Source organism: Comamonas sp. 4034 (assembly GCF_050434545.1).
Lineage (GTDB): Bacteria > Pseudomonadota > Gammaproteobacteria > Burkholderiales > Burkholderiaceae_C > Comamonas > Comamonas odontotermitis.
Window position 1 is genome coordinate 398,606 of the sequence record NZ_JBNDIT010000001.1, and the last position, 112,679, is coordinate 511,284.

Annotated in this window: 104 protein-coding genes and 1 riboswitch (2 of these 105 running past the window's edge); of the genes, 48 read left to right on the forward strand and 56 right to left on the reverse strand. The window is 62.6% G+C overall.

Annotated elements, in window-relative coordinates; genetic code table 11:
* Positions 1-343, forward strand: partial view of an N-acetyltransferase gene (locus tag ABIE32_RS01785; protein ID WP_377779534.1) — the 3' portion only. Its footprint begins 287 nt before the window's first position; only the last 343 of its 630 coding nucleotides appear in the window; its start codon lies off the left edge, out of view; the stop codon is at positions 341-343.
* 57 nt (positions 344-400) lie between these two features.
* On the opposite strand, the gene ABIE32_RS01790 is transcribed toward ABIE32_RS01785, so the two are convergent.
* Both ABIE32_RS01790 and ABIE32_RS01795 read right to left on the reverse strand, forming a co-directional pair.
* Positions 401-1,015, reverse strand: coding sequence for a flavin reductase family protein (locus tag ABIE32_RS01790; RefSeq protein ID WP_429013275.1), 615 nt, complete (start codon positions 1,013-1,015; stop codon positions 401-403).
* Positions 1,016-1,150: 135 nt separating this feature from the next.
* Positions 1,151-2,062 (reverse strand): AraC family transcriptional regulator, encoded by a 912-nt coding sequence (locus tag ABIE32_RS01795; RefSeq protein ID WP_429013277.1) that lies wholly within the window; start codon positions 2,060-2,062, stop codon positions 1,151-1,153.
* An 80-nt stretch (positions 2,063-2,142) separates the two neighbouring features.
* Between ABIE32_RS01795 and ABIE32_RS01800 the strand changes: the two genes are divergently transcribed.
* Entirely contained in the window at positions 2,143-3,432 is a 1,290-nt protein-coding gene (locus ABIE32_RS01800; RefSeq protein ID WP_224150848.1) for an MFS transporter, read from the forward strand.
* 89 nt (positions 3,433-3,521) lie between these two features.
* On the opposite strand, the gene ABIE32_RS01805 is transcribed toward ABIE32_RS01800, so the two are convergent.
* Both ABIE32_RS01805 and ABIE32_RS01810 read right to left on the reverse strand, forming a co-directional pair.
* Positions 3,522-4,946 (reverse strand): FAD-binding oxidoreductase, encoded by a 1,425-nt coding sequence (locus ABIE32_RS01805; protein ID WP_429013281.1) that lies wholly within the window; start codon positions 4,944-4,946, stop codon positions 3,522-3,524.
* 122 nt (positions 4,947-5,068) lie between these two features.
* Complete coding sequence (locus ABIE32_RS01810; RefSeq protein WP_224150850.1) at positions 5,069-5,296, reverse strand: hypothetical protein; 228 nt, start codon at positions 5,294-5,296, stop codon at positions 5,069-5,071.
* 154 nt (positions 5,297-5,450) lie between these two features.
* On the opposite strand from ABIE32_RS01810, the gene ABIE32_RS01815 reads away from it, so the two are divergent.
* The 3 genes from ABIE32_RS01815 (at position 5,451) to ABIE32_RS01825 (ending at position 7,863) form a co-directional block, all read left to right on the forward strand.
* On the forward strand, positions 5,451-6,029 hold the full coding sequence (locus tag ABIE32_RS01815; RefSeq protein ID WP_377779528.1) for a cob(I)yrinic acid a,c-diamide adenosyltransferase: 579 nt from the start codon (positions 5,451-5,453) through the stop codon (positions 6,027-6,029).
* A 19-nt stretch (positions 6,030-6,048) separates the two neighbouring features.
* Positions 6,049-6,948 (forward strand): LysR family transcriptional regulator, encoded by a 900-nt coding sequence (locus ABIE32_RS01820; protein WP_224150852.1) that lies wholly within the window; start codon positions 6,049-6,051, stop codon positions 6,946-6,948.
* Positions 6,949-7,149: 201 nt separating this feature from the next.
* Positions 7,150-7,863: a DNA helicase gene (locus tag ABIE32_RS01825; protein WP_429013285.1), complete on the forward strand. Its 714-nt coding sequence runs from the start codon at positions 7,150-7,152 to the stop codon at positions 7,861-7,863.
* Positions 7,864-7,921: 58 nt separating this feature from the next.
* Here ABIE32_RS01825 and ABIE32_RS01830 read toward each other — a convergent pair whose 3' ends face one another.
* Positions 7,922-9,139 carry a D-amino acid dehydrogenase gene (locus tag ABIE32_RS01830; protein WP_429013288.1) on the reverse strand — a complete coding sequence of 406 codons (1,218 nt, stop codon included), beginning with the start codon at positions 9,137-9,139 and terminating at the stop codon, positions 7,922-7,924.
* Between the two features lie 224 nt (positions 9,140-9,363).
* On the opposite strand from ABIE32_RS01830, the gene ABIE32_RS01835 reads away from it, so the two are divergent.
* Both ABIE32_RS01835 and ABIE32_RS01840 read left to right on the forward strand, forming a co-directional pair.
* Positions 9,364-10,248, forward strand: a complete 885-nt coding sequence (locus ABIE32_RS01835) for an amino acid ABC transporter substrate-binding protein (protein WP_224150855.1) — start codon at positions 9,364-9,366, stop codon at positions 10,246-10,248.
* Between the two features lie 140 nt (positions 10,249-10,388).
* Positions 10,389-11,120 (forward strand): aspartate/glutamate racemase family protein, encoded by a 732-nt coding sequence (locus tag ABIE32_RS01840; RefSeq protein WP_429013291.1) that lies wholly within the window; start codon positions 10,389-10,391, stop codon positions 11,118-11,120.
* Positions 11,121-11,202: 82 nt separating this feature from the next.
* On the opposite strand, the gene ABIE32_RS01845 is transcribed toward ABIE32_RS01840, so the two are convergent.
* The 9 genes from ABIE32_RS01845 to ABIE32_RS01885 form a co-directional block, all read right to left on the reverse strand.
* The gene (locus ABIE32_RS01845) at positions 11,203-11,517 is read right to left on the reverse strand and encodes a cupin domain-containing protein (protein WP_429013293.1); all 315 of its coding nucleotides are present in this window, start codon (positions 11,515-11,517) and stop codon (positions 11,203-11,205) included.
* Between the two features lie 30 nt (positions 11,518-11,547).
* Positions 11,548-11,973, reverse strand: coding sequence for a hotdog fold thioesterase (locus ABIE32_RS01850; RefSeq protein ID WP_429013296.1), 426 nt, complete (start codon positions 11,971-11,973; stop codon positions 11,548-11,550).
* A 169-nt stretch (positions 11,974-12,142) separates the two neighbouring features.
* Complete coding sequence (locus ABIE32_RS01855) at positions 12,143-13,087, reverse strand: LysR family transcriptional regulator (RefSeq protein ID WP_395025704.1); 945 nt, start codon at positions 13,085-13,087, stop codon at positions 12,143-12,145.
* A 46-nt stretch (positions 13,088-13,133) separates the two neighbouring features.
* Positions 13,134-14,525 (reverse strand): L-serine ammonia-lyase, encoded by a 1,392-nt coding sequence (locus ABIE32_RS01860; protein WP_429013299.1) that lies wholly within the window; start codon positions 14,523-14,525, stop codon positions 13,134-13,136.
* 13 nt (positions 14,526-14,538) lie between these two features.
* On the reverse strand, positions 14,539-16,260 hold the full coding sequence (locus ABIE32_RS01865) for an acyl-CoA dehydrogenase family protein (protein WP_429013302.1): 1,722 nt from the start codon (positions 16,258-16,260) through the stop codon (positions 14,539-14,541).
* Positions 16,261-16,328: 68 nt separating this feature from the next.
* Complete coding sequence (locus ABIE32_RS01870) at positions 16,329-17,132, reverse strand: ABC transporter permease (RefSeq protein WP_429013304.1); 804 nt, start codon at positions 17,130-17,132, stop codon at positions 16,329-16,331.
* Positions 17,129-17,758 carry an ABC transporter ATP-binding protein gene (locus tag ABIE32_RS01875; protein ID WP_429013307.1) on the reverse strand — a complete coding sequence of 210 codons (630 nt, stop codon included), beginning with the start codon at positions 17,756-17,758 and terminating at the stop codon, positions 17,129-17,131. Before ABIE32_RS01875 ends, ABIE32_RS01870 begins: the two co-directional genes overlap by 4 nt.
* 132 nt (positions 17,759-17,890) lie before the next feature.
* Positions 17,891-18,724, reverse strand: coding sequence for a hypothetical protein (locus ABIE32_RS01880; protein WP_429013310.1), 834 nt, complete (start codon positions 18,722-18,724; stop codon positions 17,891-17,893).
* Positions 18,725-18,858: 134 nt separating this feature from the next.
* Positions 18,859-20,784, reverse strand: a complete 1,926-nt coding sequence (locus ABIE32_RS01885; RefSeq protein ID WP_429013313.1) for a RecQ family ATP-dependent DNA helicase — start codon at positions 20,782-20,784, stop codon at positions 18,859-18,861.
* A 153-nt stretch (positions 20,785-20,937) separates the two neighbouring features.
* On the opposite strand from ABIE32_RS01885, the gene ABIE32_RS01890 reads away from it, so the two are divergent.
* Positions 20,938-22,002, forward strand: a complete 1,065-nt coding sequence (locus ABIE32_RS01890) for a homocysteine S-methyltransferase family protein (RefSeq protein WP_429013316.1) — start codon at positions 20,938-20,940, stop codon at positions 22,000-22,002.
* Here ABIE32_RS01890 and ABIE32_RS01895 read toward each other — a convergent pair whose 3' ends face one another.
* From ABIE32_RS01895 to ABIE32_RS01905, 3 genes are all read right to left on the reverse strand, one after another.
* Positions 22,003-23,016 (reverse strand): MBL fold metallo-hydrolase, encoded by a 1,014-nt coding sequence (locus ABIE32_RS01895; protein ID WP_429013319.1) that lies wholly within the window; start codon positions 23,014-23,016, stop codon positions 22,003-22,005. It abuts the gene before it with no gap.
* A gap of 143 nt (positions 23,017-23,159) precedes the next feature.
* The gene (locus ABIE32_RS01900) at positions 23,160-23,960 is read right to left on the reverse strand and encodes a helix-turn-helix transcriptional regulator (protein ID WP_429013322.1); all 801 of its coding nucleotides are present in this window, start codon (positions 23,958-23,960) and stop codon (positions 23,160-23,162) included.
* A gap of 37 nt (positions 23,961-23,997) precedes the next feature.
* A complete protein-coding gene (locus ABIE32_RS01905) occupies positions 23,998-24,672 on the reverse strand; it encodes a GntR family transcriptional regulator (protein ID WP_224150867.1) in 675 nt (224 codons plus the stop codon).
* A gap of 315 nt (positions 24,673-24,987) precedes the next feature.
* Here ABIE32_RS01905 and ABIE32_RS01910 point away from each other — a divergent pair, with 315 nt between their 5' ends.
* From ABIE32_RS01910 to ABIE32_RS01935, 6 genes are all read left to right on the forward strand, one after another.
* On the forward strand, positions 24,988-25,728 hold the full coding sequence (locus tag ABIE32_RS01910; protein ID WP_224150868.1) for a DUF969 domain-containing protein: 741 nt from the start codon (positions 24,988-24,990) through the stop codon (positions 25,726-25,728).
* The gene (locus ABIE32_RS01915) at positions 25,725-26,681 is read left to right on the forward strand and encodes a DUF979 domain-containing protein (protein ID WP_429013326.1); all 957 of its coding nucleotides are present in this window, start codon (positions 25,725-25,727) and stop codon (positions 26,679-26,681) included. Before ABIE32_RS01910 ends, ABIE32_RS01915 begins: the two co-directional genes overlap by 4 nt.
* Before the next feature lie 103 nt (positions 26,682-26,784).
* Positions 26,785-27,555 (forward strand): LamB/YcsF family protein, encoded by a 771-nt coding sequence (locus ABIE32_RS01920; RefSeq protein WP_429013622.1) that lies wholly within the window; start codon positions 26,785-26,787, stop codon positions 27,553-27,555.
* A 26-nt stretch (positions 27,556-27,581) separates the two neighbouring features.
* Entirely contained in the window at positions 27,582-29,195 is a 1,614-nt protein-coding gene (locus tag ABIE32_RS01925; protein ID WP_429013624.1) for a carboxyltransferase domain-containing protein, read from the forward strand.
* Positions 29,196-29,200: 5 nt separating this feature from the next.
* Positions 29,201-29,329 (forward strand): hypothetical protein, encoded by a 129-nt coding sequence (locus ABIE32_RS01930; protein WP_429013329.1) that lies wholly within the window; start codon positions 29,201-29,203, stop codon positions 29,327-29,329.
* A gap of 4 nt (positions 29,330-29,333) precedes the next feature.
* Positions 29,334-31,067, forward strand: coding sequence for a biotin carboxylase N-terminal domain-containing protein (locus tag ABIE32_RS01935; protein ID WP_429013331.1), 1,734 nt, complete (start codon positions 29,334-29,336; stop codon positions 31,065-31,067).
* 220 nt (positions 31,068-31,287) lie between these two features.
* On the opposite strand, the gene ABIE32_RS01940 is transcribed toward ABIE32_RS01935, so the two are convergent.
* Both ABIE32_RS01940 and ABIE32_RS01945 read right to left on the reverse strand, forming a co-directional pair.
* On the reverse strand, positions 31,288-32,079 hold the full coding sequence (locus ABIE32_RS01940; protein WP_429013334.1) for a LytR/AlgR family response regulator transcription factor: 792 nt from the start codon (positions 32,077-32,079) through the stop codon (positions 31,288-31,290).
* Positions 32,076-33,155, reverse strand: a complete 1,080-nt coding sequence (locus ABIE32_RS01945; RefSeq protein WP_429013337.1) for a sensor histidine kinase — start codon at positions 33,153-33,155, stop codon at positions 32,076-32,078. Before ABIE32_RS01945 ends, ABIE32_RS01940 begins: the two co-directional genes overlap by 4 nt.
* A 484-nt stretch (positions 33,156-33,639) precedes the next feature.
* On the opposite strand from ABIE32_RS01945, the gene ABIE32_RS01950 reads away from it, so the two are divergent.
* Together ABIE32_RS01950 and ABIE32_RS01955 are read left to right on the forward strand one after the other, a co-directional pair.
* Positions 33,640-35,250, forward strand: coding sequence for an IPTL-CTERM sorting domain-containing protein (locus tag ABIE32_RS01950; RefSeq protein ID WP_429013340.1), 1,611 nt, complete (start codon positions 33,640-33,642; stop codon positions 35,248-35,250).
* A gap of 66 nt (positions 35,251-35,316) precedes the next feature.
* The gene (locus ABIE32_RS01955) at positions 35,317-36,294 is read left to right on the forward strand and encodes a YihY/virulence factor BrkB family protein (RefSeq protein WP_429013343.1); all 978 of its coding nucleotides are present in this window, start codon (positions 35,317-35,319) and stop codon (positions 36,292-36,294) included.
* Between the two features lie 65 nt (positions 36,295-36,359).
* Here ABIE32_RS01955 and ABIE32_RS01960 read toward each other — a convergent pair whose 3' ends face one another.
* Both ABIE32_RS01960 and ABIE32_RS01965 read right to left on the reverse strand, forming a co-directional pair.
* Positions 36,360-37,880, reverse strand: a complete 1,521-nt coding sequence (locus ABIE32_RS01960) for an acetyl-CoA hydrolase/transferase family protein (protein ID WP_429013345.1) — start codon at positions 37,878-37,880, stop codon at positions 36,360-36,362.
* 266 nt (positions 37,881-38,146) lie between these two features.
* Positions 38,147-39,439 carry a solute carrier family 23 protein gene (locus ABIE32_RS01965; protein WP_429013348.1) on the reverse strand — a complete coding sequence of 431 codons (1,293 nt, stop codon included), beginning with the start codon at positions 39,437-39,439 and terminating at the stop codon, positions 38,147-38,149.
* A gap of 315 nt (positions 39,440-39,754) precedes the next feature.
* Between ABIE32_RS01965 and ABIE32_RS01970 the strand changes: the two genes are divergently transcribed.
* From ABIE32_RS01970 to minE, 6 genes are all read left to right on the forward strand, one after another.
* On the forward strand, positions 39,755-40,744 hold the full coding sequence (locus ABIE32_RS01970; RefSeq protein WP_429013351.1) for a double zinc ribbon domain-containing protein: 990 nt from the start codon (positions 39,755-39,757) through the stop codon (positions 40,742-40,744).
* A gap of 20 nt (positions 40,745-40,764) precedes the next feature.
* The gene (locus ABIE32_RS01975; protein ID WP_429013354.1) at positions 40,765-41,400 is read left to right on the forward strand and encodes a hypothetical protein; all 636 of its coding nucleotides are present in this window, start codon (positions 40,765-40,767) and stop codon (positions 41,398-41,400) included.
* Between the two features lie 132 nt (positions 41,401-41,532).
* On the forward strand, positions 41,533-43,050 hold the full coding sequence (locus tag ABIE32_RS01980; protein ID WP_429013357.1) for a hypothetical protein: 1,518 nt from the start codon (positions 41,533-41,535) through the stop codon (positions 43,048-43,050).
* 218 nt (positions 43,051-43,268) lie between these two features.
* A complete protein-coding gene (gene minC / locus ABIE32_RS01985) occupies positions 43,269-44,012 on the forward strand; it encodes a septum site-determining protein MinC (RefSeq protein WP_224150880.1) in 744 nt (247 codons plus the stop codon).
* Positions 44,013-44,091: 79 nt separating this feature from the next.
* A complete protein-coding gene (minD, locus tag ABIE32_RS01990) occupies positions 44,092-44,904 on the forward strand; it encodes a septum site-determining protein MinD (RefSeq protein ID WP_224150881.1) in 813 nt (270 codons plus the stop codon).
* A 5-nt stretch (positions 44,905-44,909) separates the two neighbouring features.
* Positions 44,910-45,170 carry a cell division topological specificity factor MinE gene (minE, locus tag ABIE32_RS01995; RefSeq protein ID WP_184705154.1) on the forward strand — a complete coding sequence of 87 codons (261 nt, stop codon included), beginning with the start codon at positions 44,910-44,912 and terminating at the stop codon, positions 45,168-45,170.
* Between the two features lie 156 nt (positions 45,171-45,326).
* On the opposite strand, the gene ABIE32_RS02000 is transcribed toward minE, so the two are convergent.
* The 5 genes from ABIE32_RS02000 to ABIE32_RS02020 form a co-directional block, all read right to left on the reverse strand.
* Positions 45,327-45,782 carry a PaaI family thioesterase gene (locus tag ABIE32_RS02000; protein ID WP_429013361.1) on the reverse strand — a complete coding sequence of 152 codons (456 nt, stop codon included), beginning with the start codon at positions 45,780-45,782 and terminating at the stop codon, positions 45,327-45,329.
* 49 nt (positions 45,783-45,831) lie between these two features.
* Positions 45,832-46,992, reverse strand: a complete 1,161-nt coding sequence (locus tag ABIE32_RS02005; protein WP_429013364.1) for an acyl-CoA dehydrogenase family protein — start codon at positions 46,990-46,992, stop codon at positions 45,832-45,834.
* A gap of 13 nt (positions 46,993-47,005) precedes the next feature.
* On the reverse strand, positions 47,006-48,199 hold the full coding sequence (locus tag ABIE32_RS02010; RefSeq protein WP_429013366.1) for a thiolase: 1,194 nt from the start codon (positions 48,197-48,199) through the stop codon (positions 47,006-47,008).
* Positions 48,200-48,218: 19 nt separating this feature from the next.
* The gene (locus ABIE32_RS02015) at positions 48,219-48,584 is read right to left on the reverse strand and encodes a Zn-ribbon domain-containing OB-fold protein (RefSeq protein ID WP_224150885.1); all 366 of its coding nucleotides are present in this window, start codon (positions 48,582-48,584) and stop codon (positions 48,219-48,221) included.
* Between the two features lie 71 nt (positions 48,585-48,655).
* Positions 48,656-48,853, reverse strand: a complete 198-nt coding sequence (locus ABIE32_RS02020) for a hypothetical protein (RefSeq protein WP_429013368.1) — start codon at positions 48,851-48,853, stop codon at positions 48,656-48,658.
* Between ABIE32_RS02020 and ABIE32_RS02025 the strand changes: the two genes are divergently transcribed.
* The 3 genes from ABIE32_RS02025 to ABIE32_RS02035 all read left to right on the forward strand — a co-directional run bounded on the left by ABIE32_RS02025 (position 48,852) and on the right by ABIE32_RS02035 (position 52,836).
* Positions 48,852-50,054 (forward strand): ABC transporter substrate-binding protein, encoded by a 1,203-nt coding sequence (locus ABIE32_RS02025; RefSeq protein ID WP_429013371.1) that lies wholly within the window; start codon positions 48,852-48,854, stop codon positions 50,052-50,054. The genes ABIE32_RS02020 and ABIE32_RS02025 overlap by 2 nt on opposite strands.
* A gap of 42 nt (positions 50,055-50,096) precedes the next feature.
* Entirely contained in the window at positions 50,097-51,314 is a 1,218-nt protein-coding gene (locus tag ABIE32_RS02030; RefSeq protein ID WP_429013374.1) for an ABC transporter substrate-binding protein, read from the forward strand.
* An 82-nt stretch (positions 51,315-51,396) separates the two neighbouring features.
* Positions 51,397-52,836 carry an NAD-dependent succinate-semialdehyde dehydrogenase gene (locus ABIE32_RS02035; RefSeq protein ID WP_429013376.1) on the forward strand — a complete coding sequence of 480 codons (1,440 nt, stop codon included), beginning with the start codon at positions 51,397-51,399 and terminating at the stop codon, positions 52,834-52,836.
* 70 nt (positions 52,837-52,906) lie between these two features.
* Here the strand turns inward: ABIE32_RS02035 and ABIE32_RS02040 are convergent, their stop codons facing one another.
* Positions 52,907-53,401 carry a hypothetical protein gene (locus ABIE32_RS02040; protein ID WP_429013378.1) on the reverse strand — a complete coding sequence of 165 codons (495 nt, stop codon included), beginning with the start codon at positions 53,399-53,401 and terminating at the stop codon, positions 52,907-52,909.
* A 230-nt stretch (positions 53,402-53,631) separates the two neighbouring features.
* Here ABIE32_RS02040 and ABIE32_RS02045 point away from each other — a divergent pair, with 230 nt between their 5' ends.
* On the forward strand, positions 53,632-54,450 hold the full coding sequence (locus ABIE32_RS02045; protein WP_429013380.1) for a TlpA family protein disulfide reductase: 819 nt from the start codon (positions 53,632-53,634) through the stop codon (positions 54,448-54,450).
* 29 nt (positions 54,451-54,479) lie between these two features.
* Here the strand turns inward: ABIE32_RS02045 and ABIE32_RS02050 are convergent, their stop codons facing one another.
* The 6 genes from ABIE32_RS02050 to ABIE32_RS02075 form a co-directional block, all read right to left on the reverse strand.
* A complete protein-coding gene (locus ABIE32_RS02050) occupies positions 54,480-55,985 on the reverse strand; it encodes a class I adenylate-forming enzyme family protein (protein ID WP_429013383.1) in 1,506 nt (501 codons plus the stop codon).
* Positions 55,986-56,067: 82 nt separating this feature from the next.
* Positions 56,068-57,054: a Bug family tripartite tricarboxylate transporter substrate binding protein gene (locus tag ABIE32_RS02055; protein WP_224150892.1), complete on the reverse strand. Its 987-nt coding sequence runs from the start codon at positions 57,052-57,054 to the stop codon at positions 56,068-56,070.
* A gap of 99 nt (positions 57,055-57,153) precedes the next feature.
* Positions 57,154-58,350 (reverse strand): acetyl-CoA C-acetyltransferase, encoded by a 1,197-nt coding sequence (locus tag ABIE32_RS02060; RefSeq protein WP_429013386.1) that lies wholly within the window; start codon positions 58,348-58,350, stop codon positions 57,154-57,156.
* Between the two features lie 25 nt (positions 58,351-58,375).
* Positions 58,376-59,653, reverse strand: a complete 1,278-nt coding sequence (locus ABIE32_RS02065) for an acetyl-CoA hydrolase/transferase family protein (protein WP_429013389.1) — start codon at positions 59,651-59,653, stop codon at positions 58,376-58,378.
* Positions 59,653-60,534, reverse strand: a complete 882-nt coding sequence (locus ABIE32_RS02070) for a MaoC/PaaZ C-terminal domain-containing protein (protein WP_429013391.1) — start codon at positions 60,532-60,534, stop codon at positions 59,653-59,655. Before ABIE32_RS02070 ends, ABIE32_RS02065 begins: the two co-directional genes overlap by 1 nt.
* A gap of 73 nt (positions 60,535-60,607) precedes the next feature.
* Positions 60,608-61,513: an SDR family oxidoreductase gene (locus ABIE32_RS02075; RefSeq protein WP_429013627.1), complete on the reverse strand. Its 906-nt coding sequence runs from the start codon at positions 61,511-61,513 to the stop codon at positions 60,608-60,610.
* A gap of 309 nt (positions 61,514-61,822) precedes the next feature.
* Here ABIE32_RS02075 and ABIE32_RS02080 point away from each other — a divergent pair, with 309 nt between their 5' ends.
* The 9 genes from ABIE32_RS02080 (at position 61,823) to queC (ending at position 71,211) form a co-directional block, all read left to right on the forward strand.
* Positions 61,823-62,716, forward strand: coding sequence for an FAS1-like dehydratase domain-containing protein (locus tag ABIE32_RS02080; RefSeq protein ID WP_429013394.1), 894 nt, complete (start codon positions 61,823-61,825; stop codon positions 62,714-62,716).
* Between the two features lie 91 nt (positions 62,717-62,807).
* Positions 62,808-63,974, forward strand: coding sequence for an acyl-CoA dehydrogenase family protein (locus ABIE32_RS02085; protein WP_429013397.1), 1,167 nt, complete (start codon positions 62,808-62,810; stop codon positions 63,972-63,974).
* Between the two features lie 120 nt (positions 63,975-64,094).
* Positions 64,095-65,276: a CaiB/BaiF CoA transferase family protein gene (locus ABIE32_RS02090; protein ID WP_224150899.1), complete on the forward strand. Its 1,182-nt coding sequence runs from the start codon at positions 64,095-64,097 to the stop codon at positions 65,274-65,276.
* A 23-nt stretch (positions 65,277-65,299) separates the two neighbouring features.
* On the forward strand, positions 65,300-66,679 hold the full coding sequence (locus tag ABIE32_RS02095; RefSeq protein WP_429013399.1) for an MmgE/PrpD family protein: 1,380 nt from the start codon (positions 65,300-65,302) through the stop codon (positions 66,677-66,679).
* Between the two features lie 50 nt (positions 66,680-66,729).
* Positions 66,730-67,725 carry a tripartite tricarboxylate transporter substrate binding protein BugD gene (locus ABIE32_RS02100; protein ID WP_377779522.1) on the forward strand — a complete coding sequence of 332 codons (996 nt, stop codon included), beginning with the start codon at positions 66,730-66,732 and terminating at the stop codon, positions 67,723-67,725.
* Between the two features lie 92 nt (positions 67,726-67,817).
* Complete coding sequence (locus ABIE32_RS02105; RefSeq protein ID WP_429013402.1) at positions 67,818-68,696, forward strand: HpcH/HpaI aldolase/citrate lyase family protein; 879 nt, start codon at positions 67,818-67,820, stop codon at positions 68,694-68,696.
* 82 nt (positions 68,697-68,778) lie between these two features.
* Entirely contained in the window at positions 68,779-69,639 is an 861-nt protein-coding gene (locus ABIE32_RS02110) for a hypothetical protein (RefSeq protein ID WP_429013405.1), read from the forward strand.
* 199 nt (positions 69,640-69,838) lie between these two features.
* Entirely contained in the window at positions 69,839-70,510 is a 672-nt protein-coding gene (locus ABIE32_RS02115; protein ID WP_429013408.1) for a 7-cyano-7-deazaguanine/7-aminomethyl-7-deazaguanine transporter, read from the forward strand.
* Positions 70,507-71,211, forward strand: a complete 705-nt coding sequence (queC, locus tag ABIE32_RS02120) for a 7-cyano-7-deazaguanine synthase QueC (protein ID WP_429013410.1) — start codon at positions 70,507-70,509, stop codon at positions 71,209-71,211. The genes ABIE32_RS02115 and queC overlap by 4 nt, the downstream gene beginning before the upstream one ends.
* 110 nt (positions 71,212-71,321) lie before the next feature.
* Here the strand turns inward: queC and ABIE32_RS02125 are convergent, their stop codons facing one another.
* From ABIE32_RS02125 to ABIE32_RS02140, 4 genes are all read right to left on the reverse strand, one after another.
* Positions 71,322-72,314, reverse strand: coding sequence for a tripartite tricarboxylate transporter substrate binding protein (locus tag ABIE32_RS02125; protein WP_429013630.1), 993 nt, complete (start codon positions 72,312-72,314; stop codon positions 71,322-71,324).
* Positions 72,315-72,346: 32 nt separating this feature from the next.
* Positions 72,347-73,921, reverse strand: coding sequence for a class I adenylate-forming enzyme family protein (locus ABIE32_RS02130; protein WP_429013413.1), 1,575 nt, complete (start codon positions 73,919-73,921; stop codon positions 72,347-72,349).
* Between the two features lie 28 nt (positions 73,922-73,949).
* Complete coding sequence (locus ABIE32_RS02135; protein ID WP_429013416.1) at positions 73,950-74,903, reverse strand: Bug family tripartite tricarboxylate transporter substrate binding protein; 954 nt, start codon at positions 74,901-74,903, stop codon at positions 73,950-73,952.
* Positions 74,904-75,137: 234 nt separating this feature from the next.
* Positions 75,138-76,445 carry a Glu/Leu/Phe/Val family dehydrogenase gene (locus tag ABIE32_RS02140; protein ID WP_224150908.1) on the reverse strand — a complete coding sequence of 436 codons (1,308 nt, stop codon included), beginning with the start codon at positions 76,443-76,445 and terminating at the stop codon, positions 75,138-75,140.
* A gap of 224 nt (positions 76,446-76,669) precedes the next feature.
* Between ABIE32_RS02140 and ABIE32_RS02145 the strand changes: the two genes are divergently transcribed.
* Positions 76,670-77,452 carry a fumarylacetoacetate hydrolase family protein gene (locus ABIE32_RS02145; RefSeq protein WP_429013419.1) on the forward strand — a complete coding sequence of 261 codons (783 nt, stop codon included), beginning with the start codon at positions 76,670-76,672 and terminating at the stop codon, positions 77,450-77,452.
* Positions 77,453-77,544: 92 nt separating this feature from the next.
* Here ABIE32_RS02145 and ABIE32_RS02150 read toward each other — a convergent pair whose 3' ends face one another.
* The 9 genes from ABIE32_RS02150 to ABIE32_RS02190 form a co-directional block, all read right to left on the reverse strand.
* Positions 77,545-78,288 (reverse strand): hypothetical protein, encoded by a 744-nt coding sequence (locus tag ABIE32_RS02150; RefSeq protein WP_429013421.1) that lies wholly within the window; start codon positions 78,286-78,288, stop codon positions 77,545-77,547.
* A gap of 26 nt (positions 78,289-78,314) precedes the next feature.
* The gene (locus tag ABIE32_RS02155) at positions 78,315-79,196 is read right to left on the reverse strand and encodes a YaiO family outer membrane beta-barrel protein (protein WP_429013423.1); all 882 of its coding nucleotides are present in this window, start codon (positions 79,194-79,196) and stop codon (positions 78,315-78,317) included.
* The gene (gene wecB, locus ABIE32_RS02160; RefSeq protein WP_429013426.1) at positions 79,193-80,395 is read right to left on the reverse strand and encodes a non-hydrolyzing UDP-N-acetylglucosamine 2-epimerase; all 1,203 of its coding nucleotides are present in this window, start codon (positions 80,393-80,395) and stop codon (positions 79,193-79,195) included. The genes ABIE32_RS02155 and wecB overlap by 4 nt, the downstream gene beginning before the upstream one ends.
* A complete protein-coding gene (locus ABIE32_RS02165) occupies positions 80,392-82,281 on the reverse strand; it encodes a polysaccharide deacetylase family protein (RefSeq protein WP_429013429.1) in 1,890 nt (629 codons plus the stop codon). The genes wecB and ABIE32_RS02165 overlap by 4 nt, the downstream gene beginning before the upstream one ends.
* An 11-nt stretch (positions 82,282-82,292) precedes the next feature.
* A complete protein-coding gene (locus ABIE32_RS02170) occupies positions 82,293-83,279 on the reverse strand; it encodes a hypothetical protein (RefSeq protein ID WP_429013431.1) in 987 nt (328 codons plus the stop codon).
* Positions 83,276-84,229: a bactofilin family protein gene (locus ABIE32_RS02175; protein ID WP_429013434.1), complete on the reverse strand. Its 954-nt coding sequence runs from the start codon at positions 84,227-84,229 to the stop codon at positions 83,276-83,278. The genes ABIE32_RS02170 and ABIE32_RS02175 overlap by 4 nt, the downstream gene beginning before the upstream one ends.
* On the reverse strand, positions 84,222-85,655 hold the full coding sequence (locus ABIE32_RS02180; RefSeq protein WP_429013437.1) for a glycosyltransferase family 2 protein: 1,434 nt from the start codon (positions 85,653-85,655) through the stop codon (positions 84,222-84,224). The genes ABIE32_RS02175 and ABIE32_RS02180 overlap by 8 nt, the downstream gene beginning before the upstream one ends.
* Positions 85,656-85,808: 153 nt before the next feature.
* Positions 85,809-86,783 (reverse strand): Bug family tripartite tricarboxylate transporter substrate binding protein, encoded by a 975-nt coding sequence (locus ABIE32_RS02185; RefSeq protein ID WP_429013440.1) that lies wholly within the window; start codon positions 86,781-86,783, stop codon positions 85,809-85,811.
* Between the two features lie 133 nt (positions 86,784-86,916).
* A complete protein-coding gene (locus ABIE32_RS02190; RefSeq protein WP_224152863.1) occupies positions 86,917-87,687 on the reverse strand; it encodes an enoyl-CoA hydratase in 771 nt (256 codons plus the stop codon).
* A gap of 287 nt (positions 87,688-87,974) precedes the next feature.
* Between ABIE32_RS02190 and ABIE32_RS02195 the strand changes: the two genes are divergently transcribed.
* The gene (locus tag ABIE32_RS02195; RefSeq protein WP_429013443.1) at positions 87,975-91,346 is read left to right on the forward strand and encodes a mechanosensitive ion channel domain-containing protein; all 3,372 of its coding nucleotides are present in this window, start codon (positions 87,975-87,977) and stop codon (positions 91,344-91,346) included.
* A 138-nt stretch (positions 91,347-91,484) separates the two neighbouring features.
* Here ABIE32_RS02195 and ABIE32_RS02200 read toward each other — a convergent pair whose 3' ends face one another.
* The gene (locus ABIE32_RS02200; RefSeq protein WP_224150919.1) at positions 91,485-92,426 is read right to left on the reverse strand and encodes a LysR family transcriptional regulator; all 942 of its coding nucleotides are present in this window, start codon (positions 92,424-92,426) and stop codon (positions 91,485-91,487) included.
* A 138-nt stretch (positions 92,427-92,564) separates the two neighbouring features.
* On the opposite strand from ABIE32_RS02200, the gene ABIE32_RS02205 reads away from it, so the two are divergent.
* Positions 92,565-93,020, forward strand: a complete 456-nt coding sequence (locus tag ABIE32_RS02205) for a PACE efflux transporter (RefSeq protein ID WP_224150920.1) — start codon at positions 92,565-92,567, stop codon at positions 93,018-93,020.
* A gap of 145 nt (positions 93,021-93,165) precedes the next feature.
* Here ABIE32_RS02205 and gltS read toward each other — a convergent pair whose 3' ends face one another.
* Positions 93,166-94,404, reverse strand: a complete 1,239-nt coding sequence (gltS, locus tag ABIE32_RS02210) for a sodium/glutamate symporter (RefSeq protein ID WP_224150921.1) — start codon at positions 94,402-94,404, stop codon at positions 93,166-93,168.
* Positions 94,405-94,631: 227 nt separating this feature from the next.
* A riboswitch (S-adenosyl-L-homocysteine riboswitch) is annotated at positions 94,632-94,743 on the forward strand.
* Between the two features lie 35 nt (positions 94,744-94,778).
* Here gltS and metH point away from each other — a divergent pair.
* The 4 genes from metH to ABIE32_RS02230 all read left to right on the forward strand — a co-directional run bounded on the left by metH (position 94,779) and on the right by ABIE32_RS02230 (position 100,052).
* Positions 94,779-97,532 carry a methionine synthase gene (gene metH / locus ABIE32_RS02215; RefSeq protein WP_429013448.1) on the forward strand — a complete coding sequence of 918 codons (2,754 nt, stop codon included), beginning with the start codon at positions 94,779-94,781 and terminating at the stop codon, positions 97,530-97,532.
* Positions 97,533-97,686: 154 nt separating this feature from the next.
* Complete coding sequence (locus ABIE32_RS02220) at positions 97,687-98,511, forward strand: ABC transporter substrate-binding protein (protein WP_429013451.1); 825 nt, start codon at positions 97,687-97,689, stop codon at positions 98,509-98,511.
* A gap of 84 nt (positions 98,512-98,595) precedes the next feature.
* A complete protein-coding gene (locus ABIE32_RS02225) occupies positions 98,596-99,363 on the forward strand; it encodes an amino acid ABC transporter permease (protein WP_429013454.1) in 768 nt (255 codons plus the stop codon).
* The gene (locus ABIE32_RS02230; protein ID WP_429013456.1) at positions 99,360-100,052 is read left to right on the forward strand and encodes an amino acid ABC transporter permease; all 693 of its coding nucleotides are present in this window, start codon (positions 99,360-99,362) and stop codon (positions 100,050-100,052) included. The genes ABIE32_RS02225 and ABIE32_RS02230 overlap by 4 nt, the downstream gene beginning before the upstream one ends.
* Before the next feature lie 57 nt (positions 100,053-100,109).
* On the opposite strand, the gene ABIE32_RS02235 is transcribed toward ABIE32_RS02230, so the two are convergent.
* The 3 genes from ABIE32_RS02235 to ABIE32_RS02245 form a co-directional block, all read right to left on the reverse strand.
* Positions 100,110-101,480, reverse strand: coding sequence for a glycerophosphodiester phosphodiesterase family protein (locus ABIE32_RS02235; RefSeq protein WP_224150926.1), 1,371 nt, complete (start codon positions 101,478-101,480; stop codon positions 100,110-100,112).
* Positions 101,481-101,710: 230 nt separating this feature from the next.
* Complete coding sequence (locus tag ABIE32_RS02240) at positions 101,711-101,980, reverse strand: hypothetical protein (protein ID WP_224150927.1); 270 nt, start codon at positions 101,978-101,980, stop codon at positions 101,711-101,713.
* Between the two features lie 58 nt (positions 101,981-102,038).
* A complete protein-coding gene (locus ABIE32_RS02245) occupies positions 102,039-102,821 on the reverse strand; it encodes an SDR family oxidoreductase (RefSeq protein ID WP_429013460.1) in 783 nt (260 codons plus the stop codon).
* A gap of 125 nt (positions 102,822-102,946) precedes the next feature.
* Between ABIE32_RS02245 and ABIE32_RS02250 the strand changes: the two genes are divergently transcribed.
* Entirely contained in the window at positions 102,947-103,861 is a 915-nt protein-coding gene (locus ABIE32_RS02250; protein ID WP_429013463.1) for a LysR substrate-binding domain-containing protein, read from the forward strand.
* A gap of 15 nt (positions 103,862-103,876) precedes the next feature.
* On the opposite strand, the gene ABIE32_RS02255 is transcribed toward ABIE32_RS02250, so the two are convergent.
* Positions 103,877-104,554, reverse strand: coding sequence for an ankyrin repeat domain-containing protein (locus tag ABIE32_RS02255; RefSeq protein WP_429013634.1), 678 nt, complete (start codon positions 104,552-104,554; stop codon positions 103,877-103,879).
* Between the two features lie 223 nt (positions 104,555-104,777).
* Between ABIE32_RS02255 and ABIE32_RS02260 the strand changes: the two genes are divergently transcribed.
* Together ABIE32_RS02260 and ABIE32_RS02265 are read left to right on the forward strand one after the other, a co-directional pair.
* Positions 104,778-105,545 (forward strand): hypothetical protein, encoded by a 768-nt coding sequence (locus ABIE32_RS02260; RefSeq protein ID WP_429013466.1) that lies wholly within the window; start codon positions 104,778-104,780, stop codon positions 105,543-105,545.
* Positions 105,542-105,958: a hypothetical protein gene (locus tag ABIE32_RS02265; RefSeq protein ID WP_429013468.1), complete on the forward strand. Its 417-nt coding sequence runs from the start codon at positions 105,542-105,544 to the stop codon at positions 105,956-105,958. Before ABIE32_RS02260 ends, ABIE32_RS02265 begins: the two co-directional genes overlap by 4 nt.
* A 17-nt stretch (positions 105,959-105,975) precedes the next feature.
* Here the strand turns inward: ABIE32_RS02265 and ABIE32_RS02270 are convergent, their stop codons facing one another.
* The 4 genes from ABIE32_RS02270 to ABIE32_RS02285 all read right to left on the reverse strand — a co-directional run bounded on the left by ABIE32_RS02270 (position 105,976) and on the right by ABIE32_RS02285 (position 109,175).
* Complete coding sequence (locus ABIE32_RS02270) at positions 105,976-106,557, reverse strand: pseudouridine synthase (protein ID WP_429013471.1); 582 nt, start codon at positions 106,555-106,557, stop codon at positions 105,976-105,978.
* On the reverse strand, positions 106,554-107,246 hold the full coding sequence (locus ABIE32_RS02275; protein WP_429013473.1) for a GntR family transcriptional regulator: 693 nt from the start codon (positions 107,244-107,246) through the stop codon (positions 106,554-106,556). Before ABIE32_RS02275 ends, ABIE32_RS02270 begins: the two co-directional genes overlap by 4 nt.
* A gap of 4 nt (positions 107,247-107,250) precedes the next feature.
* Positions 107,251-108,570, reverse strand: coding sequence for a C4-dicarboxylate transporter DctA (locus ABIE32_RS02280; protein ID WP_224150934.1), 1,320 nt, complete (start codon positions 108,568-108,570; stop codon positions 107,251-107,253).
* A 236-nt stretch (positions 108,571-108,806) separates the two neighbouring features.
* Positions 108,807-109,175, reverse strand: coding sequence for a RidA family protein (locus ABIE32_RS02285; RefSeq protein ID WP_184705051.1), 369 nt, complete (start codon positions 109,173-109,175; stop codon positions 108,807-108,809).
* Between the two features lie 141 nt (positions 109,176-109,316).
* Between ABIE32_RS02285 and ABIE32_RS02290 the strand changes: the two genes are divergently transcribed.
* From ABIE32_RS02290 to ABIE32_RS02300, 3 genes are all read left to right on the forward strand, one after another.
* Entirely contained in the window at positions 109,317-109,970 is a 654-nt protein-coding gene (locus tag ABIE32_RS02290; protein ID WP_429013477.1) for a TenA family protein, read from the forward strand.
* Positions 109,971-110,081: 111 nt separating this feature from the next.
* Positions 110,082-111,281 carry a threonine ammonia-lyase gene (locus ABIE32_RS02295; protein WP_429013479.1) on the forward strand — a complete coding sequence of 400 codons (1,200 nt, stop codon included), beginning with the start codon at positions 110,082-110,084 and terminating at the stop codon, positions 111,279-111,281.
* A gap of 303 nt (positions 111,282-111,584) precedes the next feature.
* A protein-coding gene (locus ABIE32_RS02300) for an MFS transporter (protein WP_429013481.1) crosses the window boundary here: on the forward strand, positions 111,585-112,679 show its 5' portion. Its footprint extends 174 nt past the window's final position; 1,095 of the gene's 1,269 nt are visible here — the first part of the coding sequence; the start codon lies at positions 111,585-111,587; the stop codon falls past the right edge of the window.

Consider the following 112,679-nt stretch of genomic DNA (forward strand, 5'->3'; position numbering starts at 1 on the left):
GCTGGACAAGCGCGCCGACCGGATCATTCGCGGCCCCCATTCCAAATTCGATGTGGCCTACCAGCGCAAGGGCCTGGCATCGTGCATCTACCGCTGGGCCCTGGATGCAGGGCTGTGCCTCGTCACCGGTGCCCGCCAGTCGCCTGGCGCCCACGCGCTGTGGCATAAGCTGGCGCGCGATTACCGGCTCGGGTATGTCGATATCACCGACAAGAAAATGCGGTATCTGGGCAACAGCGTCGAACCGCAGGTGCTGAACCACCTGAACACCCGCATGTTCCTGCTGGGCAAGGGCTGGAGCCTGGGCAGTTTTGCCGCTGCTGCACGCATGCAGATCGACTGAATTCGATGCGCCTTCAGGCGCGCCATGCATGCCGAAGCAGTACCGGTGGGAGGCGCATCAGCGTGGCCGCATCATCACCCGCTTGCCTGCTTCGCTGATCGTGAAATAGTCGCCCGGCCCGCCGCCGCGCAGCAGGGGCTGGCCTGCGGCCGTCTGGTAGATGCCATCCTTTAGCAGCCGCTCGTCGATATGCACCATCACTACCTCGCCCAACACCAGCCAGGTGGGTACCTGCACGCCATCGGCGCCCTGCAGCTGGATGATCTGCGTGCAGCGGCACTCCATGGTCACCGGGCTGGCCTGCACGCGCGGTGGCCTCACCTTGACGGAAGACTCGGCCGCAAGCCCCGCCAGTTCAAACTCGTCGACCTCTGGTGCCACGGCGGCGCAGCTCTGGTTCATGGGCACGGCCAGCGGCTCGCTCGCCAGGTTCCAGACGAATTCGCGTGTGGCTTCGATGTTGGCCAGGGTGTCCTTGCGGCCAATGCTGGCAAAGCCGACGATGGGCGGAACATAGTTGAACGCGTTGAAAAAGCTGTAAGGCGCCAGATTGCGCACGCCAGTGCTGCTCAGGCTGGAGATCCAGCCAATCGGGCGCGGGCCGACAATCGCGTTGAAAGGGTCGTGCGGCAGGCGGTGGCCCAGGCGAGGATCGTAGCTGTGGAGTGGCATGGTTTTGCTATAAAAAATAGAGCTGTCTGCGCAATATGGATGAGCGCAAAGGGCCGGTTATTCCATAAATTCTGCAGGCAGGATAACGCAGCAGGGTATTTCTACAGCCAACCTGCACAAGTACTTGCGCGGCCATCAGCGGCGTTGCATGCCCAGAAAACGCGCGGGCGGCAGGCCGACGGCGCGTTGCACCATGGCACTGAAGGCGCTGGGCGTGTATCCCAGTTCCACGGCAATCTGCCCCATGGCCAGGCCACTGGCGCCCAGTTGCACAGCCTTGGCCAGAATCACCTGCTGGCGCCATTGCTGGTAGGTACAACCCAGCTCCTGCCGAAAGAGGCGCGCCACGGTGCGCAGGCTGGCGCCGCTGTTGCGGGCAAATGCCTGCAGGCTGTCGTGCGCCAGCGGGTCCTGCAGAACGGTCTGGCACAGGGTGTGCAGGCGTTTGTCGCGCGGCATGTCGATGCGCAGGTCCAGCTGCGTGGCGCGCCCCAGCTCATCGAGCAGCAGGGCGCTGACATGGCGCTCGCGTGCCAACTGCGCCAGGGTGGGCGGCTCGCCTGCGTCTGAGTTCGTGGACAGGTCACGCACCAGCGCCTGCAGCAGATCCGATACTTCGAGCACGCGGCAGCGCTGCCAACGTGCACTGGACGCATCGTCTGCAATGGGCCCGCACTGGCCTGGTGCCTGGTAGATGTAGAGCGTGCGCAGCTCGGCCGTCTCCACCATGGTGACGGCGTGCTCCACCTGGGGCGGAATCCACAGCGCCCGCCCGGGCGGCACCACAAAGGTGGCGTGGGGCACGCGCAGATGCAGGGTTCCGGTGGTGGATACCGCCAGCTGCGCCCACTGGTGGTGGTGCGGCAGCACCTGCGTATCGCGCTGCAGCACCCGCTGCTTGGCGCGCACAGGCCGCTGTGGTGTGGGCACGAACAGATGCGGGGTGAGCGAATCCACGTACTCCCAGGCGCGCGCGCCGGTGGCCAGAGATACCGCTGGCACCGCGGTGATTCGCGGCCCGCTGGCGCGGCGGCGCGAGGAGGGCATGGCTTGGCTTGGCATGTTGGCGATAGTAATTGGCTTGCTATCGCATACAAGACGGCATGGCTTTGGCTACCATGCCGGGTATGACAACGAATACCAATGCCTCCGCTGCTGGTGCCGACCAGATCGGCAGCCTGCGCCAGGACAGCCGCACCATCGGTCTCATCGGCCTTGCCCATGGCTCGTCCCACTTCTTTCATCTGTTGCTGCCGCCGCTGTTTCCGTGGCTGATCCAGGATTTCGGCTTCAGCTACTCGGAGCTGAGCGTGCTGGTGTCGGTGTTCTTCATCGTCTCCGGCGTTGGTCAGGCCCTGGCGGGCTTTGTGGTGGATCGCTTCGGTGCCCGTCCCATCCTCTTTGCGGCGCTCGGCAGCTTTGCCGTGGCCGGGGTGATTGCGGGCACGGCGCACAGCTATGTGCAGCTGATGCTGGCCGCCGTCTTTGCGGGTCTGGGCAATGCGCCTTTCCATCCGGTGGATTTCACCATCCTCAACAAGCGCCTGTCGCCACAGCGTCTGGGCCATGGTTTCTCGGTGCATGGCCTGTCGGGCAACCTGGGGTGGGCGGCTGCACCGGTGTTCATGGCGGGTATCACCTCGGCCACCGGTTCGTGGCGCCTGGCCTGCCTGTGCGGCGCTGCGCTGGCAGCCATCATTCTGGCCATCATGGTCATCAACCGCGATGCGCTGGACGACCGCGTGACGGTAGCGGGCGCCGCCAATGGCCCGGCAAAGGCGGCTACCGCATCTGCAGCGCTGGAGCACCCGCTGGCTTTCCTGAAGCTGCCATCGGTGTGGCTGTGCTTCTCGTTCTTCTTCTGGACCACCTGCGCCATGAGCGCCATCCAGTCCTTTGCCAGCCCGGCATTGCAGCAACTGTATGGCCTGCCCGCCAGCATCACCGCCTATGTGGTGACGGGGTACATGCTGTTTGGCGCGGCGGGCATGGTGGTGGGGGGCTTTCTGGTCGGCCGGGTGGAGCGCCTGGAGAAAACGATTTCCGCCTGCCTGCTGTTCTCCGGTGGGCTGCTGGCGCTGGTGGCCACTGGGTGGTTGCCCGGCTATGCAGCGCTGGGCGTGGCGGCGCTGGCGGGTGTGGGAACCGGCCTGGCAGGCCCGTCGCGCGACATGCTGGTCAAGCGCGCAGCACCGCCCGGTGCCACGGGCCGGGTGTACGGCATGGTGTATTCGGGGCTGGATCTGGGTTTCTGCCTGGCCGCACCGGTGTTTGGCTACATGCTCGATCACCACATGAACGCAGGCGTGTTCTATGGGGCTGCAGTGGGCATGGTGCTCAGCGTGGTCTCTGCCGGCTTTGTGGGTGCAGGCGTGGCGGCGCGCAAGGCGCAGCTGGGGGCTGCCAAGCCGGCCTGATGGAGCCATGGCCGAGGGGCGCAATTGCAGCTCCTCACCAACAAAGCCCGCGCAGCATGGCTCGCGGGCTTTGTCTTTGGTGCGGCGCGCTACACGGCCAACTGAAAGATCTTGCCCGGGTTCAGAATGTTCTTCGGGTCCAGTGCCTGCTTGATGGCTCGCATCATGGCCACCCCGCCGTCACCTGCTTCTTCCGCGAGAAAGCCTTGCTTGTGGATGCCGATGCCATGCTCACCGGTGCAGGTACCACCCAGGGCGATGGCGCGCTCCACAAGCTGGTGGTTCAACTGCTCGGCCTGCTGGCGCTGGATGTCATTGTCGGGGTCGATCAGGTAGCCGAAGTGAAAGTTGCCGTCGCCCACATGGCCCACCAGGAAGTAGGGAATCCCGCTGGCGTCGGCCTCGTTCACGCAGTCGAGCAGCGCATCGGCCAGGCGGCTGATGGGCACGCACGCATCGGTGGTGATGCAGCGGCAGCCGGGTACGCTCGCCACGGCGGCAAAGTAGGCGTTGTGGCGCGCGGTAAACAGGCGGGTACGGTCCTCGGGGCGCTCGGCCCACTCAAAGGCATTGCCGCCAAACTCGCTGGCGATGTCCTGCACCATCTCGGCCTGCTCCTTCACGCCGGTAGGCGATCCGTGGAATTCCATCAGCAGCATGGGCTCCTCGCGCAGGCTGAGCTTGCTGTAGGCATTGACCATGCGGATGGCGTTCACATCGATCAGCTCCACGCGGGCGATGGGAACACCCATCTGGATGGTCTGGATCACGGTGCGAACGGCGGCCTCGATGCTGGGGAAGGAACAGATGGCAGCGCTCACCGCTTCGGGCAGCGGGTAGATGCGCAGCGTGATCTCGGTAAAGATGCCCAGCGTGCCCTCGCTGCCCACCAGCAGGCGTGTCAGGTCGTAGCCCGCCGCGCTCTTCTTGGCCCGGTTGCCGGTGCGAATGCGCTCGCCACTGGCGGTCACCACCTCCAGTGCCAGCACGTTTTCGCGCATGGTGCCATAACGCACGGCATTGGTGCCGCTGGCGCGGGTGGAGGCCATGCCGCCGATCGACGCATCGGCGCCGGGGTCGATGGGAAAGAAGAAACCGGTGTCCTTGATCGCCTCATTGAGTGCCTTGCGCGTGATGCCCGGCTGCACGGTGATGGTCAGGTCTTCGGTATTGACGGAAAGCACCTGGTTCATGCGGCTCACATCCAGCGTGATGCCGCCCTGCACGGCCAGCAGGTGGCCTTCCAGCGACGAGCCCGCGCCATAGGCAATCACCGGCACGCTGTATTCGGCGCACAGCCGCACGGCATCCTGCACATCCTCGGCGGATTCGGCAAACACCACGGCGGCGGGTGGCGGCGCAGCAATGGAGCCTTCGTCGCGGCCATGCTGTTCACGCACGGCCTGTGAGGTGGAGCACTGCGCGCCAAAGCGGGCTGCGAGTTTTTGCAGGAAGGCGTCGGGAACAGACCGCAGTTCGGCCTGCAACTGGTGGGTGGATACAGGTGCATTCATGAGGAGTCTCCAGGCTGAACTTCAGAATAGCACCGCATCTGTACCAGCGCTGTCTGCTGCGCGAAGCCAAAAAAAACCCGCCGAGGCGGGGAGGGGGAGAGTCCGGAGAGAGGAAAAGGGCGTTACATGTTCTTTTTGACCGGCTGGCGCACCTGGTGGCGGCGAGGGTCGCTGGCGCTCAGGTTGCGTTCGGCCTGGACAATACGGTGCGCGCTGGCGCCTTGAGTCAGGCGTTGCGCTGCGCTGCCTGTCGCAGGCTGGGCGTGGGCCATGGCCGATGTCACGGCGATGGATGCAAACAGCATCACGCTGCGGGCATCAAAGGGATGGGTGAAAAATTTTGCAGGCATCTGCACCTCCTTATAGGATTCAGACATGGGGCCTATTGCACCCCATATGACTGCCAAGCGCTATCATTTTTGCTTGCTGTTGCTTCCGCTACAAATTACGGGAGGCAGGTAACAGAAAATAGGCCCCAGTACACAAGCTTCACAAGGATTACCAATGGGCAACCGACTCTCCCAGATTGCGACCAGAACCGGTGATGATGGCACCACTGGCCTCGGCGACAACAGCCGCGTCTCCAAGGCCAGCGGCCGGCCTCACGCGATGGGGGATGTGGACGAACTCAATTCGCACATCGGCCTGCTGCTGTGCGAGCCACTGCCTTCGGATGTGCGCGAGCTGCTGATTGATATCCAGCACCAGTTGTTCAACCTGGGGGGCGAGCTGTCGATGCCCGGCTACGAATTGCTCAAGGACGATGCCCTGCTGCAGTTGGACGATGCGCTCGCACGCTACAACGCGCAGCTTCCCCGGCTGGCCGAGTTCATCCTGCCCGCAGGTACGCGCGCGGCATCGCAGGCCCATGTGTGCCGCACTGTTGCACGCCGTGCAGAGCGCATGGTGGTGGCCCTGCAGGAAGCAGAGGCCATGCGCCCTGCGCCGCGCCAGTACCTCAACCGCCTGTCCGATCTGCTGTTCGTTCTGGCGCGGGTGCTCAACCGCGTGGATGGCGGTGACGATGTGTACTGGAAGAGCGAGCGCCTCGCGCGCATGCAGGCCGAAGATGCCGGCCAGTGACGTGGTGAAGGGCTGAGCAATGCGGTTGCGCCATATCGAAGTGTTCAATGCGGTGATGCATACGGGCAGCGTGAGCGCGGCCGCGCGGCTCATCAACATCTCGCAGCCCGCTGTCAGCCGCACCTTGCAGCATGCAGAGCTGCAGCTGGGCTTTGCGCTCTTTCAGCGCAGCAAGGGGCGCCTTGCACCGACCAGTGAAGCGCTGGCCCTGCTGCCCCACATGGAAAAGCTGTTTGCCCAGCTTGAAGACGTACAGCGCCTGGCAGACAGCCTGCGCAAGGGCCGTGCCACTGATGAGTTGCGCATTGCCAGCGTGCTGGCGCTCAGCCACGAAGTGTTGCCACGCGCACTGGCGCAGTTCAAGCAGAAACACCCCAATGTCACTGTCACCCTGCAGTCGCTGCACTCTCCGCAGATCGTGTCGGCGCTCATGATGCAGGAAGCCGATGTGGGTTTTGTACTGAGCAATGTGCAGCAGCCCACCTTGCTGCAGGAAAACCTGGCCCGCGTGCCCATGATGTGCATCGTGCCCAAGGGCATGCTGCCCCCGTTCAAGCTGCGCGCGGGCACTCTGTCGCAGGAAGATCTGGCGGGCGTGCCCCTCATCTGCCTGGATGCGCAGGATCCTGTGGGTATGCTGCTGAACCAGCTGGGCCGCGAATCAGGCGCAGGCCAGAACCATTTTGTGACGGTGCAGACCTACCACACGGCCCTGGCCATGGCCCACCATGGTTTGGGCGTGGCGATGGTGGATGGCTGCACGGCCTTGTCGGCCGACCGGAGCAAGGTGGAAGTGCTGCCGCTGGCCCCCGAGTTGCAGGTGCCGGTCAATGCCATCCGCGCGGCCGCGCAGCCGCATTCGCTGCTGGTCAAAGCCATCACGCGCGAAATGCAGAAGGTGCTGGCGGCGCAGCGCTAGCCAGGAGCTGCACTGGTTGTTCTCAGAACTGGTTCAAAGTCTCTGCAATCCTTGCGATAAGATGGATGGCGTGCGCGGCCCGCGCCTCCTCCCTCCGTTTGGGGAAGCATTGTTTGTGCAGGGCATACCTTTAGCCCAACCTGCTTGTTGGCGATGTGCATAAGGAGGGATTGCTCAGCTGCCTTGAACAGGAGGTTGACCATGGGATCCATTCCCCTTTCCGCGCCGTTGTACGCGCTCAAACGCCAGGCGAGGCTGAGGGCTCGCCAGCACGGCATGCCCTTGCATGAAGCGCTCGATGACATCGCCAGGGAAAACGGCTTTGCGCAATGGAGCCTGCTGATGGCCCGGCACGCTTCACCAGATGCGTTGACCCAGTTGTCTCGCCAGCTGCGGCCAGGCCAATTGCTGCTGCTCGCCGCACGCCCCCTGCAGGGCAAAACCCGCCTGGGTTTTGCATTGATGGCACGCGCCTTGCGAGCGGGACAACATGCGGCTTTCTTCTCGCTCGATTGCACTCCTGCACAGGTACGCACCATGGCGGCTGCAGCCGATGCCGATGGGGCGCTGTGGGGCAACCGGTTTCGGTGGGATTGTTCGGACGATGTGTGCGCCGCGCATGTGGCCGCACAGCTGCACGACGCACCACCGGCGACCGTCGTCGTCATCGACTATCTGCAGCTGCTGGATCAGCGGCGCGACCTGCCCCCGGTCATGCAGCAGATGCAGGTTTTGCGAAACCTTGCGCGCGAGCGGCAATTCACTGTGGTGGTGATTGCGCAGATCCAGCGTCGGTTTGACGAAGCCCGGCGGGGCATGCCGGGCTGGAGCGATGTACGCCTGCCCAACCCCTTGGATGCGAGCCTTTTTGACCACCGGTGTTTCGTACACCAGGGCCAGATAGCCATTCAGTAGATAAACGCCTGCCAGTGCTCATGGATTAAGCGCAAAATGCTATTTATTTTGTAGTATATCAGGCAACCTTACCCAACTGCTGCGCAAGTTGTGCGGCGGTGCCAAAGGCCAGGGTGAACCCGAGCGCGCCATGACCGGTGTTGAGCCAGAGATTGCTGGCACCGGCCTGCCTTGCAATGGGGACTGCCGTGGGCGTGGCGGGGCGCAGGCCGGCCCAGGGGTTCACTGCGGCGAAATCGCTGCAGCCCGGGAAGACGGCCTGCGTGGAATCGCACAGGCTCCGGATCTTGTCCTGTGGAATGCGCAGGTCGCTGCCCACCAACTCCACCATGCCTGCCACGCGCAGGCGATTGCCAAGGCGGGCAAAGACGACTTTGCGCGCACTGTCGGTAATGCTGACGCGCGGCGCCTTGTCGCTGGCGGCTGCGACATCCAGGGTGAGGCTGTAGCCTTTGAGCGGATACACCGGCAGGTCGATTCCCAGGGGCTTGCACAGCGCCACACTATCAAAGGCAAGGGCGACCATGTAGTGGTCGGCGGTGATATCGCCCTGGCTCGTGCGCACGGCAACGATTCTGTCGCCTTCGCGGCGCAAGCTTTGAACGGCGGTGTCCATGACGAACTTCACCCCATTGCGCTGCAGCCAGGCCTGCAGCTGCTGCGCCACCTGGTAGCAATCGGCGGCGCACTCGCTGGGGGTGTACACGGCGCCTGCAAACTGCGGCTGATACGCAGCAAGGGCGGGCTCCAGTGCCACGGCTTCGTCGGGCGATACGATGCGCTGCGGCGCGCTGCCGAGTCTGCTTTGCACATCGAGCTGGTTGCGGGCCGACTCCACCCCCGCCTGGGTGGGGTAGAGCACCAGTTTCCCGGTAGTGGAGTAGTCCCATTGGCCCTGCACATGCTGCTGCATGGCTTCAAAGTGCTGGCGACTGGTGGCGGCCAATTGCAGCAATTCGCGCGTACTGGTGGCTGAGCGCTTGGCATTGCAGGCGGCCAGAAACTGCAGGCCCCATTTCCACTGGTGCGGATCGGCCTGCAGGCGAAACTTGAGCGGCGAGTCTTCATTGAACAGCAGCTTGGGCAGCTGCTTCCAGATCGAGGGGTCGGCCAGTGGCTGCACGTAGCTGTAGCTCAGCTGCGCGCCGTTGCCCATGCTGGTGCCCATGCCGGCGTGCGTGGCCTTGTCGATGACGGTGACCTCGTGTCCCGCTTGTTGCAGCTCATACGCCGCTGCCAAACCCACAATACCTGCGCCGAGAATGCAAACGTGCATAGCCACCCCCTGAAAACCCTTAAATATAGGCGCTTGCATTGCGGCTGAGGCATAGCAATATACGCATCAGGCATACCATTTGCTTATAGGGGATGCGGGTACGCACAATCCCTGTGCACCTGGTGCCATAACCGAGCGTTATGGGTTTGTCCCAAAAAGGCATTGTTGGGACAAATCATCGGTTTCTACACTGTCAACATCGATTGATTCAAGGAGGTTTCGATATGAAGTTTGTTACGTCGCTGGTCTGCGCTGCCGCCGCCATTGCCTGCCTGCCTGCCGCGCACGCCGATGTGCTGGCCAAGGCCAAGGAATCGGGCGAGATCACCTTCGCCTACCGCGAATCGTCGGTGCCATTCAGCTACCTGGCTGGTGGCCAGAACGCCATCGGCTTCTCGGTCGATATCTCCAACGCGGTGGCCGATGTCGTGCGCAAGGAAATCGGCAAGCCCGACCTGAAGGTGAAGTGGCAGCCGGTTACCTCGGCCAACCGCATTCCTCTGATCCAGAACGGTACCGTGGCGCTGGAGTGCGGCTCCACCACCAACAACTCTGCTCGCAACAAGGATGTGGATTTCGCGATCAACTACTTCTACACCGGCACCCGCGTGGCAGTGAAGAAGAGCGCCGGCATCAAGAACTGGGCCGATCTGAAGGGCAAGACGCTGGCAATCACCACCGGCACGACCAACCTGCCCGTGGTGCGCAAGTACAGCGCCGACCAGAAGCTGGACATCAACATCACCCTGGCCAAGGACCATGCGGACGGTTTTCTGCTGATGGAAAACGACCGTGCATCGGGCTTTGCAATGGATGACATTCTGCTGTTCGGCCTGAAGGCCAACTCCAAGGATCCTGCGGCCTACGAAGTGGTGGCCGATGCCCTGCAAGTGGAGCCCTATGCCTGCATGCTGCCCAAGGGCGATGCAGCATTCAAGAAGATCGTCGACGGCGTGATCGGCGGCATGATGAAATCGGGCGAATTCACCAAGCTGTACGACAAGTGGTTCATGCAGCCCATTCCGCCCAAGAACCAGGCGCTGGGTCTGCCGATGAACCAGGAGCTGAAGGATAATCTGGGCGCGCAAAGCGACAAGCCAGCTATCTAAAGCATCGCTGTCTGCGTTTTGGCATGGCCCGGTAACGGGCCATTTTCTATTGCCATGGAGCCTTCCATGGCGAAGGGGGCCGGCGCTGGCAGCGAGGTACGCAATCGCTTGGCAAGGTTTTTTAGATGGGAAAATGGGCAATGAGCACGAAAACCGTAGGCATCCTGGGCGGCATGGGACCGGCAGCGGGCGCTGATTTTGCACGTCTGTTTGTGCAGGCCTGTGCAGAGCAACTCAAGGCCGGCGGTGCAGCCGTGGCTGACCAGGCTTATCCAGAGCACTGGCTGGCGCAACTGCCCATTCCTGACCGCAGTGCAGCATTGCTGGCGCCTGAAGCTGCCGAAGACCCCTTTCCGATGATGTGCACCGCAATGGACAAATTGCAGGCCGTGGGCGCCACCGCTGTGGCCATGGCCTGCAATACCGCCCATGCCTGGCATGAGCGCCTGCAGCAGGCCTACCCACGCCTGCAGTTGCTGCACATTGCCCGTGTGGTGGCAGAGAGCCTGCAACAACAAGGCCACCGCGCCTGCGTGTTGCTGGCCACGCAAGGCACCTACCGCATCGGCCTGTACGACGAGGCACTGGCCGCCTGCGGCATCACCGTGCACCTGCCGCAAGACGCCGAGCGAGAGCTGCTGATGCAAGGCATCTACCAAGGGGTGAAAGCGGACAGGCTGGACCTGGCACGCACCTGCTTCTCTCAGGTGGCTCGCGCCATGCGGCTGCGTCATGGCGATGTGCCGTTGATCATGGGATGCACCGAAATCCCGCTGGCGCTGCCGGGCGCTCCGGAGGTGGAAGGTCTGCCCCTTGTGGACCCGGCCTGGGAGCTGGCACAAGCCTTGGCGCGTGTGGCTTACAGCCGGTAATTAGAGAAAAAGAACCGCCAGCGCAAGCCCGCCAAGCGCTGGGATATCAAAAACAATAGCGTTTGAGCGCTGGTCAGGGCAGTCAGGGCATCTTGTCCATGACCAGCAGACAGGCCTCACCCACCACCCTGCTGCGATGGGACATGCCGGGTTCTACACGGTAGAACATCCCTGGTGTGAGCGTGACAGGGCCTGCCTCGGTATCCACCACCACTTCGCCACTGAGTACAAGAAAGCACTCTGGCGAATCGTCGTGCACGTGAAAAGACGCAACGGTGTCGCGCATCACCCGATAGCGCAGGTTCACACCGTCAATGGAAGTCAGCGTCTGTGCGAACCATGGCTGCGGATGCGCGACCTTGATTTCGTTGGTATCCAGTGCCTGGAGAGGTGTCATGGGGGCTTTGGAATCAGGGATTGGCGAGACTCAGCCTTCCTGCAGCATTGCCATGGTGATGCGCGACACGCAAGTCAGCTTGCCTTCGTCGTTCACCATGTCGATCTGCCAGACCTGGGTGGTGCGGCCAATGTGCACCGGGCGCGCCGTACCGGTGACCCAGCCGCCTTTCACGCCACGAATATGGTTGGCATTGATGTCGAGGCCCACGCAGCGCCAATCGGGCGGTGAGGAGAACATGGCACCGACGGAGCCCAGGGTTTCGGCCAGTACCACGCTCACGCCGCCGTGCAGCAAGCCATAGGGCTGGTGCGTGCGGTGGTCTACAGGCACACGGCCTACGAGGTAGTCGTCACCGATTTCGAGGTATTCGATGCCCAGGTGCTCGATCGCGGTGTTGCGTGCGGCTGCACGCAGGGCGTCCAATGAGAAGGGCTTTTTCCAAATGGCAGTCATGGCAGGCTTTCAGCGTTCATGCGGGGTATGAGGCACAGCATAGCGGCGCCCGGCTGGGCTGGCTACCGCCTGCAGGAATGTGTCTTGATGGTTCACACAGTTGCGACCAGATTGGCAGATTTGGCAACGCACAGTCTTGCTCTTCATGGTGTGCCATCGCGATGCGCTGTCAGTTGCTGGTGGGAATGTCGTTATCCAGACCATCTGCATCGTCGGCGACGGTACCGTCTTCAACCAGCAGCTCGACCAGCTCACGGGCAAACGAAGGCAGTGATTCGAGGTTGCGCACCACGATCTGCATTTCGCGGTTGGACCATTCGTCGGACAGCTGGATGATGCGGATGTCCATGATCTTGGCATGGCGCCGTGCGGCAGATTCCGGCAGGATGCCGATGCCCACGCCTGCTTCGATCATGCGGCAGGCCGCTTCAAAATTGCCTACCTGGATACGCTGCTTGATCGGGCGGTGCAGCAAGTCGCTGTGCTGGCGCAGGAAAGCGTGGATGGCGCTGGATTCGTGCAGGCCCACATAGTCGAAATCCAGCGTGTCGCCAAAGGCGACGGATTTGCGCTTGGCCAGCGGATGCTCGGGGTTGACGACGAGGATCAGGTGATCGCGGCGGTAAGGCATCGAGACCAGGCTTTCGGTACGCACCTGGCCGGCCACGATGCCAATGTCGGTCTGGCCTTCGCCCACAGCACGGATGATGTCGTTGGACAGGCGCTCGCGCAGGTCGATGTCCACATCCGGGTGCTTGCGCAGGTAGGTGCGCAGAACGGGTGGCAAAAACTCGCCCAGCGCCGTGGTGTTGGCAAACACACGCACATGGCCCTTGATGCCGCGGGCGTATTCCTGCATGTCGCCGCGCAGGTGCTCGATCTGGCCGAGCACGGTGCGGGCATGCTGCACAAAAGCCTGTCCGGGCAGGGTCAGGGTCACGCCCTGGCTGGTGCGATAGAGCAGCTTCACGCCCATGCTCTCTTCGAGGTTCTTGATGCGGGTGCTGGCGGCGGGCAGGGAGATGAACGACAGTTCGGCCCCTCGCGTCATGCTGTTCGCGTCTGCCACGTGCACCATCAGGCGCAGGTCTACCAAATCAAAATGCATTGCCATGGCGAGGATTGTAGAGGGTAGGCTGGTTGCACATGGGTGCGGTGGTTCAGCACTCGACGATGTGCACGGCCAGCCCACCCAGCGATGTTTCCTTGTACTTGCTCATCATGTCGGCACCTGTGGCACGCATGGTCTCGATCACCTTGTCCAGGCTCACGACATGCGATCCATCTCCGCGCAGTGCCATGCGGGCCGCGTTGATGGCCTTGACGGCGGCCAGCGCATTGCGCTCGATGCAGGGCACCTGCACCAGGCCTGCCACAGGGTCGCAGGTCAGGCCCAGGTGGTGCTCCATGCCAATCTCGGCGGCATTTTCCACCTGCTCCGGCGTGCCGCCCATCACGGCACACAGGCCCGCAGCCGCCATGGAGCAGGCCACGCCCACCTCGCCCTGGCAACCCACTTCGGCGCCGGAGATGGAGGCGTTTTCCTTGTACAGAATACCGATCGCTCCCGCAGTCAGCAGGAAGTCGATGATGCCCGCTTCGGTAGCGCCTGGCACAAAGCGCCAGTAGTAGTGCAGCACGGCGGGCACGATGCCTGCCGCACCATTGGTGGGCGCGGTCACCACGCGCCCGCCAGCGGCGTTTTCTTCGTTGACGGCCAGCGCGAACAGATTCACCCAGTCGATCACCTGCAGCGGATCGGTGGAGGGGCTGTCCGCATGCTGGGTGAGACCCTCGTAAAAGCCGGCAGCGCGGCGCTTGACATTCAGGCCCCCTGGCAGACGGCCTTGCGTGGTGCAGCCCCGCTGCACGCAATCCTGCATGGCCTGCCAGATCTTGAGCAGGCCACTGTCGATGTCGGCATCGCTGCGCCAATGGCGCTCGTTGGTGCGCATGATCTGTGCAATGGGCTGCTGGTGGTCATGTGCCTGTTGCAGCAGCTGTGCGGCGCTGTGAAATGGCAGGGGAAGCACCTCGGTATCCGGTGCAATCACTTGCTGGCGCTCGGCATCGTGGGCCGCTTCTTCGCTGACGATGAAGCCGCCGCCGACTGAGTAGTAGGCCTGTGCGTCCAGCAGTTCATGCTGCGCATCCCAGGCTTCGAAACGCATGCCATTGGGGTGGAATGGCAGGCTCACATCGCCGATCAGCAGCAGATCGATAGCAGGCTCAAACACAATGGTGTGTTCGCCATTCAGCGGCAGTTGTTGCGTGCTGTGTACCTGCGCGATGATGGCTTCGACGGCGTTCACATCCACTGTATCGGGCGCATGGCCCGCGAGGCCCAGCATGACGGCGCGGTCGCTGGCGTGACCAATGCCGGTGGCACCCAAGGAGCCAAACAGCTGGCAGCGCAAGCGTGCCACCTTTGCCAGCATGCCTTGCCGTTGAAGGCGCTGCACAAAGGCATGTGCAGCGCGCATGGGCCCTACGGTGTGCGAGCTGCTGGGCCCGATACCGATCTTGAACAAATCAAACACGCTGACTGCCATGGCTGCCTTCCATTCATTCCTGCAGATGCAAACTGGCGCCGAGGATAGCGGCGATCTGCGCCTTGGCAAGGGGAGAAGCACCAATCACACCCATGCTGCAGTCCGCGCCGAGGCGGCTGGCCACAAAGGCATCGGCGCGGGTACTGTCCGCATACTGCCGCATGAGGCCCGCCTGTGTCACCAGCACGAGCTGCTGCACCCATTGGCGTGCCTGTGCCTGCTGTGCCCAGGCGTCGTGCTCGAAGGTGTGCCACTGGCGTTGCAAGCGCTGCAGGGCCTGTTGAACAGGTACGTCATCCGCTGCCATGGTCTGCAATGCATTCCATAGCGCATCGCGCTGATCGGGTGAGCGCTGCAGGGCTTTGAGCACATCCAGGCACATCACATTGCCCGAGCCTTCCCAGATCGAATTGACCGGTGTTTCGCGGTAGAGGCGTGCCAGCGCGGAGCTTTCGATATAGCCGTTGCCGCCCAGTACTTCCATGGCCTCGGCGCTGCAGGTGATGGCGCGTTTGCAGACCCAGAACTTGGCCGCTGGCGTCATGATGCGCTGCCAGGCCTGCGCGGCTGGTTTGTCGGGGACGCTGCTGTCTTCAAATGCCTGCGCCAGTTGCATGGCCAGCAGCAGCGCGGCTTCGCTCTCCAGCGCCAGGTCTGCCAGTACGGATTGCATTAGCGGCTGCTCGATCAGGGCCGCGCCAAATGCCTGCCTGTGCCGGGTGAACCACAGCGCCTGCGCCGTGGCCTGGCGCAGCAGGGCGCTGCTGCCCAGAACGCAGCACAGCCGTGTGATCGTGGCCATCTCCATGATGGTGGCAATGCCCCGGCCTTCCTCACCCACCAGCACCCCATAGGCATCGTCAAACACCACTTCGCTGCTGGCGTTGCTGCGGTTGCCCACCTTGTCTTTAAGGCGTTGCACCAGCACGGTGTTGCGCGTGCCATCAGGCCGCCAGCGCGGTACCCAGAAACAGGCCAGCGGCGCGTACAGGGCACCGGCATCGCCCGGGCCGTCTGCCATGCGCGCCACCACCAGGTGCGCATCGGCCGTCGGGACCGAATAGAACCATTTGTGGCCCTGCAGCCGGTACGCCGCACCACGTCCGCCGTGCCCCGATTCATTCATGGGGTAGGCGACTGTGGTGTTGCTGCGCACGTCCGAACCGCCTTGCTTTTCGGTCATTCCCATGCCCACCCACAGCGCGGTCTTCTCGGCCAGTGGCGCATCGCGTTCGTCATGGCGGGTGCTGGTGATGCCGCGCTCTATCTGAGCCCATAGCGCTGGCTCTTTGCGCAGCACGGGGATGGCGGCTGTCGTCATGGTGGCGGGGCACAGGCTGCCGGCTTCGGCCTGGCCGTGCAGGTAAAAGCTTGCGGCCCAGGCACTCCAGCGGCCGCGCTGCCCATCAGCGGACGACTCGCCGGAAAACGGCATGTCGATCAGCTGTTGCGAGCGGTAGTGGGCCAGCACACGGTGCCATGCGGGGTGGAACTCCACCTGATCAATCCGCCGTCCACGTGCATCCCACTGCTGCAATTGCGGTGTGTGGCGGTTGGCCTGGCTGGCCCATTGTGCAAACTCCGTGCTGCCCACGGTACGTGCGTGCTGCTGCAGGCCCGGCAGCCAGGCCTGTGCCTGAGCGCGCTCCAGGGCAGCTTGCAGCGCAGGATCGCTGCCCAGCGGATCGTAGTCGACCAGCTCATCTACCAGGTTGTCCGTGTCGCGCTGTGCCATGGCTGCTCTCCAGATGCGATGACCCCATTCTAGGAACCACATTACCTTATGGCAAAGCGCAAAGCCCGTCAGGCGTTGGGGTGCAGGCGGTCCAGGCGCAGACGCTGGCGGTCATCGCCCAGGGCGCGTGTGGCAAGCAGCACACTCCCTACCGCTGCCAAACCGCCCGCAAAGGTCAGCAGAAACAGAAGCAAGATCTGGTACTTGGCGGCTTCCAGCGGGTCCATGCCGCCCAGAATCTGGCCCGTCATGATGCCGGGCAAGGTGATCAGGCCAGCAGCCGTCATCTGGTTGATGATGGGAATCAGCCCCCGGCGAATGGCGGCACGGGTATGTGGCGCCATGGCGCGGCGAAACGGCACGCCTAGTGCGAGCTGCGCTTCAATGGAAGCACGGCCCTGGCGCACGCCATCGAAAAAACTGTCCAGCCCCAGGCTTGCCGCGTTGAGTACGCTGCCCAGCACGATACCCATCAGCGGAATGGCATAGCGCGCATCGAACCAGGGCTCGGGCCGCACTGCCGTCAGCAGCGCGAGGATGACGGTGGACAGGCTCGACAACGCCACCACAAGCCCGGCAATCTGGTAGTTGCCACCTCGGGACAGTCGCTGGTGCGGGCGCACGGCCACTTCACGCGCCGCTGCGGCAATCATCACGCAGACCACCACCAAGGTCGCGGCAGGCGACGCGTGCTGGAACACGAGGCGCAGCACATAGCCCACCAGCAGCAACTGCACCACCATGCGCAGCGAGGCCCACATTACCTGACGCTCCAACTGCAACCGCATGGCCCATGATGCACCGGTGGCCAGTAGCACCAGCAACGCTCCCACCAGCAAATCGGTGGCTTGCAATTGGATTGCCTGGTTCATTGCGCAGCCTCCATGGGCGTCAGCTGCCGCTCATGCAGTCGCAGGCAGCGGCTTGCCACCCGTGATGCCTGGGGATGCGAGTGCGTCACCCATACTACGCTCAGGCCTTGTTGTTGGTGGCTGCGCAGCAGTTGCTCGACGGCGAGGATGGAATCTTCGTCCAGTGCTGCCGTTGGCTCATCCAGCAGCAGCACCTGCGGTTTGCGCACCAGCCCGCGCAGCAGCGCCAGCCGTTGGCGCTCGCCGGTCGAGAGTTGCGTGACAGGAATGTCGATGAACCCATGGCGCAGACCCAACTGCGCCGCCAGTTGCAGCAATTGTGCTTGGCTATCTGGCGGAAAATGCGCCATCACAGATTCCGCCCACCATGCGGGCTCTGCTGCCAGATACATCACCTGCTGGCGCCAGGCCGGTCCGCTGAACTGGCTGCGAGGCTGTCCATTGAGCAGCACCTGCCCGCTACCAGGATCCAGATCGGCAATCAGCCGCAGCAGAACCGACTTGCCAGCGCCCGATGCACCCATGATGGCGAGGCATTCCCCGGCTTGCAGATCCAGTGTGCAGGGGCCTGCGATGGGGCTTTGCAGACCCTGGATGGAAAGGCGAGGTGGAGCGGTAGAGCGCATTGGCTCCAGTGTAATCCCGGGCTACCAGCAATGGCTGGTGCTGACATGCCTTGCGCGTAAGCGCGGCGGGAAATAAAAAATCCGGCAGCCCCATTCATGGAGGGGCCTGCCGGATATTGGTGGATGGCTTTCTTACTGGGCAATCTGCTCGAAAGCTTTGCGCAGCGCAGCAGGACTTGCGGGCTCTTGCGTGTCAGCGTTTTTCAGCACGATGCCCGTGCCATCGTCGCTGCTGTTGGTCAGGCGGCGCACAATCAGCATATCATTGATCGCGGTAGAGGTTACTCCCGTGAAACCTTCTCCATCATTGACCGCGTACTTGAAGAAATAACCGCGAGCAAGCTGGTTGGCTGCATTCAACTTTACGCACATGACCCAACCCGCGTTCGGGCCGCGTACCAGATTGTCGCAGCCAAAGCGGTTGTCCTTGGTTGCAACCATGCCGTTACCGTACTCACTGGGTCCCAACTCTTCGACGAGATCCACGAAGTCGGATTGGGGCGCACTGGAGATCAAGGGGGTCAGAAGCCACAGTCCCTTGAGGCTTTGCGGATTGGGGCCGTAGGCAAAATTGAAGCGGGTGATTTCCTTTTCCTGTTCGCCCGGAAATTTCACATAACCTTTGGTACCCGATTCGAAGCGCATCGACACCGTGCCATCGTTGCCGTTGTCCTGTCCAGTCAGGTCGCCGCTTCCCAAGTAACGTCCTCCGCGATATTTATTGAGCGTGCCCGAATACTGGTTGTTGCTGAAGGTGCCGCTGGTCAGATAAAAGGTTGCATTGCCACTGGCGTCGTAGGCATACATCTGCATGACCAGAGTCTTGTCCTGCACATCAATGGCCAGACCTCGACCAGGTTTGCCATTGAGTTCAGAGGTCACTACCCAGGTACCAGATTGCGGGACGAATGCGTGTGCTACCCCAACTGCTGCCAATAAACCCAATGCAGCCCATTTCTTGAACATATATTTTCTCCAAGTTAATTTTTTGTTTAATAGTTTTTATTAAACTTGGAAATTAGAACACAGGCTCACAAAACAGAAATGCCAATTCTTGGTTGTTTGCATTGAATCAAGAGCTACTAATACCTCAGTTGTATTTAGGCGGCACAAATCTTCAAGACGTCTTCCCCATACGCTTCCAGCTTTTTCACACCGATGCCGCTGATACCTTGCAGTTCGTCTAGGGATTGCGGGTTGCGCTGGGCAATGGCGGCCAGCGTGGCGTCGGCGAAAACGACGTAGGCCGGAACATTGTGTTCCTTGGCGATTTCAGTGCGCCAGGCCTTGAGGTTGATGAAGCGCACCTGCTCATCGGGCCCCAGGTTCTGGGCTGCTGCGGCGGGTTTGGTGCTGCGCGTGCGGCTGCGGCTGGTCTTGGCGGCACTGGCTTCGCGCAGTTGCACGGCTTGCTCGCCGCGCAGCACGGCGCGTGAGCCGTCGCACAGGGTCAGGGTTTCAAAGCTGTAGCCGGCGTCGGTGTGCACCTTCTGGGTGGCGAGGGCGCCAACCGCCAGCAGCTGGCGCAGCACGCCTCGCAGCTGGCTTTCGCTGTACATGTCGCCCAGGCCGTAGGTCGACAGTTTGTCGTGGCCGAACTGGCGTACCTTGTCGGTGTCCTTGCCGCGCACGATGTCGATGATGTGGCTGGTGCCGAAGGTGATGTCACTGGCCTCGTGTGCGCGGTAGATGGTGGACAGCAGCTTGCGTGCGGCGTCGGTGCCGTCCCAGGTCTTGGGCGGCTGGATGCAGTTGTCGCAACTGCCACACGTGTAGCGCGGTGCCTTGTCCGAGGTGGCAGCAGCCAGTTCCGGATGCGCGGAATCGCGGTCACCGCCGGTGCCGTACTGTTCTCCGAAATAGGCGAGCAGGCGCACTCGGCGGCAGTCGGTGGCTTCGGCCAGGGCGAGCAGGGCATCGAGTTTGCCGCGCATCACCTGCTTGAAGGTGTCGTCTGCCGGGCTGTCGTCGATCATGCGGCGCTGGTTGACCACATCTTGCAGGCCATAGGCCATCCAGGCGTCGGCTGGCAGGCCGTCGCGGCCGCCGCGACCGGTTTCCTGGTAATAGCTCTCGATGTTCTTGGGCATGTCCACATGGGCCACAAATCGCACATCGGGCTTGTTGATGCCCATGCCGAAGGCGATGGTGGCCACCATGACGATGCCGTCTTCGCGCAGGAAGCGGTGCTGGTGCAGCTGGCGCGTTTCGGGTGGCAGGCCGGCATGGTAGGGCAGGGCGCTGATGCCCGCCTGGTTCAATGCGTCTGCCAGCTCTTCCACCTTGCGGCGCGACTGGCAGTACACCACACCGGCTTCTCCGTCGTGCTCATGCTCGATGAAGCGCAGCAGCTGTGTCGTCGCGTCCTTTTTTTCGACGATGGTGTAGCGGATGTTGGGCCGGTCAAAGCTGCTGATGAACTGCCGGGCGTCTTCGAGCTGCAGGCGCTCGACGATATCGGCACGCGTCAGCGAATCGGCGGTGGCGGTAAGCGCGATGCGCGGCACACCGGCATAGCGCTCGTGCAGCACCGTGAGTTCGCGGTATTCGGGGCGAAAGTCGTGGCCCCACTGGCTCACGCAATGCGCTTCGTCGATGGCAAACAGCGCCAGCTTGCCCATGGCGTGCAGTTCGTCCAGCAGGCCCAAAAAGCGCGGTGTGTTCAGGCGTTCGGGCGCCACGTACAGCAAGGTATAGCCGCCCGACAGCAACTGCATCTCGACATCGCGTGTCTGGTCGTAATCCAGCGTGGAATTGAGGAAGGCAGCCTCCACTCCCACCTCGTGCATGCTGCTGACCTGGTCCTGCATCAGCGCAATCAGCGGCGAGATGACGATGGTCGTGCCCTGGTCCTGCTGCTGGCGCACGATGGCCGGAATCTGGTAGCACAGGCTTTTGCCGCCGCCCGTGGGCATCAGCACCAGTGCATCACCACCACCGATCACGTGCTCGACGATGGCCTGCTGTGATCCACGGAAATGCTCATAACCAAAGGCGTCCTGCAGGACGGTGTGGGCAAGGGACAAGGTATTCTCAAAAATGATAGCTACTTGCGCTTACCAGTTGTGCGCCAAATGCTAAAAATACTCAGATTCTGGCGATCATGCCAGCCACCGGCATTGTAGGTGCTTGGACCCGATGGCCTGCGGTGCGAGAAGGCCAACCGTACAATTGCTGCCATGCAACAGCCAGCCTACACCCGCGCAAAAGAACTGCCCGCCACCCTTGCCAAGCGCCTTGTCATCCTCGACGGCGCGATGGGAACCATGATTCAGCGTTTCAAGCTGGGTGAAGCACAGTACCGGGGTGAAGGCTACCGCGGCGCTGAAGGTGCAGGCGAGCGCTTCCAGGACTTTGCCCACGATGTGAAGGGCAACAATGAGCTGCTGTCGATCACCCGCCCCGATGTGATTCGTGACATCCACGAAAAGTACCTGGCCGCTGGTGCCGACCTGATTGAGACCAACACCTTTGGCGCAACCACGATTGCGCAAGAGGATTACCACATGGCCGATCTGGCCTATGAGATGAATCTCAAGAGCGCCCGGCTGGCGCGGGCCGCCTGCGACAAATACAGCACGCCAGACCATCCGCGATACGTGGCAGGTGCCCTGGGCCCTACGCCCAAGACGGCGTCGATCAGCCCCGATGTAAACGACCCCGGTGCGCGCAACGTTACCTTCGAAGCCCTGCGCCAGGCCTATCTCGAGCAGACACTGGCGCTGATCGAAGGCGGTGCCGATGTGATCCTGGTCGAGACGATTTTCGACACCCTCAACGCCAAGGCCGCGCTGTTTGCGGTGGACGAAGCGTTTGAGCAGACCGGCGAGCGCCTACCCATCATGATCAGCGGCACGGTGACCGATGCCTCGGGCCGCATTCTCTCCGGGCAGACCGTGACGGCCTTCTGGCACAGCGTGCGTCACGCCAATCCGCTTTCGGTGGGCCTGAACTGCGCATTGGGTGCCACCTTGATGCGCCCCTACGTGCAAGAGCTGGCCAAGGCTGCGCCTGATACCTTCATCAGCTGCTATCCCAATGCAGGCCTGCCCAACCCCATGAGCGACACCGGCTTTGACGAAACGCCGGAGATCACGAGCCGCCTGGTGCACGAGTTTGCTGCTGAAGGCCTGGTCAACATCGTGGGTGGCTGCTGCGGCACTACGCCTGACCACATTGGCGCCATTGCCAAGGCGGTACAGGCAACGACTACGCGCCGCCTGTTCTATCCGGCAGAGGCCTGATCAGCGTGCGCTGCCACTGACCGGCGCATATTCCGCAGGCACCCAGCGGTAGGCCTTGCCGTCACGGCCCACGTGCCCGATGCCGGGGAAGGGCAGGTGCGCGCCTGCCAGCCACCAACGGTGTGCGGCAGCCTGCTCCAGGAGCTGGCGGCGGCTGCGCACGGACTGCGTGTAGTTCTGGTCCGGCTCATAGGTGGCCTGGGGATCGGCAAACTGCACCGCGTGGTAGTGCACCACATCACCCCACAGCAGCAACTGCTGGCGAGGGTCGGTTTCGCCAGGGGCATTGCCGTCCACTACAAATGCGCTGTGACCTACGGTATGGCCCGCAGCAGGCAGGTAGCGCACGCCATCGGGCAGCGCATCGCTGCTGCCAAAGGTGCGGACACGCCCCGCTTGCTGGTACGGCGCCAGCGCGCGACGCGCCATGCCAAACAATGGTTTGAAGAAGTCGGTGGCTTTGGCCTCGACCGCAGGGTCCTGCCAGTAGGCCAGTTCTTCCTGCTGGATCCAGACCCGGGCATTGGGGTAGGCCATCTGGCCATCCGCATCGAGCAGGCCGCACAGATGGTCGGGGTGCGCATGCGTCAGCAGAACATCCTGCACTGCAGCGGGTGATATGCCAGCTGCCTTCATATGGGTCAGCACCTGGCCCAATTGGGGCCCGAAGCATTGCGCGGTGCCGGTATCTACCAGCAAGGTTTGCGTGCCACGTTGCACCAGATAGGCGTTGACGGCAGTCTGCAGGCCCTCGGGGGCTTCCGGTACATAGTGCTGCTGCAGCAGGCGGTTTGCCCGTGCTGGCGCAATCTGCTTGAGCTGATGCCGGGGCAGTGGGACGACTCCGTCGAACAGCGCCAGCACCTGCATCTGGCCGATATTCTGCACATAGTAGCCCGGTGCCTGTGCAAGCGGTGGTGCGGCTTGGGCCCATGTGCAGGCACCGCCACCGGCCAGGGCGGTCCATAGAGCGGCGTTGCGCAGTGTGCGAGAGAAGGGAGAAAGGAATGGCATCAATGGCTCCTGATAAGCCTTGATGGTGCCCGGTGCTGGGTATTTCAGGCGCTCAAGCTGTGGCGCATGGCGCTCACGCCAATCGATTCTGAACCGCCGAGTAAGTGCTGTTTGGGCAAGCCAGGCGCCTCCGGCTCTACACCTCAGTGGTTGCCGATATCGGCAGGACGCAACTGGTAGCGCGCCTCAAATTGGCGGCTGAAGCTTTGCACGGACTGGTAACCCGCGCGTGCCGCCACGGCCTTGATGGGCAAGGCTGTGGTGTAGAGCAGCTCCAGCGCATGGCCCATGCGCGCGTCGCGCAATACTTGCGAAAGTGATGTTCCTTCAGCTGCCAGATGGCGGCGCAGACTGGCGCCACTGAGGTGAAGCGCGGTCTCCACATCTCTGGACAGCCAGGGGCGGGCCGGAGCCGCAGCGACCAGTTGGCGCACGCTATCGGCAAGGCGAGGCGGGGGCGGCGCGAGCAAGGCATGGTGGCCCTGGCGGCACAGCCAGATCACCATCTGCACCAGGGCGGCGCGGGCCTGTTCATAGTGCCCCTGGCGCAGCGCGTTGCTCCAGGCATGCAGCGCATCGGCCAGAGAGTCGGCTGGCAGCGCAATCAGCTGTGTATCGTCAGACCGCAAAGGCTGCGCCCACAGGATGCGGGCCGCATGCAGCACCTCGTCGCACAGGTTCAAGGTGATGGCCAGATAGCGCTGGCTGACCGGGTCTGGCGCGTTGTGGGCATCGATATGGCAGCGGCCCGTCACCAGGAACACATCACCCGCTTGCAACTGCACGGTTTGCCGAGTGGTCGACAGGCGTTTGGCGCCATGCAGTACCAGCCCGAAAATGGGACGATCCACCTGCACGGATTTGACCGTGTGCGGCAATTGGGCCTTGATATGCAGGCATTCACCGGCAAGCGGACAGTCAGCCAGGGCCTCCAGCTGAGCCATAAGGGCGGCGGATGCTGCCGTGCTATCCATGACGGGCTTACAGCTCCATCCCTGCATCGCTCATGCGCCGTGCATATACGCTCAACACCACGCGCTCGGAATGGGTGAGGTAGTCATGCATCATTTCAGCGGCCCGTTTCATGTCGCCCGCTTCAAAACGCTCCAGCATGGAGGCATTCATGTCGATATAGGGGGCGTGCAGAAACTCGGCGTCGCTCAACATGCCAAAAGCCAGGCGCAGCTCCACCAAAAGGTGCGAGAACAGTGTGTTGAGCCGCTCGCTGTCAGCCAGGGCCACCACGCCTTTGTGAAAGCGCATGTTTGCGGTGCCCACTTCCACCCACTTGCCTGCGGCCCGCAGTGCGCGCTGCGCATCCACTGCCTCGCGCATTTCCTTGCGCGCCGGGTGCTGCGGAATCGCCTGTGCCAATGCCTGGCACTCGATCATGCGGCGCACGCGGTAGATGTCCATGATCGATGCCATGGAGGGGATGGCCACGAACACGCCCCGGTTGGGCACATGGCGCAGCAGGCCTTCCTTGCTCAACAGGCGGAAGACTTCGCGCAAAGTGTTGCGCGAGATATCGAGGCTCTCGCTCAGCGCCACCTCGGACAGCCTGGCTCCGGGCTGGAATTCGCCGCGCACGATGCGCTCTCGGATCTGGTCCGCAACGCGGTCGTTGAGCGACAGGGAAGGCGCAGCAGTGGTCATGGCAGGGCGAGGATTGGTAGAAGTCGTTGCCAATGATGATAGCGGCGCCAGGGCGGGTGAAACGACTTGAGGGACCGGAGCTGGATGTCGCCGGTATGCACAAAGGCGTGTAAATCCTCTCAATGAGGCCATGCTGTCACACAAAGATACGGGTTTACCCGGTCAATGGTCTGTGTTTTGTTTGGCTAAACTTTTAAATTGTTCAACAAACATGAATTTGGTAATGCCTATGTTCTTGGGTTGTTGAACAAAAAAGTGGTGCCCATTTGATGCTTCAGGCGGGTGCCGAACACATAACAAATCTGTGGGTTCTCTATGGACAGCACTATCGTCAACCTCTGGCCGCTTCTCGGGGTGGCCGTCATCATCGCGGGATTCATCCTGCGGTTCAATCCCTTCGTCGTGGTCGTGGTGACTGCGCTGGTCACGGCCGCAGTGGCCGGATTTCCGGTGCAGAAAATCCTGGCGGCTCTGGGGTCGGGTTTTGTCAAAACCCGCAATCTGCCGCTCATCCTGGTATTGCCGCTGGCAGTGATCGGTTTGCTGGAGCGCCATGGACTGCGCCAGCACGCACAGAACTGGATCAGTCGCATCAAATCGGCCACCGCAGGCCGTCTGCTGATCGTCTATCTGGCAGCGCGCGAGCTGACGGCTGCCGCAGGTCTGACGAGCCTGGGCGGTCATCCGCAGATGGTGCGCCCGCTCCTGGCGCCCATGGCTGAAGGTGCGACCGAAACACGCTATGGCAAGCTGCCCGAAACCCTGCGCCATCGCTTGCGTGCCTTCAGCGCGGCGACGGACAACGTCGGATTGTTCTTTGGCGAAGACATTTTTGTGGCCTTCGGCGCCATTGTGCTGATGACCACCTTCCTGCATGAAGCTGGCATCGATGTAGAGCCCATCCATGTGGCACTGTGGGGCATTCCTACTGCTATCTGCGCCTTCATCATTCACTCCTACCGTCTGTACCGCCTTGACCATTCGATTGCCAGGGAAATGGCGGGTGCAGGTGCTGCCCAGGCTGGCAATGCCCAGTCCCAAGGAGGTGCAGCATGATTTTCAGCATCACCCAGGTGTACTGGCTGGCCGGTCTCATCATGGCCAGTGCCGCCGTTTTCAACTTTCTCGATGCCTCCAACCCCAAGCGTTGGACGACAGGCCTGTTCTGGGGCGTGTATGCCATCATGTTCCTGCTGGGCGACAAGATGCCGCCCGAGGTGGTGGGTGTGGGCGTGATCGTGCTGGCGCTGATCGTGCTGGTCAAGGGCGTAGGCGGTGGCAAGCCGCAGATGCGTACCGAGGCGCAGAACCAGGAAAGCGCACTGCGCCTGGGTAACAAGCTCTTTATTCCGGCGCTGGCAATCCCTGTCGTCACCGTGATCGGCAGTGTGCTGCTCAAGGATTTCAAGATCGCCGGTGATTTTCTGATCGACCCGAAAAATGCCACCCTGGTAAGCCTGGCGCTGGGCTGCATCATCGGCCTTGTGCTGGTGTGCTGGATGACACGTGAGACGCCCGCCCAGGGCCTGCGCGAATCGCGCCGCCTGATCGACGCCATGGGCTGGGCCCTGGTGCTGCCGCAGATGCTGGGCATGCTGGGTCTGGTGTTCTCCGATGCAGGTGTGGGCAAGGCTGTGGCACACGTCACCACCACCTACATCAACATGGATTTGCGCTTTGTGGCCGTAGCGGTGTACGTGCTGGGTATGGCCTTGTTCACCATCATCATGGGCAACGGATTTGCCGCCTTCCCGGTGATGACGGGTGGTGTGGGCGTTCCGATCCTGGTGAATGTGTACCACGGTGATCCCGCCGTGATGGCGGCCATCGGCATGTTCTCGGGTTACTGCGGCACCTTGATGACGCCAATGGCGGCTAACTTCAATATCGTGCCTGCTGCGCTGCTGGAGCTGCCCGACCGCAATGCCGTGATCAAGGCCCAGATTCCTACCGCCCTGGGCATCCTGATTTGCAACGTCTTCTTGCTCTATTTCCTGATGTTCCGTTAAAAGAGCATGGTTTACAGAACTTGGCGCATGATCCCCACGGGCAGGACCTGCTGATCGGCGCCGGTCAACCTCCAATAAAAGACTGAAAGGAAACGCGATGTCCCTGACCATGGATTTGAACAGTGACCTGGGAGAGAGTCTTGGCGCCTGGACCATGGGCGATGATGCAGCCATGCTCTCCATCGTCAGCAGCGCCAACGTGGCCTGTGGCTTTCATGCAGGCGACGCTGCCGGTATTCTGGAAACCCTGAAGAAGGCCAAGGCCAACAGCGTGGTGGTGGGCGCGCACGTTGCCTACCGCGATCTGGTGGGCTTTGGCCGCCGCAACATGGATGTGGCCCATGCCGATCTGGTGGCCGATGTGATCTACCAGATTGGCGCCCTGCAAGGCCTTGCAGCCGCCGCAGGCACCACGGTGCGCTACGTCAAGCCACACGGCGCCCTCTATAACACCATTGCACAGGACAGAAAGCAGGCTGCTGCCGTCATCGAGGCCATGCAAGCCGTCGGCGGCCACCTGGCGCTGGTGGTGCTGGCGGGATCGCCCCTGACCCAGTGGGCACAGGACGCGGGGCTCATCACGATTGCCGAAGCCTTTGCCGACCGTGGCTACACGCCGCAAGGCACGCTGGTGTCTCGCCGTGAACCCGGTGCCGTGCTGCACGATCCTGAGCTGGTGGCGCAACGCATGCTGCAACTGGTGCAGCAAGGCACCGTGCAGGCCAACGATGGCTCGGTGGTGCAGGTGCAGGCAGATTCGATCTGTGTGCACGGCGACAGCCCGGGCGCTGTGGCCATGGCGCGCGCGGTGCGAGAGCGCCTCGAAGCATCCGGCGTGCAGATTCGCTCCTTCATGGAAAAGGCGGTCGCATGAGCGTATCGGCCATTGCCACGCGCAGCATGCGCTTTCTGCCGGTGAGCGATCAGAGCCTGCTGGTGGAGTTGCAGGACCTGGCGCACACCCTCGATCTGTTGGCTGCACTGCAGGCTCAGGTGCCCGCTGGCGTGCGGGAACTGGTGCCCGCCGCGCGCACCATCCTGATCGAGTTTGACCGGTGGCAGACCAGCGCTGCGGCGCTGCGCCGCCATATCGATGCGCTTCAGCTGGGCCAGCAGGATCTGGTGGCCGGCCGACGCGTTGAAATTCCCGTGCATTACGACGGCGAAGACCTTGCCGAAGTTGCCCAATTGCTGGGCATTGACGTGCCCGAGCTGATTCGCCGCCACAGCGGTGAAGACTACAGCGTAGCCTTCTGCGGCTTCGCCCCCGGCTTTGCCTACCTGAGTGGTGGCGATGCCAGTCTTCAAGTGCCGCGCCGCAGTACGCCTCGCACCAAGGTGCCAGCGGGCTCGGTGGCCATTGCGGGCACGTTCAGCGCTGTATACCCCAACGACACGCCAGGCGGCTGGCAGTTGCTGGGTCGCACCGAGGTGCCGATGTGGGATCTGCAGCGCGATCCACCCGCACTTCTTCAGCCCGGCATGCGCGTTCGCTTCGTCGATGCCGCTACACAAAATGAAGCTGGTGGCGCACCATCTGCAAACCATGCAGATAAAAAGACCTCTGATGAGGGCGCCGGGAAAGCGCTCTCTGCCAGCAAAAGCCATGCAGCCATGCAGGTGCGCGCAGCGGGGTTGCAGACCCTGGTGCAAGACGCAGGCCGTGCTGGCCAGGCGGGCCAGGGCGTGTCGGCCGCAGGTGCTCTGGACCAGGGCGCCATGCGCCGTGCCAACCGCTTGCTGGGCAATGATGCCCGTCTGCCCGTGCTCGAATCCGTGGCCGGTGGCCTGCAATTGCAGAGCGTTGGCGCCACTGTGCTTGCCGTGACGGGCGCGACCGGACCGCTCACTGTCAAGCCTCGCGACGGCTCGGCATGGCAGGCTGCGCGCAATGCGGCCATTGCCTTGAACGACGGCGATGTAATCCACCTGGGCGAGCCCGACACCGGTCTGCGCAGCTATGTGGCCGTGCGCGGTGGCTGGCTGGTGGAGCAGGTGCTTGGCAGTGCCAGCACGGACACCCTGGCCCGCATTGGTCCGCCTGCGCTGGTCACCGGCATGCAACTGGCCATTGGCGATGCGCAGCACAACGGTGTGGTACAGGTACCCGATATGGCACCGCCCATGCTGCCTCAAAGCGGCGACACCGTCGTGCTGGATGTGGTGATGGGTCCGCGCACCGACTGGTTCACCGCAGAGGCGGTAGCGCGCTTTGCGGCGCAACGCTGGCAGGTCACACCGCAGTCCAACCGCGTGGGCTTGCGCCTTGCTGGCGATGAAGCGCTCGCCCGCAGCATTACGCAGGAACTGCCCAGCGAAGGCACGGCACTCGGCGCGATCCAGGTACCCGCCAGTGGCCAACCGGTGCTGTTTCTGGCAGACCATCCGTTGACAGGCGGCTACCCCGTGATCGCCTGCGTAGCCTCGCACCATCTCGACCTGGCAGGCCAGGTACCCGTGGGTGCATGGCTGCAGTTCAATGTGCTGCAGCCATTTGAAGAAATACAAGGATAAAAGCCATGAAAAAAATTCTGATTGCCAATCGTGGCGAAAACAATCGCGTAGCGGACGTTTCTGCAAATTGCAGTGCCTGCGTAGCAGGCAACGGCGATTTCGCCCTCTCTTGCTCGCTTGGTGCGAAAGGCTGAAGCCATGAAAAAAGTTCTGATTGCCAACCGTGGCGAAATCGCCGTCCGCATCATCCGTGCCTGTGCCGACCACGGCCTGGAAAGTGTGGCCGTGTATGCCGACGACGATATCGATGCGCTGCATGTGCGTATGGCCGATGAAGCCTATGCACTGCAAGGCCAACGCCCGGCAGATACCTATCTCGACATTGCCAAGCTCATCGCCGTGGCCCGCCAAAGCGGGGCAGACGCTGTGCACCCCGGCTATGGCTTTCTGTCCGAAAACGCAGGCTTTGCCCGCGCCGTGATCGATGCGGGCCTGACCTGGGTGGGCCCACCGCCTTCGGCCATCGAACAGCTGGGCGACAAGGTGCAGGCCCGCAAGCTGGCGCTCAGCGTAGGCGCTCCACTGGTGGCTGGCACGCCTGAGCCCGTCAAGGATGTGGCGGAGGTGCATGCCTTTGCGCGCGAGCACGGTCTGCCGATTGCCGTCAAGGCGGCGTTTGGCGGCGGCGGCCGTGGCCTCAAGGTGGTGTGGAAGGCCGAAGACATTGATGAGCTGTACGGCGCTGCCGTGCGTGAGGCGGTGACAGCCTTTGGCCGTGGCGAATGCTTTGTCGAGCAGTTCCTCGACAAGCCGCGCCATATCGAAGCCCAGGTGATGGCCGACCAGCATGGCAATGTGCGGGTGCTGGGTACGCGCGATTGCTCGCTGCAGCGCCGCAACCAGAAGCTGGTGGAAGAGGCTCCCGCGCCGTTTCTGACCGACGCGCAACGCGAACGTATCCACCAATCGGCACGCGAGATCTGCCAGGCCGCAGGCTATGTAGGTGCGGGCACGGTGGAATACCTGCTCAGCCAGAACGGCGCCATCTCCTTCCTCGAAGTCAACACCCGTCTGCAGGTGGAGCACCCCGTGACGGAGGAGACCACCGGCACCGACTTGGTGCGCCTGCAGTTCCGCGTGGCCGAAGGCGAGGTGCTGGCAGACACCAGCGTGCCTGTTCCCTATGGGCATGCGTTTGAGTTTCGCATCAACGCTGAAGACGTGGGCCGCGGCTTCTTGCCCGCGCCTGGCCTGGTGACGCGCTTTGATGCCCCTTCGGGGCCTGGCGTGCGGGTGGACAGTGGCGTGCAAAGCGGATCGATGGTGGCAGGCCAGTTTGATTCCATGCTGGCCAAGCTCATCGTCTGGGGGCCGACGCGTGAAGTGGCCGTGCAGCGTGCGCGCCGCGCGCTCAAGGAGTTCAAGATCGAGGGCGTGCCCACGGTGCTGCCTTTCCACGAGGCAGTGATGGCACACGACGATTTCGTGAATGGCCAGCACATGGGCGTGCACACCCGTTGGATCGAAACCCAGCTGATGCCGCAGTGGGATGCCCAGCCCGAGTCGCGGCCACAGCCCGTGCAAAGCAGCGGTCTGCAGCGCATGGCGATCGAGCTGGATGGCCGCCGCGTGATGCTGGGCCTGCCTGCATCGCTGCTGTCGGGTCTGGCTGCTGCCGGACATGCTGCAGCCACCTCGCCTGCCCAACAGGAAGAGGCCGATGCCAATGCGGTGACCGCTGTCTCTGCTGGCACCTTGACGGCCTGGAAGGTCGCCGATGGTGCCACCGTGCAGCAAGGCGATCTGATCGCGGTGATGGAAGCGATGAAGATGGAAATGCAGGTCAACGCACCTCGCGCGGGCCGCATCAGCCTCAAGGCCGAGGCGGGCAGCTACCAGGCGGCTGGCGCGGTCATTGCGCGCATCGACTGAGCGCTAGCCTGATGGTTGGGCCTGTTCACACAGAGGGTGTGGACAGGCCCTTGTTTTTGGAAAGCACCTGCGTCAGTCGGTGGCGTTGGATGTGGCGATGGTGGGGGGTGGAGCGACTGAAGCAGGGCGAACCGGCAGCCTCAGACCCATGGCCGTTGCATTGGGCTAGTGCTGCCCGATTGCTGCGCCGCTTGGCAAGCCACGCCACCTGCGGGTGGTCTTACCGCGAGCGCTGCACCAGTCGTGCCTTGACTGTTGCGGTGTAGGTGCGGCCGACCCGCACCATGGTGCCGTCGGATAGCACGACGGTCAGCGATGAGAAGGGGCCTACGCCCACGCGGGTGACAGCATCGATGCGCACCATGGTGCTGCGATGGACGCGGATGAAATCTTGCTGTGGCAATTCGCGTTCCAGCTCGGTCAGGCTGGCGTTGTACAAAAACTCCCGCCCATCCGCATGGATGCGGGAATAGTCCCGCTCGGCCTGTATCCGCAGGATGCTGGCCGCCGCTATCCGCACATACTGGCCCTGGGTCTTGACCCAGAGCTCGGTCAGGCCCTGCGGAGGAGGGGCGGCTGCCCGGCGAAGGTTTGCAATGACTTCTTCCAGCTCTGCAATTCTTTGCGCACTGCTGCGCAATTCGCTCGCCTTGCGGGCGCGTTCCATTGCAAGGTGAAAACGCCCCGGCTCAATGGGCTTGGTGACATAGTCGATCGCGCTGGCATCAAAGGCCCGGCAGGCCTGGTCATCAAAGGCGGTGACGAAGACAACGGCCGGCGGCGGATCGGTCTCGTCGGGCAACTGCCGCAGCAAGTCGAATCCGCTGCCGCCAGGCATCTGGATATCGAGCAACACGATATGCGCCGGTGCCTGCGCCAGGCGATCCAGGGCTTGGGAAACGGAGGCCGCTTCCTCGATGGTTCCGACCCACGACAACTGACGCAGCATGCGCTGGAGCCGGCGTCGGGCCAGCGGCTCGTCGTCCACTACCAGTACATCAAACTGCCTCATGCGACTCTCCAGGGCAGTTCAATCTCGACGCGAAAGCGCGTGCTATCGGCAGTGTCAATGCGGAAAGCGCCTTCCTTGCCGAAACGCATCCGGATGCGCTCGGCCACATTGCGCAGCCCGATCCCGAACCCGGTCGTTGTTTGCCGGCATGCAGTGCCGGGATGCACGTCATTTTCCACAGCCAGCCAAAGATTTTCCTGGCGGCGCCGAGCCACGATATGGATCCGTGTGTGTTCGAGTGTCTGGCCGACGCCGTGCTTGATGGCGTTTTCGATCAGCGGCTGTATCAGCAGGCTGGGAACCAGGGCCTGTCGCAGATCGAAGGGAACGTCGACGGTGAAATCCATCCGGTCGGCATACCGTTCGCGTTCGATGGCGAGATAGTCCTGCTGCAGGCGCAACTCTTCGGCCAGTGCCACGTCATGCATCGGGTCCAACGCCAGTGTGGTGCGCAGAAAGGTGGAAAGCGACAGCACCATGCGCTCGGCCCGTGTCGCAGCCCCTTCCTCGATCAGACCGGCGATGGAGTTGAGCGTATTGAAAAGGAAGTGCGGATTCACCTGGTAGCGCAACGCACGCATCTGCGCCATCAAGGCCTCCTCCCGCACCATTGCCAGACGCCGTTCGCGGTCGCGGACTTCGAAGTTGTAGAGCAGTGCCATGAACAGGCAACTCCATCCAAACAGCATGGAAGCGCCTTCGAGCAGCATGTAGCCGGCGTACAGCGGATCGAAGGATACCGGCTCGGGGTACTCGCAGAGCATGTAGTTCAGAAAGTCGATGGCGGTGAAGACGGGCGCTGCCACCGCCGTCATGCCAAAGCACAGCAATGCCTTGTGCGTGAATGAGAGGTGCCGAAGGCGGAACAGCACTCGCGACATGGCATAGGTCATCAGCGCGCTGGCGCCGAACAACACGAACTTGAGTGGAGCGGATTCGACCGGATCGATACGGATGAAATAGCCCAGGACACTGTCTGCCACGAACATGCAGCTCCAGTACAACAGGCTCAGGCGCAACGTAGCCTGCCGCAGAGCCTTGCCAAAACGCTCTCTCAGATGGTTTGCCGGGTCCATGTCTTTCCTTTGCAAAAGTATGACAAGGCGATGCAACGACGGATGAAGGGCCTCTGGAACGCTTCGGCCTAGGGACGCACGCTAAAGATTGCCATTGTGTGAATGTCAAGCGTTGAATGGCTCGTGGTCTTCGGGCCGCGCCAGGGCTGGATATACCCAGATGCATCCAGCAGTTGACAGAGTGACGAAGTGATCGAGAAGCCAAATTAGAAGATACGTCATAGGGCGCTCGTCGGCGTTTTTCAGTCGTTCGTCGAAATCACTTGCCCTCCATCACCCTGCGTCAGCGGCTGGCATATCGGGTGCCCCATGCACCTGGTAAAGCCTCCTATGCTTTCGGAGAACACCCATTTTCGAGCCATTTTTGGAGACACAGCCTGTGCGCCTTTCGATCCCCTTTTCTCGATCCATTTTCGCAGTCTTGCGGCCCAGTACGAGGCCGGCTCTGAGGTCTCCGGAAAAATGCGCGGCAGACTCGCTCACTGTGCGGAGCGCCTATCCTCATGCCCTGGCGTCGCTTGCGCGCCGTTCTGTAGCGGGTCTGCTGCTGCTCGCACCGACCCTGTTGCCAGCTGTTGCCACTGCCGCAACGACACCGTCGGTCACCATTGCCGGCTCGCCACTGCAGATCCAGGTGGGTGAAGACAACTCGTTCCAGGTCACCAGCAGCGAGATACCGGGAAGAGGTCTGGTTCAGCCGTACACCGTGGTGGACGGAACGGCCGACATGGGCTTCATCGTTGCGTGGCCTGACGCGCTGTTCAAGCCGGACTTCGCACAACATCTGGCTTCGCACATCACCGATTTCACGCTCACAGGGACTCCCTACACGCCGAAATCATTGAGCGGGGTCTCCGGTAGCGGTACAGTCGCCGATCCGTTCACTGTGACCGTGAAAAGCGCCCTGGGCAATACCGGCGTCACGGCAACGCTCACTGTGCAGTATGTCAATGGCAGCCGCCAGTTCACCAAGGCCTTCACGCTCGACAATGCGGCCGGCATTGGCACTACGCGGGCTGCGCAGATCATGTTGGGGGCGGCACTGGCATCGCCAACGGGCGAAGGCAAGACGAAACCTTATTTTGAAGCCGCCACCAGCAGCGCTGGCGGGCAGGGCGCAAGCACGGCTGGCGGCGCCAGTGGCTGCCCCGTAGCGAGTGCCGCACCGCATACGATGGTGCTGACACCGCAAACGGCGCCTGATGCCTATTTTGCAGGCTATTTCAATTCCATATGGCGGCAGATCGATCGCGCGCAACTCGAAAACCGTGTGGATACCAACTGTGATGAAAACGGTGGCGCACTGCAATGGTCGCGGGCCCTGGCTCCCGGCAATTCCGTTACCGTCAATACCAGCATGTCGGTCGGCGAGATCGCAGCGCCAAGCCGCTACACCCTGGGGGGAACCGTCTCCGGTCTGACGGGCACCGGCCTGGTGCTGGGTGAGAGCCACAGTGCGCAAACCTTGCCTGTCAGCGCCAATGGCAGCATCGCCTTTGCAGCTCCGCTTGCCGACACTGCTGCCTATGCGGTCACCGTATTGGCGCAGCCCACGTCACCAGCGCAGACATGCACGGTGGCCCAAGGCAGTGGTACGGTCAGCGGTGCGAATGTCACGAACATCGCTGTGTCCTGTTCCGCTGTTGCCCAGGCACCCACCATGCTGACGTTGGCCGCAACGCCCAATCCGGTCATCGTGGGCCAGCCTCTGACCTTGAGCGCAACGGTGGCAGCCAAGCCCAAGAACGCGCTGGCAGCCGAAAACAAGGCAGCTGAAATTAAAGCAACTGCCACCGGCACAGTCACTTTCATGGACAACGGCACGCCAATCGGCAGCGTGCCGCTGGGAGCCGACGGCTCTGCGAACCTGGCGATCAGCAGTTTGACCGTGGGCGCCCATGCACTGACCGCACGCTATGCAGGCGACACGGAGAATGCACCCAGCGAAACACTGACGCCTTTGAGCGTGGTGGTGCAGGATGGCTCCGCGCAGCCTGCGCCAGTGGGCGTTCCAGCGCTATCTGCATGGGCTCTTGCGGTACTGAGCGTGATCGCAGGCCTCATGGGGCTGGGGGCGTGGCGTCGCAGAACCTGAGTATTTGAGCAAGCTATGGCCGATTGCTGACACGGCAGAGCAGGGCTGTCGCGTCAGAATCGGGGGATGCACGATTCGTCCCCAACGGCCTGGCAGCAATTTTCCAGGCGCTTTCATCCGTTTCAGCCTTTCTACAATGCAGTCCAGCTTTGGCTGGGGGCCGATGGCCTGCGCATGAGTGCGGCCATGTCGTTTTACGGCATGCTCAGCCTGGCACCGCTGCTGTTGCTGATCGTGGGTTTGCTGGGCTGGTGGCTGGACCGCTCGTACATCGAATCCACGCTGATCCACCAGGTGGAATCGGTCATGGGTACCCAGGTGGCTGGGGTGGTGCGTGGCGCACTGCAGAGCGCACAGACCAAATCGCAGGGCCTCATCGCATCGGCGGTGGGCTTTGTGATGCTGCTCTCAGGCGCCACTGGTGTGTTTGTAGAGTTGCAGACATCGCTGGAGCGCCTATGGAACCATGGGCAGGATGTGGACAAGAGCGGCACGCCCTGGTGGTATTCGCTGATGCAGCGGTTGCGTGGCCTGGGCTACATCCTGGTGCTGGGCTTCTTGATGCTGATTTCGCTGGTGATCACCACCATGCTCAGCGTCACCACCAAATGGGCAGGCACGGTGCTGCACATGCAGGCGCCCAGCCTGCTGATGGGGGTGGTCAATGAGGCGGTGTCGTTCGTCATCACCGTCACCCTGTTCGTTGGCATGATGCGCATTGGCACGGGCGACAAACCCAGGTTGCGTTACCTGATTGCAGGCGCAGGCATAGGCGCGCTCCTGTTCACCGTTGGCAAGCAGGTATTGGCATGGTACCTGTCCACTGCCGCAGTGGTGTCTGCGTACGGTGCGGCCGGTTCGTTGGTGGTGTTGCTGATGTGGATCTATTTTTCATCCGCGATCCTGCTGTTCGGGGCCAGCTGCGCGCGTGCCTTGGACAACGCGGATATTGCACTGCATGGTAAGGCGGGCGCTGCGGACGATACCCCAGGTGTCTTGCGTCCACCCGCCGGTCAGGCAGCGACCGTGGACTTTCAGATCTAGAACTGCTCCGTGCATGAAAAGGCCCCGTGTTGCGCACACGGGGCCTGTTGGACCAGGAAGCAGGGTCAGGCTGCTTTCATCGTTCCTGTGTCCAGATAACGCTGGTGCCACGACAGGGCCTCGGTCAGGATGTGCGGCGTGTGCAGGCCGGCCGACTGCTTCATGGCGCGGTCGAGATAGTCGTGCAGCATGGGGCGGTAGTCCGGGTGGGCGCACTGGTCGATGATGACCTTGGCGCGTTGCTTGGGCGAGAGGCCGCGCAGGTCGGCAAGGCCCTGCTCGGTAACGATGATCTGCGTGTCGTGCTCGGTGTGGTCCACATGAGAGCACATGGGTACGATGCAGGAGATGCTGCCGTCCTTGGCGACCGATGGTGTCACGAAGAATGAAAGGTAGCCATTGCGGGCAAAGTCACCGCTGCCGCCGATGCCGTTCATCATGCTTGAGCCCATCACATGGGTCGAGTTGATGTTGCCGTAGATGTCGGCCTCGATCATCGAATTCATGGCAATCACCCCCAGGCGGCGCACCAGTTCTGGGTGGTTGGAGATTTCCTGGGGACGCAGGATGATGCGGTCCCGGTAGAAATCGATGTTGTCCTCGAAATCCTGGTACGCGCTGCTCGACAGGGAAATCGCCGTGGCGGAGGCCCGGCTCATCTTGCCGGCACGCAGAAGGTCCAGCATGCCGTCCTGCAGCACCTCGGTAAAGCCCAGCAAGTTGTCGAAAGGCCCCGTGAGCAGTCCTGCCAGAACGGCATTGGCCACATTGCCGACACCGGACTGGATGGGCAGCATCTCCTTGGGCAGCCGGCCCATCTTCATCTCGTGGGAAAGAAAATCGATGATGGAAGCGGCAATGGTGTTGGAGTTGACATCGGGCGCGGCAAACACGTTGTCGCGGTCTCCCTTGTGCGTTTCCACCACGGCGATCACCTTGTCGAGATCGACCTTCAGATAGGGCTGGCCAATGCGGTCATCCGCATGCGTCATGTTGATCGGCACGCGGCGTGGCGGAATGGCCGTGCCGTAATAGACGTCGTGCATGCCTTCCATCCTGGCAGACGGCTTGGTGTTCACTTCCAGGATCACCTTGTCTGCAATCTCCAGCCAGGTCTTGTTGTTGCCTATCGCCGTGGACGGAATCAGCAGGCCATCGGCGGTGATACCCAGTACTTCGACCACGGCGACATCCATGTGCCCCAGAAAGCCAAACCATGCATGCTGCGCCACATGCGAAAGATGCATGTCGATGAAGTCGATTTCCCCGGCGTTGATGGCCTTTCGCGCAGTTGGATCGGTGTTGAATGGCAGGCGCTGGCCCAGTGCATGGGCGCTGGCCAAGGCTCCATCGCATTCGGCAGCGGTGGAGGCGCCTGTCCATACATTGAGCTTGTAGGGTCTGCCAGCCGCATGCTCGGCCTTGGCATGGGCGGCGATGGCCTGTGGCAGTGCCTTGGGGTAGCCTGCGCCGGTGAAGCCGCTCATGCCCACATTGGCTCCTGCGGGTATCAGGGCGGCTGCCTGTTCGGCCGACATGATGCGGGCATGCAGGGCGCCGTAGCGCACACGGTCATTCAACGACATGGGATCTCCAATGCGGTGTTTTAGTTTTCTGGGTATATCACGGGCAGGGTGCCGCGAAAAACGCGCAAATCTTAGCAGTCGTTGCCTGTGAAACGATTATTCGGACAAATACCCGACTGCTGAAAATGCGGTAACTGGGGTGTGGCGATAGCTGCCTGCCTTGCTCGGCTGCAACCTCGGCGATGCGCGATGCGTGCATCCCATAAAAAAAGAAGCCCGGGCATGACCGGGCTTCCTGGAACACGAATTCATGGAGCAGCGCACTATCAGCGCTTGCTTCCCAGATTGAGCAATTGGTAGAGGATGATGGCGCCAAAGGTTGCGGTACCGATACCACCCAGGGCAAAGCTGCCGAACTTGAGTGTGAAGTCACCGGTGCCGATGATCAGGGTAATGGCCGCCACGATCAGGTTCTGGTTCTGCGAGAAATCGACCCGGTTGTCGACCCAGATCTTGGCACCCGCCACCGCAATCAGACCGAACACCACAATCGACACGCCACCCATGATGGGCAACGGAATGGCCTGGATGAGCGCACCGAATTTGGGCGAGAAGCCCAGCAGCAGTGCGATGACGCCGGCCACCATGAAGACGGCGGTCGAGTAGATGCGGGTGGCGGCCATCACGCCGATATTTTCTGCATAGGTGGTGACGCCGGTGCCTCCCACGCTGCCGCTGACCATGGTGGCAACACCGTCGCCGATGAAGGCACGGCCCATGTAGCGGTCCAGATCCTTGCCGGTCATGGCGGTGACGGCCTTGATATGGCCCAGGTTTTCCACCACCAGGATGATCACGACGGGAACGATCATGAAAACTGCCTGCGCGCTGAACTGCGGCGCTGCAAAGTTCGGCATACCGATCCACGCCGCATTGGCAACGCCGGATAGGTCGACCGGCTTGCCCATACCCATGCCGTTGGTGAGCACGGCGTAGATGACGGATGCCGCGATCAGCCCTACCAGTATCAGCAGGCGCTGCACCATGCCGCGCGTCACGACAGCCACCATGCCTACGCAGACAAAGGTCAGTGCCTGCATCCAGCTTTCGAAGTTGTTGGAGGCCATGTTCTTGATGGGCACGGCCGCCAGGTTCAAGCCGATTACCGCAACAATGGCGCCGGTGACGACAGGGGGCATGAAACGCTCGATCCAGCGGGTGCCGATGGCCTGGACCAGAAAGCCGACCAGGGTATAGACCAGACCGCAGGCAATGATGCCCCCCAAGGCCATGCCGATGTTGGCATTGGGGCCGGAGCCGCCATAGCCGGTTGCTGCAATCACCACCCCGATGAAGGCAAAGCTGGAGCCCAGGTAGCTGGGCACCCGCCCTCCAGTCAATAGGAAAAAGATGAGCGTGCCCACGCCGCTCATCAAAATGGCGACATTCGGGTCAAAGCCCATCAGGATCGGCGCCAGAATGGTGGAGCCGAACATGGCGATGACATGCTGCACACCCATGACCGAGGTCTGCGGCCAGGGCAGACGCTCGTCGGGCGCGACAACATCATCGGTGCCAGGACGCACTTCGCGCCAGCGGGGGAGAAAGGATTCGGACATGGTCGATGAAGAGGCAGCCCGCTGCACAAGCCATGCCTGCACGCTGCCAGAAGTAAAAAAGGTGCTGCATCATAGTGAATTTGGCAGCGCCTGTAGAGAGAGGGAAACTCTTTAAAAGCTGCAGCAGGGCATATCCTTGCGCCAGACCGAGACCGCCTTTGCAACTGTGGATCTACCCAGTAGCGGGCCCTGCCTTTGCCCGCATGCGCGGCCACTGCTGGCATCATGCGGTCTGGGAATGGATAATGAAACTGACATTGAAAACTAATATGGTGTGCCGTTTGCAACGGCATACCGGTTTTGGAGGGCGTACCCATGGACTGTGTGCAATGCGGAGAAGAATTGCCGGCAAGTGCCAAATTCTGCAAAAAATGCGGCTGCAAGGTAGAGGCAGCTGTACCTACTTCTGCGCCAGCAGCAGTGAGCAGAGGCATGCCTGCTGCTCCTGCCCCGGCATACACCACCTGTCCCGATTGCGGGGCACTGTGCAAGGGCGATGCCCGGTTTTGCGGCAAGTGCGGCTGCCGGTTTGAGCAGGCTCCCAACTTTGAAGAGACCCGGCGTGACAATGAAGACCCTCTATCGCCAGAAGAGGAAAAGGCCATCCTGGTATTTGGCAATGTGCAGGACAGCAGCGAGCCTGCGCCCGAACGCAATGGCGAGCGCATCGATACCAGCCCGGCCATGGTGATTGGCGGCAGCGCCGCCAGTGCGGTTGCCGCCGCTCCCAGCCTGCGCACGGCTGCAACCGACGAAGGCAAGCTGGGCAATGACTGGCTGGTGACCGGCAAGGCGACAGCGCCTGCTGCGACCGTTGTAACGGCGCCACCGGCCCAGCCTGTCGAGAAGACTGTCAAACCTGCTGCCAACAGCACCCCGGAGGCCCGGCCCCGCAGAACTGCCACGGAACGCAACCCCATGCCACAGGCGCCTGAGGCCGGTGGTGGAGCAGGCAAGTGGATTGCCTTGGGAGGGGTGGCGCTGGCCTTGCTGGCTGGCGGTGGTGCCTGGTGGTGGAAGAGCCAGCAGCAGCGCAAGGCAGTCCCTGTGGACAAACCCGCCATCAGTGCGCCAGCTGCTGCACCGATCGAGCCTTCCCCCGCTCCGGCTGCGCTGCCCGTTGAGGCCGTACTGGCCCCGAACGAATCCATTGCCCCGCCACAGGCGGAGGCCGTGCCCGCAGCAGATGCAGCCGTCGCCATGCCGACAGAAGCAGCTCCTGCCACCATGGCGGAGCCGGCGCCCGCGCGTCCTACACCGCGCAAGCCTGCGCGCAAGCAGACCCTGGATGATTTGTTGAATTGAAGGAGAGAGTTGTGAAGTTCATGTTCAAAATTTCCGCATTGATGTCTGCCGTGCTGCTGGCAGGCTGTGTAGCTCCGCCACAGGAAGCGCCGCCGCCAGCGACCCAGGGCGCTGTTCAGGTGGAGTGCGGCGTGGCGTCGCCCCCTGGCTGCCGGGAACCGGCTGTACCACCGGTGTTTACCGAGTGGGAGCAGAAGATGCAGGCGGAGACATCCAGCGCCGATGAATTGCGTCAACGTGCGGTGGAGGCCATGGCTACCTTGCCCGTCAAGCAGCGCATCGGTGCGAGTGAGACGGTGACGACCGAGCAGGTTTTCAAGTCCAGCCAGACGAGTGGCACCCGCAATATCAAGGTGCTCGACTCGGTGGTGATCGATCTTCCCTGGGCTGCCAAGGCTACCCAGGAGCACAAGGATGCGATGACGGCCATCAAGGACATTGCCACGTTGATGGCGGACAACCGTGGGGGCGCCACGATATATGTCACCGTCTCCCCCCGTGACCTGCGGGCCAAGAAGGTGAACCTGAAGTCCGGCACTGCGCCCACCGAAGCCGGCAACCCGGTGGAAGTGAAGAAATCGGCTGACAAAAACGTGCCGGCAGGGATTGAGCATTTCGTGATCCAGGCCAGGCCCTGGGTCAGCACGATCAACTGACGCTCGCTTTGCATGAATGGCCTGGCCGCGCGTGTGCGGCCTGCCATGGATACAGTTCGCAGCAGCGCTGCATAGCAGGAGGCCACAGTGCGCATGGCACGGTGGCCGCTCAAGTAGAAAAAGGAGAATTGCATGTCTTCCACCAAATCCATGCTCAAGTCGATTGACTTTGGCCAATTGATGCGGGCGGCCGAGGGGCTGACGCAATGGCGCGTGCTCGGTCTGTCGTTTCTGACCTGGCTGGCCGGCGGGCTGGTGCTGATGGGCGGCCAGATGCTGGCCACCCGCATGGGCAGCGTGTTCCTGGCTTTCCTCTTTTTTGTTGCAGCCCTCATTGTGTTCTGGGCAGGTACATCGGCGGTGGGCATCCTGCTGCAGGACAAGGCCAAGGATGTGGAAGAGCGCAGCATTGCCGACGCCTTGAGGGCGGGGCTATTGTGCGTACCCAAATTCATCCTGTTTGGTCTGCTGGTGCTGGCCCTGGTACTGGCGCTGTGTCTGGTGGGGGCTCTGGTCTACTTCATCTGCAAGATACCCTTCATCGGGCCGATCCTGCTGTTCTTTGCCCATCCGGCAATGGTCATCATTGCATCGGTGTTCTTCATCGCCTTGTACTGGGTGGCTGCGCCTTTGTTGGCCCCGGCCATCTGGGATGGCCGCAGTCTCAAGGGCGCGGTGTCGCTGGTGGTGTCGGTGGTGCGTACACGCCTGGTGCCGCTGGTGCTGATGCTGCTGGCGCTGTATGTGGTGGTCGGCATCATTGCGCTGGTGCTGTTCAGCGGCTTCGTGCCGGGCTTTGCGTACATGACGGCCCTGGCCAGCGGCATCATCGGCCCTACCATGCTGGGCGGTTTTGGCGGAGGTGCATTTGGCCCGATGGCATTCAATGGCCATCTGGTCGCGGGCACCCTGTCCACCGTCATCCTGTTTGCAGTGCTGATGGCCCTGACCATGCAGGTCATGATCATGGGCATGAACATCATCTACTTGATGGTGACGGATGGCTTGGATGAAAAGGCCACCGAAGAAAGCCTGCAGGCCGGCATTGCCCTGGCGCGCGAAAAGGCCCGCCAGGCGCAGGACATGGCCCGTGAAGCCGCCGACAAGGTGCGCCATGCCACCCATACGGAGACACATGCTCCCCAAGCAGGAGCTCCATCCACAGGTATGCCGGGTACTGCTGGTCAGAACAGCATGCCATCATCTGCCGCCAACCCGGCGGACATCTTTGCCGCAAGTCCTGCAGCAACACCGGCTGCCAACAGTGCGGCGGCTGGCCTGGGGGCTACCGTGGCAACCGCCGCCCATGTGGCCGCGCAGGCAGCGCATGCCCCGACGGCTCAAGGCTCTCAAGGTCCGGCAGTGGCCCCTGTCGCCCCGGCCGCCACGGAGGCATCTGCGCCAGCGCTGCAACCAGCCAAGGCCGCCGTGGAATCCGTACCGCCGGTGCAAGCACCAGCACCTGTGGCGCCCGTCTCGCCGCCAGCCCCGGTAGCCACGCCTTCTGGCGCTGCTGTACCCGGGGCGACGTCCACGGCAACGCCAGCACAGTCAGCCACCCAGGCGCCTTTGCCGCGCTGCAGCAACTGCTTTGAAGTGGTTGCCGCCGACGACATGTTCTGCGGGCACTGTGGACACAAGCTGCACTGAGCGTATAAAACGCAGCAAGAGGCGCCTTGGCGCCTCTTTTTTTATTCAAATGCTGGTAATTAGCGGTAATTGACCGTGTTTGGTCTGCAGGATTGGTAAAAGAGTGTTGCCGCAATGGCGCTTTGGCCTTAAAACCGGTGGGACGCAGCGGCGATTCGCTGCATGGCAGGTTACACTTTGCCGATTCATGTCCAGTCCATAGATCGGCTACTACATCCATGTCAGGTGAAACGACGCAGCGCAGCGGTTTTGATATGAAAAGCGCCCAGTTGCCGGTGGTCGCATTTGCGTTGCGGTCGACAGATGCCGAGCAGCTGGCGCGCGAGTTTTCCGAGCGCTTCGGCAGTGACTCGGAGCTGTTCGACAACGATCCCGTGCTGATTGACCTGGTGCAGGTGCGCGATGCAGAGACGCCCATCGACTTCGAGGCGCTGATGGCATTGCTGCGCCAGTACCGCACCATGCCGGTGGCCGTGCGCGGCGGCAATGCGCAGCAGATGCAGGCCGCCCGTGCGGCTGGCCTCACTGCCGCGCCCGAGGCGCCACCGGTGCGCGCAACCGCTGCGGAAGAGCCCGCAGTGCGCGAGGTGATCCACGAGGTGGAAGTGGTCAAGGAAGTGCAATTGCCGGCCAAGACCACGGTGCGGGTGGACAAACCCATGCGCTCGGGCCAGCAGGTCTATGCGGCAGGCAGCGATGTGGTGGTCAATGCGGTTGTCAGTTTTGGTGCCGAAGTGATTGCCGACGGAAATGTGCACGTGTATGGCCCGTTGCGCGGACGGGCCGTGGCCGGTGCGCGGGGCGATACGTCGGCCCGCATCTATTGCACCTGTTTTGAGCCGCAACTGGTATCGATTGCCGGTATCTACCGTACGGTTGAATCGGACTTGCCGCCGGATGTGGCGGGCAAGCCTGCGATGGTGCGCCTGGATGGCGAAAAACTGCTGATTGAGCCGCTATAGGCGGCCTGGAATGGTGAGCTCTGGAGACGGCCCACCGGGGCATTGAACAATTGAGGACGTAAAGAGAACGGATCAAAAGATGGCAAAAATCGTCGTTGTAACTTCCGGCAAAGGCGGAGTTGGCAAAACCACCACCAGTGCAAGCTTTGCGGCTGGTCTGGCATTGCAGGGCCACAAAACGGCCGTGATCGACTTTGACGTCGGCCTGCGCAATCTCGATCTGATCATGGGTTGCGAGCGCCGCGTGGTGTACGACCTGATCAATGTGATCCAGGGCGAGGCCAACCTGAACCAGGCATTGATCAAGGACAAGCAGCTGGAAAACCTCTACATCCTGGCAGCGTCGCAGACCCGTGACAAGGATGCGCTGACGCAGGATGGCGTCGAGAAGATTCTCAAGGATCTGGCGGAGATGGATTTTGACTACATCGTCTGCGATTCGCCCGCCGGTATCGAAAGCGGTGCCTTGATGGCCATGCACTTTGCAGACGAAGCGCTGGTGGTGACCAACCCCGAGGTCTCATCCGTGCGAGATTCCGACCGCATCCTGGGCATGCTCAGCTCCAAGACGAAACGTGCCATCGACGGTGGCGACCCGATCAAGGAACACCTGCTCATCACCCGCTACAACCCCAACCGTGTACAGGATGGCCAGATGCTGTCGCTGGAGGACATCCAGGACATTCTGCGCATCAAGCTGATTGGCGTGATCCCCGAGTCCGAATCGGTGCTGCAGGCATCCAACCAGGGTACGCCTGCGATCAACCTGCCTGAAACGGATGTGTCGGAAGCCTACAAGGATGTGGTGTCGCGCTTTCTGGGCGAAGACAAGCCGATGCGCTTCATCGAAGCGCAAAAGCCTGGCTTCTTCAAACGCATTTTCGGGAGGTAAGCGCCATGTCCTTGCTGTCCCTGTTCCTGGGTGAAAAGAAGAAGACGGCCTCCGTTGCAAAAGAGCGTCTGCAGATCATTCTGGCGCACGAGCGCACCGGCCGCAGCAACAACCAGCCCGACTACCTGCCTGCGCTGCAAAAAGAGCTGATGGCCGTGATCGCCAAGTACGTTTCGGTCAATCCAGACGATGTCCGCGTCAATCTGGAGCGCCAGGACAATCTGGAAGTGCTGGAAGTCAAGATCGAGCTGCCAGACGCCAAGTAAGCCCGGCGCCAATAGGTCAGGTAGCCTGTGAATAAACGAACGCGACCCAAGGGTCGCGTTTTTCATGTGGATAACGATGATTTCAATCGCTGCTGCCGCAAGATGGGTAAGTGCTGGCGGCCTGTTTATCCACAAATCCTTGCTTTATGCACCGCCTTATGCACTGCTTTCAGAGGACTTGTCATAGGCATGCGCCTTCCAGTACTTGAAGGTGCCCTGTGCTGTGGCCAGAATGCGGCGCTCCGAATCATAGATATTGGCCTGGCACGTGCACAGCGAGCGGCCCTGGTTGATGACCCAGCCTTCAGCCACCAACGGGCCGCGCCCTGGATAGATGAAGCGTGACGACATCTCCACCGTCACTGCGGTGCTCGATGGCGCCCCAGGCGCCAGTACGGCCGCACGTGACATGGCTACATCCAGCAAGGTCATCAGAATGCCGCCATGCGCAGCGGGTAGCTGATTGCACAGGTCCTCGCGCAGATCGGACAGGTGCACGCGCACAATGCCGTCCTCAAAGTTCGGGTCTTGCCTGGCGCCAATGAGGCGCAGGAAAGGCACGCGGCTGTTCATGTCCTCGATGCTCATGTGCTGGCGATCTACCGTGCTCATCTGGCCGCCTCCATGATTGGCGCCACCAACTGCAGCTCGAACTCGCCGGTCATGCGTTGGCCCTCGCTTCGCGCACCATGTTGCGCGCAATGATGATCTGCTGGATCTGCGTGGTGCCCTCGTATAGGCGGAACAGACGCACATCGCGGTAGAAGCGCTCGATGCCGTATTCGGCCATGTAGCCCGCTCCGCCGAGGATCTGCACGGCACGGTCGGCCACGCGGCCACACATTTCGGTGGCAAACATCTTGGCGCTCGACGCCTCGGTGGACACGTTCTGGCCATCGTCACGTCGACGGGCTGCGTCGATGGTCATGCACTCGGCGGCATACAGCTCTGCCTGGCTGTCGGCCAGCATGGCCTGCACCAGCTGAAAATCGCAGATCGCCTGGCCGAACTGCTTGCGCTCCAGCGAATACTGCAACGCATCGCGCAGAATGCGCTTGGCGCAGCCCACGGCCACGGCGGCAATGTGGATGCGGCCTTTTTCCAGCACCTTCATCGCGGTCTTGAAGCCCCGGCCCTCCTGCAGGCCGATCAGGTTTGCGGCAGGCACTTTCACGTTGTCAAAGATCACGTCGCAGGTGTGCGCGCCCCGCTGGCCCATCTTCTTGTCGTATTTGCCAAAGCTGATGCCGGGCGTCTTTGCGTCAACGATGAAGGACGACACGCCGCCCGCGCCCTTGTCGGCCGGGTTGGTGCGTGCCATCAGCGTGAACATGCCGGCGTGCGGTGCATTGGTGATGAAGCGCTTGGTGCCGTTGACGATGTAGTGGTCGCCTTGCTTGATGGCTGTGGTGCGCAGCGATGCGGCGTCCGATCCAGCTTCGGGCTCGGTCAGTGCAAACGAGGCGATCACCTCGCCGGTGGCCAGCTTGGGCAGCCACTGGGCCTTCTGTGCATCGGTGCCGTCCATCAGAATGCCTTGCGAGCCGATGCCCACGGTGGTGCCAATCACCGAGCGGAAGGCGGGCGAGGTCTGGCACAGTTCCAGCAGCACACGCACCTCCTCTTCCATCGTCAGCTCCAGGCCGCCGAACTGCTCGGGGATAGTGAGGCCGAACAAGCCCAGCTCGCGCATTTCCTGCACGATGGACTCGGGGATCTCATCGGTCTCGGCCACTTCGTTTTCGGCCGGTACCAGGCGCTCACGCACAAAGCGTCGTACGCTGTCGAGCAGCGCTTCCAGGGTTTCGTTATCGCGGATCATGTCAGCAGTCCTGTCACAAAGTTGCGGCCGTGCCGAGGATCGCCGTGGCCTGGCTGGACAGCGTGCCGCCGTTGCCATGGGCCAGGGCCAGCTGGGCGCCTGCGATCTGGCGTTCGCCACAGTTGCCGCGCAATTGGCGCACGGCTTCGATCAATGCAAAGATGCCATACATGCCCGGGTGCACGCACGACAGTCCCCCACCGTTGGTGTTGACCGGCAGGCTGCCGCCGGGCGCAATCGCGCCGCTGGCAACAAAGGCACCGGCTTCACCCTTTCTGACAAAGCCCAGGTCTTCCAGAAAGAGCAGTGTGTTGATCGTGAAGGCGTCATACAGCTCCACGACATCCATGTCCGCAGCCTGCAATCCGGCCATTGCAAAGGCCTGCGCGCCCGATTGGCTGGCGGCGGTCACCGTCAGGTCGGGCATCGACGAGATCTGGCGGTTCCAGCAGGCCGTAGCGTTGCCCAGCACATAGATGGGGGCGTTCGGGGCGTTTTTGGCGTCTTCGGCGCGGCTCAGCACAAAGGCGCCGGCGCCGTCGGTCACCAGGCAGCAATCACGCACGGTGAACGGGTCTGCAATCATGCGGGCGCCCAATACCTCTTCAATGGTCAGCGGGTCGCGCATGAAGGCTTCGGGGTTCTTCTGTGCCCATTGGCGGGCTGACACCGCCACGGCGGCCAGCTGCTCGCGCGTGGTGCCGTACTGGTGCATATGGCGTGCAGCGGCCATGGCATAGGCTGCCACCGGCATCACGGGCTCGAAGGGGTGTTCGAAGGGCTGCGGATCCATGAACTTGCGTGCAGCAGTCGATTCCTTGCGGCCAAAGGCGGCCGAGCGTTGCGCACTGCCGTAGCACACCAGCACATGTTTGCACTGACCAGCCTTGAGCGCCATGATCGATGGCAGCAGGTGAGCGATGAAGCTCGACCCACCCACCATGGTGCCATTGATGTAATTGGGGTTGATGCCCAGGTGTTCGATGACCGGCATGGGCCACATGGTGGCATTGACGCTGCAGGTCGCCAGTCCGTCGATGTCCTGCATGGTCAGGCCTGCATCGGCCACGGCCGCATGCGCGGCGCGCGCCAGCAGCATCATGTCGTCAGAGCCGGGAGTCTCGCCGCAGCCGTAGGTGGCAACGCCGGTGATGGCCGCCTTGCCGCGCAGCGCGCGCAGGCCGGAGCTGATGTGTACTTGTGCCATGTGCTTGTCCTTTTCGTTCTTATGCGGCCTTGAATACCACCAAGCCCTTGCCGTTGTGCTGCACCACTTGTGCGCGCACCGCCATGCCGATCTTCACATCGGCTGGCGCCATGCCTTCGACGCGGCTCATCATGCGCGGGCCTTCGGCCAGATCGACCAGTGCCACGTTGTAGTCGCCCCCGGCCTCGGCCTTGCGGCGGATGACCGTGGTCGAGTACACCGTACCCTGGCCGGAGGGCTGTTCCCAGGCCAGTTGGTCACTGCCGCAATGCGGACACAGTTCGCGAGGATAGAAGATGGCCTTGTGGCAGGCCGTGCAGCGCTGGATCTGGAAGCTGCCTGCATCGAGCGCGGCCTGGTATTGGCTTGACATCGAAGGTGTCATTGCGTTGTCTTTCTCGGTATTGCGGTATCGGGCGGATGGTGGAGCATGGGCGATTTCACTCCGGCGCGCAATTATTGGTTGCGGAAGAGGGGGTTTGGCGCGATTTGATCAACGCAGGCGACAGCCCGAAACAGGTGCCAGATCACAAACAGGCTCTTAGGGTTTTCGAGGCTTTGGCTCAGGCTAAGGCACGGCTTCGCAAAGGCAAAAGCTGCTGCGCCATAAAGCTCTAGCATCAAGGGCTCAATAAGAATCGGAGACAAGAACATGGGGAAATCCTCACTGGGGCTGGCTGCCGCATTGGCGTGCCTTGCCGCGCACGCGCAGGGCATCTCGGGAGATGTCGTGAAGATCGCAGTGCTCAGCGACATGTCGAGCCTGTATGCCGACACGGCCGGCAAAGGTTCGGTGGAAGCCGCCAGGATGGCCATCGCCGACTTCGGCGGCACCGTGCTGGGCAAGAAGATCGAGCTGGTCTCGGCTGACCACCAGAACAAGGCAGACGTGGCTGCGACCAAGGCGCGCCAGTGGTTCGACAGCGACGGTGTGGACATGGTCATGAACATGAACAACTCCGCAGTCGCCATCGCGGTCAACGGCCTGGCACGCGAGCGGAACAAGATGGTGATGAACACCGGCGCCGTCTCGACTGCATTGACCAACGAGCATTGCGGCGCCACCCTGGTGCACTACACCTATGACACCTACGCCATGACCAACGCCGCCGTCAAAGGCGTGCTGGCGCAAGGCAAGAAGGACTGGTTCATCATTTCGGTCGACTACGCAGCAGGCAAGGCCATGGCGGCCACGGCGACAGAGTTTGTGGAAGCGGGCGGTGGCAAGATCACCGGTCAGGTGGCGCACCCGCTCAATGCCAGCGATTTCTCCTCATACGTCACGCAGGCGCAGGCCTCCAAGGCGCAGGTGGTGACGCTGGCCAATGCAACCAACGACACAGTCAACACCATCAAGGCGGCGTACGACTTTGGCCTGACGAAGAACCAGGTACTGGTGCCGCAGCTGATGTTCATCAACGACATCCATGGCCTGGGTCTCAAATACGGTCAGGGCATGACCTTCGCCACCGCCTTCTATTGGGACCGCACGCCCGAATCGCGGGCATGGGCCAAGCGTTATTTCGAACGCATGAAGAAGATGCCATCGATGGTGCAGGCGGGCGACTATTCCGCCGTGATGACTTACCTGCAGGCCATCAAGGAGGCGGGTACGGACGATGGGGTGGCCGTGGCGGCGCAGCTCAGGAAGATGAAGATCAACGACGCCTTCTCGCAGAACGGCTACGTGCGTGAGGACGGCCGCATGGTGCACGACATGTATGTGGTGCAGGTGAAAAAGCCCGAGGAATCGAAGGCGCCTTGGGATTACTACAAGGTCGTGTCCACCATTCCCGGCGATGAGGCCTTCCGTCCTCTGTCCAAGAGCACCTGCCCGCTGGTGAAGAAATCCTGATCACAGACCGCTGATTCATTGCCGACATCCAGGAGACAAGCCATGAAACATTTGACAGCCATCGTCACACTTGCAGCCACTGTTGCCGCAGCCGCACTACCCGTTCAGGCCCAGGGCATCTCGGGTGATGTGGTGAAGATCGCAGTGCTCAGCGATATGTCCGGCCCCTATGCCGACACGGCCGGACGAGGTTCGGTCGAGGCCACGAAGATGGCGGTCGAAGATTTTGGTGGGACGGTGGCAGGAAAGAAGATCGAGGTGGTCTTTGCCGACCACCAGGGCAAGGCCGACGTGGGGGCGAGCCGCGCGCGCACCTGGTTCGACACCGAAGGTGTGGACGTGGTGGTGGACCTGAACAACTCCGCCGTCGCCATGGCGGTCTACAACCTCGCCAAGGAACGCAACAAGCTCATCCTCACCTCGGGAGGCGCTTCGGACGCGCTGACCAGCGAGGCTTGCATTCCCACCGCCATTCACTACACCTACGATACCTATGCAATGGCCAGCGGCGTGGCACATGCCATGCTGGAAAAGGGCAAGAAGGACTGGTACATCATGGCGGTGGACTATGCCTTTGGGAAAGCAGGGGCCGAGACGGTGACCAACATCGTCAGCAAGGGCGGCGGCAAGATCGTGGGACGCACCAACTTCCCGCTCAATGCCAGCGACTTCTCCTCGTTTGTATTGCAGGCGCAGGAGTCCAAGGCACCTGTCGTTACGCTGGTGAGTGCGGGCAACGACACCATCAACGCGATCAAGTCGGCCAACCAGTTCGGGCTGATGAAGAACCAGACCGTGGCGCCGCAGTTCATGTTCATCCAGGATGTGCACTCCCTCGGCCTCAAGACCGCCCAGGGCCTGACATTTGCCACCGCCTTCTACTGGGACCGCACCCCAGAGACGCGCGCCTTCTCTCAGCGCTTTTTTGAGCGCATGGGCAAGAAAACCATGCCGTCCATGGTACATGCAGGCACATATTCGGCGGTAAACCAATACCTGAAGGCGGTTGCAGCTATCAATTCTGATGATGGACCGGCGGTAACCAAGTACCTCAAGTCCAACAAGCTCGAAGACTTCTTCAGCCAGAACGGCCATGTGCGAGAAGATGGTCGCATGGTGCACGACCTGTACCTGGCCCAGGTCAAGTCGCCCGATGAATCGAAGGGCCCGTGGGATTACTACAAGATCCTTGCCACCATCCCCGGCGACAAGGCCTTCCGCCCCATGGCCGATGGCAAATGTGCACTGGTGAAGAAATAGGCACAGGCTTATCCACAACACAACGCGGTCTTTTTTTTGGATGGACCGCTTCATGCACTAAAAGCACCCGCAGGAGCCAACCATGTCCCATGCTTATCCACAATTGCAGCTGTTTATCAATGGCCAATGGCTATCCCCCGAGGGGCGCAAGAGCGAGCCGGTGTTCAACCCTGTGGACGAATCGGTGCTGGGCGATCTTCCCCACGCTAGCCAGGCCGATCTGCAGGCTGCATTGCAGGCGGCCAGTGCGGCCTTTGAAGGCTGGAAACGCACATCGCCGCTTGCGCGCTCCGACATCCTGCGCAAGGCTGCCAGCCTGATCCGCGAACGTGCCACCCATATTGCCACCTGCATGACGCTGGAGCAGGGCAAGCCTTTGCGCGAAGCAAGGCTCGAAGTACTGGCCGCCGCCGACACCTATGACTGGTACGCCGAAGAAGGCCGCCGCAACTATGGCCGCCTGGTACCCGGCAAGACGCCTACCCAGCGCATTGCCGTGCACCATGAGCCGGTCGGTGTCTGCGCCGCCTTTGCACCATGGAATTTTCCCGCCATCACTCCCGCTCGCAAGATCGCAGGGGCGCTGGCTGCAGGCTGTACGCTGATCCTCAAACCTGCAGAAGAAACCCCGGCCACTGCGCAGGAGCTGGTGCGCGTGCTGCACGACGCCGGGCTGCCCGCTGGTGTGCTGAACATGGTGTTTGGCGTGCCAGCAGAAGTATCAGGCTATCTGCTCGACCAGCCCGAAGTTGCCAAATTCTCGTTCACCGGCTCTACTGCGGTGGGCAAGATGCTTGCCTCGCAGGCCGCCAGGAGCATGAAGCGCGCCACGCTGGAGCTGGGCGGCCACGCACCCGTCATTGTCTGGAAGGACGCAGACGTGGCCAAGGCCGCTGATGCGCTGGTTGCGGGCAAGTTCCGCAATGCAGGGCAGGTCTGCATTTCGCCCACGCGCTTTTATGTGCACCGCGAGGTGTTCGACAGCTTTGTAGCGGCATTTGTGGAGCGCACAAAGCAGCTCAAGGTGGGCAATGGCCTGGAAGAGGCCAGCACCATGGGGCCTTTGGCCAACCCGCGCCGCATTGAAGCATTGACGCGCCTGATCGCCGACGCGCAAAAACGCGGTGCCACCTTGCATACAGGCGGCAAGCGCATGCCGGGCGCGGGCTTCTTCTGGGAGCCCACCGTGCTCAGCCATGTCGATGAAGACGCAGGCCTGATGAACGAGGAACCGTTTGGCCCGGTGGCGCTCATCAATCCTGTGGACAACATGGAAGAGGCACTGCGCCGCGCCAACCGCCTGCAGTATGGCCTGGCGGCCTACGCCTTCACGCAGGACAGCGGCGTGCGCCAGCAATTGGCCAACGGCGTGCAAACCGGCATGCTGGGGATCAACACCTTGAACATCTCGATGGCCGAGGCGCCGTTCGGTGGCATCAAGGAAAGCGGCTGGGGATCCGAGTGTGGCATTGAAGGGCTGCAGGCGTATTGCAACATCAAGCTGGTGAGCGAGGACCAGTAAGCCAGCTGCCATTGATGGAAAGATGAGCTGGTGATGCCTGGGACGGCTTTATCCGGGCATCACCAAAGGGCTACCCGGCGGCCGATGCTCTCAAGGCTGCGTTGAAGCGGCTCAACGCGGCTTCACAAATTGCGCGATCCGGACTCTGTGCGACATCCATCTGCATTCCATCAGCGGTGGTCAGTCTGATGGAGTAGTACAGATCGCCCTCTGAATCTTTGGTCTCCACAAGCGCTGCTCCGGCAAGGTCTGCCGCGTGAATGATCTGGGATTCTGTCCTGAGTGGATAGCGCCTGAGAATATGCACGCACCCGGAAGCGTCAACCCTTGCCTCGATACAAGGGATGCCCATCAGATACCAGGCTGCGCCAAGCCCGGCAGCCCAGAACACCGCAAGTACGGTTGGCATGAGCCATGGCAGGGCGTGGTCGAAAGCGGATGGTGAATCAGTCTGCACATGCGAGAGGCCATCGCGAATGAGGATGTACGTAAACATGGCGCACATCAGCAGAAAGCATGCAGAGAACCACCATCCGAATCGGGCTGCCTTGTTGCTGAGCTTCATGGTTTCTGTGCTCCATTCAATGGGCGATGGGTCGGGCCCCTGCCCGCTGCTTTGGCAAATGAGTCTGCACACTATATATGGCCGCCGAACATGGTGAAATCCTGGGGCAGCTAGTTACTTGCGCTGCGCTTGCGGGGAACCAATGGCGGGCCGGGCACTCCGACAGTGGATACACAGGTGCTGCAGATGACCTCTGCAGCCCTTTTTTTCTGATTGGAAAGAGAACATTCATGAGCGCCAGTTTGCAGGTTGGGCCGTTTGCGTTGCCCTGGGGTTTGCTGGTCTTGCTGCTGGCGTTTCTGGCGTCTGACCAGTTGTGTACGCGTTGGGCACGCAAGCTGGGGTTGACCATCGCACCCCATGTCTGGCTGTTGTCGCTGTTGGCCCTGGTGGCCGCACGCGCAGGTTTTGTGGCTCGCTATGCCGACGAATACCTGGCGCAGCCGCTGTCCATCATCAATATCCGTGACGGTGGCTGGGAGCCCTGGGCCGCATTGGCGGTGGCGATCATATACATCTGGTGGCTGTGGTTGCGCAAGCAGGCCGTCTTTCAGCCATTGGCCGGTGCTGCGGTTCTGTTTGGCGCAGTATGGCTGGGCGGCAATGCGCTGGTGCAGCAATTGTCGGGCAGCGACAAGGCCCTGCCGACACTGCAACTGGTAGCGCTGGACGCGAAGACGCACGCACTCGATCAGTTCAAAGGCAAGCCCGTGGTAATCAATCTGTGGGCCAGCTGGTGCACGCCTTGCGTGCGTGAAATGCCTGCGCTGCTTGAAGCACAGCGGCGTTATCCGCAGGTGCAGTTCCTGTGGGTCAACCAGCAGGAAAAGCCCGAGGTGGCTCTGGCTGCCGCACGCGGCTTTGGTCTGCCGGAAGCGCAGGTGCTGCTGGACCCGAGGAATGCCATGACCGAGGTGGCTGGCAGCCGCGCCTTGCCGACGACCCTGTTCTACGATGCCAATGGCCGGTTGCAGGGCATGCGTGTGGGCGAACTGTCGGCAGCGAGCCTGAATGAATTCATGGAAAAAATAGCGCCCGCGCCCCGTTAGAAAGCACAAAATGCTATTTTTTTGATAGTTCAGGATGACTCCAGGCGAGCCTGCAGTTCGCGCTTCATGACCTTGCCGTTGGCGTTGACGGGCAGGTCGTCGATGGCAATGATGCGCGCAGGGCGCTTGTAGGGCGCCAGGTGTTCGCGCAGGTGCGCCTGCAGCGCATCGGCATCCGGCGGATGCCTGGCATCCTGCACGATGAAGGCGATCACCGCCTCGTTGCCGTCAGCCTCTTTCTGGCCCACTACGGCGGCGCGCTGGATACCGGGGAAGCTGTTCAGCGCATGCTCGACCTCGCTGGGGTAGACGTTGAAGCCCGAGCGGATGATCATCTCCTTGAGGCGCCCCACCACAAACAGTGCGCCATCAGCATGTAGCTCGCCCAGGTCGCCTGTGGCGTACCAGCCGCCGTCGCGCAGTGCGGTCGCTGTGGCCTCGGCATCGCGGAAATAGCCGGGCATCAGGCCTGCGCCGCGAACCCATATTTCACCCCGCTCACCGCATGGCTGGGTGGCGCCGGTGCTCGGATCCACAATCTTCAGTTCGGCCCCTTCGATGCAATAGCCTGCGCTGGTGTCGCTGCGGGCTTCTTCCATGCGTGTCAGGTGCAGCGAGCCCGCGTATTCGCTCATGGCATAGCCATGGTGCAGCGTCTGGCCGAACAGGGCTTCCACCTTCTGCTTGAGGGCCAGATCAAGCGGCCCCGCACCGGTGTACAGATAGCGCAGTTGGGGGGCTGCGGGGCGGGTGATTCCCTGCTGCTCGCAATACTGCAGCAGGCGTGCAAACAGGGTGGGTGGGCCTTGCAGCTGGGTGATACAGTGGTGGGAAAGCGCATCCATCAGGTCGGCGGGCTCGAACTGGCTGCGCATCTCAAGCGCCGCACCCGCATGCAGCGACGCCAGCAGCACGGTGCCCAGGCCAAAGATATGCGTCATCGGCACAAAGGCGTAGACCTTGTCCTGTGGCCCCAGCTGGCGCGATTGCGCCGATACGCGCGCGAAGTGCGCCACGCCACGGTGGCTCATCATCACGCCCTTGGGCGCGCCGGTGGTGCCGGATGTGAAGATGATGGCCGCCACCGGGTTGCCCATTGGCTCGGGCTCAGGCCGGGCATCGGCAAACACGGCGCTGTGCGCCAGACCCGGCACGCACGAAGGCGTGGCGCCAAAGCGCTCGCCATGCGCGGCTGCGGCTTTGGAGACGCGGTCGGTAAAGTAGATGATGCGGGCGTCGGCCTTGTCGGCAAAGGCGCGCACCTCACCCGGTGCCATGCGCGCATTCACGCCGCAGGCCCAGGCACCCACGCGGCTGGCAGCCAGCAGCAGGGCGGCATGCTCGGGGCAGTTTTCCGCCACGACCAGAACGCGGTCACCGGGGCGCACCTGCTGGCTGCGCAGCTCGGCTTCCAGCGCGTCCACCAGTTTGCCGAGATCGGCGTAGCTCAGGACGCGATCAGGCAGATGGATGAAAGGGCGGTTGGGCGCCTCCTGCAGCCAGCGGTCCAGCAGTTCGTGAATACGGTCAACCATCGGTTCTTCTCATTTCTCTCAGCGTCTGCAAGGGGTCGCACGGCCCGCAATTGAAAGCACGACAGTGCCCTGCGAAGCGCGATCAGTCAATCACAATGCCCTGGGTTACGGTGGACCACATCTGGCGTTCCTGCGCGGCGCGCTCGGCCAGCTTTTGCGGGCTGCCCACCCACTCGTCATAGCCCAGCTCCTTGTACTTGGCCTTGAGCTCGGGCTGCGCCAGCGCTGCGTTGATGGACTTGTTGAGCTTGGCGGTCAGATCCGCAGGCATGTTCTTGGGGCCATACACCCCGTACCAGCCGCCCACATCAAAGCCTTTGAGACCCTCGATGCCGCTTTCGGCAAACGTGGGAACGTTGGGGAGCGAGGGGTTGCGCTGCGGCGAGGTGACGGCAATGGCGCGCACCTTGCCGCTGTGGATGTAGGTGCTGGCGGTGCTGATGATGTCGAGCATCATGTTGATCTGGCCGCCGATCACATCGGTCATCGCGGGGGCATTGCCTTTGTAGGGCACGTGGTTCATCTCGATGCCACTGCGCTTGGCAAACAGCAGCGCGCCCAGGTGGTTGGAGCCGCCAACGCCAGCCGACGCATAGTTGAGCTTGCCGGGGTGGGACTTGGCATACGCAACCAGCTCCTGCGTATTCTTGAAAGGTTGGTCGTTGTTGACGACGAGCACGTTGTAGTAGCTCAGAACCGGCGCAATGGGCGTCAGATCCTTGGCAGGATCGAACTGCATCTTGCTCATCACATTGGGGCTGATGGTGATGGTGGGGCTGGCGGCAAACCACAGGGTCAGGCCGTCAGGCTTGGCGCGCACCACTTCGCTGCCTGCCAGGGTGGCGTTGGCGCCAGTCTTGTTCTCGACGACCACGGTCTGGCCGAGCTCCTTGGACAGCGCAATGGCAAAAAGGCGAGCCCCCTGGTCCACCGGTCCGCCCGCAGAGTAGCCTACGAGCAGGCGCACGGGCGCCCCCGAGCCTTGGGCGCGCGCAACGCCACAGACGGCAAATGCAGCACAGGCGATAGCGGTAGCGGCCAGCAGGCTGCGGCGATTGAAAGTGGTCATGTTTTGTCTCCTAAAGTCTGCTCCCTCGTGCAAGGCTGGTATCGCACCGGGTCTTGAACGCTGGTCTGTTTTGCGAAAGAGGCGTGCTGCGCCGCAGGGTCAATACCGCTCGAACACTGCAGCAATGCCCTGGCCGCCGCCGATGCACATGGTCTCGAGCCCGTAGCGGCCCTTGCGGCGTTCCAGTTCATGCAGCAAGGTGGCCAGAATGCGCACACCTGTTGCACCGATGGGGTGGCCCAGCGAGATGCCTGAGCCATTCACGTTCAGGCGTTCGGGGTCATCCCATTCCAGTCCTTGCAGCACGGCCAGCACCTGGCAGGCAAAGGCTTCGTTGATCTCGACCAGGTCCATGTCGTGCATGGACAGCCCCAGTTTGGCCAGCAGTTTCTTGACGGCAGGCACCGGGCCAATGCCCATGCGCGATGGCTCGCAACCTGCGGCGGCCCAACCCACCAGGCTGGCCATGGGGGTCAGGTTCAGTTCCTTGAGCTTGTCTTCCGCCACGATCAGGCAGGCCGCAGAAGCATCGTTCTGCTGGCTGGCATTGCCCGCAGTGACGGTACCGCCCTTCATCAGTGCGCGCAGTTTGCCCAGGCTGTCCATCGATGCGTCTGCACGGAAGCCCTCATCGCATTCAAACAGCGTGGGATCGCCCTTTTTCTGCGGCACGCTCACGGGAACCACCTCGGCGTTGAAGCGGCCCGCTTCCCAGGCGGCAGCGGCGCGCTGGTGGCTGCGCACGGCAAACGCATCGGCAGCTTCCCGGCTGATGCCATAGTCGCGCGCCAGGTTCTCGGCGGTTTCGATCATGCCGGAGATGATGCCGAAGCGTTCTGCCGGCTGCGAGCGTTCGCGGCCCCGGTCCAGGCGGTCGTACATGGTCACACTGCCCGCGCGCTTGCCCCAGCGCAGGTCGGTGGTGTAGTACTCGATGTTGCTCATGCTTTCCACACCACCCGCAATCACCACATCGGCAGCGCCACTCTGCACCATCATGCAGGCGGTCACCACGGCCTGCAGGCCGCCGCCGCATCGGCGGTCCAGCTGCATGCCCGGCACCTCTACCGGCAGGCCTGCCTGCAATGCGGCCCAGCGGCCCACGCAGGGCGTTTCGCTGCTGGCGTACGACTGAGCAAACACCACGTCATCGATACGGCTGGGGTCGATACCGCTTCTGTTCACCACGGCGCGCACCGTAGTGGCGGCCAGCTCTTCCACCGATACGGGGCGCAGACTGCCGCCGTAGGTGCCGACGGGGGTTCGCAAGGGGGTCACGATGGCTGCTCTGCGCATGCTTGTCTCCTCAATTCTGATAGCGTTAGGCGTAATACTGTCGAGCGCTGGCGCTCAATGTGTCTCTGTGTTCTGGCGCTGCAATGGCCAGCATGGCCTGCATGCGCCCGGAAAGGCTCAGGTCGCGCAGGTCGGCCACGCCGTGCTCGGTGACGATCAAGCCCGCATCGGCGCGCGGCGTCGATACCGGACCGGATAGCCGAGCGACGATGCGCGACTGCCCACGTGCAGTGGCAGGCAGTGCCACGATGGGCAACCCGCCGGGGCTGATGGCGGCAGCGCGCAGAAAATCCATGGCGCCGCCCACGGCGCCCAGGTACTGGCCAGCCACCACTTCGGCGTTGATCTGGCCGGTCAGATCCACCTCGATCGCGGCGTTGATGGCCACCAGCCTGTTGATCTGCCCTAGCACGCGGGCGTTGTGGGTGTATTCGGTACCGGCAATGCGCAGCGCGGGATTGCGGTGGGCCCAGCGGCGGGTGCGCGCGGTCCCCATCAGCAGCCCGGTCACACTCACACCGGCGTCGATGCCCTTGTGGGTGTTGGTAATGACGCCAGCCTCTGCCAGGTCAGCCGCGCGATCACCGATGGTGCCGCTGTGCAGGCCCAGGTTGCGGTGCCCGTGCAGCGCCTGCAGTACCGCATCGGGCAGGTTGCCAATGCCCAGCTGCAAAGTGGAGCCATCTTCGATGCGGCCGGCGATATGCCGGGCAATGGCGGCTTCGGCCTCGCCGGATTTGCCTGCGGGCACGTCCACCACGGGCTGGTCGCTCTGCACCCAGGCATCAATCTCATCAAGGCGCAGCGTGGCGCCATGCACCCAGGGTACATCGGCATTGACTTCGGCAATCACGCAGCGGGCACTGCGCATGGCTGCGGCCATATAGTCGTGCGCCAGGCCCAGGCTGCATTCGCCAGCTTCGTTGGGGGGCGATACCTGCACAAATACGACATCCACCGCAATGCGGCGGCTGGCGATCAGGAGCGGAATCTGCGAGTAGTGGCAGGGCATGGGATCGAGCACGCCCGCCATGCCCAGGAGACGGTGCGAGCCGCCTGCGGCATAGCCTGTCATGTCGATGGCATCGGCATGCTCGGGATGCAGGGTGGCGCTGCCGCCAATGCCCAGAAACACCCGTGTTCGGGCAAAGCGATGGCGCTGTGCCACATAGGCCTGCATCAGCGACAGCGGCTCGGCGGCCGACTGTCCCCAGACGATGGTGTCTCCGGCGCGGATGAACTGCGCCAGATCCAGGTCTGCCAGCGCAAGGTGCCTACCTTGGGCAGAGGGCGACGAGGGCATCAGGCCACGCTGCCATTGCCATGGCTGAGCACAACGATGTTGCGCTCCACCACCAGCGCGCGGAACTGCAATGACTTGCCGTTCTGCCAGATCTCGGTGCGCAGTGTCTCGCCCGGGTAGACGGGGGACGAGAAGCGTGCATGGATGCTGCGCAACTGGCTGGCATCGCCGCCGCAGGCGGTCATCACCAGGGCGTGGCCGACCATGCCGTAGGTGGCCAGGCCGTGCAGAATGGGTTTTTCAAACCCTGCGGCCTGAGCCACGCGGGGATCGGCGTGCAACGGGTTGTAGTCGCCCATCAGGCGGTAGAGCAGAGCCGCTTCTGGGCGGATGCGGTGCTCGAACGTCCACTGCGCAGCGGTATCAGGCGTGGCTGCAAGGGCGGGCAGCGATTCGTCGCTGGGCTGGCCACCCAATTCCTGGCTGTAGCCGCCGTCACCACGGCAGAAGGTAACCTGCTCCAGCGTAGCGTAGCGTGTGCCGTCCTCGCCTTCGAGGCTGCGCTCGCTCACCACGATGGCACCCTTGCCAGCGCCCTTGTCGATGATGCGTGTGACCCGCGTCCTGCCTACCACCTTGGCTTCCACCGGTACGGGCTGGTGGATGGTGGTGCGCTGCTCGCCATGCACCAGCTTGACCCAGTCGATGCCGCTGTCCTCCTGCTTCATCCAGAAGCCGGGGTAGCCCAGTACCGAGCTCATCGTGGGCAGGGCTTGCAGTGGCTGGTCCATGCCTTCGTATACCAGCGGCAGATTTTTCGTGTCGAGCGGGTGGTTGCCTACGCCCAGGCTCAGTGCGTAGAGCATGGTGTCGCGCTGGGTGTAGTGCTGGCGCACTGGCTCGAACGCCCGGCTCTTGAGTTGCTGGTAGTGGATGGCCATGGTGCTTGTCTCTCTGGTTGTTATGGTGCGTTGCACCGACGGGAGCGGTGCAACGTGGCTGGAGCGAGGGGGCTCAGATGGGATCCCAGCTGAAGACTTCCGGCGAACGCTCCATGGGCACAAAGGACGATTTCAGCGCAGGTATGGCGTGGCTGGCGATGTCTTCGGGCGTCCAGCCCTCGCCCTGGTGCACCGAACGCAACGGGCGCGGCTGGCTCATCAGGAAGATTTCGTTATTGCGCACGGCAAATACCTGCGCGTTCACGTCCCTGGCCTGGTCGCTCAGCAGGTACACGGCCAGCGGCGCGATCTTGTTGGGCGTCATCTGCTTCAACTTGTCCACGCGGGCCTGCTGCTCTGGCGTGTCGGTGGGGATCGAGCCGATCATGCGGCTCCAGGCAAAGGGCGAGATGCAATTGCTGCGCACGTTGAACTTGGCCATGTCGAGCGCAATGCTCTTGGACAGTGCCACGATGCCCAGCTTGGCGGCTGCATAGTTGGACTGCCCCAGGTTGCCGATGAGGCCCGAGGTGGACGTCATGTGCACCATGGCGCCGCTTTCCTGTTCCTTGAAGTGGTTGGCCGCAGCGCGTGCCACGTAGTAGCTGCCGTACAGGTGCACCTTGATCACGGCGTCCCATTCATCGACGCTCATCTTGTGAAAGAAGCGGTCGCGCAGAATGCCGGCGTTGTTGACGATGCCGTCCACCTTGCCAAAGGTGTCGACCGCGCACTGCACGATGCGGGCTGCGGCGTTGGCGTCGGAGACGCTGTCGGTGTTGGCCACGGCCTCGCCACCAGCGGCCTTGATCTCGTTGACCACCTTTTGCGCGGGGCCGTCGTCATGGCCTTCGCCACTGGTCGAGGTGCCGATGTCGTTGATCACGACCTTCGCGCCTTCCTTGGCCATGGCCAGAGCCATATCGCGACCAATGCCGCCGCCGGAGCCGGTGACGATGACGACTTTGCCTTCGAGCATTTGGGACATGTCTGTTTCCTTGGATCTGTGTTTATGGAGTGCCTCCGAGGATGCTCTCCAAAAACCGACTTGCCAATTCGCAAATCCAGAGGAAGCCCTTAGGCAAACTGAAACCGTGGGCTCGAAAATGAGCGGACGCGCTCGCGCACGGTATGACGGTGTGCAGCGGCTGTCTTTCGAGAGCGGCTCTTCCGCCTGGGGCTGGCAGGTGAGGCGAATGCGGGCTAACCCTTCGTCTTCGTGGCCGCAAAAGGATGCGTTCCAATTTCTGTGATTGCTTTGGCCCGCAGAGCCTGCGACAGTGCCACCATGTCGCAAACCCTCTCATCCGCTGCCGCGCTGACGCCTGCGCAGGTGGCGCACCTGCAAAGCTGGATTGGTAAATCCGAATCCCTGCACGACCTGATTGCTGCCGTACCGGTGGCTGGCCTATCGGCCACCCTGGACCGCGATGACGCGGCGCCCCAGGCCGGCGACCCTCTGCCGCCGCTGTGGCACTGGGCGAATTTTCTGCCCATGGCCCGACAAAGCCTGCTCGGGCCCGACGGCCACCCGGCGCGCGGCGGCTTTCTGCCACCGGTGCCGCTGCCGCGCCGCATGTGGGCGGGCGGGCGCTTGCAGTGGAATGCCGACAACCCGATCCAGATTGGCCAGAACGTGGAGCGCATCTCGCGCATTGCATCGGTGGACCACAAGGTGGGCCGCTCCGGGGAGCTGCTGTTCGTGCTGGTACAGCACGAATACCGCAATGAACGCGGTGTGGCGCTGACCGAAGCGCATGACATCGTCTACCGTGCAGCGGCACTGCCGACCGATCCGGTGCCGCAACCTACCGTTGCCGAAACCGTAGCGGCCTGGAAGCGCGAGATCAACGCCGATCCGGTGATGCTGTTCCGCTATTCGGCGCTCACCTTCAACGGCCACCGCATCCATTACGACCGCTCTTATGTGACGCAGGAGGAAGGCTATCCCGGTCTCATCGTGCATGGCCCGCTGATTGCAACCTTGCTGGTTGATCTGCTGCGCCGCAATGCGCCTGACGCCGTATTGACCGATTTTTCATTCAAGGCGGTCCGCCCGACCTTTGACCTGCACCCCTTCACCGTGCTGGGCCAGCCGCAGCCCGATGGCAAGACCATCAAGCTGTGGGCGCATGACCACGAAGGCTGGCTCACCATGCAGGCGACCGCCACGGTCCGCTGACGAAGATGTTTCGCAAATACTCCTGAAAAAAGAGCTGCCAGCGCTTGCTGGTAGCACACAGAAGGCCTTTTTGATTCAAAAGATTGATTCCATGATCGAACACACCAGCTCCAACAATTTTCACGAAATCCGCGATGCCATCCGTGCGCTGTGTGCCGAGTTTCCCGATGAATATTTCCGCAAGGTGGACGAGGCGCGCGCCTACCCAGAGGCGTTTGTGGACGCACTCACCAAGGCGGGCTGGCTGGCGGCGCTGATTCCGCAGGAATACGGTGGCTCGGGCCTGGGCCTTACCGAGGCTTCGGTCATCATGGAAGAGATCAACCGCTGTGGCGGCAACTCGGGCGCGTGCCACGGCCAGATGTACAACATGGGCACTCTGCTGCGCCACGGCAGCGCTGCGCAGAAGGAGAAGTATTTGCCCAAGATTGCCAGCGGTGAATGGCGCCTGCAATCGATGGGTGTGACCGAGCCCACCACGGGCACCGACACCACCAAGATCAAGACCACGGCAGTGAAGAAGGGCGACAAGTACGTCATCAACGGCCAGAAGGTGTGGATCAGCCGCATCCAGCACAGCGACTTCATGATCCTGCTGGCGCGCACCACGCCGCTGGCCGAGGTCAGGAAGAAGAGCGAAGGCATGTCGATCTTCATGGTGGACCTGCGCGAGGCCGAGAAGAAGGGCCTGACGGTGCGCCCGATCCTGAACATGGTCAACCACGAGACCAATGAGCTGTTCTTCGAGAACCTGGAGATCCCTGAAGAGAACCTGATCGGGGAGGAGGGCAAGGGGTTCAAGTACATCCTTGATGGTCTGAATGCCGAGCGCACCTTGATCGCCGCCGAGTGCATTGGCGATGGCTACTGGTTTCTGGATCGCGTGACCAAGTATGTGAGCGAGCGCGAGGTGTTTGGCCGCCCGATTGGCCAGAACCAGGGCGTGCAGTTCCCGATCTCCGATGCCTTCATCGAAGTGGAAGCCGCCAACCTGATGCGCTGGAAGGCCTGCGAGCTGTTCGACCAGCACGAACCCATGGGCGCCCAGGCCAACATGGCCAAGTACCTGGCGGCCAAGGCGAGCTGGGAGGCAGCCAATGCCTGCCTGCAGTTCCATGGCGGCTTTGGCTTTGCCTGCGAATACGACGTGGAACGCAAGTTCCGCGAGACGCGCCTGTACCAGGTGGCGCCGATTTCGACCAACCTGATTTACTCGTATGTGGCCGAGCACATCCTGGGCCTGCCACGTTCGTTTTGATTTAAAAAAGTGAGCTGATTGCGCGCACCACACAAGCGTCTCAAACAAATTTTTTACTGAAATTCTTGTGAGGCCAGCGCCGCTGGCTATTCAATGGACACTGAATCAAGAAACCCCGCCATGACACGACCTTTGGATGGGATCACCGTCGTCTCGCTGGAACACGCGGTTGCAGCGCCTTTCTGCGCGCGCCAACTGGCCGACCTGGGCGCCCGCGTCATCAAGGTGGAGCGGCCCGGCAGCGGCGATTTTGCACGCGGCTACGACAGCCGGGTGCGCGGCCAGTCATCGCACTTCACCTGGCTCAACCGCAACAAGGAGAGCCTGGCGCTCGATCTGAAGGACGCGGCATCGCTCGCCGCGCTGAAACAACTGCTGGGCTCGGCCGATGTATTGCTGCAGAACCTGGCGCCCGGCGCGGCCGCGCGCATGGGGCTGTCGTACGAGGCGCTGCATGCCGAGTTTCCGCAACTCATCGTCTGCGATATCAGCGGTTATGGAGAAGACGGCCCGTACCGCGACAAAAAGGCCTATGACCTGCTGATTCAGAGCGAGGCGGGGTTTCTCTCCGTCACCGGTACACCTGAGACGCCGAGCAAATCAGGTATCTCGGTGGCTGATATCGCCGCTGGCATGTACGCCTACACCAACATCCTGTCCGCCTTGCTGCTGCGGGGCAAGACGGGCGAGGGCAGCCACATTGACGTATCCATGCTCGAAGCGCTGGGCGAATGGATGGGCTACCCGCTGTACTACGCATTCGAAGGCGCTGCGCCGCCGCCGCGCACCGGCGCATCGCACGCCAGCATCTACCCCTACGGCCCGTTTGTGGCGGGTGATGGCGGCACGGTGATGCTGGGTTTGCAGAACGAGCGCGAATGGAAGATTTTCTGTGATCAGGTGCTGCTTGCGCCGCAACTGGCCACAGATCCGCGCTTTGACAGCAATGCCCGCCGCAACACCAACCGCGAAGCATTGCAGGCCGAGATCCTGCGCATCTTCGGCGCCCTCAAGGCGAATGAGGTCGTGCAGCGACTGGACGATGCCGGTATCGCCAACGCGCACGTCAACGACATGGCTGGCCTGTGGACGCACCCGCAGCTTATCGCCCGCCAGCGCTTTGCCGATGTGGCAACACCTGTGGGCGCCGTGCCCGCCTTGCTGCCGCCCGGCCGCAACAACCAGTACAGCTACCGCATGGACCCGGTGCCTGCAGTAGGCGAACACACCGCAGCGATTCTGCAGGAGTTGCAATTGACACCCGATGCACTGGCTGCAGTGCACAAGGCATCCGGCATCTGATGCCCGTTGGAGATACAAGAACCATGACAACAACACCCGCAACACCTACCCCCGCAGCCCAGTTGGCCCACTTTGCCGCCAAGTTGAAATACAGCGACATTCCCGAGGCAGTCATCCAGAAGACTGAAGACCTGTGGGTGGACTGGTTTGGCTCTGCGGTTGCAGGCCACAATGCGCGGCCGGTGGCCAGCATCACCCGCTTTGCACTGGCCATGGGCCCGCAGCAAGGGCCGTCTGAAGTGATCGGCCCGCAAGGCGCCACCAGCAGCCCCTACCTGGCCGCCATGGCCAATGCGGCTGCATCGCACGTGGCAGAGCAGGATGATGTGCACAACGGCTCGGTGTTCCATCCGGCGGCCGTGGTGTTTCCGCCTGCAGTGGCCGTTGCGCAGGCGCTGGGAAAGTCGGGCAAGGATCTGCTCACTGCCTGCGTGGCGGGGTACGAAGTGGGCATCCGTGTGGGCGAGTTCCTGGGCCGCTCGCACTACAAGATCTTTCACACCACGGGCACGGCGGGCACCCTGGCGGCTGCGGCGGCCGTTGGCCATCTGCTGGGCCTCAATGCGGCGCAGATGCTGCACGCCTTCGGCTCTGCAGGTACGCAGTCGGCGGGCTTGTGGGAATTTCTGCGCACGGCGGCCGACAGCAAGCAGCTGCACACTGCGCATGCGGCTGGCGCGGGCCTGATGGCGGCCTATCTGGCACGCGATGGTTTCACGGGCGCGGCAGACATTTTCTGCGGGCCGCAGGGCATGGCAGCGGGCATGTCCACCGATAGCGACCCGGCCCGGCTGATCGACGGCCTGGGAACACGCTGGGCCACGGCGGAGACATCGTTCAAGTGGCATGCGTCCTGCCGCCATACCCACCCTGCCGCAGACGCGCTGCTGCAGGTGATGCGCGAGCACCAGCTGAAGGTGCCCGACATTGCGGGCGTGGTGACCCATGTGCACCAGGCTGCCATCGATGTGCTGGGGCCCGTGGTTGATCCGAGCACGGTGCACCAGAGCAAATTCTCGATGGGAACGGTGTTGGCCCTGGCTGCGCGCCATGGCTTTGCGGGCCTGACCGAATTCGACAACGACTACCGCGCGCAGGACACCATGGCGCTGCGCGACAAGGTCAGCATGGTGCTGGATACCGAAGTGGACTCCGCCTACCCCCGGCGCTGGATCGGCAAGGTGACGGTGACCACCGCCGATGGCCGCACGCTGCATGGCCGTGTCGACGAGCCCAAGGGCGACCCGGGCAATACCCTGAGCCGCGAGGAACTGACCGACAAGGCGCTGCGCCTGGGCGCGTTCTGCAAGGAGGTGCCTGCTGCACAGATGCAAAACGCCGTACACAAATTGTGGAAAGTACGGGATTGGACCAGGGTCGAAACCTTGCTGCAAGCCGTATAAGACAACAAGCAGGCCATGTACCTGCCACACCCGATAACCGAGGAGACAAGATGCGCTATTCGTTGCTGAAGAAAACTGCAGGCGCGGCCCTGCTGGCCTGTGCGGGCCTTGCCATTCACAGTCAGGCCCTGGCCGAAGACTGGCCGACCAAGCCGGTGGTGATGGTGGTGCCGTATTCCGCCGGGGGCCCGACCGATGTGGTGGCGCGCATGCTGGCCATTCCCATGGGCAAATCGCTGGGCCAGACGGTGGTGGTGGAAAACACCGTGGGTGCAGGTGGCACGATTGCCCCCGCCCGTGTGGCACGTGCCAAGAACGACGGCTATACCATCCTGATTCACCACATGGGCATGGCTACGGCGCCTGCGCTGTACAAGAAGCTGCCCTATGACCCGCTCAAGGATTTCGAATACATCGGGCAGGTGCTCGATGTGCCGATGACCTTGCTCTCGCGCAAGGACTTTCCGGCCAGCAACTTCCAGGAACTGCTCGCTTACGTGAAAGCCAACCAGGACAAGGTCTCCCTGGCCAATGCGGGCATCGGCGCCGTCTCACAGTTGTGCGGTATGTTGTTCATGCACCAGATCGGTGTGAAGCTCACCACCGTGCCCTACAAGGGAGCCGGCCCCGCGATGAATGACCTGATGGGCGGGCAGGTGGATCTGCTGTGCGACCAGACCACGCAGACTGCCCCCGTCATCAAGGATGGCAATCGCGTCAAGGTATTCGGCGTGACCACGCCGCAACGTCTGTCGACGATGCCAAATGTTCCGACACTGGACGAGCAGGGCCTCAAGGGCTTTGATGTGAAGGTGTGGCACGGCATGTATGCGCCCAAGGGCACGCCTGCCGAAGTGATCAAGAAGATCAACGCGGCGCTCAATGTGGCCTTGAAGGATCCGGTGGTGGTGCAGCGCATTGCTGACCTGAGCAGCGAACTGGTGACACCCGACCGCGCTACGCCGCAGAGCCTGAAAACCTTGCTCGAATCCGAAGTGAAGCGCTGGAACACGGTGATCCGCGCTGCAGGGGTGACTGCGGAGTGAGCGGATTTTGATCGCCAGTCGCCGGGGCAGCCTGGGGCTGCTTCTTCGATCCGAATCTGCGAATGGTGCGGGTTGTGAAATGTTGGTTTGCTATGAAATTTGAGAATCACCCCTTGGCCTGTGCCACATCGTGGCTGTTCGTTCCGGCCAGCCGTCCCGAACGTATTGGCAAGGCCCTGGCCAGCGGTGCCGATGCCGTGATCGTAGATCTGGAGGATGCGGTGGCGCCCGCCGACAAGGATGCGGCACGGGATGCATTGCTGGGCGCGATGCAGACCTTGGCTGCTCCGCAGCGTGCGCGGGTGCTGGTACGCATCAACGCGCCAGGTACCCAATGGTTTGATGGCGATGTACGGGCGCTGCGCGAGCTATGCCAGCAGGGTTGTGCAGGCGCCGTGCTGCCCAAAGCCGAGGAGGCTGCTGCACTGGAGTTGCTGGCTGATGCGATGGGCGATGGTGGCGTGGTGGTGCCCATCATCGAATCGGTGTGGGGGTTGCATTGCATCGACACCATCGCACAGGCGCCCAAGGTGCTGCGGCTGGCATTTGGTCATCTGGATTTTCAGGTGGACGCAGGTATGGCCTGTGCCGCTGATGAAACCGAGTTGGTGCCAGTGCGGCTTGCGGTGGTGCTGGCATCGCGCCGTGCGCAATTGCCCGCGCCGATCGATGGTGTCACGGTCAACACGCAGGACGGCAGCGTGGTGCGGACTGACGCCGAGCGCGCCGTGCGCGGCGGTTTTGGCGGCAAGTTATGTATCCATCCGATGCAGGTGGCCGAAGTGAACGCCGCCTATACCCCAAGCGGCGCACAGTTGCAATCGGCGCAACAGGTGCTGGCCGCGGCAGAGGCTGCGCAAGGCGGCGTCTGTGTAGTGAATGGCCGCATGGTGGATGCGCCGGTGATTGCACTGGCTCGCAAGACGGTTCTTCGTCACCAACTGGCGACACGCCGCGCTGAAACGGTCTGACACGTTCTGCCGGCACCTCGCCGATATACTCGCTGCAAGATGGCACTGTGACTTGGCAGTGCCGAAAACGCAGGAGTGAAACATGTTCAAACACACCATTACCGCTGCCGCACTGGCTGTGACCGGCATGGCCCATGCATTTGTGCCCCAGGGAGGCACCTGGATCATCAGTGATGAGTTGAACGGTGCACCTGGCCGAGGTTTTGCCATCGATGTGCAAAACGACACGGTGGTGATGCAGGTCTATGCATACGAACGCAACGGCCAGCCGACGTTCTACATGGCTACCGGCCATCTGGGCGATAACAATATCTTGGACGCCCGCCTGGGCCGCTATGAAGGTGGCCGTTATCTGGGTAGCGGCCCGCAAAGCGGCGTTGAGCGAGGGAGCCCGGGCAATGTGCGTATCCGTTTCATCAGCGGTACCCAAGGCTTCATCACCCTGCCGGGTGAGCCTGAAAAGGAACTGAAGCGCTTTCAGTTTGGCTATGACAACAGCCCGGAGGCATTGTTGGGCCTGTGGAGCGCCGTCTATGCCAACACGGCAGGGCTGATCGAGCATGACCCCATTGAGCTGACGCGTGTGACGCAGGGTTCGTCGTACAGCACCGGGATGGCCGTGTCGTATAACGGCCTGTTTGCCTGCGAGCAGATGATTCGGGGCACCGATGCTGGCAAGACGCAGTGCGTCAAATTCCGCAGCAGCACATCGAGCGATACAGTGCGCTCGTTTGTGATGACCTGGAGCGTGAACCAGGGAGAAGGCAGCTGGCGCTTCAGCAATGGCTCGGACGAGGGCGCAGTCTATGCCAACCGTCTGACGCAGGGATCCGGGCGCATCGCCGGTATTCTGCGCAAGGTGCCTGCCGAGGCCACGCCAGAGCAGGCAAACAACGATGCCGCGCTGCGCGCCGCACTGGAAGCGCTGGCCGCTTCGCGCTGAAAGCTGCCTTCCATGCCAAGCCCCGGCTCTGCCGGGGCTTTTTCATGATTCGGTGGCCCTGCCTGGGTGCAGCTACGCAGTAGCGGCTGCCGGCAGGGCCGAGTACGATGCGGGGAATAGTCCTGGCCGCTACAATAACGGCCTCATTATTTGTCGTCCCAATGGGTTCCCTCACCCCCATTCACCAAAAAGGATTGTCATGACACCCGTTCAGGCATCGCCATCGCGCGTGCCGCTTTATCTTCCCCTCCTGGTGGCGTTTCATATCGCCATCGTCATCGCCAGCAACTACCTGGTGCAGTTGCCCATCACGCTGCTGGGATTTCACAGCACCTGGGGAGCATTCAGCTTTCCATTCATCTTTCTCGCGACCGATCTGACCGTGCGCCTCATTGGCAAGGGGCCGGCACGGCGCGTCATCGCGCAGGCCATGCTGCCTGCGTTGGTGGTTTCCTACGTTGTCGGTGTGCTGTTTCATGAGGGGCGCTTCAACGGAATGGATGCGCTTTTCGATTTCAACAGCTTTGTCTTTAGGATTGCGTTTGCCAGCTTTGCCGCCTATGTGTTGGGGCAACTGATGGACATTCAGGTATTTGACCGCATTCGCCAGCAAAGCCGTGCTTGGTGGCTGGCGCCTGCCGCTGCTTCGGTGTTCGGGCAGGCGCTGGATACGGTGGCGTTTTTCTTCATCGCTTTCTGGCGCAGTGACAACGCTTTCATGGCGGCCAACTGGGTGGAGATCGCCATGGTCGACTACGTCATCAAGCTTGCCGTGAGCCTGCTGCTTTTCGTGCCTGCCTACGGCGTGCTGCTAGCGGCCATCGTCCGCAACATGCGGCAGGGTACCGTACCTGCGGTGGCAGCGCCATGAATTCGTCACGACGAGCGCTGGTGCTGTTTTCGGGCGGGCAGGATTCGGCCACCTGCCTCGCATGGGCTTTGTCGCGCTATGGGCATGTGGAAACCCTGGGCTTCGATTACGGCCAGCGCCATCGTGTCGAGCTGGATTGCCGCACCAAGCTGCGCGAGGGGTTGCTGGCCATGCAGGCACAGTGGACAGGGCGACTGGGTGATGACCATCTGCTGCATGTGGATGTGCTGGGCCAACTGGGCGCCAGTGCCATGACGGATGACGTGGCCATCGCCATGCAGGCCGACGGTCTGCCCAACACCTTTGTGCCAGGGCGCAATCTGCTGTTCTTCACCCTGGCTGCGGCACTGGCGTATCGACGTGGGCTGGACGTGCTGGTCGGCGGCATGTCGCAGACGGATTATTCGGGCTATCCGGATTGCCGCGACAACACCCTCAAGGCGTTGCAGGTGGCATTGAGCCTGGGCGTGGACCGGCCGTTGACCCTGGAAACCCCGCTGATGTGGATCGACAAGGCGCAGACCTGGGCGCTCACGCACGCGCTGGGTGGCAATGCACTGGTGGAACTGGTGCGGCGCGACTCGCATTCCTGCTACCTGGGGCAGCGAGAGCAGCTGCACAGCTGGGGTTATGGTTGTGGAACGTGCCCCGCTTGCCAGTTGCGTGCCCGGGGGTGGGAGCAGTGGAGCGAGCTGTCTTGAGCGGGAAGTTGCGAGGCGGAAATCTGCAGTTTTCTGTGCCTGCTGTGAATGGATGCAAAGACGCCCTGTGTAGAAACAGGGCGTTTTTCTTTTGCGGGAGACGCAGTCGTTCAGTCGACCCGCGCGCCCGTGGCCTTGACCACAGCTGCCCACCGGTCGATTTCGCGCTGAATGTGTGCGTCCAGCTCTTGCGGCGTGGAGCCCACAGGCTCATAGCCGCTGGCCGCCAGCTGCGTCTGTACCTGCGGGTTCTTCAGCGCCTTGGCAATTTCCTGGCTCAGTTTGGCAGTGATGTCGGCGGGTGTACCCGCAGGGGCAATCACGGCATACCAGCCGGTGATGTCGAAGTCCTTCAGGCCCTGCTCCTGCACCGTCGGCACTTCGGGTGCCAGCGCAGACCGCTTGGCACTGGTGACTGCCAAGGCATGCAGCTTGCCGCTGCGTACATGCGGAATGGAGGTGGAGATGCTGTCGAAGGTCAAGTCGATATCGCCCGCCAGCATGGCGTTGACCACGCCGGCGCTGCCCTTGTAGGGCACATGCGTCATCTTGATGCCTGCGGTGCTGGCAAACAGCTCACCCGCCAGATGCCCCGTATTGCCGTTGCCAGCCGAGCCGAAGGTCAGCTTTCCTGGTGCTGCCTGCGCGGCCTGGATCAGCGCAGGGATGTTCTTTGCTGGCAGTTTGCTGCTGCCCACCACGATCATCGGCAGATTGGCAACCAGCGAGACCGGTGCAAAATCCTTGCGCGTGTCGTACGGCAGTTTGGGGTAGAGGCTGTCGTTGATGGCATGGGCGGCCAGCACCATCAGCACGGTGTAGCCGTCAGGCTTGGCACGCGCCACATACTGCGATGCGAGGGTGCCGCCTGCGCCAGGTTTGTATTCCAGCACCACCGACTGACCCAGCTGCTGCTGCAGCTGCATGGCCAGCGGCCGACCCAGCAGGTCGGCGCTGCCGCCGGGCGGGTAGGGAATGACCAGCTGTATGGGCTTGCTGGGCCAGTCTGCAGCGTGGCCCAGGCCGGGCTGCAGCGAGCAGGCGGCGAATGCTAGGCTGGCGAGCAGTGCGCGGCGCATGGTGGAAGGGCGGGGGTGGTGCATCCGTGTCTCCTGGGCCATCATCAATTGAGGGGTCATGCAGCGCTGGTGTGCGTGCGGGCGTACAGGTCACGCAACTCGCGCTTCAGTACTTTGCCGATCTCGCTGCGGGGCAGTTGTTCGGCCAGTACCACGTCAGCCACACGCTGGGTCTTGCCGACGCGGCTGTTGAGCCAATTCTGCAGCGCCTGTGCCGCAGGCCCTGTGCCTGGCTGCGCCACCACATAGGCCACGGGCGTCTCACCCCAGGCCTCCGAAGGCACGCCGACCACGGCGCATTCGCGCACCTCGGGGTGCTGCAGCAGTACGCTTTCGATGTCGCTTGGGTAGACGTTGAAGCCGCCGGTGATGATCATGTCCTTCTTGCGATCGCCCAGCACGATGAAGCCGTCTTCATCCAGCTGGCCCACGTCGCCGCTGCGTATGAAGCGCTCGCCGCTGGCGCTGAACCACTCGGCTTCGCGGGTCTTGTCCGGCAGGCGGTAGTAGCCCGTCATCATGCCCGCAGAGGCGCCGACGATTTCTCCCTGAGCGCCGGGCGGGAGCTCGTTGCCTTGCTCGTCGATGAATCGGATATCGGCACCGGGGCCGGCGCGCCCCACGGTGTGCAGCTTGTCCGGAAAATCGTGGCAATGCAGCTCGCAGCGCACGCCGCCTTCGGTCATGCCGTAGTACTCGATCAGCTTGCCAGGCCAGCGGCGCAGCACCTCGGCCTTGAGTGTTGCCTTGAACGGCGCACTGGTGCAGAACTTGCTCTGCAGACGGCTCAGATCGGCTGCATCGAATGCCGGGCAATCGAGCAGGCGTTGGTACTGCACCGGAACCAGCATGGTGTGGGTGGCATGGTGTTGCTGGGCCAGTTTTAGGTACTGGGTCGCGTCAAACTTGCGCATCAGCACCAGGGTGCCGCCCAATGCGAGCGTAGGCAGCGCTGCCACCAGGGTGGTGTTGGAATACAGTGGCGTGGCGCACAGCGAGACGGCGTCAGGCCCGTAGCCGTTGGTGACGGCGCGCTGCACATGCGACCAGCGCATGCCCCAGCTTTGCACGATGCCCTTGGGCACACCGGTGGTGCCCGATGAGTAAATCAGGTTGAAGGGCCAGTCTGGTTGCGGCGCAATGGGTGCGGGCTGTGCATCGGCGGCAATGCCATGGAGCCATGCAGACCAGGGCGTGCCTGCCTCTGGCGCATCGTCCAGCGCAATGCACTGCACCTGGGCATTTTCCTGCACGGGCCATTGCGCTGCCACTTCGGCATCGCGAAGCACCAGCCGGGCCTCAGAGTTGGCGAGCATCGCGCTCAGATGCGCGGCCGTGGCGGAAGGCGCCAGCGGCGCCACGACCACACCGGCGCACAGGGCTCCCAGGTAGGCCAGCACATAGCGGGGTGAGCTGCTGGCGCAGATGGCGACGACATCGCCGGGCTGCAGGCCCTGGCGTTGCAAGGCGCATGTCACTTGGCGCATGCCTTGCGTCACCTGCGCGTAGTTGAGCTGGGTGTCGCCCAGGACCAGGGCGGTATGGTTCGGGCGCTCTTTGGCGTTGGCCTCCACCATGGCGGGAATGGAGCCAAAGGCCTGGGCCAGTTGTTCGGATACGGAAGCAGTCATGACAGCAGAAGAAGAATAGAGGGAAGGGTCAGTCCAGCGAGAGGTTGGCGGCCTTGACGATCTGCGCCCAGTTCTTGCGCTCCTGCGCAATGAAGGCGTCATGCTCGGCAGCGCTTTCGCCGCCGGGAACACCACCCAGCTCGGCAAACTTGCTGCGGATCTCTGCGGTCTGCATGGCGTCGTGTGCCACCTGCTGGATACGGTGAACGATGGCGTCCGGCGTCCCTGCGGGTGCCAGCAGGTCGAACCACGCCGTCACGTCCATCGGCACACCGGCTTCGCGCATGGTGGGCACGTCTGGCAGTTGGGGTGAGCGCTCCTTGCTGGTGATGGCCAGCGCGCGGAACTTGCCCGATTTGATGTGCGGGATGGAGCTGGGCAGGTTGTCGATCATGAAATCCGTCTGCTTGCCCAGCAGAGCGGTCACAGCAGGTGCTGCGCCGCTGTGTGGCACCAGGGTCACGTCCAGCCCGGCTTTCTGGCGGAACATTTCTGTGGACATGTGTGGTGACTGTCCGATCCCCGAAGTGGCCGCGGTCAGTGGCTTTTGCTTGCCCCAGGCAATCAGCTCCTGCACGTTCTTGACGGGCGTGTCAGCGTTGACGACCAGGATGTTGGGCACCGAGATCACATTGGTGATGCCACGCAGGTCCGTCTCCTTGTACTGCAGCTTCTTGTACAGGCTGAAATTGATGGCCACCGGGCCGATATTGCCCATCAGCAGGGTGTAGCCATCGGGCTTGGCGCGGGCGACGAATGCAGTGCCGATGCTGACACCGCCGCCGGCCTTGTTTTCCACGATCACACTGGTTTTGAGGGCAGAGCCCATCTTCTCTGCCAACACGCGGGCGGCGATGTCGGTCGTGCCGCCTGCGGCTGCCGGCACGACGATGGTGATGGGGCGTTCGGGCCAACTGGCCGCCAGGGCCATCAGTGGCGACAGCAGCAGGGCTCCAAGGGCGTGGCGGCGCAGTATGCGCATGGCAGTCTCCATAATTCTCGGTATGGACTCACCATACGGAACCTGGCACTGATGCGTGATGGGGTTTGCCTGCAAAACCACACCCAGAGGCTTCGCACTTGCGAAAGCCATGCTTCAAGCGACTGGAAGCAGCGCTTGAGTGCAGCTGTAGCAAGCTCTCATTTCTGTGGGCTGCATGGCTGTAACGAAAAAGCGGCCCGAAGGCCGCTCTGCTGTATTGGAAATACCCTTGCTTTATGGGTACAGGCCGCGCATTTCGCGTGCGTGCAGAATGCGGCGGCAGGCGATGATGAAGGTCGCAGTACGCAGCGATACCTTGTTCTCCTGGGCCACTTGCCACACGGCGGCGAATGCCTCCTGCATGATGCGTACCAGGCGCGCGTTGATCTCGTCCTCGCTCCAGAAGAAGCTGGAGAAATCCTGCACCCATTCAAAGTAGCTCACCGTCACGCCACCGGCGTTGGCGATCACGTCCGGCAGTACCAGCACGCCCTTGTCGGTCAGGATGTCGTCGGCCTCGGGGGTCGTCGGGCCGTTGGCGCCTTCGATCACCAGTTTGGCCTTGATCTTGCCTGCGTTTTTGGCGTTGATCTGGCCTTCCAGTGCGGCGGGGATCAGGATTTCGCAGTCCACGGCCCAGAAATCTTCATTGGCCATCTTGTCGGCCCCCTTGAAGCCGCCCACGCCGCCGGTATTGGCCACGTGCTCCAGCACGGCTGGCACATCCAGGCCCTTGGCGTTGAAGATGGTACCGGTATGGTCCTGCACGGCCACCACGATGGCACCAGCTTCGGCAAACAGCTTGCCTGCGGTGCCACCCACGTTACCAAAGCCCTGCACGGCAACACGAGCGCCCTGCAGCGCCAGGCCGGAGAGCTTGGCGGCTTCCACGCCTACGGTGAACACGCCACGGCCGGTTGCTTCTACGCGGCCGAGCGAGCCGCCCAGGTCGATGGGCTTGCCGGTGACCACGCCGGTTGCGGTGGCGCCGGTGTTCATCGAGTAGGTGTCCATCATCCAGGCCATGATCTGGCCGTTGGTGTTCACGTCTGGCGCAGGAATGTCCTTGGAGGGGCCAATGAACAGGCCAATTTCGCTGGTGTAGCGGCGGGTCAGGCGTTCGAGTTCGCCCTTGGACAAGGTCTTGGGATCGACACGGATGCCGCCCTTGGCACCGCCGTAAGGCACGTTCACGGCGGCATTCTTGATCGACATCCAGGCAGACAGGGCCATCACTTCGGACAGCGTCACATCTTGGTGGAAGCGCACGCCACCCTTGCCAGGACCACGGCTGAGGTTGTGCTGCACGCGGTAGCCTTCAAAGTGTGCAATGGTGCCGTTGTCCATTTCAATCGGCACATCCACGATCAGCGCGCGCTTGGGGCGCTTGAGGGTTTCGACCCAGCGGGCCAGCGAGCCCAGGTAAGGAGTGACGCGATCGACCTGTTGCAGGTAGATGCCCCAGGGGCCCAGGTGCTTGGGATCCAGGTACGAAGGCAGCGGATGGTTGGATGCTGCTGCGGGGGTGCTGTTGGATGTCATACGATCCATGCGGTTGAAAAGGTATGCATAGCTTAAATTCTCTCCCCCGGTCTTGTCCAAGGCCGGATGATAGGCATGAAATGCAATATATGCATAACTATGATTAAAAAATCATCATCAAAAACAAGAGCTATCAGTCCCTACGATATATGGGATTGAAGCCTGTTTGATTGATATTTCAAAGTGGCGTTCGCAACCATATAGTTTTGAAAGCTTTCCTCACCATGCCGCACTTCGATTCGCCTCTCGCTTTTGTACCGACCGATCTGGCGCATGCCTTGCAACATGCTACCGCCTCGGGCCTTGCGCTGGATGCTGCCGTATGGCCGCAGGTACAGTCCGCTGCCGATGTGCTGGGCGTGCACCAGGCGCGGGCGCAGATGTGGGGTGACACCGAGCGTGCGCCTCTGCACTGGAAGAGCGGCGGTGCAAACCGCAGCCAGCCGTTGGCCCATGCACCGTTGCCTCCTCAAGGCGTACGCGGCATGGACGCGGATCTCGGAGACATCCCTTTTCTACTGCGTGGGGTGGAAGCGGAGATAGCTCTGCGCATAGGCTGCGATGTGGATGCCGACGCTGCAGCGCGCCTGGGCGAAGCAGACGCCGATGCGCTGGTGGATGCAATGGCGGTCAGCATCGAGATCGTCGATTCGCGCTGGCAGCAGCAATTGCAGGCACCCGAAGCACTCAAGGCGGCCGATCTGCTATGCCATGGTGCCCTGGTGCTGGGCGAATGGCAGCCCTATCGCGCGCGGAATTGGGCGTTGCAGCGCTGCTCCGTGCAGGTGGGCAGACAGCCACTGGTGGAGCGCCAGGGCAGCCATTCGCTGCAGGACCCTGCCTGGCTGCTTTCGCAGTGGCTGTGTCATGCCACCCGCCATTTTGGAACCGTGCAGGCCGGCACGGTGGTGACAACCGGCAGTTGGTGCGGTTTGCTGCTGGCGGCAAAAGAGGATGCGATCCGCGTGCGCTTTGATGGCATTGGCGAAGCGGCCTTACAGCTATGAAAAAAAGCACGGATTGCCGAAGCGGTCTGAGTGGCTGTACCTGGATTGGCAGCGTCGGGTGCTGAATGCGCTGGTCCGTTGCAGCGGGGTGCTCAATAGTCCGGCGAGGGTGCGAGGCTCATGAACAGTCCGTAAATGCCCAACTGCCCCACAATCTGCGGCAGAAAGCTGAACAGCATGTACAAAGGCACCGCCACCAGCAGACTGCATTGCTGTGCCAGCCAGGCCAGGGAGGCTGCCTGCAGCGGAATACTGACGACCAGGAACAGCAGCCCTGCGAGCGTGGCACCTATCTTGTACAGCACCGGCATCGGAAAGATATACAGCACCAGGGCATGCACGGCCGGCAGCAGCCACAGCATGGCCAAGCCCATGTCCAGGATGTTGTCTGCCAGCAGGCGATTGACATCACTCACGGCGAGGGCCGGGAAGAACTCATAGGACAGCAGGCCGACGATGGTCAGAACGGCGACGATGCGCAGGCCGTAGATCAGTGGCAGACGCTCCCGGGACAGGAGCAGCGAAATGGCCATCAGGGCGGCGGATATACCGGCCCCCAGCCACCATTGCAGGAGACTGGGGGGCGGCACATAGAAACGCGTGCGCACCACTTCGACGGACAGCCCCAGGAAGGACACGACAGATGCCTGCACATCGCTTGCATCCCCCAGGCCCAGGTGCGGCCATGCCCATGCCAACACCTGCGACCAGGCCTGCACTGCCAGGGGTGCGCCCCACCACAGCATCAGCCAGAAAGCGGCCAGCAGCAGCACAAGCTGGATGGCGTGCTGCCAGGTCCAGATATAGCTTCTGAGCCCGCGATGCTGACGGGTCATGCGAAGGTGTGGCACGTTGCTGGGTCCTAGAAATCAAAGAAAAGCGCGGCGCTCAGTCCCTTGCGGTTGTAGTAGGGATTGCGGTAGAACTGCCCGCCCACGACGTATCCCCAATCCTTTGCCAGCCACTGGCGCCACTGCAGGCTGAGTTCGGTGGATTGAAAGCCGACATGGTTGCCGCTGTCTGCGATGGCGCCGGTGGGCAGATAGCCTTCCTTGCCATGGTCGATGCGCGCCGTGAAATAGTGCTGCTTCTCGGTGCCCAGGGTCAGCGCTGCAAAGCCGCGAAAGCCATCGACCGCACCGGGGTTGGACTTGTTGTAGACCACGCCGCCTTCGGCAACCCATGCATTGGTGGAGTAGTACGCCACCGATACGGTGACGCCGGTGTCGCGATGGACGCCGTCGCGGCTGGCAGATTTCATCAACGCCAGGCCGGTAACCCACTGCTGGGTGTCGGTCCATTTGCGGTAGATGGCAATGTCGCCCCGGTACTTGTTCTGAAAATCGGCAGAGCCCGCGCTGGCGCCGACGGACATGTACCACCAGGGCGACAGGGTATGGGTCAGTGACAGGGCGCCGACCGTGCCACGCTCGTCGAAGTGGCGCTGGCTGGACAGATCCCAGTTCAAGGTGGTTCCAGGCTTGAGCCCTATATGGCCACGGACGAACTGGTCGTTCCAATTGCTGTTGCCGCCCGTCAGCGTGGAGTACCCCATGCCAACGTCCACCCGGCCACGGCGCCCGGGCTCGAAATCAGCGGGTGGTGCTGGGGTTGGCGCCGCTTCGGGTGCAGTGGCTGTGGGCGTCGCCGCTTCGGCTTCTGCGGTCTGGGCGGATGAGATGCCGGGCATCCACAGACTGGCTGCGCTCAGTCCCACGAATGCAAGGGTGGTGAGATGCTTCATAGTGATAGGGTGTTGGGGGTTGCGGCAGGAGCGTCGTGCAGATGTCTGTGCAGGACGGCGGCAATCTGGGCACCGCTGGTTCCGTCGCCAAAGGGGTTGGCCTGCCCATGGGTGGAGGCAAGGCCGGGCAGGCGGCCATCGGCCAGAACGCTGGTTGCAGCCGATACGATGCGCTGCGGGTCGGTACCGACCAGCAATCCGCCGCCACAGGTAATGACTTCCGGGCGCTCAGTGACATCGCGCATAACCAGCAAGGGCTTGTGCAGAGACAGCCCTTCCTCCTGGATGCCTCCCGAGTCGGTGAGCAGCAGGTCGGCAGCATCCATGATTTCCACCATGGGGGGATAGTCGAGCGGCGCGGCGAGGCGCCAGCGTTGCTGGATATCGGGCGTGCTGGCGGCATGGACGGCGCGCACGCTCTGCTGTACCAGAGGGTTCAGGTGCAGGGGCCAGATGACGGCGGCATCCGGGCATTGCTGGAGCAGAGTGGCCACCGCACTGGCGATCTGTTCCATGGGCGCGCCCCAGTTTTCGCGCCGGTGGGCGGTGACCAGAACGAGCTTGCGCAAGCCGCTGTCCAGAAACCACTGGAAGTCCGGGTTGGCGATGGGCTGGCCCGCCAGACGCTGGGCACGTACATGCTGTGCCGCCAGCAGCACGGCATCTACCACGGTGTTGCCGACAATGGAGATCGTGCCCGGTACATTTTCCTTTTCCAGGTTGCTGCTGGCCTGGGCAGTAGGTGCAAAGTGCCAGTGGCTGACGCGGCCGATCAGGCTGCGGTTGATTTCTTCGGGAAAGGGCTCATCCATGCGTCCCGAACGCAGACCCGCTTCCACATGGCCCACGGGAATCTGTAAGAACGCGGCGGCCAGCGCCCCCATGGCAGCGCTGCTGGTGTCACCGTGGACCAAGGCAGCTGCGGGCTGCAGGCGGGAGAGCTGGGTGCCGATGGCCGACATCAACTCGCTTGCCAGGGCCGGCAAGGTGGGTACTTCGCGCTTGAGACGGATGATTTCCTCCGGCTGGATACCGAAGAATTCATACAGCGGCCAGGCCATCTCTTCGTGCTGCCCGGTATGCAGCACATGGGTCAGTATGCCCTGTTCGCGCAGTGCGAGGACAACAGGTGCCATCTTGATGATTTCAGGGCGGGTGCCCATGATGGCGACAACGGATGAACGGGTGGATGATGTCATGGACGACGGTGCAATACCATTATGAGTTGTTGGCCGGCTTTTGCGCGCACCAGCCAGGTCTGGTCTGTGCCTTGCACATTCGCCTCCCCGGACTGTATCTGGACGCCGGAATACCGGGCTTTGGGAATCGACCAGGCCATGGAGGCGAGGGATTGGGGGTGGGAGGCTGTCAGGACGTCGTCGTCGCCCTGCTCCTGCAATGACCACTGCACCTGCGCCCGGCTGCTGAGAAAGTCGGCGGCCTCGGTCATCGATATGAACTGGCATTGCGCGCGGTCCGCACAGCCTTGCATGGTCTCTATATACGCCTTGACGGCCGGCAGGTAGCTGACGGCGCCGATGGGGTGAAAATAACTCAGCCGGATGGTTCGTGTCTGTTCAATGAACCGGGCAAGCTGCTGCAGCCATTGCCCGAATTCATCGACGGACATGTGCTGGAATGAGGCCTCTTCGGCTGACGCCACCTGGCCATAGGTCAGCACGGGGAATGCCCAGGCATCGGCGACCTGTCGAAACCCCAGCCACAGGCGTGTCGGAGGCATGCCCACGCTGCCGGAGGTGTAGTAGGCCTTCACCCCATGTGCAGACATCCAGTCATACACCCACAGGGGCTGGTTGCCTGTTGGTGCAGAGTATTCCTTGGGCTCCTGGCCGCCGTTGGCTTTGGTCACGGCCTGGTTGTTCAGATCCAGATATTGTTCGAAGTCGTCACCATTGCTGTCGTTGGCATTGGCGCCGAAATAGTTGTGGATCCATCCGCCATGGTTGCCGATGGTGTGGCCCTGGCTGCGCAACTTCTGAACCATCTCCTGCGCGTCAGGGTTGTGATCGAGGTCCATGCCCAGCCCGTCGCCTTCACGGTTCACATCGGGGCCGGCAGTGAAATGCATGGACTGGTGGCCATGGTCAAAGATGCCTTCGTCCTGCAGGGTATGCAGAAAGCCGATGGCCTTGCGGTCATCGTTGTGCCAGTTCAGGACCAGGGCGCCGATGCCATCGGGCGTAGCCAGCAGTGACGGTTGCCTGACCATCTCGCTGGAGAAGTAGGCCAGGAATCCATGAAGAAAAATACCGTCGGTACGTTCGAGCAGGTAGGTGAGGGGAAGGTTGACGAACATCGCCTCGCCCTGGCCCCAGCGGTGGATGCTTGCCACCACGTTGCCGTCGGCAGACTGGAGCAGGATGCGTGGTGTCGCAGGGCGGTCTGTCTTCAGGACCGCAAAGCGCTGGGAATCCTTGGTATAGCCCGCCACAAAGCTGTCGAACTCCGGGTTGGCGCGCGCCAGGTCGGATGCGGCAATCGATGTCAGGCTGGCCGCCGCCTTGGCATTGAGATAGCGGCCTGGCGGTATACCCAGGGCTTCCATGGTGGAGGCAGAGCCCATGATTTCGTCGTAGTCGGACAGGTTCTCCTTGTACTGGTCGTAGTCGCCATAGCGCACGCCCAGCATGGCGGAAAAGCGCGCCTGCCCAGGGCTGTAGTAACCGCGTTCGTCCAGCAGGCCTCCATCCTGCACCACCATGGCCTTGCCACCGGCGTGCACCACGTCCATCAGCGTCTGCGCGGCGGCGTCGGATATGCGGCGGTGGAATGTATCCGGAATGATGACGGCTTGCTGAGCGGCCTTGGCGCCATAGTTCACCCCACGCATCCAGGTGCTGATGGACAGCGGTGTCAGAAGCACGCCGCGCTCTGCGGCCGCCTGTGTCCAGATGCTGACTTCGGGCGCATCCATGGCCATGGAGTCGGGGATCAGCAGGGTGAGGCTGCCATAGCGCTCACTGGCATGTCGGCTGGACATCTGGTGCCAGGCAATCGCTGCCAGCATACAGAGCACGGCGACGGAGGCTGCCAGCCATTGTTTCCAGGACAGGGATTTCGTCATCGGCTATGCGCTCACGGAGCAGCTGCAGGCAGCGCGCTGGCGCATTGCTTGGCAATGCCCAGGTGTGCCAGGGACAGATCGATCATCGCATCCAGAACGGTCCAGCCGGTCTTTTCCTGAAACGGCCGCAGGGACGCGCGCCAGCATGCGGCTTGCAGAGGTGCAGATTGGCGCATGTTCCATGCAACCAACCCCCAGGCATAGTGATCACCGCTGCGTGCGAGCCAGGTATCGCGGTGCTGAGCCAGCCACTGGGCGGTTGCGTTGTCGGATTCCCTGATGGGCAGGATGCCGGTGTTCCACAGGTAGGCGCTGGCCAGCGTATGGGGATAGAACTGGACCTGGGCATATTCCGGAATGGCAGGCTTCCATTGCTGGCCTGTCCAGAACTGCTTGCGGATGGCCGCCGCCAGCTGGTTGGCAGGCCCTGCGGCGTGAATGTCCGACCGCAATGCCTCATACACCTCGATGTTGTCCATCAGGTAGTACAGCTCGGTACCGGGGAAGACCTTATAGAGCTGGCTCTGCGGGTTGCGCAGGCTGGACAGCAGCCGCTGGCTGGCCGCAATGGCCTGAGCTGCTGCCCGTCGCTGAGGGGCTGGAACCCACGCCTTTTGCAACCCCATGTTCAACATCTGGATCGTGGTGGCTGCCATGGAGTCGTCGGCATCGGCCGCCATGCAGTTGCGCCATGTCTTGTCCGCCTCGCGGCAGAAACGGTCAAAGCCGCCATCCTTGCGCTGCCTGGGAAGCAGCCATTGAATCCATTGCGCAAACTCGGCCTGCAGCGGCGCGCTGGCCTGCATGGAAATGATGAAGCTCTTGTTGATGAAGTAGGGGTCCACCACCGGGCTGCCCAGTGTGGTGTAGTAGGCTCCGTCGCCGGTCGCAAAGGCGCCGAGAGCCGGTGGCTCCTCCGCGCAAGCCATGCCTGCCGCTCCCATGGCAATGCCAAGAGCGACGGAAGTGCGGGCGAACAATGCATGCAACGGCTTCATAACACCACCTGACCTGAGCGTACGGCAGACATGCTGCCATAGACGCGAACGGATGCAAGCAGCGCAATCGTCCAAGCGGACACACTGCATGGCACCTGCTTGCTGCCGACCTGACTGTTGGGCCCCAGTTGCAGGTGCTTGCCTGCACACAACGGGCCCTCGATATAGTTGTTGCCCAGCGTATCAATGTTGTCCAGTGCGAACAAGGCACCTTTGACGCAAGCTCCTTTGGCCAGGGTGACGCTTCCATGCACCTTGACATGGCCCGTCACCACCGCCATTTCCTCGACCCGCAGGTTGCCGGTGACCACCAGTCCGCCCTGAACCACGGTGCCCGCCGGTATCTGCAGGTCGCCATGGTGGCGTTGCTGGACGACAGTCAGGGGCATGCCATCGCCCAGGCTGTCCAGCGGAAAACCCAGTGACCGCTTCAGCGGCCAGGTGAAGATGCAGGTGGCCGACAGGCGCTGGAAGCGGCTGCCGGGCGAGAGAACGATATTGCGTACGGCGCTGCTCAGGCGTGCCAAATGCACCGGCCCCAGGCAATGGATGTTGTTGGCATGGAGAAAGTGCAGCACCATGCTGTTGGCCTGCAGCTCCACCGTATCGCTGGAGACCAGCGCCTTGATCTGAGCGCGAAACCCCAGTACCACCGAGCGCATGGTTTTTGCCATCAGGCGCGTCTGCCCGCGCGGGATGACCAGTTGCCCACGGTCGTCCTGCTGCCACTGCGCAGTGCGTGGCATCTCTTCCAGCACAGGCAGTTGATCGAGCATGCGCAACGCAGCATAGTCGGTGCGGCCATTGTCGAGATGGTCGATTTCCAGAGCGCCGGCGTCGCTGCGCGAATACAACTCCCGCAGCGCGGGGTATAGCGGAATCAGGAAGACCGCAGCTGTAACGAGTAGCCATGTGACGCCAAACAGCCAGGAATGCGGAACCTCACTCACTGGTTGCCTCTTGCAGCGGCGTTGGCGAGGTTTGTCGGTAGCGCACGGTCTTGTCCCATTTGAACTGCCGCTTCAAGAGTCTGTCGAGCACCAACCCGTCGAGCGTGGCCTTGGACACTGCAATCATGCTGACGACAAAGCCGGTCAGCAGCAGGGGCAGCAGGCGCAGGCGCCGCTGATGGCCATCCAGGTGCACGGCAGCGGCCACTTCGAAAAAGGCCGCAAAATTACCCACGCATGCAAAGCCGGTGGTGATCAGCAGCATCAGCAAGGCGATATTGACATTGGCATTGATGCTGTAGCCTGTGACCGTCACGATCAACGCCAGGACCCAGCCGATCAGCAGGATGGGCGACATCAGGAACACCCCCAGCAAAGCCAGACCGTCGACGCGCTCCATCATCGTCAGGCTCTTGCGTGTGACCATCTGCTGCCAGAATTTGGCCAGCACCTGGTTGTGGCCCTTGGCCCAGCGGCCAATCTGACGAAATCGCACCGCCCAGCTCTCCGGTACTTCCTCGTAACATTCGGCATAGCCCAGGTACGCGGTTTGCCAGCCTTTGAGCAGCAGGCGGTAGGTGAGATCGGTGTCCTCGGCCAGCACATTGGGCGTCCAGCCACCAACCTCCTTCAGCGCACTGAGGCGAATGCCGCCTACGGTGCCACCATACTGTGCAACCGCGCCAATGTTGTAGCGTGCCTGCTGGTCGACCTGGTAGCCGCCGGAGCGCTCCAGATCGAGCAACCGCGTCAGCAGGTTGACACCTGCATTCTGTGGCACCACCCGGCCCATGACGGCGCCGATTTCGGGGTCCAGGAAAGGGGCGACCAGCTGCTTGATGATCTTCTTGCCGGGCAGATAGTCCGCATCGAAGATCACGATCAGCTCGGACTGGCCCTGGGCCTGAACGATGCTGGTGGCATCGGCCAGCGCTGCCGCCTTGCCGGGGGGGCCGTCCTGGCGGTGGAAAAGCTGCAGGCGGCCTGGGTTGCGGTCTGCATAGCTGTCGATGATCTGGCGCGTTCCATCGGTGGAGCGGTCGTTGACCGGCATGATGGTCAGGCGATCGCGCGGGTAGTCCACGTTCAGCAGCGCCTCAATGCAGCCGGAGATGACGGCTTCTTCGTTGTGCGCAGCAATGAAAACGGTGATGTGCGGCCAGTTGGCCTGCTCGATCCCGGCGTAGATGGGTCGCTGGCGCGCGAACAAGCGGTTCAGTGTGAAGGCGTAGTGTCGAAAGGTGTAGAGCGCCTCCAGCGCCACGATGACGAACAGTGCGGCCAGGCACAGGCCCAGCACCCACCCCAGCCAGCCGTAGCTTTGACCCGCTGCCCAAGGTTGGGCGTGGGCCAGTACCGGCAGCCCTCCCACGGCAAATGCAAGGACTTTGCCTACTTCAAATTTTGTTGCTTTATGTTTCAGCACGGCATTGATAGATTAAATCACTTCAAACGAGTGAGTCAATTCTATCAATCGAATGTTAAAAATAAATAGCTATTTCCTAAATTCCATAGGAAGTTTGCTTTTATTGACATTAGTTCTCTGCAAAAAACATCCGCAAAAGGTGTTCGAATATTGTTACAGTTTGATTCCTGCCTGTGCAATGATCTTCGCGTTGGCCGCGCTTTCCTTGCGCAGCAGCTCCGCGAACTCGGCGGGGCTCATCTTGAGTGGCACGTTGTCGGTGCTGCGCATCAGCTCCTGGATGCCGGGCTCGTCGAGCTGGGTCTGTATGGCCCTGGCGAGCTGGGCCACGATGGCAGGCGGCGTCTTGCCGGGCGCCATGAAGCCGAACAGCGACGTCAGATTGGCCTCGGGCACGCCAAGTTCCGCCAATGTCCTGGCCTGGGGTTGGTTGGGCGCGCGCTGGGGCCCGGTGGTGGCCAGCAGGCGCAGCGTGCCTTGCTGGAGCAGGCCGTTGATGGTGCCAAAGGGATTGCCCAGCATGATCTCAAAGTGCCCGCCCACGGCATCGTTCACGGTCTGGCCTACACCTTTGTAAGGTACATGGATCATCTTTGCGCCTGTCCGAGCCTGGATCTGCTCGAGCATGATGTGGCCTACCGAGCCGATGCCGGACGTGGCAAAGCGGATCGTTTCCGGCTTGGCCTTGGCCTGCGCGATCAGGTCTTCCCAGCTTTTGCCGCTGAAGGCCGGCGTAGCCAGCACGTAGACGGGCGAGTACATCATGGGCGCCACAGCGGTGATCGAGGTGGCCGGGTCATAGGCCAGCTTCATCAGATGCGGCGACAAGGTGAGCGGGCTGATGGCCGACAGCGCCAGGGTGTAGCCGTCGGCTGGCGCACGGGCCACATCGCCCATGCCCAGCGTGCCGCCGGCGCCGGCCTTGTTGTCCACCACCAAGGCCTGGCCCAGGGCCTTGCCCAGGTTTTCGCACAGTTTGCGGCCCACGCTGTCGGTCACGCCGCCTGCGGCGTAGGGAATGACCACGCGGATCGGCTTGGTGGGGTAGGCATCGGCAGCGAAGCCAAGGCTTGGCGCTGCGCCAAAGGCGCCGAGCGCGGAGAGGGAGAGAAAGTGGCGGCGTTGCATGGATCGTCCTTTCGGGAAAGCAAAAACCTGCGCGGCAATGCGCTGCGCAGGTTTTCGTGGTGGTTGTGTTGAAATGCTATTGTTTGTATAGCTACTTGCGCAATCCGTGTTTGCGCTAGTGCGATATTGAGCGTTAGTGTTTGCCGCCAAAACTCGCCATGTAGGCCTGGGGCTCGCCGGTCTTGAAGGCATTGGCGAACTCCTGCACGCTGTCGTCAATGGCTGCGTCGATGGACTGTTTTTCCCATGCGCGCAACATGCGCTTTTGCTGGCGCAGGGCCTGGGGGCCATAGCCAGCCAGTTGCCTGGCAAGGCGCTCCACTTCTTCGTCCAGGCGATCGGGCGCCACCACATGGTCGAGCAGGCCCCACTGCAGCGATTGCGCGGCATCGATGTTGTCGCCGGTCAGCAGCAGCCACTGCGTGCGGGCAGCGCCAATCAGGCGGGGCAGCAATGCTGCGTGGATGACGGAAGGAATGCCCACCTTCACCTCGGGCATGCCGCATTGCACCCGGTTGCTGGCCACGCGGATGTCGCAGGCGCAGGCGAGTTCCAGCCCGCCGCCCAGCGTCCAACCCGGAAGGCGTGCAATGACGGGTGTGGGAAACTGGCGTGCGGCCTCGCACACCGTGCGCAGGCGCGTGATGAAGGCGGCTGCGTTGTCGGCATTCAGGCTGCGCATCTCCTTGATGTCGGCTCCGGCGACAAAGGCCTTGTCGCCGCTGCCACGCAGCACCAGCACGCGGATTCGCTCATCTTTTGATAGCGCTTCGAAAGCTTGCGCCAGATCGGTCAACACCGGTGACGACAGGATGTTGAGGCTGCCCGCATTGCGGAAGGTGAGGGTGGCAACGCCATTGTCCTCAAGGGTGGCGTGGGCGTGGTGGAGATCGATCAGGCTCATGCTGGCATTGTGCAAATGCAGCGAGCCAGCGGCCGTCCCGCCAGGGACATGGGAGTACTCACCACGTACGGGCTGCTCGAAGGGGAGATACTTCAATGCTCAGATCCGGTGCATTGATTTTCATGAAGTCAATGCAAAGCGCTGCGGGGTGATTCCCACTTCACCGCTGCTGGTGCAGGCTGCCAAACGATTCAGGATACCAAGGGATGCGAGGTCGCCCGCCACCGGGCGCAGGCGGCTCCTGAATCCCTGGCGAAAAGCCGGTGGCTTACCGATACACTGTGCCGATGCGAGCTTCCCTTCCGTCGATTCCAGCCCGATTGCGTCTGCCGCACACTGCAACACGCCGGTCATGGGTGCTGTATGTGCTGCTGGTGCTGTGCACATGGCTGCTGCCCCTGTCTGGCGGCTCGGCGCAAACCTTGCCTTCACTGGGAGGGTTGGCCATGGGCAAGGCAGGCAGCAGTGGCTCGGAGGAGGAGCGCGCCATCCAGGCCCAGCGGGATGCGACCAAGACCGCCGAGCAGGAAGCCGATGCGCTGGCACAGTCATTGGAGCGCCTGCGCAGCCGTGTGCAGGCACCCGCCCCGGCGTTGCCAGCGCCGCTGAGCGACATGGAGCTGGGCCAGATGCTGGCGCGTTGGGAAGAGCGTGTTCCTGCCAATGCCAGCCAGGAAGTGCTGGAGCGCCTGCTGACCGACGAGCGGGAAGCCATTGCTGCGCTCAAGACCGGCATCGAGAAAACGGCAGCCGAGCAGGCCAACCTGGTGACGCAACCTGGCACGGGCCGCACCGATCTGGCCACATTGCAGCAGCGGGTGCAGGACAGCGCCCTTCCCGTGACGGCAGAACCCGGCGAATCGCCTGCGCTGACCCAGGCGCGCCAGCTTCGGCGCAGTGCCGAGCACCGGCGTGACACACAGGAGCTGGCCTTGCGACAGGAGGAGCAGGCCACCATCGAAACCCGGCAGCGCCTGCTGGATGCGCAACTGCAGACGCAGCGCCGGGAGCTGCTGGAGCGCACGCCGCGCGTTGCCTGGCTGAACCAGCGCATTGCCGAGCGCAGCCGCCAGCAGCTGGAGCAGCAGGTGCAGCAAGCGCAGGCAGCCGAGAGCAATGCCGCGGATGCAGCGCCTGCCATCCGCGAACTGGCCCAGCAAAACAGCAACCTGGCGGCCCAGATACTGGAACACACCAACAGCCTGGTGCAAGAGCGCCAGGCACTGGCCGCCGACGAATACCGCCAGGGCCAACTGGCATCGGCGTTGCGCGATACGCAGGCGCGGCTGCGCCTGGGCGGTAGCGCATCGGTGGGGCAGTGGTTGTGGAAGCAACGGGTAGCACTGCCTACGGCCAACACCATCCAGGCGCGGCGCAAGGCCACGCAGCGGGAACTGGCCGAGTTACGCCTGTCGCTGTTCAATGCGAGCGAGTGGCGCTTCAACCTCAATGGCATGGCGGCCAGCTCTGGCGGCGCTGGCGCGGGGGCGAGCGCAGGCAGCATTGCCCAGCGTTCGGCCCTGTGGATCAAGCAGGCGGCGCTGATCGACCAGCTTCAGCCGCTGCTGTTGCGGCGCATTGCGGTACTGGAGCAGACCGACGCCGCGCTGCAGGCCACGCTGCGCAGCGGCAGTGCGCTGCGGCAGGTCATGGACAAGGAGTTGTTGTGGTTTCCGAGCCACCAGGCCATGGACCGTGCCTGGCTCGGGGAATGGCGCACCGTGTTGCGGGGCGCGGAAGACGCTGGCGTGGACCAGGCGGGAAGCGCGTCGCCGTGGAATACGGCACGCGTGCTGGGCGCAAGCATTCTCCGCAATCTCTGGGTATACGCCGGTATCTTTGCGGGCGTGCTGGCGCTGCTGGGCCTGCGCCGCTATGCGTTGCGGCAGCTGCAGGCCATTGCGCTGCGGGTAGACGATTTCTCGCAGGACCATTTCGGACTGACCTTGATTGCGCTGGGCTGGAGCCTGCTGTACGCGCTGCCCTGGAGTTTTGCCACTGCCGCGCTGGGCGTGCTGCTGCAGTCGGCTGGTGCGCCGGCGGCGCTGGAGCCACTGGGTCAGGCGCTGGAGCAGTTGAGCGATTTCGTCTTTCTGGTCACCTTGCTCCATGTGCTGTTCCGTCCCGGCGGGCTGGCGCTGGCGCACTTTGGCTGGCATCGGGAGCGCGTGCAGGATTTGCGCCAGATGGTGTTGCGGGCCACCTGGCTGATTGTGCCGATCGAGCTGCTGGGCGGCATGGCATTCTTCAGCCACGACGATTCGGCCATCAGTACCTGGGGGCGGCTGTGCCTGCTGGTGCTGACAGTAGGGCTGGCGTGGATTGCCTTCCGGTACCTGCGGCAAAGCATCCGGAAGCGGCGTACGGGCCTGCGCTGGGGTCAGGTGGTGAGTGTCGCGGTGCTGCTGGTGCTGGCGGGCACGCTGGCCGGGCTGGTGCTGGGTTACGTCTACACCGCCACGGAAGTCATCCAGGCCTTGCTGAGCAGCTTCGTGTTCCTGGCTGCGGCGGAAGTGCTGGTCAGTCTGCTGCGGCGCTGGCTGCTGCTGGGCGAGCGGCGGCTGGCGCTGAACCGGCTGCGTGCCGCGGCCGTCCAGACACACGCGGGCGGCACGGTGACTGCGGCCGACACTCCGGGCAAGGCGCCTTCCGATGAGCAAAGCCAGATGGCCCTGGTCACGGTGAGCACGCAGGCGCATCGGCTGCTGGGCCTGCTGCAGCGGGTGCTGGTGGCGCTCAGCCTGGTGTACGCCTGGTCGCCGGTGCTGCCGGCGCTGCTGCGGTTCGAAGGCGTGGTGCTCTGGTACACCACCAACACCGAGGCGGGCGGTGTCACCCGCTCCGCTCCCGTGAGTTTGATGGATCTGCTGCTCGGCATGCTGATCCTGCTGTTGACGTTCAGCCTGACGCGCAACCTCCCAGGCCTGGTGGAAGTGGCGTTCTCGGCCTCGCTGCGCCTCAGCAGCTCCGCCCGCTACACCATGGCCACGCTGGCGCGCTATGCCATCACCATTGCAGGGACGGTCAGTGCGCTGACATTGCTGGGGCTGCGCTGGAGCCAGCTGCAGTGGATGGCCGCAGCGTTGACCGTGGGCCTGGGTTTCGGCTTGCAGGAGATCTTTGCCAACTTTGTCTCGGGCCTCATTCTGCTGGTGGAGCGGCCTTTCCGCGTGGGCGACATCATCACCATCAACCAGCACACCGGCACGGTGACGCGCATCCGCACCCGGGCCACCACGGTGCTGGATTTCGACAACCAGGAAATCGTCATTCCCAACAAGACCTTCATCACCGGCCAGGTGACGAACTGGACGCTCAGCGACGATGTGACACGCCTGGTCATCGATGTGGGTGTGGCCCACGGCAGCGACCCGGCCCAGGTGCAGAGCCTGCTGCTGTCCATCGCGGCCGAGCACTCCCTGGTGCTGCGCGAGCCGGAGCCCAACTGCTGGTTCATGGCGCTGGAAGGGCAGGGCCAGAAGTTCGAGCTGCGTGTCTACGTGGGCGCGGTGGGCGACCGGTTGCAGGTGCGCAACGACCTCAACCGCAGCATCAATGCCAAGCTGGCGGCAGCAGGCATTGCGATTGCATTTCCGCAGATGGACATCCATGTACGCGACGTACCTCCAGGGGCCGTGGAGGGCGCGAAAGGGGCGTAGCGATTCGTTGGCTGGTCTGTTCCACCTGGTCTCTTAAAAAGAATAGCTGTCTGCGCTGATCGTTATTGGGTTGAAGGCATAAAACCCATGAAATCCATAACCATTCCGCGCTGACTGCTCACTTTTTTGAAGCCGATCTCAGGCATCCGCAAGAGCTGCCGCCTGCACCAGGGCCACAAAGCGTTTGGCAGCAAGGCCCAGGGGGTGCTCCTTGGACCAGACCACATCCACACATAGCTGGTTGCCATTGCTCAGGTTGGCAAATTCCATCGCTACCAGCGCACCCGACTGCAGCTGCGGCGCCACCAGCTTGCGCGGCAGCCAGCCCCAGCCGATACCGGCGCTGATCATGCGCAGCGCGGCCACATGGTTGTCCGTGCGCCATACATCGCGGGCATAGACCAGACGCTCGTCGTTCAGGCTCCAGTCGCGGCTGGCCACGACGATCTGGCGTGTGTTGGTGAGGTGGTGCTCGCGCAGTTGCGGCGCCTTCTGGTCCTTTTCGTGGCGCGCTGTCTGCATCACCGGGTGGGCGGGTGCGATCACCGCCAGCAGGGTCTCGCTGGCCACTTCCTGAAAGCCTTCACGGCCATCCAGGCTGGGGCGTTCAAACACCAGCGCCAGCTGCGCGCGGCCGGTGTGCAGCATGGTCAGTGCATCGGCCTGCGGAGCGGTCAGTACCTCGACGGCCAGTTGCGGATATTCCTGCGCCAAGGTGGCCAGCGGTTCTGCCCATGGTGCCGACAGCAACTCGGGTGCGATGGCTACCGTCAGGCGTGTCTCCAGGCCCCGTTCCAGAGCGAGTGCATGGGCATTGAGCTGCTGCAACTGGGCGGCCAGCAGGCGTGCCTGAGGTTCGAGCGCCAGCGCAGCGGGCAGTGGTGTGGGCTCGCGCCCGCTGCGGGCAAACAGCGGCATGTTCAGTGCCGCTTCCAGCTGCGCAATCTGCATGCTGACAGCGGACGGCACCTTGCCCAGTGCGCGGGCGGCGGCAGAAAAGCTGCCGTGGTCCAGCACCGCCAGCAAGGTCTGGATGGCGTCGGAATCAAAAGGGGCAAAGGTGGCTGGCGACTCGGTCATGGGCAAATCGATGGCGGCGCCGGCAGGTGCAGCCCGGCTGGAGGTTCAGGTTTCGTGTCTTTTTACAGTGATCTGTCATTTTTTCTGAAAGATTCTGACTTATGTTATCAGTACAAGGCACATACCATGGCGACCCATATGTCAGTTCAAAAAATTCAAAGCAGCCCCTGGTCGCTGCAAGGGCCGTTGCGCCGCGTCACGTATGTGGGTTTGTATGAGGCCATTGCCATCGTTGCGGCAACGGCGGGCCTGTCCGCACTGTCGGGCCAGGGCGCTGCACATTCGGGTGTGGTGGCGGTGGTCTCGTCGGTCATCGCCATCTGCTGGAACGTGGTGTGGAACCACCTGTTCGAGATGTGGGAGGCGCGGCAGGCCACGCGCGGCCGAGGCATTGGCCGCCGCATTGCCCATGCCATCGGCATGGAAGGGGGCCTGGTCTTCATGCTGGTGCCGCTGTTTGCCTGGTGGTTCAAGGTCAGCCTGTGGGAAGCGCTGGTGATGGACATCGGCCTGCTGCTGTTCTTCCTGGTCTACACCTTCGTCTTCAACTGGAGCTTTGACCGCATCTTTGGCCTGCCGCGCTCCGCGCAGTGAGGGTCTGAAGCGATACTGCAGACAAGCATTCAAAAAGGCATTCAAAAAAGAAGCTGCCAGCGCCTGATGGACGGGGTTTTCAGAAGGAAAATGATCTGAAACCTTTATCCATCAAGCGCTGGCAGCTATTTATTTTTTAGATACCTCAGCGCAGCAGGGCAATCATCATCTGCAGCACAAAGGCGTTGATGATGTCGATGAAAAAGGCGCCCACCAATGGAACGATGAGAAAAGCCTTGTGCGACGGACCGTACTGGTTGGTGATGGCCTGCATGTTGGCCACGGCCGTGGGAGTGGCGCCCATGCCGAAGCCGCAGTGGCCGGCCGCCAGCACGGCTGCGTCGTAATTGCGGCCCATGACGCGGAAGGTCACAAAGGCCGCAAACAGCGCCAGTGTCAGGGTCTGCGCCGCCAGGATGATCATCAGGGGGCCCGCCAGGTCGGTCAGCTCCCAGAGCTTGAGCGAGAGCAAGGCGATCGCCAGATAGATCGACAGGCCAGCGTTGCCGAACACATCGATGGCGCGGTCGAACACCTTGAAGCCAAAGGCATAGTCCAGCACGTTGCGGATGACCACGCCGCCACCCAGCGCCCAGACGAAGGTCGGCAACTGTACGGCGGTGCCTTGGGTGACGCCGGTCATGAACTCGGCGAAGGCCAGGCACCCGGCAAACAGGGCCAGGGTTTCGATGGCGGCCTCGGCGGTGATCAGGCGCGGCGCTGTGTTGGGCGATTCGAAATTGGCCACATCGCTGCCTTCGCTCACGGTGGCGCGGTCGCTTTGCTGCTGCTCTGCATTGGTGCGCGGGCGTGCCAGCTGGTGGCGGGTGATCAGGCGCTTGGCCAACGGCCCGCCCAGCAAGCCGCCAATGACGAGGCCGAAGGTGGCGCAGGCAATGCCCAGGGCGGTGGCGCCGCTCAGGCCATATTGCTGCTCCAGCACTGCACCCCAGGCGCCGGCCGTGCCGTGGCCGCCCAGCAAGGTGATGGAGCCGGCCACGAGACCAATCAGCGGATCCAGCCCCAGCAGGGTGGCCAGGCCCACGCCCACACCGTTCTGCACGACGATGAACGCCACGATCACGCCCAGGAAGATGATGAGTCCCATACCGCCTTCGCGCAGCTTGGCAAAGTTGGCACTGAGGCCAATGGACGAGAAGAACACCAGCATGAAGGCCGACTGCAGCCCGGATTCAAAGGACAGGGTGAGCCCGGTGAGCTGGTGCAGCGCAAAGATCACGGCCGCCACGACCAACCCGCCCGAGACAGGCTCGGGGATGTTGAAATCGCGCAGGAAACGGATGTGCCGGGTCAGCAATTTGCCCAGCAACAGCACGAGAACGGCCATGATCAGGGTGTAATAAGCACTGAAGCTCAGGTGCAAGGTTTTCTCCTCAGGTGCAGGCCTTGGGCCTGATTGGATACAAAAGTGCAGGTGTTCTCTGCTGATCGGCATATTTTGCCGACAAAACCGCGCAATATGCTCGAAATGCGATGGCAGCGTTCTCGAACGGCGATATAACCCGGGCGGGTAGCGGCATTTGCGGCTGCCATGGCCCTCATGCGTGCTATAGAGCAGCGCTTGGCGTACTGGCTTAAAATGGCTGGCCTTGTCCCAAGGAGCGCTGCAGCAGGCCGGTGGTATGACCATCTCGGGCCTGTCAGGCTTGGGCAGGTGGCTGGGTATGCTTTGCGCTGCCCGCAGCAACGGCGCTCACCTGTTCTATCGTGTGTTTCTGGTTTTCACAGGTGAGCCCCATGTCCGCGTCTGCTTCTCCCATTTCCGTCCCACCCATGCGCCTGTCGGGCCTGGAGCCCGTCTTCATCGGCGAGGGCACGCTGTTCGTCAACGTGGGTGAGCGCACCAACGTCACCGGCTCCAAGGCTTTCGCGCGCATGATCCTCAACGAGCAGTACGAGGAGGCGCTGTCGGTGGCACGCCAGCAGGTGGAAAACGGCGCCCAGGTCATCGACGTGAACATGGACGAGGCCATGCTCGACAGCAAGGCCGCCATGGTGCGCTTTCTGAACCTGATTGCCTCCGAACCCGACATTGCCAAGGTGCCGGTGATGGTCGATTCGTCCAAATGGGAGGTCATCGAGGCCGGTCTGCGCTGCCTGCAGGGCAAGGGCATCGTCAATTCCATCTCCATGAAGGAGGGGGTGGACAAGTTCAAGCACGAGGCCAAGCTGATCAAGCGCTACGGCGCAGCCGCCGTGGTCATGGCCTTCGATGAAAAAGGCCAGGCAGACACCTACCAGCGCAAGGTCGAGATCTGCGAGCGCGCCTACCGCGTGCTGGTCGATGAAGTGGGTTTTTCGCCTGAAGACATCATCTTCGACCCCAATATCTTTGCCGTCGCCACCGGGATCGAGGAGCACAACAACTACGCGGTCGAGTTCATCGAGGCCACGCGCTGGATCAAGCAGAACCTGCCTGGCGCCAAGGTGAGCGGTGGCGTCTCCAACGTGAGCTTTTCCTTCCGCGGCAATGACCCGGTGCGCGAGGCCATCCATACCGTGTTCCTCTACCACGCCATCCAGGCGGGCATGGACATGGGCATCGTCAATGCCGGCATGGTGGGCGTCTACGACGACCTGGAGCCGCAACTGCGCGAGCGCGTGGAAGACGTGGTGCTCAACCGCCGCCCCGACGCCGCCGAGCGCCTGCTGGAGATCGCCGAAGCCGCCAAGGGCGCAGCCAAGGACGATAGCAAGAAGCTCGAATGGCGCGGCACGCCCGAGCACCCCAAGACCGTGGGCGAGCGCCTGTCGCATGCGCTGGTGCACGGCATCACCGATTTCATCGTCTCCGATACCGAAGAGGCCTACCAGCAGATCGTGGTGCAAGGGGGCGGACGCCCGCTGCACGTGATCGAAGGCCCGCTGATGGACGGCATGAACATCGTGGGCGACCTCTTCGGCGCGGGCAAGATGTTCCTGCCCCAGGTGGTCAAGAGTGCGCGGGTGATGAAACAGGCCGTGGCCCACCTCATTCCCTATATCGAAGAAGAAAAGCGCCAGCAGGAAGCAGCGGGCCTGGACGTATCGAGCAAGGGCAAGATCGTCATCGCCACCGTCAAGGGCGATGTGCACGACATCGGCAAGAACATCGTCACCGTGGTGTTGCAGTGCAACAACTTCGAGGTCATCAACATGGGCGTGATGGTGCCCTGCCACGAGATCCTGGCCCGCGCCAAGGCCGAGGGCGCAGACATCATCGGCCTGTCAGGCCTGATCACCCCCAGCCTCGAAGAGATGCAGTACGTGGCGGGCGAGATGGACAAGGACGACTACTTCCGCATCAAGAAGATTCCGCTCCTGATCGGTGGGGCCACCTGCTCGCGGGTGCACACGGCCGTCAAGATTGCGCCCAAGTACGACGGCCCCGTGGTCTACGTGCCTGATGCCTCGCGCAGCGTAAGCGTCGCGCAAAGCCTGCTGGGCGAAGGCAAGCAGGCCTACCTGAGCGAGCTGGAGGCTGATTACGACAAGGTGCGCCACCAGCACGCCAACAAGAAGAAGACGCCACTGTGGCCCCTGGAGAAGGCACGCGCCAACGCCACGCCCATGGATTTTGCCGCCCACCCGCCTGTGGTGCCGCGCGCACTGGGCCGCCGCGTGTTCAAGAATTTCGACCTGGCCGAGATCGCCCGCTACATCGACTGGGCACCGTTCTTCCAGACCTGGGACCTGGCTGGGTCCTACCCCGCCATTCTTGACGACGAGGTGGTGGGCGAGGAAGCGCGCAAGGTGCTGGCCGATGCGCAGGCCATGCTCAAGAAGATCATCGAGGGCCGCTGGCTCACCGCCAATGGCGTGATGGCGCTGTACCCCGCCAACCGCGTGGGCGATGACATCGTGTTCTACAGCGACGAATCGCGCAGGGCGGAATTGATGACCTGGTACGGCATGCGCCAGCAGACCGAAAAGCAGATGATCGATGGCCTGATGCGCCCCAGCCGCTGCCTGTCGGACTTCGTGGCGCCCAAGGAATCGGGCATTGCGGATTACGCGGGCCTGTTTGCCGTGACGGCCGGCATCGGCGCCGAGAAGAAGGACAAGGAGTTCCAGGACGCGCTGGACGACTACTCGGGCATCATGTTCAAGGCCCTGGCCGACCGCCTGGCCGAGGCCTTTGCCGAATGCCTGCACGAGCGCGTGCGCAAGGACCTGTGGGGCTACGCCGCAGATGAGGCCTTGAGCAACGAGCAGCTCATCAAGGAGCAGTACAAGGGCATCCGCCCCGCGCCCGGTTACCCGGCTTGCCCCGATCACACAGCCAAGATCGACCTGTTCCAGCTGCTGGACGCCAAGGACATCGGCATGGAGCTGACCGACAGCCTGGCCATGTTCCCCGCATCGAGCGTGAGCGGCTTCTACCTGGGAAGCCCCGAGGCCACCTACTTCAACGTGGGCCAGATCGGCGAAGACCAGCTGGCCGACATGGCCGAGCGCCGGGGCATGGACATCGAGGAGCTGCGGCGCAAGCTGGCGCCCAATCTGGGGTGATGGCATAGCGGACAAAACGCTGGTTGTACATGCGAAATCTACATATCGATTGAATGAAAACGTCGTTGCCTGACGACGGTTCGGCTTTCTACACTGACTTCACTGTGCTGCGGCCCGAGGGGCTGCACACGGGTTTGTTCAAGAAAGCATCGATATGAAAAACAAGACACTGGCGCTGGTCGCCACCGCTGCGCTGGCAGCACTGGCATCGGGCGCCGCCTGGGCGGATCGCCTGCAGGACATCAAGCAGGCAGGGGTGCTTCGCGTGGCGGCGTTTGATGCCAATCCGCCCTTCGGCTTCGTCGACCCCAAGACCCGCAAGATCGTGGGCCTGGACGTGGACTATGCGCAGGAGTTCGCCAAACGCCTGGGCGTGAAGCTGCAACTGGTGCCGACCAATCCGGCCAACCGCGTGCCGCTTTTGCTGGCGGGCAAGGTTGATCTGGTGTTGGCCAACTTCACCATCACCGAAGAGCGCGCCAGGCAGGTGGGCTTCAGCATTCCGTACTTTGCTTCGGGCACGCAGTTCATCGCACCCAAGGGCACATTGACCACGCCGCAGCAACTGAGTGCGCTGCGCATTGGCGTGGACAAGGGCACGACCAACGAGATCGTGCTGCGCGAAAAGTATCCCCAGGCCACCCTGGTGGCCTATGACGACACGCCGTTTGCCTTTACCGCGTTGCGCAATGGCAATGTGCAGGCCATTTCGCAGGATGGGCCCAAGCTGGTGGGCCTGCTGGCCACCATCAAGAACAAGCAGGAGCGCGACAAGTGGGAGGTGCCTGCCTTCACGATCTCCAGCGACTACATCGGCGTGGGCATTCCCAGGGGCGAGGCTGCCCTGACCGATTTCGTCAACACTGCCTTGCAGGAGCTGGAGGCCAATGGCGGGGCCGGCAAGATCTACGACACCTGGTTCGGTCCGCAAAGCGCGACACCACTGGTGCGCAATTTCAAGATTGGCGACAAGCGCTGAGGCCTGCCCTCGGCCATAGCCATCGCCATGGCACCTGCCTGATCCCGGCCTGCGCCGGGACTCGGGTTTTGTGCGCTGACAGACATGCATCCTCTTCTTCTCTGGCTCGATCCGGTCTGGCAGCACCTGCTGGCCGGTAAATACTGGCACTGGCTGCTCGGCGGCTGGTGCGTCACCATGCTGACCTCGCTGCTGGTCATTGCCGCAGCCACGGTGCTGGGCATTGGCTTTGCCCTGGCACGCAATTCCGGGCTGGCGCCGGTGCGCGGGCTGGCCCTGGTCTATCTGTCGGTGTTCCGCAATACGCCGCTGCTGGTGCAGCTGTTCTTCTGGTACTTCGGGGTGCCCAGCCTGCTGCCAGCCGAGTGGATGGCCTGGCTCAACAGGCCGCACCCGCTGGGCGGAGGCTGGTTCAGCCTGGGCTGGCCTTCCTTCGAGTTCATCTCGGCAGCGGTCGGCCTGGTGTTCTATTCCACGGCCTATGTGGGCGAGGAGGTGCGTGCAGGCATCCGTAGTGTGGCGCCCAACCAGGTTCAGGCAGCGCGCTCGCTGGGCATGACGGGCTGGCAGGTGCAGCGCCACATTGTGCTGCCGCAGGCGCTGGCCACCATTACCTCGCCGCTGCTGGGGCAGTACATGAACATCATCAAGAACACGTCGCTGGGCATGACCATAGGCCTGGTCGAGCTGTCCTACCGCGCGCGCCAGGCCGAGGCGGAGACCTTCCAGTCCTTCCAGGTGTATGGCATCACCACACTGCTGTACATCGTGCTGATTCTCGCGCTGGAGGTGCTCGGCCAGCACCTGGAACGTCGGCGCCGCTGGGGCCGGGTACAGCCGGGGCGGGCATGAACTTTTCCGCATTGGAAGACGATTGGCTCTACCTGCTGGTGGGGACCTTCCCCGAGGGGCCGCCTGGCGGCGCGCTGCTGACACTGATTCTGAGCGCCAGCTCGGGCCTGCTGTCCGCCGTGCTGGGCCTGGTGCTTGGTGTGGCCCTGGTGATGGGAGTCGGGCCGTGGGCTCGGTGGTTGCGCACTGTGCTGGGTTTTTTGCGCGCGATTCCGGTGCTGCTGCTGATCTTCTGGATCTACTTTCTGCTGCCGGTGCTCTTCCATATGGATGTGCCCGGCAGTGTCTCGGTGGTCTGCGCGCTGTCGCTGGTCAGCGGTGCCTACCTGGCGCACGGGGTGGCAGCGGGCATCGGCGCGGTCGGGCAAGGCCAGTGGGATGCGGGGGCCGCGCTGGGCCTGACGCGCTGGCAGGTGCTGCGCAGCCTGATCCTGCCCCAGGCCTTGCCGGTGATGCTGCCGTCGTTCGTGAACCAGTGGGTCACCTTGATCAAGGACAGCTCGCTCGCCTACATCGTTGGCGTGAGCGAGCTGTCCTTTCTGTCCACCCAGGTCAATGCGCGGTTGATGGTGCATCCTGCCGAGGTGTTTTTGCTGGTGGGCGCCATCTACTGGTTGCTGTGCTCGCTGCTCAACCTGCTGGCCTGGGTGGTGGAGCGCAGGGGCAGGGCGGGCTGGGCCCATGCGTAGGCAACAAAAAAGGACGCATGGCGTCCTTTTGCACTTTGAAGGTGAGGGCTTGCGGGCTTACTTGCCCTTCAGCTCGGCAATGTAGGCGTCGCGCGCCTTCACGCCGGTCGGGGTGAAGTCGGTGAAAACGCCATCGATGCCCAGGCGGTAGTAGGCGAGGAACTCCTGTACCGGGTCTCCCTTGTAGATACCGGCAAGGCGCCCTGCCTCGTTGCGGAAGGTGAAGCTGTGCACCACCAGGCCAGCCTTGTGCGCGTTGGCAATCAGGCCGGTGTCCTTGAGGGTGTTCACGTCCTTGAGGCCCGCGCCTTCCTTGTACGGCACCACCGAGTGGGCCAGCACCTGGGGTTTCCAGGGGCCGATGCCGTCGGCATAGGTCTTGATTTCGGCGAGGCCCGCCGGGGTCTGCATGACGGCGAAGGTGCGCGCATCACCGGCCAGCGTCCAGCTATAGGGGCGGCCGCTGATGAAGGTCCACTCATCGGTGGTGATGTAGACCATCGAGCCATCCTTGAGGTCGAAATCGTTGCCGTCGATCAGCTGCACGCCCTTGGCCTTCATGCCGGCTTTGCGCAGGTATTTCAGGCTTTCGGGGTCAAAGCTCTGGATGTAGATGGGGGCATCCTTGCTGTTGAGCTTGTTCTTCTCCAGCAGGGCCAGGGTGGCGTCTTCCAGCGGGTGGCTGCCGGGCGCGCCGCAGCCGTTGGCGATGGCCTGCTGGTTGTTCCAGTAGGGGTTCTTGGTTTCGGCATAGACCGGGATGGTGCGGCCCACCGCCTTGCCCTTGGCCGTGGCGATGTCGATCACATCCTGCGCGCTGATGAGCGGCAGCTTGCCGTTCCATTCGGTGGGGCGGTCGGCACGGTTGTCCAGGGTGGTGCCACCGATCCAGTCGCGCAGCTCCTGCATCGTGAAGTCGCTGATCGACCAGTCGTTGCTGTGGTCTTCGCCATCGACCACCAGGGCCTTGAGCACCGACTTGGGATCGCTGGGGTTGATCTGGTCGCTCAGGTACTGCGCGGGGCCGTTGGCGGGAATGGCGGGGTATTTCACATCCACCAGCACGCCCTTGGCCGTGCGCTTGCGGGCGGCTACGGCGGCGTTGGTCTTGGCAACGTCGGCGATGTTGGTGCTGTCCCCCAGCCACGCATTGTGGCGTGCCACCAGCTGGCAGTCGCGCGTCAGGTGCATGTCCAGCTCGATCATGTCGGCACCGGCGTCGATGGCCTTCTCATAGGCCATGCGTGTCTGCTCGGGATACATGCCGGAGTAGCCGCGGTGCGCGATCACCTGGGGCTGGTAGCCGTCCAGGGTGAGGAAGCGCACACCATCATCGCCGCCGCCACCGCCGCAGGCAGTCAGCAGCAGGGCGCCGCACAGGGCCGTGCCCAGCGCTGTCAGGTGGAACTTGGGGGTACGTGTTGTCATAGGAATCGACCAAGGGTTGAGAAAGCGAAAGGTGGGTGGATGCTGCGGGCGCCGTATGACTGTGGTGTGACAGTGTGCCCGGCCGTCAGCCTGCACCAACGGCAACGCCGCCATGTGGCAGTCCGCTTGCGCAAACTGCTGCATGGCAGCGTACGGGATTGCGTGCGCTTTACCCAGAACTTTCGATATTGCGGCGCAGCAAATGTGGCGTAAACACTTTCTCGACTTTCTCAGGCGCGTTGCAGCAGCCAGACCAGCACCAGCGCCAGCGCAGCGGGCACGGCAAAGTTGAGCAGCAGGATGGGCAGCTCCTGCGCCACGGTGTAGCCTGCCTTGCTCACACCCACCCACATATTGGCCAGGGTCATCGCCAGCCACACAGGGATGAACGCCTTGGCGCCGGTCGCCATGCTGGCTGCATCGGCCCCCCACAGCTTGCCCAGCAGCACGAAAACGGCGAGCTGCAGCACGCCCGTCACCATCACCAGCAGCATGTGCATGGCGGTCTCCTCTTGGTTGAAAACAATGCGGCCTGCCGCTGGGGCAGGCCATGTCTGCTTATTTTGTCGTGTAGCCGCCGTTGATCAAGATGGTTTGTCCGGTAATCCACCAGCCGTCGCTCACCAGGTGACGCACAAAGGGCACCACGTCTTCGATATCGGTGAGCCCTGTCTGGCTGAAGGACGAGAGGGCCGCTGCGCTCTTGTGGTAGGCCTGGGCATCGGTGCTTTCCTGGCCGTAGAAGAACGGCGTATCCATCGGGCCGGGGCCCACGGCGGTCACCGAGATGCCGCGTGCGCCGAATTCCTTGGCGGCGGCGCGGGTGTAGTGTTCCACCGGTGCCTTGGTGCCGGCGTACGACGAATAGAACGGCGTAAACGCTCCGAGCAGCGACGTCACCAGGGTGCAGACCTTGCCGCCATCGTTCACATGCTTGCCCGCTTCCTTCAGAAAGAAGAAGGCAGCCTTGTTGTTGACGGCATCCATTTCGTCAAATTCGGCCTCGCTGATATCGGCCATGGGTTTCTTGAGCACCTTGCCCACGGTGTTGATGGCGATGTCCGGGCGGCCCACGGCGGCAACGGCGTCGGCAAACAGCTTTTCCACCGCCGCTGCCGTCGTCAGGTCGCCCTGCAGGATGACAGCCTTGGCGCCGAGCTTTTGCACGGCAGCCAGGGTTTGCTCGGCATCGGCCTTGCTGGCCGCGCTGTTGTAGTGAATGGCAATGGCCTTGGCGCCGTGCTGGGCGAAATCCGTGGCGAGCAGGCCGCCCAGGTTCTTGGCGCCGCCAGCGATCAATACGGTCTTGCCCTGCAGGCTGTGTTTGGAGGAAGAAGACATGAACGAATACTCCTGTGCATGAATCAGAGGTGTCCAGCGTAATTGGTTATAAATCAAAGATAAATATAGAATTTAGTCCATATTTATTCAGAATTTACTAACAATCTACGCCTGCTCTGCGCACCATGGACCGTATTGACCTGCTCCAGATTTTTCTGCGCGTGGCCGCAACTGGCAGCTTTTCGCAAGCGGCTGATCAGCTGTCGCTGCCCCGGCCCACGGTGTCGCTCGCCGTGCAGCAGCTGGAGGCGCGCCTGGGCACACGGTTGCTGCATCGCACCACGCGCAAGGTGGCGCTCACACTCGATGGCCATGCCCTGGTGGAGCGCGCCAGCAGCCTGGTGGACGAGATGCAGGACCTGGAGCAGCGCTTTCGCCCCAACCACCATGCGGTGGCGGGTCGGCTGCGCATCGATGTGCCCAGCCGCGTGGCACGCCTGCTCATCGCGCCGGCCCTGCCTGCCTTGCTGGGGCAGCACCCGGGGCTGGAGGTGGATCTGGGCTCCAGCGACCGCGCGGTCGATCTGGTGCTCGAACACGTGGACTGCGCGCTGCGCGTGGGGCCGCTTGCCGACAGCAGCCTGGTGGCCAAGCCCCTGGGCAGCATGCGTCTCATCAACTGCGCAAGCCCCGCCTATCTGGCGCAGCATGGCACCCCCCAGGCCCCGGCCGATCTGGTGGCGCACCAGGTGGTGCGCTACAACTCGCCTACCACTGGCCGCGCCGCGCCCTGGGAATGGGTGGAGGGCGGGAGCGAACACAGCCGGGTGGTGCCAGGCGCCGTGGGCGCCAACCATGTGGAGAGCTATATCGCCTGCGCCCTGGCCGGGCTGGGGCTCATCCAGATTCCGCAGTACGACGTGCGCGGCCACCTGCAAGCGGGTGAGCTGGTGGAGGTGCTGCACGATTACCCACCACCTGCCTTGCCGGTGCATGTGCTCTACCCGCACCGCACGCACCTCTCGCGCCGGGTGCGTGTGTTCATCGACTGGGTGGCGCAGTTGCTGGCGCAGGCGGGGGCAGTGGAAGATGCTATTTAATAAATGTCTTGAAAATCAACGCGCGCCAGCGGCGGTCAGCATTTTTTCCATGGCCTGGTAGCCCCGCTGCCTGGCATGGGCCAACGGCGTCACGCCGTCCTTGTCGGCCAGGTTCACATGGGCCTTGGCATCGATCAGCAATTGCACGATCTGCTGGTGGCGCGGGCCACCGTCCGACAGGATGATGGCTTCGAGCAGGCCCGTCCATCCCAGGCGGTTGACATGGTTCACATCGGCGCCTGCGGCGATGAGGGTACGCACGGTCTCGACATGGCCGCGCTCGCAGGCGGGGATGAGCGCGGTGCCACCGTAGCGGTTGGTGCTGCGCAGATCGGCCCCATGGGCCAGGGTCATTTTCAGAATTTCCAGATGGCCGCGCGCACCGGCGTACAGGTACGGACTGTCCTGCATGTCGTCCTTGGCGTTCACATCGGCACCCGCCTCGATCAGCGCCCTGGCCGCATCCACATGGTTGCCATGGGTGGCCACCAGCAAGGCGGTGCGGCCCTGCGCGTCACGGGCGTCAATGGCGGCACCTTCCCTGATGCGCTGGCGGATCGTGGAGACATCATTGGCCGCAGCGGCCTGGTGCAAGCGGAGGCTGGTCATGGCAGGGGTGGATGGACGGGTTTGTGCGTTTGTGGTGGCCTGGGCATGGGCCGTTACTGCCCATGGCGCGCTGAGAGCGCCCATCAGGCAGAGTGCGAGAAAACGGTGCAAGGCTTTCCTCCTGGTCGTAGGGCGTGAGGAGATCACGTGGTGAAAGCGAAAGGTCTTGGAGATCGTAGCATTGCCCGAACCCATATACTCACAAATTAATAGCTGCTGGCGAACAACTGGTGAGCGCCAGCAGGTGATTTATATCGATATCGATGCTGACCGAATAAGGTGCGGCGACCCGTCATCCCTCCAAGACATGCTGAAAAATGCCGCACGCGCACACCGTTGCCGCGCAAAGTGCTATCAAAAACAAAGTGGAAACGCAGCGCTGCTGGGTCTGGGCTGGTGCGTGATGGCGGTGCTGGCGCTGGTGATGCTGTGGCTGCTGGCGCCGCTGCTCATCGGTATCGTGGTGGGCCTGGGGGTGACCGTGCTGCTGTGCCAGAGCATTCGCATCGGACGGGCGTTGCAGGCAAAGTCACTGGTGAGTGCGGAGGCCGCCGAGAAGGCGGCGCGCATGCCGCGCTGGGTGCCTTTTGCGGCAATGCTGTTCACGCTGATCGGCGGCGCAACGGGCTGGCTCACCCTGTTCTGGCTGCCCGAGGGCCTGCATCCAGAGCAGGTGCTCCCCCTGGGCACGGCGCTGCTTTGCGCGCTGGTGGTGTTCGTGCTGGTGTGGTTGGTGGGCCAGTTGTCCACCGGCTGGGGCCATCTGCGACAGGGCGAGGCCTGGAATGCGGCCCCCATGTCTTCGGATTGGTGGGTCTGGGCGCTGTTGTGGGCCCTGCCTACCGGGGGGTGGTGGGGCTTGCGGCGCCGAACCAGGCAAGCCAGAAGGCCTGGGGTGAACAATGGCGTGGGTACTACAGCGTGCCCATTCGCATTGCGCTGGCACCTGTGGGCAACAGCGCATCACGCCAGCAACGCGATGCTGCCCTGCTGCAATTGGTGGGCCCCTTGCTGGAACAAGGCAGCCGCCGGGTGGAGGCCCGCCTTCGCACCCGCAACGGCACTACGGTCATGACAGCTGCCATTCCGGCGCGCTACCGTTGGACGGATGATGCGCTGGAGATTCGGCTGGCTGGCGAGCTGGAGCCCCAAGCGCTGGCGTTGCACATGCAGGCGATGCAAGGGGCCACCCATGGCGATGCGGGAGCGTGGATGCTGCTGGGCATGGCGCAATGCCAGCCAGTTCCCAGCGCGCTGGCAGCGCTGAGCATGGCGCACCGCCGCACGCAGTGGCAGCGCACGCAGGCCTGCGCGAGGGAGCGGGGCGCTGAAATTCAGCGCCTGGCGGCTGTATTGCAGGGCCAGATCAGCGCCGTTGAGGTGTTGCCGGGCGTTCGCTTTCGCCCCTGGCCGCTGCGGCGTGGCTGGCGTGCGGTGGATTTACCCTCTGGCCAAGCGCTGGAAGCAGTACCTTTGCTGGCACGTTAACTCGCTTTTGAGAGACCCTAGGCCAAAGGCTGCAGGCAGTCTGCCCATTCACCCGGGTGCAAGCCATCCAGCGTATAAGGCCCGATGGCCATGCGTATCAGCCGCAAGGTCGGGTGGCCGATGGCAGCAGTCATGCGGCGCACCTGGCGGTTCTTGCCTTCGCGGATGATGAGTTCGATCCAGCAATCGGGAATGCTCTGCCGCACCCGGATCGGCGGGTTGCGCGGCCACATATCGGGTTGCGGGTCGAGCAGGCGCACCTGCGCGGGCAGCGTCTTGCCGTCTTTGAGCACCACGCCCTCGCGCAGTTGTTGCAATGCAGCATCGGTGGGAATGCCTTCCACCTGTACCCAGTAGGTCTTGGCCATCTTGTGGCGCGGGTCCGCGATGCGTGCCTGCAGTCCGCCGTCATTGGTCAGCAGCAGCAGGCCTTCGCTGTCGGCGTCCAGGCGGCCTGCCACGTACACACCGGGCACGTCGATCCAGTCCTTGAGCGCCGTCCAACGCCCTTCGGGGGTGAACTGGCTGAGCACGCCATAGGGCTTATGAAAGCGCAGCAGGCGCGGCGCGGCGGCTGGCGGGGGCTGGCGCCTGTTCATCGCAGCACCGGAGCCAGGGTGGCACGCAGGCGTTCGCTGGGTGCGGGTTCCGGCTCGGGCGGGGGCGGTGCGATCTCCAGCGCCTCTTCCACCTGGCCGATGTGCGCCAGCATCAGGGCGCGGGCCTGGGCGGTATCGCCGCGCTCCAGCGCCGCAACAATGCTGGCATGGTCGGCGCAGGATTGCTCGGCGCTGTGCTGCGACTGGTAGAGGGTGGCGGCCAGCGTGGTGCGGGCGGTCAGGTCGCGCAGGGTATTGGCCAGCAGGCGGTGGCCCATCTGCTCGGCCAGGCATACGTGAAAGTCGGCCAGCAGAAAGGCGCGGGTGGCGGCATCGGCGCCCCGGATGGCGCGCTCTTCCTCGCCGATGTGCTGGCGCAGCTGCCCGATCACCTTCTGCATCGGGCGCCCGGCCGCATCGATGATGCCCGATTCGATGATGCGGCGCGCGGCAAAGGCATCGCGCGCATCTTCGGCGCTGGGTTGCACCACATACCAGCCGCGTCGCGGCTGCACCTGCACGAAGCCACGCGCCTGCAACTGCATCAGGGCTTCGCGCACCACGGTGCGGCTCACGGCAAAGTTATCCGCCAGTTCCTGCTCCCCCAGCCGTTCTCCGGGCGAGAGCTTCTGCGCCAGGATGGCTTCGACAACGCGCTCGGCGATGGAGGTGGGGGTGACAGGAGACATGGACTCAGGCGTGGGATTTGGACGTACCCGATTGTGCCGCCGATTGGGGTGCATCTTCGGCGATGCGCTCGCCATTGAGCACGCGATGGGCACGTTCGCGGTCGATATCGCCTTCCCAGGCGGCGATGGCTACCGTGGCCACGCAGTTGCCGATCAGGTTGCCCAGCGCACGGGCGATACCCATGAACCAGTCCACCGACAGCACCAGCACCAGCCCAATGGCAGGAATCGCGGGGATCGCATGCAAGGTGGCTGCCAGCACCACGATGGCCGAGCCCGGCACGCCGTGTGCGCCCTTGGATGTGACCAGCGCAATGGCCAGAATGGTCAGCAGGTCGGACATGCTGATGGGCGTGTTGGTGGCCTGGGCAATGAAGACCGCCGCCAGCGTGATGTAGATGGAGAATGCATCGAGGTTGAACGAGTAGCCGGTGGGAATCACCAGGCCCACGGTGGAATCGCGCACGCCCATGTTGCGCAGCTTGGCCATCACCTGCGGCAGCACGCTGTCGGACGAGGTGGTGGCGAACACGATGGTCAGCTCTTCACGCAGGTAGCGCAGCAGCTTGATGAGGCTGAAGCCGGACAGGCGCATCACCAGGCCCAGCACCACAAATACGAAGAACAGCACCGCCACGTAGAACAGGCCCACCAGCATGCCCAACTGCTTGAGCGAGCCGATGCCGTACTTGCCCACGGTGAAGGCAATGGCGCCCAGCACGCCCAGCGGTGCCAGCTTGATGATGATGCCCATGATCTTGAACAGCGCGAGTGCCGTCATGTCCACCAGATCGGCCAGCGGCTTGACGCGGTCGCCCAACAGCGTGAGCGCACAGCCGAACAGCACCGCAAACAGCAGCACCTGCAGAACATCGCCCTTGGCAAAGGCGTCCACCACTGTAGTGGGGATGAGTTTCATCAGGAAATCCACCGTGCCGCCGCTGGTCAGCTTGTCGGCGTTGCTGGCGTAAGCCGCCATGGCCGCCGGATCGAGCTGGCTGACATCCACGTTCATGCCCACGCCAGGCTCGAACACAAAGGCCAGCACCAGCCCCATGGCCAGCGCGATGGTTGTGAGCACTTCAAAGTAGATCAGCGATTTGACCCCCACGCGGCCCACGCGCTTCAAGTCGCCCGCCCCGGCAATGCCGTGCACGACCACGCAGAACACCAGCACGGGGATGATCATCTTGATCAGCTTGATGAAGCCGTCGCCCAGCGGCTTGAGCTTGACGGCGTATTCAGGCGTCAGCAGGCCAACGATCACACCCACAATGAGTGCGATCACCACCTGCCCGAAGAGGGATTTGACAAAGCGGCGCATGGAATGGATTCCTTGAAATGTATTTGCATACAAGATTTATTCATCTTGTGCACAAGAATGTACTCAAGGAGTTTGCGGCGCATGCAGCGGGTATTCCCGGTATGCGCGGCAGGTGCCTCAAAAGCCAAAAGGCATGCCCATGGAGCGTTTCCATGGGCATGCCTTTCGGTGGACGGCGCTTTGGCGGCCTGCAGGCTTGCGCCTGCGCATAACAGTTATTCCGGGCGAGGAATGGTTCAGCGGGCCGATTCCACAGCCGCCACCACCACCACCTCGATCTTGTAGGCGGGGTTGGCCAGCTGGGCCTGCACGGTGGCCCGGGGCGGGGTGTGGCCAGCGGCGACCCAGGCGTCCCAGACTTCGTTCATCTGGCCGATTTCGCTGATATCGGTCAGGTAGATCTGGCATTGCAGGATGCTTTGCTTGCTGGAGCCGGCCTCGCCCAGCAGGCGGTCAATGTGGCCCAACACCTCCTGCGTCTGCGTCTTGATATCGGCGCCGGGGCTGTTTTCCGGGATCTGGCCTGCCAGATACACGGTGCCGTTGTAGATGGCGGTTTCGGACAGGCGGGCGCCCACATGGCGGCGGTCAATGGCAGAGGTCATGCGTGTCTTTCTGTGGAGGAAACGGTTTTCAAAAATCATAGCGCATGGCGCGCACTGGTGGAGCGCCTAGGGCTGTTTTGGTGCAGATGCGGCACAATGGCGTTCTTACCGCGCAGAAGCCTGCGCCCATGAGACCATGCCATGAGCCAACGATTTTCCGAGTCCCTCAAAGAACTGAACCGCACGCCGTGGCAGGCCTGCACCCAGCACCGCTTCATCAACGAAATGTTCGCAGGAACCCTGGACGACGCCGTGCTGCACCGCTACCTCGTGCAGGATTACCAGTTCATCAACCAGTTTGTCGCCCTGCTGGGCGCGGCCATTGCCAGTGCCGACCAGTTTGCGCCGCGCGTCACCCTGTCGCAGTTTGCGGCCATGATCACGAGCGACGAAAACACCTATTTCATCCGCAGCTTTGACGCGCTGGGCGTGGCCGAATCCGACCGCCACCTGCCGCAACTGAGCCTGCCCACGGTGCAGTTCCAGGCGCTGATGCTGGAGGCCGCGCGCAGCCAGAAATACGCCAACTGCCTGGCCGTGCTGTGCGTGGCAGAAGGCCTGTACCTGGATGCATTCGACCGCGATGGCGCTGCACTGCCGCCCCGCTTCGAGCATGCCGAATGGATCCATCTGCACGCCAATGACTTCTTCCGCGGCTTTGTTGGCTGGCTGCGCGCCGAGCTGGACCGCGTGGGCGAGGGCCTCGATCCGCAGGCCCGGGCCGACGCGGCAGATTTTTTTGCTCGCGCCGTTGCGCTGGAGCAGAACTTCTTCGACCATGTTTATGCCGTCTAGCGCTTACCGACAAGGCAACACACCATCAAAAAACAGAGCAAAACGGCCCGTGCCCCATGACACGCACATTGCTTGCAGGCGCGGCCCTTCTTCCTGACAATGCCATCCACCATGCTCAGCATCCAAGACATTCGCGCTGCCGCGCAGCGCATCCAAGGCAAGGTTGAACGCACGCCTTGCCTGTATTCACACACCCTGTCGAACATCGTCGGCGCCAAGGTGTACCTCAAGTTCGAGAACCTGCAGTTCACAGCGGCCTTCAAGGAGCGCGGTGCCTGCAACAAGCTGATGCAGCTGACCGGCGAGCAGCGTTTGCGTGGCGTGATCGCCATGAGCGCAGGCAACCATGCGCAGGGCGTGGCCTACCACGCCCAGCAGTTGGGCATCCGCGCCGTCATCGTGATGCCGCGCTTCACGCCCGGGGTGAAGGTGGAGCGCACGCGCAGCTTTGGGGCCGAAGTCGTGCTGCATGGCGACACGCTGGAGGAAGCACGCATCCACGCCTACGCGTTGGCCGACGCGCAGCAACTGGTGTTTGTGCACCCGTTTGACGACGAGGACATTGCCGCCGGCCAGGGAACGCTGGCGCTGGAGATGCTCGAAGACCATCCCGATCTGGACGCCCTGCTGGTGGCCGTGGGTGGCGGCGGCTTGATTGCCGGGATTGCCACGGCGGCCAAGGCCATCCAACCCGGGATCGAGGTGGTGGGGGTGCAGACATCACGCTTTCCCAGCATGCTCAACGCCGTGCAGCACAAGGACTTGCCCGTCGGCGTCTCCACCATGGCAGAAGGCATTGCAGTGGCGACAGCAGGCATGATCACCCGCCAGATCGTGGCCGAGACGGTAGACGATCTGGTGCTGGTGGAAGAGGGCGATATCGAGCAGGCCGTGCTGATGCTGCTGGAGATCGAGAAGACCCTGGTGGAAGGAGCGGGCTCGGTGGGCCTGGCGGCGCTGCTGCGCTATCCGGACCGCTTCAAGGGCAAGAAGGTGGGCCTGATCCTCTCGGGCGGCAACATCGATCCGCTGCTGCTCGCCTCCATCATCCAGCGGGGCATGGTGCGTTCCGGGCGGCTGGCGCGCTTGCGCATCAGCTCGCGCGACGTGCCGGGCATGCTGGCGCGCATCACGGCCATCGTTGCCGAGGCGGGCGCCAATATCGAAGAGGTGCACCACCAGCGCGCCTTCACCAAACTGGCCGCACAGAACACCGAGATCGACATCGTGCTGCAGACCCGCAGCAATGCGCATATCCAGGAAGTGATGGACAAGCTGCGCGCAGCAGGCATGCAGGTCGAGCTGGCCTGATGCAACGCTGGCGCTGACGACGCCCCATACGGGTGCCGTCGGCACGCCGCATGGGGCAAGGGCGTTTGCCGTGCAGAGCGGCTCTGCCAAAGTGGCGAAAAACCTTTCACTTTGCTTGCTAGATGGCACTGTGCATTTGACGCAAATCATGCATTTGAAGGGTTTATGGCGCAGTAGTTCTTCAGAACGATGGCATGGCGGCGGCCATCGTTCTTCTGGCGCGGCGTGATGCACTAACAGGTGGATGGTGCAGCGCGGCCTGGCGCGCGACAGTGGGGCAGATTCAACAACATCTGCCCCACCATGGATTCCGCCTCTGCACCACCCGCTGTCTCCCGCCAGGCCTGGAGCGTTCTCGCCGTCAGCACGCTGGCCTTCACCGTCTGCTTCATGGTGTGGATGATGTTTGGCGTCATCGGCATTCCGCTCAAGAAGCAGCTGGGCCTGAATGCCACCGAGTTCGGCCTGCTCACCGCCATGCCTGTGCTCTCGGGCTCGCTGGTGCGGGTGCCGCTGGGCATCTGGACGGACCGCTATGGCGGCCGCATTGTGATGACCATATTGATGGCCGTCACTGTGCCAGCCATCTGGCTTATGGCCTATGCCACGCAGTACTGGCAGTTCCTGGTCATCGGCCTGTTTGTCGGTCTGGCTGGCGGCTCGTTCTCGGTAGGCACGCCTTACGTTGCACGCTGGTTCCCCAAGAGCCGCCAGGGCATGGCGATGGGTGTGTACGGTGCCGGCAACTCGGGCTCGGCGGTCAACAAGTTCCTCGCACCCGCACTGCTGGTGGTGGGTGGCTGGGCGCTGGTGCCCCAGGTCTATGCCGCCATCCTGGCGGGCACCGTGGTGCTGTTCTGGATGTTCAGTTCGCACGATCCACGGCATCTGGTGGCCAGCAATGTGCGTTTTGTCGACCAGCTCAAGGCGTTGAAAGACCCGCGTGTGCTCAAGTACTGCCAGTACTACAGCATCGTGTTCGGTGGCTATGTGGCGCTCGCACTGTGGATGGTGCAGTACTACGTGGGCGAATACGGCCTCGATATCCGCGTGGCTGCGCTCCTGGCGGCCTGCTTTTCGCTGCCTGGCGGTGTGCTGCGCGCCATCGGCGGCGTGCTGTCAGACAAATATGGCGCCCACAAAGTCACCTGGTGGGTGATGTGGGTGAGCTGGATCTGCCTGTTCCTGCTGAGCTATCCGCAAACCGATTTCACCATTGCCACCATCAACGGCCCCAGGACATTCCACATCGGGCTGAACGTCTACACCTTCACTGCGCTGATGGGCGTGCTGGGCGTGGCTTTCGCCTTCGGTAAGGCCAGTGTCTTCAAGTACATCGGCGACGACTACCCCGACAACATCGGCGCCATCAGCGGCATCGTCGGACTGGCTGGCGGC

Bases quoted from the DNA above. Each gene is read 5' to 3' on its own strand.
- ABIE32_RS01790 (WP_429013275.1), bottom strand. From the start codon at position 1,015: ATGCCACTCCACAGCTACGATCCTCGCCTGGGCCACCGCCTGCCGCAC.
- ABIE32_RS01795 (WP_429013277.1), bottom strand. From the start codon at position 2,062: ATGCCCTCCTCGCGCCGCCGCGCCAGCGGGCCGCGAATCACCGCGGTG.
- ABIE32_RS01800 (WP_224150848.1), top strand. From the start codon at position 2,143: ATGACAACGAATACCAATGCCTCCGCTGCTGGTGCCGACCAGATCGGC.
- ABIE32_RS01805 (WP_429013281.1), bottom strand. From the start codon at position 4,946: ATGAATGCACCTGTATCCACCCACCAGTTGCAGGCCGAACTGCGGTCT.
- ABIE32_RS01810 (WP_224150850.1), bottom strand. From the start codon at position 5,296: ATGCCTGCAAAATTTTTCACCCATCCCTTTGATGCCCGCAGCGTGATG.
- ABIE32_RS01815 (WP_377779528.1), top strand. From the start codon at position 5,451: ATGGGCAACCGACTCTCCCAGATTGCGACCAGAACCGGTGATGATGGC.
- ABIE32_RS01820 (WP_224150852.1), top strand. From the start codon at position 6,049: ATGCGGTTGCGCCATATCGAAGTGTTCAATGCGGTGATGCATACGGGC.
- ABIE32_RS01825 (WP_429013285.1), top strand. From the start codon at position 7,150: ATGGGATCCATTCCCCTTTCCGCGCCGTTGTACGCGCTCAAACGCCAG.
- ABIE32_RS01830 (WP_429013288.1), bottom strand. From the start codon at position 9,139: ATGCACGTTTGCATTCTCGGCGCAGGTATTGTGGGTTTGGCAGCGGCG.
- ABIE32_RS01835 (WP_224150855.1), top strand. From the start codon at position 9,364: ATGAAGTTTGTTACGTCGCTGGTCTGCGCTGCCGCCGCCATTGCCTGC.
- ABIE32_RS01840 (WP_429013291.1), top strand. From the start codon at position 10,389: ATGAGCACGAAAACCGTAGGCATCCTGGGCGGCATGGGACCGGCAGCG.
- ABIE32_RS01845 (WP_429013293.1), bottom strand. From the start codon at position 11,517: ATGACACCTCTCCAGGCACTGGATACCAACGAAATCAAGGTCGCGCAT.
- ABIE32_RS01850 (WP_429013296.1), bottom strand. From the start codon at position 11,973: ATGACTGCCATTTGGAAAAAGCCCTTCTCATTGGACGCCCTGCGTGCA.
- ABIE32_RS01855 (WP_395025704.1), bottom strand. From the start codon at position 13,087: ATGGCAATGCATTTTGATTTGGTAGACCTGCGCCTGATGGTGCACGTG.
- ABIE32_RS01860 (WP_429013299.1), bottom strand. From the start codon at position 14,525: ATGGCAGTCAGCGTGTTTGATTTGTTCAAGATCGGTATCGGGCCCAGC.
- ABIE32_RS01865 (WP_429013302.1), bottom strand. From the start codon at position 16,260: ATGGCACAGCGCGACACGGACAACCTGGTAGATGAGCTGGTCGACTAC.
- ABIE32_RS01870 (WP_429013304.1), bottom strand. From the start codon at position 17,132: ATGAACCAGGCAATCCAATTGCAAGCCACCGATTTGCTGGTGGGAGCG.
- ABIE32_RS01875 (WP_429013307.1), bottom strand. From the start codon at position 17,758: ATGCGCTCTACCGCTCCACCTCGCCTTTCCATCCAGGGTCTGCAAAGC.
- ABIE32_RS01880 (WP_429013310.1), bottom strand. From the start codon at position 18,724: ATGTTCAAGAAATGGGCTGCATTGGGTTTATTGGCAGCAGTTGGGGTA.
- ABIE32_RS01890 (WP_429013316.1), top strand. From the start codon at position 20,938: ATGCAACAGCCAGCCTACACCCGCGCAAAAGAACTGCCCGCCACCCTT.
- ABIE32_RS01895 (WP_429013319.1), bottom strand. From the start codon at position 23,016: ATGCCATTCCTTTCTCCCTTCTCTCGCACACTGCGCAACGCCGCTCTA.
- ABIE32_RS01900 (WP_429013322.1), bottom strand. From the start codon at position 23,960: ATGGCTCAGCTGGAGGCCCTGGCTGACTGTCCGCTTGCCGGTGAATGC.
- ABIE32_RS01905 (WP_224150867.1), bottom strand. From the start codon at position 24,672: ATGACCACTGCTGCGCCTTCCCTGTCGCTCAACGACCGCGTTGCGGAC.
- ABIE32_RS01910 (WP_224150868.1), top strand. From the start codon at position 24,988: ATGGACAGCACTATCGTCAACCTCTGGCCGCTTCTCGGGGTGGCCGTC.
- ABIE32_RS01915 (WP_429013326.1), top strand. From the start codon at position 25,725: ATGATTTTCAGCATCACCCAGGTGTACTGGCTGGCCGGTCTCATCATG.
- ABIE32_RS01925 (WP_429013624.1), top strand. From the start codon at position 27,582: ATGCGCTTTCTGCCGGTGAGCGATCAGAGCCTGCTGGTGGAGTTGCAG.
- ABIE32_RS01930 (WP_429013329.1), top strand. From the start codon at position 29,201: ATGAAAAAAATTCTGATTGCCAATCGTGGCGAAAACAATCGCGTAGCG.
- ABIE32_RS01935 (WP_429013331.1), top strand. From the start codon at position 29,334: ATGAAAAAAGTTCTGATTGCCAACCGTGGCGAAATCGCCGTCCGCATC.
- ABIE32_RS01940 (WP_429013334.1), bottom strand. From the start codon at position 32,079: ATGAGGCAGTTTGATGTACTGGTAGTGGACGACGAGCCGCTGGCCCGA.
- ABIE32_RS01945 (WP_429013337.1), bottom strand. From the start codon at position 33,155: ATGGACCCGGCAAACCATCTGAGAGAGCGTTTTGGCAAGGCTCTGCGG.
- ABIE32_RS01955 (WP_429013343.1), top strand. From the start codon at position 35,317: ATGCACGATTCGTCCCCAACGGCCTGGCAGCAATTTTCCAGGCGCTTT.
- ABIE32_RS01960 (WP_429013345.1), bottom strand. From the start codon at position 37,880: ATGTCGTTGAATGACCGTGTGCGCTACGGCGCCCTGCATGCCCGCATC.
- ABIE32_RS01965 (WP_429013348.1), bottom strand. From the start codon at position 39,439: ATGTCCGAATCCTTTCTCCCCCGCTGGCGCGAAGTGCGTCCTGGCACC.
- ABIE32_RS01970 (WP_429013351.1), top strand. From the start codon at position 39,755: ATGGACTGTGTGCAATGCGGAGAAGAATTGCCGGCAAGTGCCAAATTC.
- ABIE32_RS01975 (WP_429013354.1), top strand. From the start codon at position 40,765: ATGTTCAAAATTTCCGCATTGATGTCTGCCGTGCTGCTGGCAGGCTGT.
- ABIE32_RS01980 (WP_429013357.1), top strand. From the start codon at position 41,533: ATGTCTTCCACCAAATCCATGCTCAAGTCGATTGACTTTGGCCAATTG.
- minC (WP_224150880.1), top strand. From the start codon at position 43,269: ATGTCAGGTGAAACGACGCAGCGCAGCGGTTTTGATATGAAAAGCGCC.
- minD (WP_224150881.1), top strand. From the start codon at position 44,092: ATGGCAAAAATCGTCGTTGTAACTTCCGGCAAAGGCGGAGTTGGCAAA.
- minE (WP_184705154.1), top strand. From the start codon at position 44,910: ATGTCCTTGCTGTCCCTGTTCCTGGGTGAAAAGAAGAAGACGGCCTCC.
- ABIE32_RS02000 (WP_429013361.1), bottom strand. From the start codon at position 45,782: ATGAGCACGGTAGATCGCCAGCACATGAGCATCGAGGACATGAACAGC.
- ABIE32_RS02005 (WP_429013364.1), bottom strand. From the start codon at position 46,992: ATGATCCGCGATAACGAAACCCTGGAAGCGCTGCTCGACAGCGTACGA.
- ABIE32_RS02010 (WP_429013366.1), bottom strand. From the start codon at position 48,199: ATGGCACAAGTACACATCAGCTCCGGCCTGCGCGCGCTGCGCGGCAAG.
- ABIE32_RS02015 (WP_224150885.1), bottom strand. From the start codon at position 48,584: ATGACACCTTCGATGTCAAGCCAATACCAGGCCGCGCTCGATGCAGGC.
- ABIE32_RS02025 (WP_429013371.1), top strand. From the start codon at position 48,852: ATGGGGAAATCCTCACTGGGGCTGGCTGCCGCATTGGCGTGCCTTGCC.
- ABIE32_RS02020 (WP_429013368.1), bottom strand. From the start codon at position 48,853: ATGTTCTTGTCTCCGATTCTTATTGAGCCCTTGATGCTAGAGCTTTAT.
- ABIE32_RS02030 (WP_429013374.1), top strand. From the start codon at position 50,097: ATGAAACATTTGACAGCCATCGTCACACTTGCAGCCACTGTTGCCGCA.
- ABIE32_RS02035 (WP_429013376.1), top strand. From the start codon at position 51,397: ATGTCCCATGCTTATCCACAATTGCAGCTGTTTATCAATGGCCAATGG.
- ABIE32_RS02040 (WP_429013378.1), bottom strand. From the start codon at position 53,401: ATGAAGCTCAGCAACAAGGCAGCCCGATTCGGATGGTGGTTCTCTGCA.
- ABIE32_RS02045 (WP_429013380.1), top strand. From the start codon at position 53,632: ATGAGCGCCAGTTTGCAGGTTGGGCCGTTTGCGTTGCCCTGGGGTTTG.
- ABIE32_RS02050 (WP_429013383.1), bottom strand. From the start codon at position 55,985: ATGGTTGACCGTATTCACGAACTGCTGGACCGCTGGCTGCAGGAGGCG.
- ABIE32_RS02055 (WP_224150892.1), bottom strand. From the start codon at position 57,054: ATGACCACTTTCAATCGCCGCAGCCTGCTGGCCGCTACCGCTATCGCC.
- ABIE32_RS02060 (WP_429013386.1), bottom strand. From the start codon at position 58,350: ATGCGCAGAGCAGCCATCGTGACCCCCTTGCGAACCCCCGTCGGCACC.
- ABIE32_RS02065 (WP_429013389.1), bottom strand. From the start codon at position 59,653: ATGCCCTCGTCGCCCTCTGCCCAAGGTAGGCACCTTGCGCTGGCAGAC.
- ABIE32_RS02070 (WP_429013391.1), bottom strand. From the start codon at position 60,534: ATGGCCATCCACTACCAGCAACTCAAGAGCCGGGCGTTCGAGCCAGTG.
- ABIE32_RS02075 (WP_429013627.1), bottom strand. From the start codon at position 61,513: ATGCTCGAAGGCAAAGTCGTCATCGTCACCGGCTCCGGCGGCGGCATT.
- ABIE32_RS02080 (WP_429013394.1), top strand. From the start codon at position 61,823: ATGTCGCAAACCCTCTCATCCGCTGCCGCGCTGACGCCTGCGCAGGTG.
- ABIE32_RS02085 (WP_429013397.1), top strand. From the start codon at position 62,808: ATGATCGAACACACCAGCTCCAACAATTTTCACGAAATCCGCGATGCC.
- ABIE32_RS02090 (WP_224150899.1), top strand. From the start codon at position 64,095: ATGACACGACCTTTGGATGGGATCACCGTCGTCTCGCTGGAACACGCG.
- ABIE32_RS02095 (WP_429013399.1), top strand. From the start codon at position 65,300: ATGACAACAACACCCGCAACACCTACCCCCGCAGCCCAGTTGGCCCAC.
- ABIE32_RS02100 (WP_377779522.1), top strand. From the start codon at position 66,730: ATGCGCTATTCGTTGCTGAAGAAAACTGCAGGCGCGGCCCTGCTGGCC.
- ABIE32_RS02105 (WP_429013402.1), top strand. From the start codon at position 67,818: ATGAAATTTGAGAATCACCCCTTGGCCTGTGCCACATCGTGGCTGTTC.
- ABIE32_RS02110 (WP_429013405.1), top strand. From the start codon at position 68,779: ATGTTCAAACACACCATTACCGCTGCCGCACTGGCTGTGACCGGCATG.
- ABIE32_RS02115 (WP_429013408.1), top strand. From the start codon at position 69,839: ATGACACCCGTTCAGGCATCGCCATCGCGCGTGCCGCTTTATCTTCCC.
- queC (WP_429013410.1), top strand. From the start codon at position 70,507: ATGAATTCGTCACGACGAGCGCTGGTGCTGTTTTCGGGCGGGCAGGAT.
- ABIE32_RS02125 (WP_429013630.1), bottom strand. From the start codon at position 72,314: ATGCACCACCCCCGCCCTTCCACCATGCGCCGCGCACTGCTCGCCAGC.
- ABIE32_RS02130 (WP_429013413.1), bottom strand. From the start codon at position 73,921: ATGACTGCTTCCGTATCCGAACAACTGGCCCAGGCCTTTGGCTCCATT.
- ABIE32_RS02135 (WP_429013416.1), bottom strand. From the start codon at position 74,903: ATGCGCATACTGCGCCGCCACGCCCTTGGAGCCCTGCTGCTGTCGCCA.
- ABIE32_RS02140 (WP_224150908.1), bottom strand. From the start codon at position 76,445: ATGACATCCAACAGCACCCCCGCAGCAGCATCCAACCATCCGCTGCCT.
- ABIE32_RS02145 (WP_429013419.1), top strand. From the start codon at position 76,670: ATGCCGCACTTCGATTCGCCTCTCGCTTTTGTACCGACCGATCTGGCG.
- ABIE32_RS02150 (WP_429013421.1), bottom strand. From the start codon at position 78,288: ATGACCCGTCAGCATCGCGGGCTCAGAAGCTATATCTGGACCTGGCAG.
- ABIE32_RS02155 (WP_429013423.1), bottom strand. From the start codon at position 79,196: ATGAAGCATCTCACCACCCTTGCATTCGTGGGACTGAGCGCAGCCAGT.
- wecB (WP_429013426.1), bottom strand. From the start codon at position 80,395: ATGACATCATCCACCCGTTCATCCGTTGTCGCCATCATGGGCACCCGC.
- ABIE32_RS02165 (WP_429013429.1), bottom strand. From the start codon at position 82,281: ATGACGAAATCCCTGTCCTGGAAACAATGGCTGGCAGCCTCCGTCGCC.
- ABIE32_RS02170 (WP_429013431.1), bottom strand. From the start codon at position 83,279: ATGAAGCCGTTGCATGCATTGTTCGCCCGCACTTCCGTCGCTCTTGGC.
- ABIE32_RS02185 (WP_429013440.1), bottom strand. From the start codon at position 86,783: ATGCAACGCCGCCACTTTCTCTCCCTCTCCGCGCTCGGCGCCTTTGGC.
- ABIE32_RS02190 (WP_224152863.1), bottom strand. From the start codon at position 87,687: ATGAGCCTGATCGATCTCCACCACGCCCACGCCACCCTTGAGGACAAT.
- ABIE32_RS02195 (WP_429013443.1), top strand. From the start codon at position 87,975: ATGCGAGCTTCCCTTCCGTCGATTCCAGCCCGATTGCGTCTGCCGCAC.
- ABIE32_RS02200 (WP_224150919.1), bottom strand. From the start codon at position 92,426: ATGACCGAGTCGCCAGCCACCTTTGCCCCTTTTGATTCCGACGCCATC.
- ABIE32_RS02205 (WP_224150920.1), top strand. From the start codon at position 92,565: ATGTCAGTTCAAAAAATTCAAAGCAGCCCCTGGTCGCTGCAAGGGCCG.
- metH (WP_429013448.1), top strand. From the start codon at position 94,779: ATGTCCGCGTCTGCTTCTCCCATTTCCGTCCCACCCATGCGCCTGTCG.
- ABIE32_RS02220 (WP_429013451.1), top strand. From the start codon at position 97,687: ATGAAAAACAAGACACTGGCGCTGGTCGCCACCGCTGCGCTGGCAGCA.
- ABIE32_RS02225 (WP_429013454.1), top strand. From the start codon at position 98,596: ATGCATCCTCTTCTTCTCTGGCTCGATCCGGTCTGGCAGCACCTGCTG.
- ABIE32_RS02230 (WP_429013456.1), top strand. From the start codon at position 99,360: ATGAACTTTTCCGCATTGGAAGACGATTGGCTCTACCTGCTGGTGGGG.
- ABIE32_RS02235 (WP_224150926.1), bottom strand. From the start codon at position 101,480: ATGACAACACGTACCCCCAAGTTCCACCTGACAGCGCTGGGCACGGCC.
- ABIE32_RS02240 (WP_224150927.1), bottom strand. From the start codon at position 101,980: ATGCACATGCTGCTGGTGATGGTGACGGGCGTGCTGCAGCTCGCCGTT.
- ABIE32_RS02245 (WP_429013460.1), bottom strand. From the start codon at position 102,821: ATGTCTTCTTCCTCCAAACACAGCCTGCAGGGCAAGACCGTATTGATC.
- ABIE32_RS02250 (WP_429013463.1), top strand. From the start codon at position 102,947: ATGGACCGTATTGACCTGCTCCAGATTTTTCTGCGCGTGGCCGCAACT.
- ABIE32_RS02255 (WP_429013634.1), bottom strand. From the start codon at position 104,554: ATGGGCGCTCTCAGCGCGCCATGGGCAGTAACGGCCCATGCCCAGGCC.
- ABIE32_RS02260 (WP_429013466.1), top strand. From the start codon at position 104,778: ATGCTGAAAAATGCCGCACGCGCACACCGTTGCCGCGCAAAGTGCTAT.
- ABIE32_RS02265 (WP_429013468.1), top strand. From the start codon at position 105,542: ATGACAGCTGCCATTCCGGCGCGCTACCGTTGGACGGATGATGCGCTG.
- ABIE32_RS02270 (WP_429013471.1), bottom strand. From the start codon at position 106,557: ATGAACAGGCGCCAGCCCCCGCCAGCCGCCGCGCCGCGCCTGCTGCGC.
- ABIE32_RS02275 (WP_429013473.1), bottom strand. From the start codon at position 107,246: ATGTCTCCTGTCACCCCCACCTCCATCGCCGAGCGCGTTGTCGAAGCC.
- ABIE32_RS02280 (WP_224150934.1), bottom strand. From the start codon at position 108,570: ATGCGCCGCTTTGTCAAATCCCTCTTCGGGCAGGTGGTGATCGCACTC.
- ABIE32_RS02285 (WP_184705051.1), bottom strand. From the start codon at position 109,175: ATGACCTCTGCCATTGACCGCCGCCATGTGGGCGCCCGCCTGTCCGAA.
- ABIE32_RS02290 (WP_429013477.1), top strand. From the start codon at position 109,317: ATGAGCCAACGATTTTCCGAGTCCCTCAAAGAACTGAACCGCACGCCG.
- ABIE32_RS02295 (WP_429013479.1), top strand. From the start codon at position 110,082: ATGCTCAGCATCCAAGACATTCGCGCTGCCGCGCAGCGCATCCAAGGC.